Source organism: Ruegeria sp. CDSA079, assembly GCF_059612245.1.
The window spans coordinates 167,316-257,662 of sequence record NZ_JBXWQF010000006.1 but is presented as its reverse complement, the minus strand read 5'-3'; the positions used below and the strand labels follow the sequence as shown (position 1 = coordinate 257,662).

The window sequence follows — 90,347 nt, the reverse complement described above, 5'->3', positions numbered from 1 at the left end:
GATCCCTCCCTTTAGGAAGAATTGAATCAGCAACTTACCAACCGATCAAGCCCGAGTTTTTCAACAAAATAAGCCCATGGCAGACATTGTTCAATGTGTTCGACAACCTCACGTTTTACGAAAGTGACAAGTCGCCGCGTTAGTACTAAGTTGAGACATAAATATTCAAATATTTGACTGCCCAGTTTCTCAGCTTCACCCAGCGCGAGTTTCATATGTCCAAGTTCAAATTTCCTACCGCCTTTACCATTCTGTTCATACTGATTGCCGTCGTGGCCGCCCTTACATGGGTTATTCCGGCCGGTGAGTACGACCGTCAGATGAACGAAGCTCTGGGCAGCGAAGCGCCTGTCCCGGGCACCTACCACGAAGTCGAGCCGAACCCTCAAGGACTTACGGCAGTTATCCTTGCCCCGATTGCAGGTATGTACGACCCTGGTCTTCTGGGAAGTTCATCCAGCGCCGCAATTGATGTCGCTTTGTTTGTTCTGGTCATTGGTGGTTTCCTGATGGTTGTCACCAAGACAGGGGCTATCGACGCCGGTATCGGTTGGTTGCTGCACAGGTTGGCTGGGCGGGAAATCCTGATGATCCCAATCCTGATGATCGCCTTTGCCTTTGGCGGGACAAGCTATGGCATGGCGGAAGAATCCCTCGCGTTCTACGCTCTGATTATTCCGGTCTTTATTCGGGCAGGGTACGACTCCTTGACCGGGGTCGCGGTGATCATGCTTGGCGCAGGCATTGGGACCTTGGGCTCAACCTTCAACGCATTTGCGACAGTTGTTGCCTCGCAAGGTGCGGGTATTCCGTTCACGAACGGGATCGTTCTTAGGTTCATTATCCTTGTCCTTTGTCTTGCTGCAGGCATCGCATTCGTCATGCGATACGCATCACGCGTGAAAGCCGACCCGTCATTGTCCGTGGTGGCCGATCAGGCCGAGGAAAACCGGGCGCATTTCCTAAAGGGTTCGGAAGGCAATGATACGTTCCCCGAGATGACCAAGACGCGTTCGATCATTCTGATTCTTTTCGGGATTACCTTCGCCATTATGATCTATGGTGTTGTCGCGCTGGGGTGGTGGATGGCGGAAATGTCCGGTCTCTTCATGGTGATGTCCATCATCGTTTGGTGGGTCGGGAAAACGGATGAAGGGTCCAGAATGGACGAAGGGACTTTTGTGGAAACTTTCGTCGATGGAGCGCGCGATTTGCTGGGCGTGGCCCTGATCATTGGCGTCGCGCGCGGCGTGGTCGTGATTATGGACGCGGGCAAAATCACCGACACAATCCTCGCCGGAGCCGAGGGATATGTCTCGGGGCTGAGCGAGTTCGCCTTTATCAACGCGATGTTTGGCATTCAGATCTTGATGTCATTCCTAGTGCCGTCCTCGTCTGGGCTGGCCACGCTTTCGATGCCGATCATGGCGCCACTGGCAGACTTTGCAGGCGTCGGTCGTGACCTTGTGGTTACAGCGTACCAGTCAGCAAACGGATGGGTGAACCTGTTCAACCCGACATTTGCCGTCGTCATGGGTGGGCTAGCAATTGGCCGTGTCTCCTATGACCGGTGGCTACGTTTTGTTTTCCCGCTGCTCGTAACTCTTGCCGTGATCATCTGCGCCGCACTTACCGTTGGGGCCATAACTGATCCGGGGATCGACGGGCCCGCAACTGAGACTTCAGACACAACATCGAACTGAGCCGTCGCAATGACCGATCGCTCCGCTCCAGAGACGACTTCGACATCGGGTGCCCTAGGGCTGACGGCCTGTATCGCTTTGGTCGTCGGAAACATGATCGGGTCGGGAGTGTTCCTTCTACCAGCGTCACTTGCACCGTTTGGGCCAATTGCAATTGGTGGGTGGATTCTGACTTCGGCAGGGGCGCTTGTTCTTGCGATCATATTCGGAAGGCTGTCACGCGTCGTTTCGAAACCCGGTGGCCCCTATGCCTATTCGCAAGAAGCATTCGGCGACTTTGCAGGCTTCATTATTGCATGGGGGTATTGGATCGCACTTTGGACCGGGAACGCCGCAGTCGCAGTCGCGTTGGTGGGATATCTGGGATTCCTGTTCCCGATTATCATCGAAGTGCCGATGTACGGCCTCTCGACCGCGTTGGTTGCAATCTGGACGCTCACCTTGGTTAACATCCGAGGGGTCGAAGGCGCTGGTTTGGTTCAGATCGTGACCACCGTGCTCAAACTCGCGCCGCTGATATTGATTGGCACATTGGGTGTATTCTGGATCAACACCGAGAACTATGTTCCGGTAAACCAAAGTGGCACCACGGCGTTTACGGCGATTTCTGCCGCGGCAGCTCTGACGCTTTGGGCCTACCTGGGCCTTGAATCTGCGACCGTTCCCTCTGGCGATGTTATAGAGCCGGAAAAGACTATTCCACGCGCCACCGTGATCGGCGTGATTATCGCGGCAAGCGTCTATATCTCAGTAACCGCCGTTTCGATGGGCGTCATTCCTGCCGAGTTGCTCGCTGTTTCCGCCGCGCCTCTGGCAGCCGTCGGTGAGGTGATGTTTGGTTCCATTGGCGGCGTCCTTGTTGCGGTGGGCGCGGTGATTTCGACCTTTGGCACTTTGAATGGCTTTACACTGCTCAGTGGCCAGGTCCCTTACGGTGCCGCATTGGATCGCGTCTTCCCTGCAGCCTTGGGCCAAAAATCCAAATTTGGAACGCCTGCTAATGCGTTAATCCTGTCCAACGCGCTAGCCTCGGTTCTGATCATCATGAACTATGCGCAAGGGCTGGTCGCCGCATTCAACTTTGTCATTTTGCTCGCCGTTGTCGCCAGCTTGTTGCCCTATGCCATCTGCTCTGTGGCCGAGATTTTGATCCGTCTGAAAGGCGGGCAGGTCTTGCATGGCCCGGAACTGGCGAAGGTCGCCGTGCTGGGCGCGCTTGGGTTCATTTATTCGGTCTGGGCCTTCATCGGCTCAGGCGCTGAAACTGTTTTGGTTGGCTCCGTCCTGTTGCTTATGGGCGTGCCCATCCACGTCTGGGTCCGCTGGAGCCAGGCCAATGAAATTGAAGACATTCAGAAAACGGATAGTTCGAAAGGAGAGTTGCAATGAAGCTCGGGGTTCATTCCGAGATCGGAAAGCTCAACAAGGTGATCGTCTCGCGTCCTTCACTGGCGCATGATCGTCTGACACCACGAAACTGCGAAGAGCTTTTGTTCGATGATGTGATTTGGGTCGAACAGGCCCGCAAGGACCACGCAGAATTCTGTTCCCTGATGCGTGAACGCGGGGTCGAGGTCTATGACATTCAGGATCTGCTGGCCCAAGCTATCGCGGACGACCCCGCAGCGCGCGCCTTCCTGCTGGACCGTCTGATCACGCCCAACATGGTCGGCCTGGGCTTTTCCGCGGAAATGCGTGCCTGGTTGGACGAGATGGATGCCAAGCTGCTTGCTCGCCATATGCTCGGCGGCATCATCTTTGCAGACCTGCCCAAGGGTATGATCGACGAACAGTTCGGTGATCTGGTTTCTCTGGGCGACTTCATTCTTCCCGCCATCCCCAATGCGCAGTTCCAGCGCGACCCCTCCTGCTGGATTTTCGATGGCGTGACGACGAACCCGATGTTCTGGCCTGCTCGTAAGCCGGAAACCCTGATCATGCGTACGGTGTATCGCCACCATAATATGTTCAAGGACGCTGAGTTCGAGTTCTGGTGGGGCGATAGCGACGACGATTTCGGCCTCGCCTCGGTCGAGGGTGGCGACGTTCAACCGGTGGGAAACGGCACTGTCTTCATTGGAATGGGCGAACGCACAACCCGGCAGGCCGTCGCACAGGTAGCTGAAGCATTGTTCAGGAAAGGCGGTGCCGAGCGTGTCGTCGCCTGTGCGATGCCAAAAAGCCGCGCGGCCATGCATCTGGATACGGTGTTCACTTGTCTTGACCACGACAAGGTCACTGCATTCTCGGAAGTCGCGGACCAGATCACCTGTATCTCGATCCGCCCGGGTGACCACGGGGACTTGGATATCCACGTGGAAAAAGGGCACCTTTTCGACGTCTACAAAGAAGCCCTGGGGCTGAACTCGCTGGAGGTCATCTCGACCGGTGGCAACGAGTTCCAGGCCGAGCGCGAACAGTGGGATGACGGCAATAACGTCGTGGCCCTCTCGCCCGGTGTGGTCGTCGGCTATGCGCGCAACACGTTTACGAATGGCAAGATGCGCGCAGCCGGCGTCGAGGTGATCGAAATCTCGGGTCAGGAACTGGGGCGTGGTCGCGGCGGTGGCCACTGCATGACCTGCCCGATCGACCGCGACCCCGCCTATTGAATTTACCATGGGTGCAGCCCCCTGCGCCCGCTGATTTTTTGTTAGGGAGAGAAAAAATGGCATTCAATCTCAAAGGCCGTAGCTATCTGAAAATTGCCGATTTCAGCCAGCGTGAAATGCTGCACCTGCTGGATCTGGCGCGCGACCTAAAGCGCGCGAAATACGCCCGGGCCGAGCAGCAATCCTTGAAGGGCAAGAACATTTGCCTGATTTTCGAAAAAACCTCGACACGTACCCGCTGTGCATTTGAAGTGGCAGCATACGATCAGGGCGCGAATATCACTTATCTCGATCCATCGGGCTCGCAGATCGGGCACAAGGAGTCGATGAAAGACACGGCGCGCGTTTTGGGCCGCATGTTCGACGGGATTGAATTCCGCGGTGCTGGTCAGGACATGGTTGAAACGCTGTCAGAATATGCCGGTGTTCCGGTCTATAACGGCCTGACCGACGACTGGCATCCGACCCAGATGCTTGCTGATATGCAGACCATGATCGAGCACGCTGACAAGCCCCGCAAGGACATTGTCTATGCCTATTCGGGCGACTGTCGGTCGAACATGGGCAACTCGCTGCTGATGTTGGGCGCGATCATGGGCTGCGACGTCCGGATGATTTCTCCGAAAGAAACCCAGCCCCATGACGATGTGCGCGAATTGGCGATGGAGCGGGCTGAAAAGACCGGCGCACGTGTGACCATCACCGACGATACCTCGGCCGTAGAGGGCGCGGACTTCATTCATACCGATGTCTGGGTGTCGATGGGTGAGCCTAAAGAAGTCTGGGCCGAGCGGATCAAGCTGCTGAGCCCTTATCAGGTCAACATGGATCTGATGAAGAAAACCGGCAATCCAGCCGTCAAATTCATGCATTGCCTGCCCGCCTTCCACAATCTGGAAACCAAGGTCGGTCAGGACATTCACGAACAGTTCGGCATCACCGAGATGGAAGTGACCGAGGAGGTTTTCGAAAGTGATATGAATATCGCGTTCGAGCAAGCCGAAAACCGGATGCACACGATCAAAGCGATCCTCGTCGCGACATTGGGAGCCTAAACCATGGGACGCGTTGTTGTAGCACTTGGCGGCAACGCGCTTCTCAAACGGGGTGAGGCGATGACAGCGGACAATCAGCGCAAGAACGCGAAGATTGCCGCCGAAGCCCTCGCCCCGCTCTGCGAAGCGCACGAAACCGTCATCACTCATGGCAATGGTCCGCAGGTCGGGATGCTGGCTCTGCAAGAGATCATGTATACGGATGTCGAGGAGTACCCGCTGGACGTTTTGGTCGGCGAAACGATGGGCATGATCGGCTACATGATCGAGCAGGAGCTTGGGAACATCCTGCCCTTCGAGCATCACATCGCCACCCTGTTGACCATGATCGAGGTCGATCCGAGCGACCCGGCCTTGGACAACCCCACCAAGTTCATCGGGCAGGTTTATTCCGAAGCGGACGCCAAGAAAGAAGCGGCTGAAAAGGGCTGGACGGTGAAACCGGATGGCGAGTACTGGCGGCGCGTGGTGCCCTCGCCCCGCCCGAAACGTATCTTTCAAGTCGAACCGATCCGTTGGATCCTAGAAAAGGGCGCGACCGTGATCGCCGCTGGCGGAGGTGGCATCCCGACAATGTACGAGGCAGGCGCAGAACGGAAACTGGTCGGGGTCGAAGCCGTCATCGACAAGGATTTCGCCTCGTGCCTTCTGGCGCAGAACCTTGGCGCAGATTTCTTTGTCATCGCTACAGATGCAGAAGCCGTGTTCCTGAACTGGGGAACGCCTGACCAAAAAGGCATTCGGTCGATCACCCCCGACGCGTTGGATGAATACGACTTCCCCGCTGGATCAATGGGTCCCAAGGTGCAGGCCGCCCAGGACTTTGTGCGATCCTCGGGTGGTCGGGCCATTATTTGCGCGCTCGCAGATGTTCCCGCCGCCGTTCTTGGCGAAAAAGGTACGACCGTATCGCTGGAGGCGGGGGAAACACAGTTTCATTAGGCCCGAAGAATAGGCCTTGTTCATTATGATGCTCTCTAAGGGACGCGCGGGACGACGCTGCACGCTGCGCGTCACTAGATCGTGCGTATGGGTTATCAGGCCCTAAAATTTAACTTCCTCTAATTTCTTGTGGGCGGAATGCTGGCCAGGCACGATGCAGACCCTCTGCCAAGAAGTTGACACCGAATGGGTGCTTCAGGATGTCCATTCTAGCACCTTCAGTGCCGTTCTAAGCAAAGGTAGCGTCAGAGCCATTTCAGTCCGAACATTTCCTTCAGCGCAGACAACAGAAGCGTGGGCAGTGCGGCGATAAAGAACACTCCGAGCAAATGCGACAGAGGCAGGGAAACTGTTCCAAGCACGAAATGTCCGGCGCCAGTATAAATGGCGAGAAGGGACAGCAATATGGAAATGCTCACCGCTCCAAGCAAGATGCGGTTGCCGAGCGGCGACTTTCGGTAGAGCGTGGAGGTCGTTCGGGCGTCGAAAATATGCCAGATCTGGGCAAAGATCAGTGTCATGAACGCTGCTGTTTGGGCGTGTTCCAAGGAGGCGCCTCGTTCGTGAAACTCCTGGAAGACATAAAAGGTCAGCAGGCCGAGCAGCGTTCCCCGGATCAGGATCCGCTCCTTCATTCCGCCACCGAACAGATTATCGTCGCGCGGGCGCGGTGGGCGCTGCATCAGGTCGGGTTCCGCTTTCTCGAAGCCGAGTGTCAGAGCCGGTAGCCCATCCGATACAAGATTCACCCAGAGGATCATCAACGGTGTGATCGGCAGGAGCGGGTCTGCCCCCATCAGAAGGAAGGCGAACAGGATCGTTGAGACCTCGGCCACGTTGGCGGTGAGCGCCTGCCGAATGAATTTCAGCAGATTGTCGAAGATGCGCCGGCCTTCGCGGACTGCCGTCACGATGGTGGAGAAATTGTCATCGAGCAGCACGAGGGCAGCGCTGTCCTTGGCGACCTGCGTGCCGGTGATGCCCATGGCGACACCAATATCCGCCGCTCGCAGAGCGGGCGCGTCGTTGACGCCATCCCCAGTCATTGCCGCCACCTCGCCATTCTCCTGCATGGCATTGACGATGCGCAGCTTGTGCTCCGGCGTCACCCGGGCAAAGACGGCCGCGTGCTGCACCATCTCTTTCAGATCCTGATCGCTCATCTGGTCGAGCTCGACCCCGGTATGAACCGTCTGCGCGTCGCTGGAGCGAATGCCGATCTGTTCCGCAATCGCTTGGGCGGTCACGGCGTGGTCGCCGGTGATCATCACCGTTCGGATGCCGGCCCCGGTTGCCTCCGAAACGGCGATGGGTACTTCGCTGCGCGGCGGGTCCATGATGCCGTGAATGCCAAGCAGTACGATCCGCTGCTCGGGATCGGCATGGTCCAGATCCTCTTCTGCCACCTCCCGATAAGCCACGGCGAGGGTCCGGAGCGCCTTCTCGCCGAAACTGTCGATCACCGCCTCGATCTCTTCCCGCAAGGCCGGGGAGATCTCAAGCGTTTCCCCGGCCATGCGGACATGGCTCGCCCTTGACAGGATCACATCCGGCGCCCCCTTGGCGCCGAGCACAGTGCGCCCATCCGGCAATCGAGCGAAGACAGACATCATCTTGCGCGTTGAATCGAAGGGGAATTGCTGAAGCGCCTCGACCCGCGCTTCTGTCAACTTCTCGCGGGAAATCCCGACCTTGGCCGCGGCCACGACCAGAGCGCCCTCAGTCGGGTTGCCCTGGATCGCCGGGCGCCCGTCAGCCTCGACCATACGCGCATCGTTGCAATAGGCGGAGACGGACAGCATCTGCCGAAGATCCGTTTCGGTCTCGATCTCGGCCACGCTGCCGTCTTCGGAACGGAACTCGCCATGCGGATCGAACCCCTCGCCGGTCACTTCCCAGTCCTTACCACCGGCCCAGCATTGCATCACCTGCATTTGGTTCTGCGTGAGCGTGCCGGTCTTGTCCGAACAGATCACAGAGGTCGCGCCGAGCGTTTCTACAGAGGAAAGCCGTCGCGCCAAGGCGTTGCTAGCAGCCATGTTTTGCGATCCGAGCGTCAGAACGATGGTGACCACTGTCGGCAGGCCCTCCGGGATCGCCGCGACCGACAGCGAGATTGCCGTGTTCAGCATCTCGGCCGCATCCATTCCATTGACCACGCCAATGCCGATCACGATGGCGACCACGATCAGGGCCGCCATGATCAGCACCTTGGAAAGGCCCTCGATCTTGAGTTGCAGCGGGGTCTTTGGCTCTGTCGCCGAGGACATGAGGGCAGCGATGTGACCGACCTCGGTCTTCATTCCGGTGCCCACGACAATGCCTTCACCAGCGCCGCCAGTGACCTGCGTGCTCATGAAGCCCATATTCAGACGATCGGCCAGAACGACGTCTTCGTCCTCGATCGGATCGACATGTTTGTCGACCGGTTCGGATTCTCCCGTTAACGCGGCCTCGTCGACCTGCATCCGGCTGGCGGTGATAAAGCGAATATCGGCGGCCAGAATGTCACCGGCTTTTACTCGCAGAATATCGCCCGGCACGAGATCCGCCGCGGGTACCTCGACGATCTCGCCGCCGCGGCGCACGAAGGCCTGCGGTGCAGACATCTCCCGCAGGGCTGCCAAAGACTGCTCGGCCTTGTATTCCTGCCAGAAGGAGATGAAGGCGTTGAAGATGGCGATCGCGAATATCGCAATCGCATCAACCCAATGCCCCGAATAGGCCGAGACAAGAGCACCTGCTATCAGGATGATCAGCAGCGGGCTTGCGAATTGCCACAGGAGCATCTTCCAGGGCGGCACTGTTGCAGTCTCTTCTAAGCGGTTTGGACCGTGTGTTGAAAGCCGCTTGGCCACCTCGTCCGGATTCAATCCCGTCTCAGGGTTCACGCCGAGGTTTTCGGCGACCGCTCTACCGTCCAACACCCAAGGTGTGTTCCCGTTACCAAGTACCGATGGGGTTGTCTGCGCGAAACCTGACATTCTCAACTCCGAATGAGCAATTGCGTGACCGGATAAGTCTTGGGGTGCCAGTGCCCATTCTCAGCCAATGAGCCAGGCTGCGCAGTTCATTGACGGTTCTCCAATTTGTGATGCGCACGCCTTTTTCCCAGATACCAGCAGCGACGGAGCTTTGTCATCTGCAAAATCGAGAAAGGTTAGAAAAGCAGATATCGGCCATTGAATGGAATACGCCCAGCCTAAAGAGACCTCAGTTAGCTGACATTCGGGCGCTTCCTGTCAAGGGCAGCAATGTCCCGTCAGCCGTCCAGCCCTTTTTTTGGTGTTGGCTTTACCCACCACCGCTAAACTACGATCATGCTAAGGTCAGCCGCCTTCAAAACCATCATGCTTGCGCTTGTCATCGCGCTCGTCCTCATTGGAGTTTGGATCACGGTTCAAAGACAAAGCCTTCCCTGGAACTGGGCAGAGCTTCAAAACTTCCGTGAGAAGGATATACCCATGCCGTTGGCGGCCGCTTTCCGGGATGATGTCGGGTTTGTGTGCATAAACACACCCTACTCTGACCCAACACAGTTACCGAAAGATAGCCCTACGTCGCTGGTTGATCAGCTCGACATCTCTTGGGTGGGGGAGAACGCCATTCGGTTCTTACTTTTCAATCCCGAAATGAGGCTTCTTCATGAATACGACCAGCCTTTTGTTGCCGACAAATTTGTTTTTCCAATACAGGATTACGCGGCTATTGTGGGCCAGCTGGTACCCTCAGGCTAAGAGTTCATGGCACGCCTGAGCGGCTATTAATCGAACTGTTGTACCCTGACCAACGGGCATCCGCTTCCGCGATTGGAAAAGCAGACCTTGGCGAAAGCCCAGCGAACAGCAGAAAAGTCCCGCAGAGCGGACATTCATGCAAGCTGTAGCGAATGGCTGTTTCGAGCCCAATTTGACCGATGCTGCAAAATGAACGAAGGGCAGCTATGCAGAGCTGTCGCTTCGGGTGCCGCGACAGGTCCAAAACAACCCAATCTATCCGATGGTCTGTTGTCCGGAATTGACCGCGTGGCGCTCACTAAGGTAGACGTGAACAAAATCGTGGCAGCCGCCTAAAGGCTGCAGGCATCTGGCAGACAGTTGCAATGAAACAAGCTTACGAGTACATTTTGAGAGTTGGCGTAGCCCTCCTCTGTCTGTCTCTGGTTGTTTGGTCAGTAACGTCATCATTCTCGCACGCACCAGCGGTTTTTGAGACGATTCAAGATCATCTTGAAATGGTCGAGGATCATGGCCATTCGCATGGGTTCGAAGAAGACCTCTTTTGGGCGATGCACGGCCATAGTCACGATGTAGCTGATCACGATCACAATCAGGCGTTTCTCGCCAGTGGCTCTGGCACCGCTCCTGAATTGCTCACCGGCGAGGCGTGGCGAAAGCTGACCTCTGCCGACGGCCCCACCCGCCAGTTCCGCATAGACCGACCTCCGCGCGCTTGATCGGCGCTGCGCAGCTCGCGCGCACCACTGATCAATCCAACTACTAAGCGGAGTTATGCAAGAGGCATTTTTGCTCAAGCTCAAGTATCATTGGGCGAACCGCTCCCCACAAACCCGAACGGAATTTTCATAAGATTTGTCGAAAACTGTCCAACAATGTGAGGTCGCTTTTGTCGATTGACGTTGACCAAACGAGAACAAGAGTAGAACACTTGGTCATGAACAAATGGCCCCGAACGATCCCCTACGGCCTACGCTGTCGCCTTGAGACGCTGCTCGAATACCGCGACGCGCCGTCGATCCAAACGCAATGGGGCACTATCCTTGAGTGGCTGGAGCATCATGGAGTCATTCCGCCGGATCACGCGTTACCGGTAGAACCGGAGCTAAAAGGCCCAGTCGGACATTCCTAATACGCAGGTACTCGCAGGACGATTACCATACGCCCTTAAACCATGGCAGGCTTCCGCCGGTATGCTTCTGCGGGAACGCGTCGCGGTATTCTTCCAGTTTTTTACAGATATGGTCGGGGACCAAAAAGGGAAAACCAGCCATGTCATAGGACATCCCTACGATTGCCTGAGACTTTATGAAACCGCGTTTAAGCAGCGCTGCCCCGGTACAGCAATTCATCTCGGCTGTGAACGTCTTTTGTTGATGTTCCAGTAGGTAACCGAAGATCGCGCGCTCGTCGTCGTTCATAAATGGGATGTAGTCGACGAATTCTTGCGTGTGGTTCGCAATCGCCTCCGCCCGCCTTCTTTTCTTCAACCATTCTTCGACGCCGGATTTCACGAGTCCCGCCAGCCATTCAATGAAAGGGGCAAGCCAAGCCCACCAGTGATCAAAACAGCCAAAGGCAATCCATAGACAACCCACGGAGAATCGCTAGGTGGCAAAAGCTCAATCTGGAAAAGGTACCAAAAGACTCCGAGGGCGAAACTTAGCGACAGCAACTGCCCCCAACTGGCCTTTAATATCTGCAGCCAACCTGATTCCAAAGCCTTGTACCTCACCGGGACACGCGCGGGACACAACGACCAGCACGCCCAATAGTTGTTTCACGAAACAAAAATTAATATTTTTGCTTCAGTGGCTTAATGGCGATCCCTGAAGGACTCGAACCCTCAACCTGCTGATTAGAAGTCAGCTGCTCTATCCAGTTGAGCTAAGGGACCGCTGAGCCCTACTTGCGGTTTTTACGGGCCGGGTTCAAGAGCCAAGCGCATGAATGCGCTGTTCGGATCATCACTATACCCATGGATCGGTCCGCAATAGGAATAACCCAACGCCTCGTAGAGCTTGCGGGCCGCATCGTATTCCGCAAGATGCTCTGCTCCGGTTTCAAGAACCAATGCGTCAAGACCTTCGGCGCGCGCTAATTCAGCAAGGTGTTTCATCATTACACGCGCCAGACCGCGCCCCCGCGCTTGTTCGAGGATATGTACCGATTTCACCTCGGCCGTGCCATCGGGCAGAGCTTTCAAGGCTCCACACCCCAATGGCTGCGCCTCATCGTAGATCGCCCAGAATCGAATCCCCGATCCGGCCAACGCCTCGGCGTTCATGGTGTGGTTGCTATCCACAGGCCCCGCCGATTCGCTATGGGCAAAATGCGCCTCGACAAGCGGGAGCAAAGCATCCGAGGTCGGATCAGCCTCGCGGATTTCGATCATTCAGTGAGTCCAGGGGCCGCGCCGGTCCGTGGCGAAATTCTCGCCATAGCCTCGCGTGCGCAAGTTGGGTTTGCGCTTGTGCGGCTCACTGACCTGAGCGTCGATACCATTGTCCTTGGCGTAATCTATCGCCTCTTTCTTGGTGTCGAATTTCAGGCGAATCTGAGTTTGCGTGTCATTGGAAGAGGTCCAGCCCATCAGCGGGTCAACCTCACGCGCCGAGGACGGGGCATATTCCAGAACCCATTTGCGGGTTTTGGCCATCCCCGAGGTCATCGCGTTTCGCGAAGGCTGGTAAATCCGTGCGCGCATGTCGCCTCTCCGTACTCACTTGGCTGAGCTGTTTATGCGTCAGAGCGCGCCCGGGGGCAAGATTGCAATTGTCGCGGCAGGTTCCAGCGAGCTGATGTCAGAAACTGACATTAGGTCCACCTATGATCGCTCAAAGATCAGCCGAAGGAATAGACAGATGATCCACCATGAGCGCAGCCTCGAAATCGACGCGAACCCTGAGAGAATCTGGGCGATACTCAGCCGGTTTATACAGATTGACGAGATTGCGCCGCAGATCGCGCAAGTGGAGGTCCTGACCTATGGTGCCACTGGCATTGGATCAAGGCGGCGCTGTTATTTTGAGAACGGAACTTCTTTGGTTGAAGAAGTGACCAAATGGGACCCCAACCGAGGTTACAATGTGCGCTTGTCCGAGATGTCGGCGATGCCCTTGATCGAAGCGCACGCCGCTATTGCCATCGAACCACTGGCACAGACTCGAACCCGAGTGATCTGGAGCATGGATTATACTGTGAAATATGGCCCTCTCGGCTGGCTTATGGGGCAAAGCCTAATGAAAATGATGATGTCCAGGGTTCTCGACGGCAACCTGAAGGCGCTAGCCGACAAGGTGAGTTCGGATATCATTCCGGAAGCACAGCCCGCCTATTATTGAATCTGAGGATTTCGTACCGGATCAGCCCTTGCAGTTGGACAAAATAAGAACAAATGTAGGGGTCTGACCCGGAGCCTGCCCATGCCATACGCCCATTCCGACAAGACCCAAATGACAACCGAAGATGTGCGCGCACGCCTGAAACTGGAAGGCGGCAAGCAGTTTGTCATGCATACAGAGTTTGCCCCCGCTGGTGACCAGCCGACAGCGATCAAAGAATTGACCAGCGGCGTGTTGGACGGCGAACGTGAGCAGGTTTTGTTGGGTGCGACCGGAACGGGCAAGACCTTTACGATGGCCAAGGTGATCGAGGAAACCCAGCGCCCGGCGATCATCCTTGCGCCCAACAAGACCCTTGCGGCGCAGCTATACGGCGAATTCAAAGGTTTCTTCCCCGAGAATTCTGTCGAGTATTTCGTCTCTTACTACGACTACTACCAGCCCGAGGCCTATGTCGCGCGGTCCGACACGTACATAGAAAAAGAATCGCAGATCAACGAACAGATCGACCGCATGCGCCACTCGGCCACGCGGTCTCTGCTGGAACGGGACGATGTGATCATCGTGGCATCAGTGTCGTGCATTTACGGTATCGGCTCGGTCGAAACCTATGGGGCGATGACGCAGGACCTGAAGGTCGGGAATGAGTACGACCAGCGGCAGGTGATGGCTGATCTGGTCGCCCAGCAATACCGCCGAAACGATCAGGCGTTTCAGCGCGGATCGTTCCGGGTGCGCGGCGATTCACTGGAAATCTGGCCCGCCCACCTTGAGGACCGCGCCTGGAAGCTGTCGTTCTTTGGCGAGGAACTGGAGGCCATCACCGAATTCGACCCCCTGACCGGTGAACGCGCGGCCACGATGGAACAGGTGCGCGTTTATGCAAACTCGCACTACGTGACACCAAAGCCCACGATGCAGCAGGCGATTATCGGCATCAAAAAGGAACTGCGGATGCGCCTCGACCAGTTGGTGGGCGAAGGCAAATTGCTGGAGGCCCAGCGTCTGGAACAGCGCACCAATTTCGATCTGGAAATGCTCGAGGCCACCGGCGTCTGCAACGGGATCGAGAACTATTCGCGCTATCTGACCGGTCGTGCACCCGGTGAACCGCCCCCCACCTTGTTCGAATTCATCCCTGACAACGCCATTGTCTTTGCCGACGAATCCCACGTCAGCGTGCCACAGATCGGTGGCATGTACCGGGGTGACTATCGGCGCAAGTTCACGCTGGCCGAACACGGGTTCCGCCTGCCCTCCTGCATGGACAACCGCCCCCTCAAATTCGAGGAATGGGACGCCATGCGCCCGCAATCCGTCTTCGTCTCGGCAACCCCGGCGAAGTGGGAAATCGAGCAAACCGGCGGCGTTTTCACCGAACAGGTGATCCGCCCCACCGGCCTGCTGGACCCCGAGGTTGAAATCCGCCCTGTCAGCATGCAGGTCGACGACCTGCTGGACGAGGTGCGCAAAGTCGCTGCCGATGGATACCGCACGCTGGTCACCACGCTGACCAAACGCATGGCCGAGGACCTGACCGAATACCTGCACGAACAGGGCATCAAAGTCCGCTATATGCACTCGGACATCGACACACTGGAACGCATCGAGATTCTGCGCGACCTGCGATTGGGGGCCTTCGACGTGCTGATCGGCATCAACCTGCTGCGCGAAGGCCTCGACATTCCCGAATGCGGGCTGGTCGCCATTCTGGACGCCGACAAGGAAGGCTTCCTGCGATCGGAAACCTCTCTGGTGCAAACCATCGGCCGCGCCGCGCGGAACGCCGATGGCCGGGTGATCATGTATGCCGACAAGATCACCGGCAGCATGGAGCGCGCACTGAATGAAACCAACCGCCGTCGCGCCAAGCAGGTCGCCTATAACGAGGAACACGGCATCACGCCTGCGACGGTGAAAAAGAATGTCGAGGACGTTCTGGCCGGTCTCTATCAGGGCGACGTCGACATGAACCGCGTTACCGCCACCATCGACAAACCGATGCACGGTGCCAACCTCGAAGCCCATCTGGACGGGCTGCGCGACAAGATGCGCAAAGCCGCCGAGAACCTGGAATTCGAAGAGGCTGCAAATATTAGGGACGAGATAAAACGTCTGGAAGCGGTCGATCTGGCCGTCGCCGACGACCCTATGGCGCGCCAATGGGCGGTCGAGAAAGCCTCAGAAGACGCGGTGAAGTCACGCGGACGCTCAACGGCTGGACGACCGGGGCAGCGGGGTGGGAATGTGAAGAGAAGGAAGCGGTAAGGTTATTAGTGGCGCGGTTAATTTCGGGCGTATCAAGGGCAGTGGTCCACATTCGTGCATACCGCAAATATGAGGATGGCTCCATTCATCCAAATACTTCAGTAATGACTGGTTTCTTTTGGAAGTTTGAGGATGCGATTTACCTTGTTACCAATTGGCATAACGTCACTGGCCTGAATCCTCAGACTTTGGAGCCCAATGGTTCGTTTTGCCCCACAACAATACGTGTGCGTTTCTTTGTTTGCGTAGAGCAGCATGAAGGAAAGGACAAAATCGTAGCGAGAGAAAGGGATTACAACCTTTTCGTTGAAGAGGGTAAGGCAACCTGGCGGGAACATGTGTCTCGGAATCTTGTGGATGTTGTGATCCTTCCCTTTAGTCAGGAAAATTTGGGAGATGGTAAGCCTTACTGTTTGAATGAAATTAGCTTTGAGGCTGAGTGGCAACCTGCAATTGGAACTGATTGTTTCGTAGTAGGTTTTCCAGAAGGATTATCGGGGCCGCTTATGACGCCAATCTGGAAACGGGGCTCAGTTGCGAGTGAACCCGGTCATGCCGCAGACGAACACCCCAATTTTTGGATAGACACCCTCGGCAACCCAGGTCTGTCGGGGTCTCCTGTTCTTGGGCAAGGTCATGGAGTGTTGGGTCATGGTGGTGACCAAAACACGTCAGCTGATCTAAAGATCGGCTCTTGGCAAAACTTTGTCGGAATTTACTCTGGGAGAACCTCGGAAGAAGGTGTTGGTTTCCAGCTTGGAATCGTCTGGAAGGCTGAAATTTTGGAAGAGATTCTTCAGGACGGAGTTCAAGGTAATCATCCAATAATTAATGGCCCACTTGTTATTGAATAGGCAGGCTTAGGATTGATAGATTCATCCATCTCACATTGCCAAGCTATGCGATACTCAACACCCCCCACACTTCAAACTTGCAGCCCAGCGCTCTCTCCTCCACGTTTGAAATCACGGATTGTGATTCCAAACGGCTGCCATGTCGAACCCAAACACCCTGCCAAGCTCGCAGGAGGTCCAAAGCGCCCATCACTGAGTGCGCGGCACCCGTATGGTGCTAACCAAAGATCTGGCGCAGTTTCTTTTGTAAGGAGATGGGCGGGAATATCCCGCCCGAACCTTTACCCCTTATCCCAATGCGCAACCACGTCGTACCCAACCGGTGTCGGCGGACCTTCCATGAATTCGGCGAAATGACCCCACAGCTCGGCCACTTTGGGCGCGTTTGCGTTTGAGGTCGCTTCGCTTTCGACCACCGAAATCACATAGCCCGACCCGTCCTCGTTCATCACGTTGGTAAAGCTGTGTATGCCGGGCATGCCCATGATTTCGGATTTCAATGCGTTCATTTTCGCCGTCGCCGCCTCGCGCGTGCCGGGCTTCATCTTGAATTGGGTAATACGTGCAAACATTACTTTCCTCCCTCGTCTGGCGAAATTGCCATGGGACGCGACCGGAACGACCGCGCCGTGCGCACCCTAGCACAGCGACTTGAAATCTCGCATTGATACGTGGGATTTGCAGCCATTTTCAACCACGCGCCTCACTGCGCCCAAGCAACTGACACTTCAGGGTTGCGCCGTGGGAGCCCCGTACCTTGTCTTGCCCTGTTCGGCGGCTACATCCCCACCCATGCGCGCAATTCTGACCTCTTTGATCCTTGCCACCCCGGCCTCCGCGTGGGAGGCGACGGTGGGCGATATCTGCACGCTGTCGCACGACACAGGAGCGGCAACGATTTTCCTGACCTATGACCCGTCCGCACCGCTCTATTCGCTGACGGTCACTCGAAAGGATCAGATGTGGGCCCAATCCCCGTGGTTTGCGATGCGGTTCGAAGGACCAAACCCCATCGAAATCGCCACCCCACGCCATGTCTTGTCCGACGAAGGATCCGCATTGACGGTGACAGATACCGGCTTTGGCAATGTGCTGGATGGGTTGGAATACAACCGGGTCGCCTATGCGTTCACGCAAGACGGGATCGCAGAGTTTCCCCTGAACGACGCAGCGCCGCAGGTGCGTATTTTTCGCACGTGTGCAGGCGCGCAGTTATCCTGAATACGTTTGCGTTATACGCTATGGGCGCACGAATTTGGCGTTGCCGACAGAACGTTGTTGCGGCTCTGGGCGGTTCTCTGGTTGCGCATTCTGGGAGGCTGGCGCTTCGGCAAAGCCGCAGGCCACCCCGTCCCCATCCGGGTCGTTGCGTGTGTGATACCCTGGCTGCCCTTCCCGAAAAGGTCCGATCCCCATGGCCTGCGTCGCATCGCACCCTACCAGGGCGATCAGATGGATCACTGCCTCGTCCCGATTGTACTCGGACAGTCGAATGAAAACACTCACCGCGATTAGTACGGTGGTCAGTGGCAGCAACAGAACCATGGTCAGGATACGTATCGGAGATAACGCCTGCCGGCGCGTGGCCTCGGCCCGCTGATGGCGTCTGGACGATCTTGGGTTCAGGTCAGGCGTATCCTGCGTAGACTTCTTGAACAGCATGTCCGGGCTTTTACGATGGATATGTGGCAAAGCCGAGGCAATCGATCTGAAAGGTTGGCGGGACCTTGTTTTGCCCACTAGTGTGATTGCCAAACCCTGATTCCGAGGTCTTGCCGATACAGTGACCAATCCATATCAAACCCCGGACGGCGACGCTCGTGCGCAGGCCAGAGAGCTTCTTGAGCAGGCCCGGTTCGCTGCGCTGGCCGTTCTGCAGCCCGAAACGACTCTGCCGACGCTGTCCCGCATCGCGCTGGCCACGGATACAGATGGCTGCCCCGTCACGCTGATCTCTTCTCTGGCTGAACACACCCGCTCGCTGAACGCCAATCCCAATTGCGCCCTTCTGGTCGGGGAGCCCGAAGAGAAAGGCGACCCGCTGACGCATCCTCGTCTTACACTTCATGCCGTGGCACGGCCGGTACACCGGGACATGTCCGACTATGCCCCGCTGCGCGAGCGGTATCTGAGCCTGCGGCCCAAAGCAAAGCTATACGTCGATTTCGCAGATTTCAGCTTTGTCAGGTTCGCCATAAAGGATGGGTTACTGAATGGCGGTTTTGGCAAAGCCTATCGTCTGACAGCGGAGGATTTCTGACGGTCAGCGAACCACATGCACCGCGCACCCCGCATGCCGCACGACATGAGATGCAGTCGAGCCCAGCAACAGATCCTGCATCCCCGGCCGGTGCGATGCCATAATGATCAAGTCGGGATTGTTGGCTTCGGTCCAGTCCAGAATTGTTCGTCCGGAATGCCCTTCGACCACCAATCCACGTGCATTCGGCAACTGAGATGCCAGCTCATCCAGTTCCGCTTGAATCGCCTTGCGCGCTTCGGTGAGGTACTCGGGCGGCATATACGAAATCGCATAATTCGGAATATGCTCGACCACATGCAGCAATGTCACCTGTGCGTCTGGCGTGGCCAAAAGCTGGGCCAGCTTCAAAGGCCCGGACGTGTCTCTTTCAGCATCAAAAGAGATAGGGACAAGAATGTTGTGATACATAGCGTGAGCCTCCGTTTTTCAGACTAACTGTGAAACAGACAAATGCCGCAGGCTTTGATTCAGGTCAGGAACTTCCGAATGTCTCGGCCACGTCATACATGACCGGCTCAAAGCTTTTGCACAATTCGTTGATCTTGCGGTTGCGGTCGCGCATTTCTGGCGTCCGCAACATGGCGAGAAAATCTTCGCGGCGTTCCCACTGCGAATAGTTGGCAATGCGCGTTTGGGCATCGTTCACATGCAGCCCTGCAGACACAAATCCCGGCTGCTTTGAGATGAACTCGGCATAAGCATCTGTCAGGGCCTCCAACAGGTCCTGACACGTACCCGGGGTCATTTCAAAGGTTGTGATAACTGTTTGAACACTGGCGTTTTTAGCGATTTTCGGCATCGGGACTCTCCATTTGCTTTCCTCAGCTTAGCACACCGAAAACAAACGTCGCCTATTTACTGCCGACATGACGCATCATGATCAATTGCTTCTGGCAAAGAAAGGCGAACTGGCCACCCTTAATGGGGTGGCCAGCCCTGGTGCTACTTCTCCATTCGCATCAAAACCGACACTTCACCCCTGACGTGTTCTGACCAGCGCAAAAGCAAGTTTTCACCTGCAGATCCATGCTCGGTCACAACATGAGGAACGCCGAAAACGAAATTATTGAAAACACCGTAGATCCCGTCAACAATCGTGACTCCATCACAGCTACGTGCTTTTCCGTTAAACGGCAGCTCTCCATTTGCAGGAATAATCCAAAAATTCGACGCAGAGTTCTGCTGGTGACGAATCCTCAACGGATGCGCAGATTTTTTGGTGACACCGTGATAGGTGTTGTTCTGGAACGTCACATTCGTGTGCCTGTTGTTGTTCAGATCCGCAAATGACGTGTCCACCCTTTCCGCCCGATCTATCCAACCGCTTGTGGCGCGAAACTTGTTTCCGGTCACAGCCAAACCGTTCAAGAAATGCCCGGCCCCATAAGGGCGCACAATGAGAAAGCTGAACCAGGACGGCGCCTGGCTTGAGTAGAAGATGTTGTCCGTGATGCTCATGGCACTGAACGAGAACCCACTGGTATAGGTGGGTGACGCGTCCCGTTCATTGGTCCATTCGATAAAACAGTTGTCGATATAGTTCTCAGCGATGGTGGAACTGTTATAGGTGCCGATCATGATCAGCCCAGCGGTGCGAACACCCTGCGGAATGCCATCACCCTGGAAAAAGTGATTGCCAAGAACCATGTTGTTGTCGCCGCCCAACACGGCAAAATGCTTGAACCGTACCGCCTGATTGTGCCGCAACTTAACGTCATTCGAGTTGGTGTTCAGCGCGATCGAAGACCGATCCGTCACGGGGAAAGACTCTTCCGCCGACAGGAATTGACAATTGTCGATCAACATCCCTTTGCACCCTGTCGCGATCGAGGTGATACCCCGATCCTTCGGGCGGCTGACGAAACAGTCTTTCAGTTGGAATGTGCTGCCCGATGCCGCCAGACGGATGCCGCTGCACCGGCTGTTGCACTGGAATTCGATCTGCTCCATGCCGAATTTGCGCAGCGTGTTAAAGCCGCTGAAGTCCAGAAGGTATTTGAACGCGTGAAACGTGAAAGTCTGGGTGCCCGAGGCATCATAGATAGGCGCGTTCAGGATAATCTCGCCCGCCCCAATGTTTTTTGACCGCACATAGATTTCGCGCCCGACACCGCTTCCCTGTACCAAAGATCCCACGGGAATGTTCGCGACATTGGCGACGTTGGTCAGCCGGGTGTTGTCCGAAGGATCATAGGTTGCTACCGATGTGAAGGTCTCGGTATCCCAATCCGTGCTGCTTTTGACATCGAATTGACCGTTTCGGATCACCCGGCGGGTCGAGAACCCGCCTTGTTTGTTCGGAACCGCTGCGGCCATATCGATCGGGGTCGTTACTGAAATCTTGCGGCCACCCAAATCCAGCGATTCATGATCCGAGTTATTCAACAGCGCCTGAAACGCCTTTTTGAACGCCAACTCTTCATCTCCAAAGGCCGCGATATAGCTGGGCAGATGGAAGTCTTTGGTCAGCAACAGCATCTTGTCATCCGGCATCGTAACGGTGCCTTCGAACTCCATCTCGGAAGCCATACTGGTGTTTTCTGCAAGGTGATAGATGCCCTGCGGAACATAGACACGGCGACCGCCAGCTGCCTGATCCGCCGCTTCAAACGCGGCGGAATCGTCCGTAACACCGTCACCCAAGGCGCCATAATCCCGAACGTCCACCAGACTGATCATTTCACGAAGAAAAACATTGGTGACGTCAGTAATCTCAAGATCGTCAACACGCACCAAGGCACCATTGGCCCCTTCGATGTCCACGCCGAAATGCCCGTACAGCGCAGCGAGCCCCCAAGGCATATCCACGCCCGGGCGCTGTCCGGTGCCCACAATCGCGGTGATCTCATGCACAGAACCATAACCCGATAGCTGAGTCGCTGGCCCTTGCTCTACAACACCTGCCACATGTGCGTCTCCCGCCCCGCCTGCCCAGGCGGCGATGCGCACTGATGGCAGCGGGCCGCTAATCGCTTTGACACGGGCTTTGATCTGCAAATAACAACCCGGCAGGATCGGCGTCTGCCCCATATAGCGCAGTTGCTGCGTGGTGTTCACCTTCAGAATCTCAAGACAGCCGCCAAAATCCGCGTCCGACGGTGCAAAAACCCCGGTGCCGGACCCGCCATAGGTGGGCGAGCCGGGTGTCCCGTCTCCAGCAGACCAGACCGTCAAGCCATTCGCAAATTGCGGTGGCATGAACACGATGCCGTCGGTGATTGCCTTGTTCATTGAAAACCCTTTCTCAATCGCGCCGCACATATCTGGCAACGCGTCCAAACCTCGTGTTCAGGTCCGTCCCGAACGCGGTAGTCTGGATACCGAAAGGGAATTAACCACGGCTCATCTCACCGTGACGATGGTGTTGCGTCAGGCTGCAGGATCCGAGTTACCCAAAAGCTGGACCCCGTTGATCTTCCAACCGCTTTCCAGCGGGATCATCTGATAATCCAGAATATGAACCCGCCCGTTTCCGTCGGTGATCATCACCTTCTGCCACAAAGCTCCGGCGATCTCACGCAGCTCCAGAAAGCGCACACCCGCCGGACGCCAAACCATGGGATACCCATTGCGCACCATGGCTCCGAAATTGTCGGGGTTTTGGAACAGGCGCTGAATGTTGGGACTGGCAAAGGTAAAGGCCGTCGCAAAATCATCCGCCTTGAAGGCTTGTATCTGCGCCGCGATATTCGCCTCAATCTCGGCGCTTTGTGCAAACGCTCCTGACGCCAATCCGGCACTCAAGGATATAGCAAGCAACAGTCGACGCATGGGGCCACCTCCTTTTGAAAAGAGTAGCCCCACACCTGTTCAGGTCAAATCAGACCAGCTCTCCGGCCAGCGCCTTGTCGATCAGCGCAATTGTCTCAGGCACACCGTACAAAGCGATGAACCCACCAAAACGCGGGCCTTGTGATGCGCCCAGCAGCACCTCGTACAGGGCCGTGAACCAGCCACGCATGGGATCGAACCGCTCGCGTCCGATGGAATAGACCACAGATTGAAGCGCCTCGTCCTCGGTCGGCCCATCGTAAGCTTCAAGCGCAGCTTTCAACGCTTCCAACGCCTCGCGTTCCTGATCCGTAGGTGCGCGATGCTTGCGCGTCGGTTTGACGAAGTCGTTGAAGTAGCGCACTGCAAAGCCTGCCGCCTGATCCAGATCGGGATGGCTCTCGGCCGTGGCCTCCGGCGCATAACGGCGGATAAAGCCCCACAGCGCCTCTTTGTCTTCCGCACCAGACACCGATGCCAGATTCAACAACATCGCGAAGGGCACGATCAAGGTCGATTCAGGAACATCACCCCCATGGATATGCCAAACCGGGTTGTTCAACTGCGCCTTCAGATCCTGCCCCGGATAGGCACGCAACTGTTGATGATATTCGTCATAAGCCTTCGGGATTACATCGAAATGCATCCGTTTGGCCGTCTTGGGCTTTTGATACATGAAATACGCCAAGCTCTCAGTCGGCGCATAGGTCAGCCATTCGTCAATAGCCACGCCATTGCCGGACGATTTCGAAATTTTCTGACCATTTTCATCCAGGAACAGCTCATACGAGAAATGTTCGGGCGCACGACCGCCCAGAGCCCGGCAGATCGCGTCATAAATCTTTTCGTTGGTCGCGTGTTCTTTGCCATACATCTCGAAATCGACACCCAACGCCGCCCAGCGCGCGCCGAAGTCCGGCTTCCACTGCAGCTTTACATGGCCACCGGTGACGGGAACGGTCCATTCTCTGCCCGTCTCGTCGTCAAAGGTCACTGTGTATGTCTCGGCACAGACCTTTTTCATCGGAACATACATCACCCGACCGCTTTCGGGGTGCAGCGGCAGGAAGATCGAATAGGTCTGCTGGCGCTCCTCTCGCAGACTTTTGAGCATGATCGCCATGATCTCGTCATAGCGCTCAACCGCGCGCTTGAGGACCTCGTCAAACTGTCCGGACTCATAGAACTCCTTGGCCGAGTAGAACTCATACTCAAACCCAAAAGTGTCGAGGAACCGTCGCAGCATGGCGTTATTGTACTCGCCAAAGCTGTCATACTCGCCGAATGGATCCGGCACCGATGTCAACGGGCGCTGCAAATGCTGTTCCAGTATCTCCGGGTTCGGAACGTTGCTGGGCACTTTGCGCATCCCGTCCAGATCGTCCGAGAAACAGATCAGCTTGGTCGGAATATCCGACAACGCCTCGAACGCACGTTTGACCATCGTGGTTCGCGCCACCTCACCGAACGTACCGATGTGAGGCAAGCCCGATGGGCCGTAACCGGTTTCGAACAGGACATACCCCTTTTCCGGAGCACCTTGTCTGTAGCGTTTGAGCAACCGGCGCGCCTCTTCAAAAGGCCAGGCCTTGGACGACATCGCGGTTTCACGCAGTTCAGACATTTCAATATGCTCCATCGGGAAAGGTGCTTTGGTCGCCGCATGCAACCGGACCGGCCCCTCCTATTGTGCCAGTGCAGCATAAGTCAATAAAGCAGTGGCGCATTTCGCGCCATACCCCGGTCGAAAACAGGTCTGCGGTCGGACTGAAAGAAACTGGAACCGCCCAGGTTGTTTGACCCACAAACACTCCACCAGCCATTTCTACGTCTTCCATTTCACGAACCAGCGTTCTTGAAACTAAATTGGCAAGTTGAGTGTGGCCCCGAAACAAAAATGACACGTGCGACACACTCTGGCTTGGCTTGTGTATTTCGTGTGTTTCCCGAGCCATGTATGACTAGGGCGAAAAACAGGACCTTCCCGGACCACAGGACACAAGATGCGACGCGAAACTACCAACCTGATCCGCTTTGTTCTCGAAGATATCGTGCCGCCAATTCTGCGTGACAGCGCCGTTTTCCACTGGCTGGCTCGCCGGGTCTGGGGCGAACATATTACGCGGCTTGCCGCATTCCGCGAACGCGCGCCCTTTCTGACGGATGAAGAATACGAAACCCTGTATCGCGACCACCCACGCGTTCACGACGGAACCGACAATTCCGAAGCCTGCATAGATCGGGTCGCCAAAGACTCAGTGGGCGACAGCATCTGCGATGTCGGTTGCGGCACCGGCGTTCTATTGCAACGTATCCGCGCCCTGCGCCCGGAAATTCCCGACATGACCGGCGTAGATTTTGTGGTCGACGACGCAGAGGCTCTGGATAACATCACCTATGTTGCCGCACGGATCGAGGATCTGCCCTTTGAAGACAACAGCTTCGACACCGTTATCTGCACCCATGTGATCGAACACCTATTGGACTATCGCCGAGCGATTGCTGAGCTGCGCCGGGTCGCGCGAAAGCGCGTCATAATTGTGGTCCCGCGCGAGAGGGAGTACCTCTACAGCTTCAATCCTCATTTCAACTTCTTCCCCTACACTCACAGCTTTCTGCGCGCTGTGCATCCCAGTCCCAGCACGCATGTCTGCGAAGATATCGGGCGCGACATCTACTACTGCGAAGATCGCCCGGCGAAGCAAACCAACGAAAAGCCCGCAAAGGATCAGGCGGCATGAGCGCTGCCACACCGACGGTTATGATCTGGACGGGCCTGCTGTTGACGCCCGTTATGATTTCCCTCGGGCAGGTGCTGTTCAAACTCGCTGGCGGGCGGATCGACGAACGCGACGCCACAGGCGTGATGGGCGTTCTGCATACCCTGCTTGACCCCTTTTTACTTGTCGCACTTGCGATCTACGGATCAGCTACGATCTTGTGGATTTATGTCCTCAGACATGTGCCCTTGTCGCAAGCCTATCCGTTCATGGCACTGAGCTTTGTGCTGGTTCCACTTGCCTCATGGCTGTTCTTTGGCGAAACGCTGGGGCTGCGCTATTGGGTTGGGGCTGGTCTTTTGCTCGGCGGGATGGTGGTGATGAACACCTGATCGGTCCAACCTGCTGCACAGACCCGGCAAAACAAGATGTTGAACCTGCCCTGCCCCCCTTCTATCCTGCGCCTTTGAAGAACCCCAAGCAGGATGCACCGAATGACCGAGCAAGTTCCCCACCCGATGTCCCCACAGGATTGCCTTGTGGCGATCATGGTTGCGATTTCGGCATCTGATGAAACGATCCGAACCGCTGAACTGGTCAAGATAGAAGTTGCGGTGAACATGCTTCCGGTCTTCGCCGGGTATGATATCGACCGGATGCGCCACGTATCACAGATCGTGTTTGATCTGTTCGAACAGGAAGACGGGCTGGATGCTCTGTTTGGCCTGATCCGCGACAATCTTCCCGAACGCCTGAACGAAACCGCTTATGCGCTGGCTTGCGATGTTGCTGCCGCAGACGGATCACTGGCCGAAACCGAGCTGCGTTTGCTGGAAGAAATACGTTATGAATTGAACATCGACCGTCTACACGCTGCCGCAATTGAGCGCGGAGCCCGCGCGCGCCACGCCGTCTGACAGGGGCCCGTCGGGTTTCAGACTTTAACTGCCGTACAATGCGCCCCAGCGTTCGAGCAGCGCGCGTTGCAGTTTCCGCGACCGTCGGTTCCAGCTGCGCGCGCCATCCGGACGTTCACGTTGTGCGCGTGGTATGTTTGCGCGATGCGCCACGTCCGCGGTGAATATCGCAAAGGCCAGATCGACCCCATCTGCCGTTGTCAGGAATCCACCCAGCCCCGAGACAAAGTTCAATGTTCCAGTCTTTGCATCAACCTTTACAGGGTGGTTTTTGACAATCCGACCATTCCGATCAGTCAACGCAAACGGCTTCATCAGGGGGCGCAATATTCCTGCCTTCTGCGCCACCACCAAGGCAGAAACCAGATCTGCGGGCACAATGCGAGAGGCGTCGCCCAAACCAGAATGATCGACCATGGCGATACCGCTGACGCCAAAGCTCTCTGACGCCCAACGGTTCATCTCGGCCGCCGACTCAGCCAGGTCTCCGGGATAGACACCCCGTGCTTTGGTTGCAGCCAGCCCGACCATTTCAGCCGTCAGATTGGTCGAATATTTCAGCATCCCGCGCAGAATACTCTCCAATGGGTCACTGCGATGCACCACAAGGTCCACGCCCTGCGGGCTTTGCCGTGTCACTTGCACCCGCCCCAGCACAACCCCGTTTGACCGCGCCAAGGTTCGAAACACATCGCCTGCATAAAGCGCGGGTTTACGTACCGGTAACCAGCGCGCACCCCCATTGCCCAGCGCACCCTTGGCCACGGTCCACCGATCCTGACGCGCGCTTGGCTGATAGGTGTATATGGGCAGGCTTCGGCTCTCGACTCGCATAGCGGCCACATCCACTGCAGGCACATAGCGCGCACTGCGCGCGTCCATACTTACGTCATAGCCCTTTCCAGCGCGCTTCCATTCAAAGTGAACACGGTTGAAATTCAACGAAATCCCGCTGACGGCTGGGCTGTAACCCACATGATCCGGCTGCCCGGGATCGATGCTGAACACAAAAGGCAGCGCTCCGTCATAGACCTTGAACGCACCGCGTACCTCGGTAACTCCAGCCTCGCGCAGGTTGGCCGCCATCGTGGCCAGCGCATCCGTATCCAGCAGGGGGTCTCCGCCGCCCACCAGGATTAGATCACCATGCAGAATGCCGTTCTCGATCGGTCCATCCGCCACCAAACGGGTTTCAAACCGGTGATCCGCGCCCAGAACGTCCAGCGCATAAAGCGCGGTTAGCGCCTTGCCGACACTGGCCGGGGGCAAGGCGGCCCCATCTCCGAACACCTCCAGTTGCGCCCCGGTCTCCACTTCCGCAACCGCAAACACAACCTCGCCCTTTAATCCAGCCGCAGCCACCAGACGTTCGGCCCCGCTCAGAGGCACCCCGCGGATCTGCGGCCTGAGAGAGACCAGCGGCGCCTGCGCAAGTCCCGCTGCCGGGATCAGAGATGCCCCCAATCCCCCCAGAAATACACGACGTGAAAAACGACCAGCCATAGCCGAATTAAAATCCCACTGAGCAAACGCACACAACCACTTGCCGAGATTATGCGCCCATGGGGGCTATTCCGGCAACACTTTCGCGCTCCATTCCCCGCGCGTCCGGATCTCTGTCGAGCTGACATCAACCATCGGAACGTTCACGAAACACCACGCCGGAGCCTGCGCTTGGCCCAATAGATGCCGCGCCTGCCCGTCGATGCGGTACTTTGCATAGACCCGAGCCGCAGGCGACATCCGCGCCGAAATCCGATCCCCCGGCCGCGCGACGACGCCAACAGGAACGCTGTCCATAATCAGTCGCCAGTCTTTCCAACGATGAAACTGCGCCAGATTATCCGCCCCCATTAGCCAGACAAACCGAACCTGCGGGTAAAGCAGCCGCAGGACTGCCAGAGTATCCGCCGTCGCCCGCGTGCCGGTCAGCGCCTCGATATCCGTCACGTCGACTTTCGGGTGTTGCATCACGGCTTTCGCGGCTTGCAGCCGCCGCGCCATTGGGGCTGGCCCATGTTCTTTCAACGGATTGCCCGGAGACACCAGCCACCACACCCGATCCAGCCCAAACGCCTTTATCGCCTCGCGCGTGACATGCACATGCCCCTGATGCGGCGGATCAAAGGACCCGCCGAACAGACCAACGACCTGTCCGGGCCGCGCATATGGAATGGCGCTTCGCAACATCCTTTGCTGATGTTCAGAACTCGGCGGCGTTGTCAATCAACAGGTTGCACCGCATCACCCAGCCTGACCTGCCCGGGGCGGAGGACCTCAGCGCACCATCCGCCATGCCCGCGCACGGCAGAGTAGCCGCCCTGACCAAGGGCCTCCTCCATCCGACTGCACGGCGCGCAGATCACGGTAAAGCGCAGAACGGCTTCGCCCACCTTAACCTCGCGCCCTTTGAGCGCCGCCAGATTGATCCCTGACACCACCAGATTGCGCCGCAGAATGTCAGGCGCAACCGGCCCCTGCCCGAGATAAGACCCAATCGCCGCCAGATGCTCTTGCTGAATCAGCGTCACCGCCCGCTTGCCCGCACGGCTACGGTCGCCTTCGAGGCCGTCGTTGGAGATCATCCCAGCATCAACTGTAACCATCTCCGCCCGTCGTTCTGGCCGCAGACCAATCCATTCAATCCGTCCGGGCTGCGCCCAGCCGGCAATCAAGGATTTTAGATCACTCACTGCGTTCACCCGGGACGTCAAATAGAGGGAGCCTGAAAGAATCAAAGTCTTTCACTTTGCAATTCGCCATCGAGACACTACGCTTTCGCGGTATGGCAAACTGCTGCTTAGGATGAACGTAGGCTTTGACCATCTTTTGGTGCAGCCTAAAAACTTCGCGTGTCACTGAAACATTCCAAGTATGCCATTCTTTTAGAATAGCTCCTCTCTGCTCAACAGTTGCTCCTGGGTGACCACTTCGATGTAATCGCCCATTGAAAACAACTTCTTCTCCTATTGGGAACATGCTGTTGGCAGCTTGGGAATTAATAAAAAAATTCAAGTCCACACCAGAAGTTAAGTGCCTCAAGTTCTTCTTCACAGCTTTCAAATTGTAGTGAAATGCAGTTTCGTTTCTGATTGCTCTCGCAATAGCCCAACGTTGGCCACTTTTGACTTCTTTCAGTCTTTGCGCAGTCTTATCTATCAAGTCTAATAACGGCTTCGGCAGCTTGGACTCTTGCCGGTTGTTTTTCTCGACGAAATCTATGAACTCGTAAAGCTTGGCGGACCAAATGCGTAAGACCACAGCGCTCTGAGAGATCGAAGCTAGGTTTACCAAGAACTCGTCGTCGAAATCATGAGCCGAAGCGAGATAGAGACGCATCATAGTACGAACTTCACTTGCAATATATGAAGTTAAAGCTAGTGCGGCAGCTTCCCATTCCTCCATTTCGGAGAGATCGGCTTCGCTAAACTCCAGTACGCTAAATTCCACCGACCTGCGTTGTTCGCCCTGCATAAAAATGTCCTCTCTCAGTTGCTCAAACAGATAGTGCCTCATTGCCCCCACCAAACGCATCCGCTATCACACCGCCCAACTCAATTTCCCCGACCCAGAGGACGCGACATGGCCGCCTATCAATATGTCTACCACATGCAGGGTGTCTCCAAGACCTATCCTGGTGGCAAGAAGTGCTTTGAAAACATCCACCTGAGCTTTCTGCCCGGCGTGAAAATCGGTGTCGTCGGCGTCAACGGTGCGGGTAAATCGACGCTGATGAAGATCATGGCCGGTCTGGACAAGGATTTCACCGGCGAAGCCTGGGCGGCCGAGGGCGCCAAGGTCGGCTACCTCCCGCAGGAGCCGAAGCTGGACGAAACCCTCAGCGTGCGTGAAAACGTCATGCTGGGCGTGGCCGGGAAGAAGGCGATTCTCGACCGCTATAACGAGCTGGCGATGAACTACTCGGACGAAACCGCCGACGAGATGGCCAAGCTGCAGGACGAGATCGACAGCCAGAACCTCTGGGATCTCGACAGCCAGATCGACGTCTCGATGGAAGCGCTGCGCTGCCCGCCAGACGATGCCAACATCGCCAACCTTTCGGGCGGTGAGAAACGCCGCGTGGCGCTCTGCAAGCTGCTGCTCGAAGCGCCCGACATGCTGCTGCTCGACGAACCGACCAACCACCTGGACGCCGAAACCATCGCCTGGCTGCAACAGCATCTGATCGATTACAAAGGCACCATCCTGATCGTCACCCACGACCGCTATTTCCTCGACAGCATCACCGGCTGGATCCTCGAACTGGACCGGGGCCGCGGCCTGCCTTACGAGGGCAACTATTCCGCGTGGCTGGAACAAAAGGCCAAACGGCTGGAGCAGGAAGCCCGCGAGGACAAGTCCAAGCAGAAAACCCTGCAGCGTGAACTGGACTGGATGCGTCAGGGCCAGAAGGCCCGTCAGGCCAAATCCAAGGCCCGGATCAACGCCTATAACGAGCTGGCAGACCAATCTGAGCGCGAAAAGCTGACCCGCGCCCAGATCGTTATCCCCAACGGCCAACGCCTTGGCGGCAAAGTGATCGAGGTCGAAGGCCTGTCGAAACATATGGGCGACAAGCAACTGATCGAAGGGCTGGACTTCGCCCTGCCCCCCGGCGGCATCGTCGGCGTCATCGGCCCCAACGGCGCCGGTAAATCAACGCTCTTCAAGATGCTCACCGGTCAGGAACAGCCCGACAGCGGCACCATCTCGCTGGGCGACACGGTCGAATTGTCCTATGTCGACCAGTCCCGCGACGACTTGAAAGACAACGACACTGTGTGGGAGGCGATCACCGGCGGTGCCGAGATCATCCAATTGGGCGATGCGCAGGTCAATTCCCGCGCCTATTGCTCGTCCTTCAACTTCAAGGGCGGCGACCAGCAGAAAAAGGTCTCGCTTCTGTCAGGTGGTGAGCGCAACCGCGTCCACATGGCCCGTCTTCTGAAAGAGGGCGGCAACGTCCTGCTGCTCGATGAACCGACCAACGATCTGGACGTCGAAACCCTGCGCGCGCTGGAAGACGCCCTGGTCGATTTCGCCGGCTGCGCCGTGGTCATCTCGCACGACCGCTTTTTCCTCGACCGTATCTGCACGCATATTCTGGCGTTTGAGGGTGATGCCCATGTGGAATGGTTCGAGGGCAACTTCGAGGATTACGAAGAGGACAAGAAACGCCGTCTTGGACCGGACGCGTTGGAGCCCAAGCGGTTGAAGCATAAGAAGTTTGCGCGGTGAGAACGGGCAGAACCACTGCAACCTTGAACGGTGAGGGTGCACTCCGCCCTCACCCAGCGGTTCGAAGGGCTGCTCTCGCCTTCGCTGCAACGACGGAGTATTTCTGAACAAGGACATACTATGCAGAATGGTTTTGGTACATTTTGGTCCGGGTCGGCACTTGGTCCACTGGAACAGGCCTGTCTGTTTTCTTTTGTTCGCGCTGGCCAACCAATCACGTTATTCAGCTACGAACCAAACATGAGCGGTGTTCCCGAAGGCGTCATTCTGCGCGACGCGTCAACCGTGCTCGAACTGACGGAAGCGTCGGAACGCATTCTTCAACAGCACTCGGCCCGCTTTTCGGACCTTTTCCGCCTGAAGATGATGCAGGCCGAGAACCTTATTTGGGTTGATTGCGATGTCTATCTACTCAAGCCGGTGACTTTCGACACCAATCTGATCACGATTGGCCGCGCATTCCGGGATGGCACCCGCTATCTGTGGAACGGTGTAATGTATCTGGATCCGGATTCGGATTTATTCTCGGACTATCTGTTCCTGACACAGGGCGACAAAATCCAGTTTCGTGACACATGGGATACCAATGTGGAAACCGGGGTCGAAAACAAATCCGCAAAGGACATGTTTGAAAGACTGGGCGATGTGGATTTCTATTCCGACAACCTGCCCCGAAACTTTTTTGGTCCGATCCTTTTGACACTGCTGGCCCGCGAACACGGCAACATCGAACTAACGCCACCCCACGTGCACTACCCATTCGGAGCGCCCAAACTCCGCAAAAACATTCATGACCCGCAACAGTTTCCCCTGGAATACCCGGATCAGAGCCAGACAATACATTTCTTCGGCTCGATGGTAAGAAGGGCAGGTGAACTTTATCGGAATTCGAGCACGGGCGCCTATGACCAGCTACCTGCCGGAAGCTTGCTACAACGTGCATTAAGCGGCACGCTGACCGCGACCGATTGATCATGTGACCGCAGATGAGTTAACACCTAGATCCGTGCGTGTTTAGCTGCCAAATCGTTGACAGAAGGTTTGGCCGCATATGAGGTTTGCCCAGAATAGCACCAAGACTAAACTTACCTTCGAAAGATCTTTTCAGACCGTCTGAACGATTTAAAAAAGCGCAATCCATTGGAGAAAAGACCTCGTGCAGAGGTAAAGCCACCAGCTAGCGGACCATTTTCGAGTTTGGCCATTCTGCATAACGGTATGAAGTGACTAGAAAAAGTAGGATGGGTGCTCGCACCCATTGCTCCTCACTCCTCCAAATCCAACTATCTCAAATGATGGGGTGAAACCCCATCCTACGGCTCTCTATGCATGCCCTTGGTGACACCACCACTCCATTCCGGATCAACCCGACTCGTGCGGATATCACGATGGATGGACGAGTACGGTTACGTGACTGAATGCCACTAGCCGCGCTCGATCACCTCAAGGCTACTCAAAGCAACCAAACTCCGACGTCCCAGTCAAAACTGTTTTGGATGATTGCAGTTGCGGCCCTTAAGCTGACCGGTTTCCGTGAAGCTTCCCGAGACCAAACAGCCCCGCCAACGCGCCAACCAGCAGCAACCAACTGGCTGGAATAGGGACGGCCGAGAGGTTTGCCTCTGTCACATTGCCTTCCGTCACGCCCTGATCCTGAGTGGTCTGTTCCTGCAACAACTCCAGCTCTTCGAGATGCCGGTCATGGTCTGAGGTTTCGGGGACTTGGGTCAAACGCAGGTTTTCCCATTCCATCTCTTCACGATGTCTTTCACTGTCAAAGACTGATTGAAGCTCGGGTATAATTTGATCATTACCCGCAGTCGCACTTTCCGACCCATCCGAGATGGTCAAAGCATCTGAAGCTCCGGCCCAGAACAGAACCGCTAATGTGCATACAAGTTTCATACCCGCCCCCACGTTCATGCAGTTAAGTATAGCATTCCGGTGTCTTTTTTCAAACATCACAATAATTGAATAAAAATGAGAACTTGTGAGATCTACGAAGACTTGCCCGAACATGATACCTCTGGTCCTGAGCCTCAAACCGCCGAAATGCAGAGGTGTGATTCTGAATAGTCACATTATGCGTTTGTTCGAAAACGCGGGCGACCGCTGGTCGAGTGAGCCAGGTATGGCTGGTCCGGCCCTTTGAAAAAATTCCCTTGAATCGCCTCAATATGCTCTGGTGCCATTGTTTAATCCAGGCGATCGTCCCTTGCCACATGGCCACCTCAATGCCATATGAAAAGGGCTAACGTTTTTCTATTCGACCCACTGTCTCCGATTCCGGCGCTCAGTCTATCGATACAGACAACGACGCCGGGCTGCCGCAACACCGTGGGCAGCACTAAACAGGAGACAACGGATATGCCCGCAGGCACCGTAAAATGGTTCAACACAACCAAAGGCTACGGCTTTATCGCACCCGAAGATGGCGGCAAAGACATCTTCGTTCACATCTCGTCCGTCGAGCGTTCGGGCCTGACCGGTCTGGCCGACAACCAGAAAGTCACATACGAGCTGCGCGCTGGTCGTGACGGTCGCGAAAGCGCCGACAATATCCAGCTTGCATAAGCTTGAGATTGGGTGAGGGGTCCCCCTCGCCCTTTTCCACCGCCACCTCTGGTGGCAGGCGGGACACATCACGACTGTGTGATGCTTGCCCTAGAATTGACCAAATATCATATCATGATGAAACTGGTTCTTAGGTTTCATTGGTCATTCGATGAGGGTTTCGATGTTCACACGCCGTGTTTTTCTGGCAGGTTCTGCAGTCAGTTTGTTGCCGGGTATCGCCAGCGCCAAGAAAGCGGTCGAGTACGATCCGACACCGCAATTCGTACGCATCAAAAAGCAATTCTTGCCCGGGCAGCTTCTGGTGGCCCCTCGCTCGTTCTATCTTTATTACGTCACTGAACCGCGCAAAGCGATCCGCTATGGTTGTGGTGTTGGCAAAGCGGGGCTGGAGTTCACCGGCGCTGCCACCATCGACGTAAAAAAGGAATGGCCCACCTGGCGTCCGACCGATGAAATGATCGAGCGCGACCCGGTGGCCTACGCAAAATTCAAGGACAATGACTATGTCCAACCCGGTGGCGGAGATAACCCCTTGGGCGCACGGGCGCTGTATCTGTTTCAGAACGGGGTCGATACCTATTTCCGCATCCACGGCACGACTCAGCCGCAAACAATTGGTCGGGCAGTATCAAACGGGTGCATTCGAATGCTGAATGAACATGTCGTTGATTTGTACAACCGGGTCCCAATCGGAACCGTTGTCACGGTCGTCTGATCGAAATCAGGGGGCCGTTGCCTGCTCAATAAGCCCCAGAACGGATGGGCCCAACGCGTCGACGATCCTAGCGACCCCGGCGGCGTTGGGGTGAATGCCGTCAGCCTGCATGAATTGCGACACTGCACCGGGATCACCGTCTGCTGCCAGCCCTTCAAAGAAACTACTGGCAAACAAGACCCCATAGTCCTGCGCCAGTTCAGGATACATAGCGTCAAACGCCTGCTTGTATTCGGCGCCATAATTGCCCGGCGCTTGCATTCCGATCAGCAGAACGGCGACATCGCTATCCCGCGCAACCTCCAGAATTTCGCGCAGGTTGGTGCGTGAGACTGCAGGATCGATCCCGCGCAACAGGTCATTTCCACCCAAGACAACGATCATTCCATCAACATCCGGCGTCAGGGTCCATTCCACCCGCGCAGCCCCGCCTGCCGTTGTGTCACCCGAAACTCCGGCATTTATCACCCGTACATCTGCACCCCGCGCCTGAATCCAACGGTCAAGCTGTGGGACGAACCCATCCTCTTCCACCAGCCCATAGCCCTGTGTCAGCGAATCCCCCAAGGCGGCAATCACCACTTGCTCGGCTGTGGCCGTGAAACCGCAGCAGACAAACAGACCTGTCATCAAAGTCTTGCGCAATGTGCTGATCGCTCCATATCCCAAAAGACCGCTCCTCAAACGGGTAGACCCATGACATCTGCTGTTCTCACCCTCCTAAATGCTGCTTTATCTCTGGATGGCAATGCCGGACGGGTCGATATTCTGCATGACATTACGTTGACTGTGGCCAAGGGTGAGACACTAGGCCTGATCGGGCCGTCCGGTTCGGGCAAATCTTCGCTGCTGATGTTGATGGGCGGGTTGGAACAGGCGACCAGTGGCCAAATCACCGCTCTGGATCAGGATCTGACCAGCATGGACGAAGACGCACTGGCCCGGTTTCGCCGCAACACCATGGGTGTGGTGTTTCAGAACTTCCACCTGATCCCGACCATGACAGCGCTGGAGAACGTGGCAACCCCGCTGGAGCTGTCTGGTCACAAGGATGCGTTCGACCGTGCCGAGGCTGAACTGGACGCTGTCGGGCTTTCCCATCGGCGCGATCACTATCCGGCGCAATTGTCAGGCGGTGAACAGCAACGGGTGGCTCTGGCCCGTGCCACTGCGCCGCGTCCCAAAATTCTTTTGGCAGATGAACCGACCGGGAATCTGGATGAAGCAAACGGTGCCGCGATTGTTGATCTGCTGTTTGGACTGCGTCGCAAATATGAGGCAACTCTTGTTCTTGTCACTCACAGCCATTCCCTGGCAGAGCGCTGTGACCGGGTCGTTCGGCTGCGTGACGGGCGAATCGCAGAAGAGACACGGCAGGAGGCTGCCGAATGAGCCTGCGACTGGCGGGACGCCTCGCCCGTCGCGAGCTGCGCGGCGGCTTGCGCGGATTTCGGATCTTTCTGGCCTGTCTGGCCCTCGGCGTCGCAGCCATTGCTGCCGTCGGGTCGGTGCGGCAGGCCATCCAGACCGGATTGGCGCAAGAAGGTGCTTCGCTTTTGGGCGGCGATGCCCAGCTTGAGTTCACCTATCGCTTTGCCGATGAGGCCGAACGCGCCTGGATGCGGCAAGCGTCCGAGCAGGTGTCCGAGATCGTCGATTTCCGTTCGATGGCTGTTGTGCCCCGCGCCGCCGGATCGGAACGTGCACTGACCCAGGTTAAGTCCGTCGACACTGCGTATCCCTTGATTGGTTCGGTTAAACTTGAGCCTGACATAACGCTGGAAGACGCCCTGAGCGGGGCATCCGGTTTGCCCGGAGCGATTATGGAGCCCGTGCTGATCGATCGGCTTGGGCTGTCTGTTGGTGATCGTCTCAAGCTTGGTACACAGGAATTCATCCTGACGGCCGCGCTGCTGAACGAACCGGACAGTGCGGCGGACGGGTTTAGTCTGGGGCCGCGAACAGTGGTGCGGACTGAGGCACTACAGACCTCCGGGCTGCTGGAACCCGGCACTCTGTTTACGACTAAGTATAGATTAAACCTGCCTGACACAGCCGCCCTTGCCGAGGTCGCTGCCGATGCCAGCAACGCCTTTGACGGCACGGGAATGCGATGGAGCGATGCACGCAACGGTGCCCCCGGAATATCCGAATTTGTCAGCCGCCTCAGCGCCTTTCTGGTCCTTGTTGGCCTCTCCGGTCTTGCGGTGGGTGGCATAGGTGTATCTGCGGCCGTGCGCGCGTATCTGTCCCAAAAAACGGAAACCGTGGCGACCCTACGCACCTTGGGGGCGGATCGCGCGACGATTTTTCAAACCTACATGATTCAGATCGGCGTGCTTTCTTTGATAGGGATTGTGATCGGTCTGGTGCTGGGTGGACTGGCGCCACTTCTTCTGGCTCCTCTGCTGGAAAGTCAGTTACCGGTCCCGGCGGTATTCTCGCTCTATTCGCAACCGTTGATCGAGGCCGCTATCTATGGGTTGCTCACAGCGTTTCTGTTCACACTCTGGCCGTTGGCAAGAACAGAAGATGTACGGGCCGCAACCCTGTTTCGCGATGCGCTGAGCACAGCCCGTGCTTTTCCTCGCCCGATCTATGTCGTCGCCACAGGCATCGGGCTTACGTTGCTTATCACCATCGCCGCGTGGTTCAGCGGATCCACCCGATTGACCCTTTGGACAAGCGGGGGGCTTGTGGGTGCGCTGGTTTTGCTGACTCTCGCTGCCTATGCCATTCGCAAACTGGCTCGGGCCGGTGCTCCATTGGCACGTGGACGCCCCGCCTTGCGATGGGCCTTGTCCGCCATTTCAGACCCGCGTGAAGGCGCAGGCTCGGTGGTTCTGTCGCTCGGTCTGGGCTTGTCCGTTCTGGCCGCGGTTGGACAGATCGACGGCACGCTGCGCAACGCGATTTCAGGCAACCTGCCAGACGTTGCGCCCTCGTATTTCTTCGTCGACATCCAGAAGGATCAGATGCCTGGCTTTACAGATCGTCTGAACTCGGACCCCGCCGTCAGCCGCATCGAAAGCGCGCCGATGCTGCGTGGGATCATCACACAGATCAATGGCCGTCCTGCCCGCGACGTGGCTGGTGATCATTGGGTGCTCGAAGGCGACCGGGGTGTTACCTACTCTGCTCAGCCCCCTGCAAACGCAAATGTGACGGAAGGGGAGTGGTGGCCCAAGGATTATTCGGGTGCGCCGCAGGTCAGCTTTGCCGCTGAAGAAGCCGCCGAAATGGGTCTGCAACTTGGTGACCAACTGACCGTCAATATCCTCGGTCGCGACATAACGGCAGAACTGACCTCACTGCGCGAAGTGGATTTCTCTACCGCAGGCATGGGGTTCATCATGTCAATGAACCCCTCCGCCCTGTCCGGCGCGCCACACAGTTTCATCGCCACTGTTTATGCCGAAGAGCAGGCCGAAGCTGCCATCCTCAGGGACCTCGCTGGCCAGTTCCCCAACATAACTGCCATTCGGGTACGCGACGCCATCGACCGCGTTTCGGGCCTGTTGGCCGGTATCGCCGCCGCCACATCTTACGGTGCGGGTGTGTCTTTGCTGACCGGGTTTCTGGTTTTGATCGGAGCCGCAGCAGCGGGCGAACCTGCCCGCAGATACGAGGCGGCGATCCTCAAAACCCTGGGGGCCAACCGGGGCCGCATCCTGCGCAGCTTTGGCCTGCGTTCTGTTTTGCTAGGGGCCGCTGCAAGCTGTGTCGCATTGCTGGTCGGCATTCTGGGCGGCTGGGCTGTGGCCACCTACATATTCGAGACGGATTTTGCGGTCATCTGGTCTTCAGCCCTCGGCATTGTTTTGGCCGGGATTGGCGTCACACTCTGCGCAGGTCTCGCCTTTGCGTTGCGTCCACTTTCTGCGCGACCAGCCCGTATCCTGCGCGCCAGCGACTGAGCTCAGCGCACACAAGCCACGGGCTGCAGAAGTTTCAGCAACGGATCATTGTCACAGACCAGCGCATCCAGCGAAACATCATCGAGAGAGGCGTAAAACACCTCGGCCGCGTCCTGTAGCGCCAGCCGCAAGCGGCAGGCATCCGTCAAGGGACAGGTGTTGTCCGCATCCGCAAAACACTCGGCAATGGGCAATGCCCCCTCAACGTGCCGGAACACTGCGCCAATCCGAATTTCATCAGCCGGGCGTGCCAGCGACATGCCGCCATTTCGTCCCCGTTGCGTGCTCAGATAATCCAACTGGCTCAGTTGGTTGATCACCTGCGCCAGATGGTTTTCCGAAATATTGCACACTTCGGCAATTTCCGACTTGGTGACCAGCCTGTCCGGGTGCGCTGCGCAATACATCAACAGGCGCACAGCGATATTCGTCCGTTTGGTAATCCGCATGAGGGCCTCCCTGAATTCAAGATGCAACCTTATTGCATGTCCGGGAAAAAAGCGGTTTGACATACATCAATCGATCAAAAGGACGCCTTATCCATGCCCGATCCCTATTTCTTTGGCTATGGCAGCCTTGTGAACCTCGCCACCCATGATTTTCCCGACCCGCGCCCGGCAAAACTGAAAGGCTGGAAACGGGCATGGCGGCACACCGACCTGCGCCCTGTGGCCTTTCTGACCGCAGTGCCGGATGCGGGGTCCGAGATCGAAGGAATGATCGCCCATGTACCGAAAAACGACTGGATCGCTTTGGATCAGCGGGAATGGGCCTATGACCGGATTCCCGCGACTGACGCCATTTCACATCCGCTGACGCATGAAGTCGAAATCGCGGTTTACGCAGTGCCCCATGACCGGCACAACGCGCCCAACAACCACCATCCGCTACTACTCAGTTACATCGACGTTGTCGTGCAGGGTTATTTGCGAGCGTTTGGAGAGGACGGCGCGGACCGGTTCTTCGCAACAACCAGTGGTTGGGACGCCCCGATTCTGAATGATCGCGCCGAACCGCGTTATCCACGTCACCAACAACTCCAACCTGCTGAGCGGGATTTTGTCGATGATCGACTGTCCGGCTTGTCTGTCCGGATAGAACAACCCTCATAACAAAAGGGGCCGCGCCACTGGCACGGCCCCGTTCTGCATCTCTCAACCAGGTTAGCCGCGCGCGCGGATCACCTGCAACAGCGGCATCAAAGCAGCCATTTCCGGCCCGCGCTCCATACCGGTCAGCGCTTTGCGCAGCGGCATGAACAGGCCTTTGCCTTTGCGGCCTGTCGCCTCCTTAACGGCCTTGGTCCAGGTGCCCCAGCTCTCGCCATCGAACGGGCCTTCGGGCAGCAAAGCCATCGCCTCGGCGATGAACTCTTGGTCTTCATCGGCGATCAGCGGCTCGGCCCCGTCGCGGCACAGCGCCCACCAGCCCTTAAGATCTGCCAGAGTGGTAATGCTCTCGCGCGCCATGGCCCAGAACGGCTCGGCCAGTTCTGCCGGAACACCTGCACCCGATACGGCATCGGACACATCGGCCAGCGGCAGTGATTGCAGATGCTTGGCTGTCAGCGGGAACAGGTCCTGCTCGTCGAACTTGGTCGGTGCAGCACCAAAGCGCGTGATGTCGAACCCGTCGATCAGCTCGGCCATGTCCGAACGCAGCTCGACCGGATCAGACGAGCCCAGCCGCGCCATCAGGCTCAGCAGTGCCATTGGCTGTACGCCTTGCTCGCGCAGGTCGCGCAGTGCCAGCGTCCCCAAACGTTTCGAGAGCGACTCGCCCTGCGGACCGGTCAACAGCGAATGGTGCGCAAATCGGGGGCAGGTGCCGCCCAACGCCTCGATGATCTGAATCTGGGTCGCAGTATTGGTCACATGGTCCGAGCCACGCACCACATCGGTCACGCCCATTTCGGTGTCGTCCACTACGGAGGCCAGCGTATAAAGCACCTGACCATCACCCCGGATCAGAACCGGATCAGATACCGAAGCCGCATCAATCGAAATGTCACCCAGAACTCCATCAGTCCAGTCGATCCGCTCGTGATCCAGCTTGAAGCGCCAGACGCCACTGCCACGCTCGGCCCGCAACGCCTCTTTCTCGGCTTCTGACAGGTTCAGCGCGGCGCGGTCATAGACTGGCGGTTTGCCCATGTTCAGTTGCTTCTTGCGCTTCAGGTCCAGCTCGGTCGGCGTCTCAAACGCCTCATAAAACCGGCCCATCTCACGCAGCTTGTCCGCAGCTTCAGCATAGCGGTCCAGTCGGTCCGACTGACGCTCGACCTTATCCCAATGCAGCCCCAGCCACTCCAGGTCCTGCTTGATGGCATCGACATATTCTTCTTTCGAGCGTTCGGGGTCGGTGTCGTCAATACGCAGAATGAACGTACCGCCCGACTTACGGGCGATCAGATAGTTCATCAGAGCGGTGCGCAGGTTGCCCACGTGGATGTATCCGGTGGGTGACGGGGCAAAACGGGTGGTTGTCATGGGTGTCTCCTGTTGGCGCGGCTCTTGTCACATAGGGGCGATTTTGTCCAGCCGCCGCTTGATTCATCAGGTGATTCAGACAGGTTCAACTGGCCACAACCTGTTCAGATCGTCCAACCCGGCGCGGATTAACTCAGACAAAACACCCGTGTCGATATCCGCCAGCTTGTTCACATAGAGACAGGATTTACCCAGCTTGTGCTTTCCCAATCTGGTCATGATTTCCTCGAAATCTGCGTAACCCGGCATGATGTAGATCACCAGCGCTGATTTGCGGGGGGAAAACCCGGTTGCCAGAAAGTCTCCCTCGCGACCCGATTTGTAGCGATAGTGGTAGCGGCCATACCCGATGATCGACGGGCCCCACATGACCGGTGCAAAACCGGTGGTGGCGCGAAACAGTTTGTCCAGCGAACGTGCCTCTTCGGCGCGGCGCGTCGGTTGGACCGTCGCGAGGAAATCCGCAACGCTTTGATCTGTTGGAAGGGTCTTGTTGCCTGATCGCGCCATGAACAAAAATTAACACGTAATGTTCATCCACGCACCCCATCTGGATGGCGTATAAGCTGGCAAGAGACTCACGACGCCCTAATTGAACCAATGATGTCCTGACAGGGAGAACAAAGATGACGATTAAACTCACACGCCGCGCCGCCTTGGGAACTGCTGCTGCCTTGCCGTTTGCAACTGCAGCCGCACCGGTTCTGGCCGCAAGCCCGGAAACCAAAGCAAACTCCACCATCGCCAAGTCACTTCATGTTGGCGACTTCACAGTCACGACCCTGCTGGATGGCAGCTTTCCACGCGACGGAGCCAAAGAGATTTTCGGCGGCGGAGCGACTGATGAAGAATTCGCCAAAGTTTCGGCGGAAAACTTCATTCCGGCAGACGCCGCTCAGTTCTTCTTTACCCCATCACTGGTCAACACAGGCTCGGAACTGGTGCTGTTTGACACCGGTCTGGGGCAAGGTGGCATTCAGGCCGCGTTGGCCGATGCAGGCGTGACCCCGGATCAGGTCGACGTGGTTGTGATCACACATATGCACCCCGACCATATCGGCGGCATGACGACCGATGGTGCGCCCACTTTCGCCAATGCACGCTATGTGACGGCCGCTTCGGAGTATGATTTCTGGGCAGCTCAGGATGCAGGCAATCGTGTCGGTGATCTGGTCGCTGAAAAAGTCACGCCGCTGGCCGAGAATATGACCTTTGTCGAGGATGGGGGCGAGGTCGCGTCGGGCATCACCGCAGTTGCCGCTTTCGGCCACACGCCAGGTCACACTGTTTACCATCTGGAAAGCAACGGACAGCGTCTGGTTCTGACCGCAGATCTGGCCAACCACTATGTCTGGTCTTTCGCTCATCCGGAATGGGAAGTCCGGTTCGATATGGACAAGGCCGCCGCAACCGCCGCGCGCCGCAATGTGCTTGGTATGCTGGCTGCCGACAAGGTGCCGATGGTCGGCTATCACATGCCCTTCCCCGGGGCCGGCTATGTTGAGGCGCGCGGAGAAGGCTTCCGCTTTGTCCCGGTCGGCTACCAGATGATGGATTAAGCTGTCAGTACCCCGGATCCGGTCGCACTTTTGACCCGTCGCTGAATCGCGACAGGCGAAAGGCAACCGGGTCCACACAAGGCGTTGTTTCGGCAACCAGATCAGCCATCAAACGCCCTGCGCCGGGTCCGATTCCAAAACCGTGGCCGGAAAACCCTGTGGCAATGTACATTCCCGGCAATTCGTCCACGCCCGAAATTACGGGAATCGCATCAGGGGTCACATCGATCATACCCGCCCAGCTTTGAATAACCTCAGCGTTTAGCAGTGCAGGAAACCCTTTGCAGGCGCTGGCCCAAGCCTGGCGCAAGTCCCTTTTTGATGGCTCAGGGTCCAGTATCCGGCACTTTTCGAAGGGCGTCACATCGGTTGGCAACCAGCTTCGATCTTGCCTCGCTTCGATGGCCCAGCGCTTGGACAGGCGGAAACGCAGAGATTTCCACTCCAGCGCAAAGGCAGGCAGAAATTGCCGCGCCAAGCGAAAACTGTCAGGTACGATGTCCACGGTGTTTTCGTGGCCGGACGCGATTGAGTAACCGCCATCGGCCCGCTTGCGGATCGCAAAGTCGTCGGACCAAAGGGCAGGCCCAGGCCCCTCTTGCAGGGGGGACGTGCGCAGAACCGTGTTCAGAATCTTAAGTTGCGGCAACTCGATCCCCGCATTCCCGGCAAACAACCGCGACCACGCGCCTCCCGCCAGAACAACATGCTTACAGGTCACTTTTCCACGCTCTGTAAAGACACCGGATATGCGCCCATCCTTGGTTTCCACACTGCGGACAGCACACTGCGTCATGATCACGGCGCTCCGGGCTCGTGCAGCTTCGGCAATTGCGGGAGCAACCCATTGCGGCTCGGCCCGACCGTCCTGCGGCATGAAAAGCGCTGTTTCCAGACCCGTTTGATGCCCATGCAGCAAATCTGCAAGCTCGCCCCCGGACACCATCCGGGCACCTGTCTGCAAGCCCTCCACATGCTGCATCCACCGCTTCAGATTGCCGATGTCCCGTTTGCCAGACGCCCCAAACAGGATGCCGGATTGGGTATAGCCCGTTTTGCGCCCAAGACGGTCGTCCAGCGATTGCCAGATGCGCAAAGCCTCTTGCATCAGAGGGATTTCCCTGGGGTCGCGCATTCCCAGACGCACCCAACCCCAGTTGCGCGAGCTTTGTTCGGCCGCGATCTGGCCTTTTTCACATAAAAGGACAGACGCGCCACGCTCTGCCAGTTCCAACGCAGTGGACGTCCCAATGATGCCGCCGCCAATGACAACAACATCTACTGCTTTGGGAAGGGCCAATTCGGATTCTACAGGGGTCGGCTTGGGCGCGGTCATCAGCAGATCATACTCGGTCACTCGGACCGGCATGGAGACCCGCTAATGGCCTTTAGGCAATATGAATCTAAGACATCGCTACAGTATTTTGGCGCCTGTGGCCCAGACACCAACACCTGCGTCGCTAAAGCTGTGCTATGCCGCGCCCGACAGCTCAGCCCATTTCTGGCGCAATATCGCGGACAACCCGCTTTGTTTGCTAGAGGTTTGTGCCGTCACTTCCTTCTGAGGCAGCAGTCTCGGGAACTCAGTTCGGAAATGGAGCGCAGCTTGCTCATCCAATTCCCGCTGTTCGTCCAGAAGGCCGGCAATTGCCGCATCCAGTTTTTCTTCATCCACATCTTGCGGTGGAGATTCTATGGTCCGAAATCGCATCGGACCATGAAGCGAGTTATCATATTCCTTGTACATTGTAACACCACACCATTCACTCAGACATCCAACCCGGGATGCGCCGCACGTACCTAGAACCAAAACTACGTGTACCACTTAGAAATGCGCCGCATCCGCCCCACATCGGGCAACTTCCAAGCAAAAATGTGGCAGAAAAATGTCACAAAAACAAGACTGAGACAGCTGTAACCGCCTCAAATCAAACCTCATTTCCCACGTAATGGGCACAATCACCCTGAGGGTTAGGTACTGTTTCCGCAGGCTTCAACTCAAACCCGAAACTCAGGTCCGATCGCGCCAGCGATTCACAATTGGATAGCGCCGATCCAGCCAGAACGCCCGCTTGCTAAGGCGCGTCCCTGGAGCGGACTGGAACCGCTTGTATTCACTGATATAGATCAGGTGCTCGACCCGCTGCGCCTCTGCTTCGTCATACCCGGCCGCAACGCAATCGGCGATGGATCCATCCTGATCGACAAGGATCTCAAGGATACCGTCCAACACCGGATAATCTGGCAGGCTGTCGCTGTCTTTCTGATCTTCCCGCAACTCTGCGCTTGGCGGTTTGTCGATGACCGAGGGGCGGATCACCTCGCCCTCGGGGCCCATCATCCAGTCGCGATGATTGGCATTGCGCCAGCGGCACGTTTCAAACACGCGCGTTTTGTACAGGTCTTTGATCGGGTTATAGCCGCCGTTCATGTCCCCATAGATCGTGGCATACCCCACTGCGACCTCGGATTTGTTGCCGGTGGTCAACAGCATTTCACCGAACTTGTTCGAGATCGCCATCAGCAGCAGCCCGCGCAGGCGGGACTGAATGTTTTCCTCGGTCAGCCCGTCGTCCAAACCTTCGAACAAAGGGGCCAAAGTATTTGTTACCGCTGCCCGGCCTTCGGAAATCGACACAAAATCGTAGTGCACGCCCAATGCCTTGGCGACGGCTTCTGCATCGTCAAGCGAGGCCTGGCTGGTGTACTCCGACGGCAACATCACGCAACGCACGTTGTCGGCCCCGATGGCATCGACCGCGATTGCCGCCACCAACGCGGAATCGACGCCCCCAGACAGGCCCAGAAGCGCCTTTTTGAAACCCGTCTTGCCCATGTAGTCGCGCAGCGATTGCACCATCGCGCGATAATCCTGTTCCCACACACTTGGCTGAGGAACAATTTCGGCCGTCACGATCCGCCAACCATCGTCACCACGCTCAACGTCAACCTGAGAGACAGTTTCGTCAAATACAGGCATCCGAAAGGCCAGCTCTCCGCCCGGATTCAGGCCAAAGCTGGCCCCGTCAAAGACCTGATCGTCCTGCCCGCCAACCATGTTGAGATAGATCAGTGGCAAACCTGTTTCGACCACCCGTGCCACCATATGGTTGAGGCGCACGTCGTATTTGTCGCGGAAATAGGGCGATCCGTTGGGGATCAGCAAAAACTCGGCCCCGGTTTCTTCGAGTGTTTCCGCCACGTCCGGGTGCCAGCCATCCTCGCAGATTGGGCTGCCAATTCGGAAGTTTCCAACTGAATAGGGCCCGCCTAGAGGACCGGCATCATACAGGCGCACTTCGTCAAACACGGTTTCGTTCGGCAGATGATGTTTCAAAACCTTACTGGTGATCCGCCCGTTCTTGAGGATCAGGTAGGCATTGAACAGTTTACCCTCTTCGGCCCAGGGCGCGCCTATGGAAATCGCGGGGCCGTCTGAACACGTCTTGGCCAACGCCTCGACCGCCTCCATGGCTGCACTGTGAAACACCGGCTTCTGGACCAAATCCTGCGTGTTGTACCCGGTGATGAACATCTCGGGAAAGGCCACCAGATCAGCACCGGCTGCCTTGCCTTTCTTCCACGCGGAAACGGCCTTGGCTGCGTTGCCTTCGATGTCGCCCACAGTCGGGTTCAGTTGCGCCAAAGTGATGCGGAAACGGTCGGCCATGCTGCCCTCTTGCCTCGTCAGTCCTATTGCCATTTAGCAGATCACCGCGCGAGTAAAAGGCCAATGCGGCAAAAGCCGTTGCCCTGCCCTCGACGGTATCCTAGTTTTGCGCGCAAAGATGCAACCAGCAATGACCCGGCAGGCAGGATAAAAATGAACGTAATCCGATACACGATTCTGGCAGCGGGGATGAGTCTGGCTGCGACGGCGTTTGCTCAGGACGGAACTGTCATCGTAAAGGATGACGAGGTTGGCGGTGTCTATGAAGGCACCTATGAAAACGGGTTGCGCCACGGGACGGGAACATACCGGCTGCCCAACGGGTTTGAATATACTGGCCAATGGGTCGAGGGCGAGATTCAAGGCCAGGGCGTCACCCGCTATCCCGACGGATCGATCTATGAAGGCAGTTTTGCCAAGGGCCAGCCCGAAGGGCGCGGCAAGATCGTCTACGCCAATGGCAGCAGCTTTGACGGCGAATGGTCCAACGGGTCGATCAACGGCACAGGTGTTGCACAATTTGCAAACGGCACACGCTATGAAGGTGAGTTCAAAAACGCCCAGCGGCACGGCAAAGGCGTTCTGACCTATCCCGACGGATACATCTATGATGGCGACTGGGTTGACGGTCAGCGGCAAGGTGAGGCCAAAATCACTTATGCAGATGGCAGTGTGTATGAAGGTGATGTCAGTGCTGGCTTGCGCGATGGCACAGGCATGCAAACCATGCCCGACGGCATGATCTATTCCGGTGAATGGGCTCAGGATCAGATCACTGGCACCGGTCGTCTGACCTATGCCAATGGCGATGTATACGAAGGTGATCTGGTGGAAGGGCGCCGTCAGGGCAAAGGCAAAGTGACCCACGCGCAAGGCGACGTATATGAAGGCGATTTTGTCGATGATCGCCGTCAGGGCAAGGGCACGTTCACCGGTACGGATGGATTTGTGTATACCGGCGACTGGAACCAAGGACAGATCGAAGGCCTGGGAGAGCTGACCTATCCCGATGGCTCGGTCTACGTTGGCGATTTTGTTGCTGATCTGGCCGAGGGGACCGGCCGCATCACGTATCCCGATGGGTCAACCTATGAAGGCGATTGGATTGCGGGCGTGATCGAGGGTCAGGGCACGGCCACCTATGCCAACGGTATGATCTACAAGGGCCAGTTCAAGAACGCGCAAAGCCACGGCAAGGGTGTGGTGACACGTGCAGACGGGTCGGTCTATGACGGTGAATGGATCGATGGTGTTCGGCAGGGCAAGGGCAAAGCGACCTATTCCGACGGGACAGTCTATACCGGTGATTTCCTGAAGGGAAAACGGCATGGCAAAGGGGAAATTGTGACCCCTGCCGGGTTCAAATTCGTAGGCGACTGGTCCGAGGGCAAGATCGAAGGCGAGGGCGTCGCCACCTATTCAAACGGCGATGTGTATGAAGGCAATTTTGTCGACAACAAGCGGCAGGGCAGCGGAACGATGCGCTATGCCAACGGGCAGGAAGAAACCGGAATCTGGGAAAACGGAGTGTTGCCGGGCGGGGCTTCTGAACAGCAAAGCGAATCAGACGCTCAAGATCCACAGCCTGCGCCTGATGATCCAGCCGAAGCGCCCGAGGCATCCGACGGGTAAGCCCTCACCAAGGAACGGGATGCCCGGCCCAATCGAAAAACCCGCCGGTATCAGTCGGTGTGAGCCCATTGATCACTGACAACAGATTCTGAGCGGCGTCTTCAGGCTCTACAGCGGGATGCCGGTTCAGGTACTTCTGTGTGAACGCAGTTCTCACGGTTCCCGGGTGTAGGGCGACGCAAATCGCCTGTTTACGCGTGCGCGATAGCTCGATGGCCGCGGTATGAACAACCTGATTAACCGCGGCCTTGGCGGCCCGGTAGCTGATCCAGCCCCCCATCCGATTGTCCCCTATGGACCCCACCCGCGCCGACAGGACCGCGAAAACCGATCGTCCCTTGCGGGGCAACAGCTTATGCGACCGGCTCAGGACTAAAGCCGGACCAACCGTGTTAAGGGCAAACTGATCCATCATCGCCTTGGCCGAAACCGCACGAATTGTCTTTTCCGGTGCAGCCCCTTCGATCTCCAACGCCCCGGACGCGACCAGAATCAAGTCAAACGGGCCTGCCTGCCCATCAAGTATCTGCAAAGCATGATCCGGATCGGTTAGATCGAACCCGTCCAATGACCGCGACAGGCCCGTCACCGAAATGCCCTGCGTTTCCAAGATGGTGCGGACCGCTGCGCCAATTCCGCCCGAGGCTCCGATGATCAATGCTGTTTTCATCTGCATCCAGCTAGCTGCGCGGACGATACAATCAAGTTGGGCTGGAATGAGAATACCAGTGGATGACCTCTTGGGCGCAAATTGGTCTTTTCATTCCCGGCGGGCTCTGTATAACCTCAATCCCATGATCAACCATGCAAATATCCTTTGTGCCGACACCGCCCTGCGCGGTGCGTCTCAGCGTGGCCTACTGATCCTAATCCGCCTCTGAGCGTGCCATCCGGCGCGCCCGCTCAGAGGAGGACGCCAGCGCGCCAATAAGGCTTTAGGACAGACAAGAAAGAGATTCCCATGACCAACGTGACCGACCAAGACCGCGTCTTGATCTTTGACACCACTTTGCGCGACGGCGAGCAGAGCCCCGGCGCCACCATGACCCATGACGAAAAGCTGGAAATCGCCGAGCTTCTGGACGAGATGGGCGTCGACATCATCGAAGCCGGCTTTCCAATTGCGTCCGAAGGTGATTTCAAAGCGGTATCCGAGATTGCCCAACGCGCGAAGAACAGCCGCATCTGCGGTCTGGCCCGTGCCAATATTGCCGACATTGATCGTTGTTGGGAAGCGGTGAAACACGCCGAAAAGAACCGGATTCACACTTTCATCGGCACCTCTCCGCTGCACCGCGCCATTCCAAACCTGACAATGGATGAGATGGCCGAAAAAATCCACGAAACGGTCAGCCACGCGCGCAACCTGTGCGAAAACGTTCAGTGGTCACCGATGGATGCGACCCGGACGGAATGGGACTATCTGTGCCGCGTGATCGAGATTGCGATCAAAGCCGGGGCAACCACGATCAACATCCCCGACACGGTGGGATACACCGCGCCCATAGAGTCTGCTGACCTGATCAAACGTCTGATCGAAACGGTTCCGGGCGCGGGTGAGGTAATCTTCGCCACCCACTGCCACAATGACCTTGGCATGGCGACTGCGAACTCGCTGGCCGCCGTCGCAGGAGGCGCGCGCCAGATCGAATGCACCATCAACGGGCTGGGCGAACGTGCTGGCAACACAGCGTTGGAAGAGGTCGTCATGGCCCTGCGCACCCGCAATGACATCATGCCGTGGCACACCGGTATCGACACCACCAAGATCATGCACATCTCGCGCAGGGTGGCGACCGTGTCGGGCTTCAGCGTGCAGTTCAACAAGGCCATCGTCGGCAAGAATGCCTTTGCCCATGAAAGCGGCATCCATCAGGACGGGATGCTCAAGAACCGCGAAAACTTTGAAATCATGCGCCCCGAGGACATTGGCCTCTCCGGTACATCTCTGCCGTTGGGCAAACACTCGGGCCGCGCAGCGCTGCGCGATAAGCTCGAGACCTTGGGTTTTGAGGTCGGTGACAACCAACTCAAAGACATCTTTGTGCGGTTCAAGGATCTGGCTGATCGCAAGAAAGAGGTGTTTGACGACGACCTGATCGCGTTGATGACAATGGATGAACACGATGACTTCCTGCAGCTTGTCTCGATGAAAGTGACCTGCGGCACTGGTGGTCAGGCGGAAGCGACCGTTGAATTGGAAATGGACGGCAAAGACATTGTCGCCACTGAACATGGTGACGGGCCGGTGGACGCGACCTTCAAAGCGATCCGGGCAATCTATCCTAATACAGCACGGCTGCAGCTGTATCAGGTGCACGCGGTCACCGAAGGCACCGATGCGCAGGCTACCGTTTCTGTTCGCCTGAGCGAGGACGGCATGATCGCTACAGGTCAGTCGGCCAATACAGACACGGTCGTTGCCTCGGCCAAAGCATATATCCATGCATTGAACCGCCTGATCATGCGTCGAGAAAAGGCCGGTCCGGGCGCAGACGCGCGTGAGATCAGCTACAAAGATCTGACCTGAACGGAACAAAGGCTCCCGCACCCGCGGCGAACCGGCTTCGCCGTCTCATCTTGGGTTTTGGGCCTGGCCGTGCGCTTATATCGCACTGCCAGGCCCAATTTGTTTGACGGCATCTTTGATGCAGACCAACGAGGCAGAAGCCGCCGGTACGGTTCACCAAACCGTTGTTCAAAGCTGGGCAAACAAAGCGGACAGACGGTCCATTTCATCTTCGATACTAAACGGGGCGTTGATGATGAACATCCCAGATCCGATCATCCGGTGCCCTTCCCGAACCGGAGGGAACGTCACCTCGTGACAGGCTGCTTTGGGGTAGCTTTGCGACTTCAGCGCGCGGATCATGGGCAGGTGGCGCTTATCCGACAGGATTGGATACCACAGCGCGATGACCCCGACATTCCACTTGCGGTGCAGCTTGGCGATGATCCCGGGCAAGCGGTCATAATCGGTTTTGACCTCATAACTCGGGTCGATCAGCATCATTCCCCTGCGCGGTGTAGGTGGAAGCAATGACTGCGCCAGCGCAAAACCGTCTTGCTGGTAAACCCTGGCCCCATAGGGCGACATGGCCAAAGCCAGAGCCGCATGTTCCTGCGGATGCAACTCTGCAAAATGCAGGCTGTCCTGATCCCGCAGCAGATTGGCCGCAACCAGAGGTGAGCCCGGATAAGCGGAAACGCCGTGACGGGCCTGCACGTTTTCCAAAACCTGCGCCATCGGATGGTCCGGTCCGAACCACCCTTCTTGCCGTACCCGCTGAATCCCTGCAGCCGCCTCTCCGGTGCGCACGGACTCGGCCGCATCCAGCTTGTACAAGCCCCGCCCGGAATGCGTTTCGACATAGCTGAGCGGCTTGTCCTTGCGCGTCAAATAATTCAGCACCCACGCCAGTAAAGCGTGCTTTTGGACATCAGCCAGATTGCCGGCGTGGTAAATGTGTTGATAAGAGAGCATTTTGCCTTCTAAAGTCCCATTCAATAAGGCGGAAAGGTGCTGATTGTCGCGGAATCAGCCCTTTTACCGGGCGTGATGGCACCCTATAAGTCATCCGTCCCGGAACCGTCGAGTCGCGGGCAGTAGAAAAACCGACATACAGGATCAGGGGAAACATGGGGATCTTTGGCAATCTGGGCGGCCTGTTCACAGCGGACATGGCTATCGACCTTGGAACAGCAAACACGCTGGTTTACGTCAAGGGGCGCGGTGTCATCCTGTCTGAACCCTCGGTGGTTGCCTACCACGTCAAGGACGGTGTGAAAAAAGTTCTCGCTGTCGGCGAAGACGCCAAGCTGATGCTGGGCCGGACCCCCGGTTCGATCGAAGCCATCCGCCCGATGCGCGAAGGTGTGATTGCCGACTTCGACACGGCGGAAGAGATGATCAAGCACTTCATCCGCAAGGTGCACAAACGTTCGACCTTCTCAAAACCCAAAATCATCGTCTGCGTGCCTCATGGTGCGACCCCGGTTGAAAAACGCGCAATCCGTCAGTCGGTTCTGTCCGCAGGCGCGCGTCGCGCGGGCCTCATTGCAGAACCGATTGCAGCGGCGATCGGCGCGGGTATGCCGATCACCGACCCGACCGGCAACATGGTCGTCGATATCGGTGGTGGTACGACCGAAGTTGCGGTTTTGTCGCTGGGTGACATCGTTTACGCCCGCTCGGTCCGCGTTGGTGGAGACCGTATGGACGAAGCAATCATCTCGTACCTGCGCCGTCAGCAGAACCTGTTGGTCGGTGAATCCACGGCAGAACGGATCAAGACCACCATCGGCACCGCCCGTATGCCAGATGATGGCCGTGGTCAGTCGATGCACATCCGTGGGCGCGACTTGTTGAACGGTGTGCCCAAAGAAATCGAGATCAGCCAGGCGCAGGTTGCCGAAGCGCTCTCGGAACCTGTTCAGCAGATTTGCGAGGCGGTGATGACCGCTCTGGAAACCACTCCGCCCGATTTGGCTGCGGACATTGTGGACCGGGGCGTGATGCTGACAGGCGGTGGTGCGCTGCTGGGTGATCTGGATCTGGCCCTGCGTGAACAGACCGGTCTGGCCGTGTCGATTGCCGACGAAAGCCTGAATTGTGTGGCTTTGGGCACCGGTAAGGCGCTAGAATATGAAAAACAGCTGCGCCATGCGATTGACTACGAAAGCTAAGGCGCGCACCCTTTGCACATAGGGTAAATTCGGCACGAGCAGCACGGGAAGGTAACCTGTGGCAAAAGACCGATCACAGCGCGATGACTACACAACCCCCTTGCGGCGCTTGCTGCTGGGCATCGTTATCCTGTGCCTTTTGGGAATCTTTCTGGTCTGGCGTATCGACAGTCCGCGCGTAGAACGGTTCCGCGCGCAGGTGGTGGATGCTGTGGTTCCTTCGATGGAATGGGCCATGGTTCCCGTGACCGCCGCCGTGAACCTTGTACGCGATTTCCAAAGCTATCAGCGCCTGAGCGAACAAAACCGTGAGCTGCGTAGCGAATTGCGCCTGATGCGCGCCTGGAAAGAAGCGGCGCTGCAACTGGAACAGGAAAACGCGCGGCTGCTCGATCTGAACAATGTGCGGCTTGACCCCCGTCTGACCTATATCACCGGTGTTGTGATGGCTGACAGCGGCTCGCCCTTCCGGCAATCTGTTTTGCTGAATGTGGGTCAACGCGACGGCATCGTCGATGGATGGGCCACAATGGATGGCATCGGCCTGGTTGGGCGTATATCGGGCGTTGGCCCGGACACCGCCCGCGTTATTCTGGTGACAGATGCCACCAGCGCCATCCCCGCAACCATCCAGCCCTCGGGCCAGACCGCGTTGATCAAAGGGGACAACACGTCGGCACCCGTGGTCGAGTTCCTTGAAAATCGTGAACTGGTTCGTCCCGGAGATCGCGTCATTACATCCGGCGACGGCGGCGTGTTTCCGGCCGGATTGCTGGTCGGCCAGATCGCATCGGACCCGGGTGGTCGATTGCGCGTGCGTTTGTCGGCCGATTTCGAACGGCTGGAGTTTCTGCGGGTTCTGCGGTTCAACTCGGCCCCGACCATTCAAGACCCCGGCGGTATCGTCGGCCCCACCCGCCCCGAAGTCGCCCTGTCGCCCGAAGAGCTGAGCGATGGATAAGCCCACCTCACATAACTGGGCCATGCGTGGCCTTTATGCGGCGCTGGCCTTTATGGTGCTGTTCCTGCACTTGTTGCCTTTGGATGCACAACCCGGCCGTTGGCCCTTTCCTGACGTTCTGATTGCCCTGACCTTTGCCTGGGTGCTGCGTCGCCCCGACTATGTCCCAACCCTGCTGGTTGCTTTCGTCATGCTGATGGCGGATCTTCTACTGCAACGCCCACCTGGCCTTTTGGCAGCGTTGGTTGTCTTTGGATCAGCCTATCTGCGCTCGGCGGCGCCGGGTATGAAAGATACCGGTTTTATCGGTGAATGGATGTCCGTTGGCGTGGTCATCACAGGTGTCTTTCTGGTGAACAGAGTCATTCTTTCAATCTTGTCCGTGCAACAGGCCGCGCTGTGGCCCGTATTGATCCAACTCGTGCTGACAATTGCCTGCTATCCGATCCTTGTGGCACTGAGCCAAGGCGTGTTTGGAGTTCGTCGCCTGTCTGCATCGGATGCCGGTGCGGTAGGAGGTCGGGCATGAAACCGCGCAAGCCCAAGTCTCAGGGTCTGGCCTATAAACGCCTGCCAAGGCGGGCACTGCTATTGGGTGGTCTGCAAGCGGCCTTTGTTGGCGGGCTGGCAGCACGTATGCGGTTCATGCAAGTGGACCAGGCCGATGAATATCGCCTGCTGGCCGAGGAAAACCGCATCAACATCCGCCTGATCCCCCCGAACCGCGGGCGAATCTACGACCGCAACGGGCAGATCATTGGGCAGAACTCGCCCTCGTACCGCATCGTCATAGTGCGCGAAGATGCAGGTGATGTGGACCAGGTGATCAGCAAATTGTCCGAACTGATCCCGCTGAATGATGACGAGATCGAACGGGCCCGGACCGAAATGCGCCGCTCGGCCCCGTTCCTGCCGGTCACGCTGGCCGATCAGGTCACCTGGGAAGACATTTCGAAAGTTGCCGTCAACGCCCCGGCGCTACCGGGTGTCACACCCGAGGTAGGTCTGACGCGACAATATCCACGCTATGAGGATTTCGCCCATATCGTTGGTTATGTCGGGCCGGTCAGTGATTACGACCTCAGCCAGATCGAAGACCCTGAACCCGTTCTGCGAATCCCGCGATTTCAGATTGGCAAGGTGGGTCTTGAGGCGAAGCAAGAAATTTCTTTGCGCGGCAAGGCCGGCGCCAAGCGTGTCGAGGTCAACGCGACCGGTCGTGTCATGCGCGAGCTGGACCGGCAAGAAGGCCAACCCGGAGCCGATTTGCAGCTGTCTGTCGACGCAGACCTGCAGCAATACGCACAGGCCCGTCTGGCCGGGGAAAGCGCCGCCGCTGTTGTGATCGATTGTGAAACCGGTGACTTGCGCGCGATGGCCTCTGCGCCCAGTTTCGATCCAAACCTGTTCGTGCGTGGTATCTCGGTCGCGGACTACCGGATGCTGACGCAGGACAAGTACCGCCCGCTGGCGAATAAGACGGTCCAGGGCACTTATCCGCCGGGTTCGACCTTTAAGATGGTTACCGCGCTGGCCGCACTTGAGGCCGGTGTCATCGGCCCCGGCAACACCGTTTACTGCCCCGGCCATCTGAAAGTCGGCAGCCGCCGCTTCCACTGCTGGAAGCGCGGCGGACATGGCATGGTGGACCTCAATACATCACTGAAGCGCAGTTGCGACGTTTACTATTACGACGTGGCCTTGAAGGTTGGGATCGATAGAATTTCCGACATGTCGCGCACCTTGGGGCTAGGCATCAAGCACAACATCCCCATGTCTGCTGTGCGCGCCGGGTTGGCACCCAATCAGGAATGGAAACAACGGGTCCATGGCCAAGAGTGGCTTAGCGGCGATACCGCCAATGCGTCGATTGGGCAGGGATTCATGCTGGCCTCGCCCATGCAATTGGCGTTGATGACCGCTCGGATTGCCACAGGACGCGCGGTCTCGCCCCGTCTGGTGCGATCTGTCAACGGGATTGAGCAGCCCAGCGGTGCGGGTGAACCTCTTGAGATCAGCCCCACCAATCTCAAATATATCCGCGACGCGATGTGGTCTGTTTCGAACGACCGTCGCGGTACGGCTTATCGCAGCCGCATTATCGCGGAAGATTTCCGCATGGCGGGTAAAACCGGCACCAGCCAGGTGCGAAATATCACAAAAGCCGAACGTGCCGCCGGTGTGATCCGTAACGAGGATCTGCCCTGGGAACGCCGCGACCACGCGCTGTTCGTCAGTTTTGCCCCGTACGACAAACCCAAATACGCCATTGCGGTCGTGGTTGAACATGGCGGCGGCGGGTCCAAGGCCGCGGCCCCCGTGGCGCGGGATATCATGCTTCAAGCGCTCTATAACGGCACGCCTCCTCTCGATGCGTACCCCGTTGCGGATCGCGAGCGTATCAAGGAACAGCAAAAACGGCTTGAAGGCGACCGTCGGCCCAAAGCGCGTCCGGACGGAAAGGACCGCGCATGAGCTATCTTGAATATGCCGTCAAATCCACGCCGTCTGGGTTCCGAAAATTCCTGTACATGAACTGGCCGCTGACCCTGCTGCTGATCAGCACGGCCAGTGCGGGGTTCCTGATGCTGTATTCGGTCGCGGGCGGGTCGTGGACACCCTGGGCCGAGCCGCAAATGGAACGTTTCGGACTTGGCCTGACTGCGATGTTCATCATTGCGCTGGTGCCGATCTGGTTCTGGCGCAACATGTCCGTTCTGGCCTATCTGGGCTCAGTCGCGTTGCTGGTCTTTGTTGAACTGTTCGGGACCATCGGTATGGGCGCGCAGCGCTGGATCGACCTTGGTTTCATGCGCCTGCAACCCTCAGAAGTCATGAAGGTCGCGCTGGTCATGGTTCTGGCGGCCTATTACGACTGGTTGCCTTCGCACAAGACCTCTCGCCCGCTTTGGGTTTTTATCCCGGTGGCGCTGATCATCCTGCCCACGTTGTTGGTTCTGAAGCAACCGGACCTTGGTACGTCGATCCTGTTGTTGGCCGCAGGTGGCGGCTTGATGTTTCTCGCAGGTGTCCACTGGGCCTATTTTGCAGCCGTTATCGCCGCGGTTGTGGGGTTGATCGCCACTGTGTTCAATAGCCGAGGAACCGAATGGCAATTGCTCAAGGACTATCAGTTCCGCCGAATTGACACGTTTCTGGACCCATCAACCGATCCACTAGGTGCCGGGTATCATATCACCCAATCCAAGATCGCCCTGGGGTCCGGGGGCTGGAACGGGCGCGGGTTCATGCAAGGGACACAGTCCCGGTTGAACTTTCTGCCTGAAAAGCACACCGACTTCATTTTCACGACGCTGGCGGAAGAGTTCGGATTTGTCGGCGGTATCACGCTGTTGACCCTCTACACGCTGATCCTTTTGTTCTGTATGGTTACAGCTTTGGCAACCAAGGATCGGTTTTCTTCACTGGTCACTCTGGGCATTGCATTGAACTTCTTCCTGTTCTTTGCTGTCAACATGTCGATGGTGATGGGCATGGCCCCAGTCGTCGGCGTGCCGCTGCCAATGGTCAGCTATGGCGGCTCGGCCATGTTGGTTCTGATGGCCGCATTTGGCATCGTCCAAAGCGCACATATCCACCGTCCCCGCTGACTTGAAAGGCCCCTGATGCCCGTAAACGTCCTGTTTTCTGCGCGCCCTGCCCTTTGGCCTGTGTATGAACCGCTGCTGACGCAATATCTTGATGAGGCCGGTGTGGACGTCCGGCTTGGAACGGATTTTGAACCGGATCAGGTCGATTACGTAATCTACGCCCCAAATGGCGGGTTGCAGGATTTTGCACCCTTCACGCGTCTGAAAGCGGTACTGAGTCTCTGGGCCGGGGTCGAAAAGATCGCGGATAATGAAACGCTGACCGTTCCGCTGGCTCGGATGGTGGATCACGGGCTGACCCAGGGCATGACCGAATGGGTGGTGGGCCACGTGCTGCGCTATCATCTGGGGATGGACCGGCACATCACCGTACAGGATGGCGCATGGGGCCCGGACGCAATTCCATTGGCCCAGGACCGCAAGATCAGCGTTCTAGGTCTTGGCGCATTGGGCGAAGCTGCCGTCCGTGCGCTGGCGGCGCTTAACTTTCAAGTCACCGGTTGGAGTCGCACCGCCAAGGACATCCCCGGTGTGACCTGCCTGCATAGCCACGAAGGCCTCCGCCAAGCGCTTTCTCAGGCAGAGATCGTGGTGCTGTTGCTGCCCGATACCCCCGCCACAGAAAACGCGCTGAACGCCGAAACGCTGGCCTTGCTGCCCAAGGGTGCGCGGATCATTAACCCGGGTCGCGGCCCGCTGATCGACGACGAGGCGCTATTGGATGCCCTGAACACGGGTCAGATCGGCCACGCGACGCTGGACGTGTTCCGTGTCGAGCCCCTGCCCGCCGATCACCCCTATTGGGCGCATCCGAACGTCACTGTGACCCCTCACATCGCATCTGAAACCCGCCCGGTCACAGCCGCGCAGGTCATTTGCGAAAACATCCGACGTGGCGAGGCCGGTGAACCCTTTGTGCATCTGGTGGATCGCACTCTGGGCTACTGAACTCAGGCCGCGATCAAGCCGCGGCCCTTCAACAGGGCGTCCACTCCCGGCAATCGACCCCGGAACGCCAGATACAGGTCTTCCGCCTCGCGCGACCCGCCGGTGGACAGGATATTGTCCTCTAGCGCCTTGGCACGTTCCGGATCAAAGGCACCACCCGCCTCTTCAAAGGCGGCAAAGGCATCTGCATCCATCACCTCGGACCACATGTAGCTGTAATAACCCGAGCTATAGCCATCACCCGCAAAGACATGCGCAAAATGCGGGGTCGCGTGGCGCATTCCGATGGCACGCGGCATCCCCAATTCCGCCAAAACTTCGGCCTGTCTTGCCATCGGGTCTGCCGGTGCCTCACCGTCGTGGAATGCCAGATCAACAAGGGCCGAGGCGACATATTCAACTGTCTGGAATCCTTGATCGAAATTGGCGGCGTTTAGTACCTTTTGCAGCATCTCTTGCGGCATCGGTTCGCCCGTTTCGGCATGCGTCGCAAACTCGGCCAGAACCTCGGGCACTTCCAACCAGTGTTCGTAAAGCTGGCTGGGCAATTCGACGAAATCGCGCGCCACGGACGTGCCCGAGATGCTTTCATAGGTCACATCGGACAGCATCTGATGCAGGGCATGGCCGAATTCATGGAACAGCGTCCGCGCGTCATCATAAGACAGCAAGGCGGGTTCACCTTTGGCGAAGTTGCAGACATTGATGACAACCGGTGCCTGAGCTTTCGGAAACTTGGCCTGCGCTCGCATCGCGCTGCACCAGGCACCAGACCGCTTGGAACCCCTGGCAAAGTAGTCACCGATAAAAACGGCAATGTGCTTCCCGTCACGTGTGACGTCCCAAGCTCGGCAGTCAGGGTGATAGAGCGGTACATCCAACGGTTTGAACTCCAACCCGAACAGCCGGTTGGCACATGCAAACGAAGCTTCGATCATACGATCCAGTTGCAAGTAAGGTTTCAACGCCGCCTCATCCAGATCGTGTTCCGCCTTGCGCCGTTTTTCGGCGTAGTAACGCCAATCCCAGGCTTCCAGCGGGCCATTGATGCCGTCTTCCTGCATCATCTGCGTCAGGATTTCAGCGTCGGCATCGGCGCGGGACTTGGCCGGTTCCCACACTTGCATCAACAACTCACGCACGCGGTCCGGCGTGCGGGCCATTTCGGTTTCCAGCTTATAATCGGCGAAAGTGTCATAGCCCAGCAGGTTGGCGCGTTCGTTGCGCAGCACCAAAATCTCAGCCGCAATGTCGCGGTTGTCAGTCTCTCCACCATTGGCCCCGCGCGCAGCCCAGGCGCGATAGGCCTTTTCACGCAGGTCCCGGCGGGGCGAGAACTGCAGGAACGGAACAATCAATGACCGCGACAGGGTAACAACTGGCCCCTCGGCATCCTTCTCTTGCCCAGCAGCGCGGGCCGCGTCCACGACAAATTCCGGCAGGCCCTGCAAATCCTCTTCGGTCAGATCCATGAACCAGTCTCGCTCATCCGCTAACAGGTTCTGCGTAAAGGATGTACCCAATGAGGCGAGACGCGATTTGATCTCTTGCATACGGGCGTCAGCGTCCCCTTCCAAGGCTGCACCAGCGCGCACGAAACCCCGATGAGTCAGCATCAGCACGCGGGCCTGTTCTTCGGAAAGGTTCAGATCATTACGCCGCGTCCAAAGGTCGGCAACGCGTTTGAACAGCGCCTTATTCGAGGAAATCCCTGAAAAATGTGCCGAAAGTTTGGGGGAAAACTCCCGTTGCAGCTCTTCCCGCTTGGGATTGCTATCTGCACCTGCGACAGTGAAAAAGACCGACAGAACCTTGTCCAGTTGCTCGCCTGCGGCCTCAAGCGCCTCAACCGTGTTGGCAAATGTAGGCACCTCTGGATTCGCTGCAATTGCGTCAATCTGGGCATTATGCGCTTTCATCGCCTTATCCAGCGCAGGCGAGAAATCATCATCCGAGATATCAGTGAAAGGCGCGATTTCGAATGGGGTGGTCCAATTGGACAGGATCGGATTGGTCATGCAGATCTCCTTTGACCCTATAGCTAAGTCGCCATGGCCGGGTGTTCCAGAACCCCAGGCCTGCGTAAAGAAATGTTAATCGTTTGCGGTACCACAGACGGGGCAATCGGCGCGGCGGGTCAGAGTGATTTTGCGGCTTTCCCCATAAAGCGCGTCATAGATCAGCATCTCGCCGCGCAGCGCCATTCCCGCGCCCGTGATTACCTTAATCGCCTCAACTGCCATCATTGATCCAACAACACCCGGCAGCGGGCCGATCACACCAGCCTCGGAACAGGACGGGGCCAATCCGGGGGCCGGAGCTTCGGGGAAAATGCACTGATAGCAAGGACTGCCATTGGCCGGGTCAAACACACTCAGTTGCCCTTCCCACTGCGACAAAGCCCCCGAGATCAATGGCTTGCCCAGCGCGACAGCCGTTCGGTTCGCCAGATAGCGGGTCTCAAAATTATCGGTGCCGTCAAGAATCAGATCGAAGTCGGCAAACAGGTCGGTCGCGATCTCATCGCTCAACCGGCGATGATAAGGAAGAACCACCACGTTCGGGTTTTGCGCCTCCATCGCTTGCTGGGCCGAAAAAACCTTGGGCATCCCGATATCTGTATCCCGATGAATGACCTGTCGCTGCAGGTTGGCGTTCTCGACGACGTCATCATCGATGACACCGATTGTGCCTACTCCAGCGGCCGCCAGATATTGCAAAGCAGGGGCACCCAAACCACCCGCGCCAATCACCAGAACCCGCGCCTTTTTCAGCTTTTTCTGACCCGGCCCGCCCAGTTCGCGCAAAACGATATGGCGGGCATAGCGGTCCAGCTCGGTCTCGGTAAATCGGTCGGTGGGCATGGCGGGTTCCTGGTCTGAAACTGACCCCGCGCGATTTCGCAGGGCTTTCAGAACTCTGCCATATAGCAAAATGATGGCCGCGAAACCCGCAAGGATCAGCCACATTGCAGCCGAGCCGCCCGTCGCCTGACGCAGCGGATGTCCGTCGGGCAGAGTAAGATGAGACAGGATCACCCCCCCCAACAGCACACTGACCGAAACCACACGCGCTGTTTTTGACGTACCGGCCATATAGCCAACACCCCAAAGTCCCGCGGCCAGACCAAGAACAAGCAGCATCAGCCGCGCCCGGTTGAGCCGAAACCGCCAACCCCGCGATCCGTATCGCCCAGCGCCCTGGTCAGTTCAAACTTGGCCTGCACGACCGGCGCGACCACAAGCTGCGCAATGCGGTCGCCATGGGCGATCTCGAACCGGTCCTGGCCTGCATTCATAACGATCACACCCAAGGGGCCGCGATAATCGCTGTCAATGGTGCCTGGCGTATTGGGCAGTGTAATCCCGTGTTTCAATGCTAAACCCGAGCGGGGCCGAACCTGAACCTCATACCCTTGCGGGATTTCGATGCGCAGGCCGGTTGGCACCAGTGCGCGTTGACCGGGATCCAGAGCTATCGGCACGCCGTCGGGTAGATTAGCACGCACATCCGCGCCAGCCGCCCCTGACGTTTCATAAGATGGAAGCGCCACGGCGGGGTCTGCTCCGTCTTCACGGATTACTCGAATTGCAACCATGCCCTTGCCTTTCCTTCAGCCTGCCAATGCGTTTGCGATCTTTGCCGCCAGCCGCCGGGCAACTTCGTCCTTCCCCAGACGCGGCCATTCCTCTGCTCCACTATCCGAGATCAGGATGACCGCATTCTCGGACCCACCCATAATGCCGGTTGCCGGGCTGACATCGTTGGCGACGATCCAATCGCAGCCTTTGCGCAACCGTTTGGCCGTTGCGTGTTCGACCACATCGTCCGTTTCAGCCGCAAAGCCAACCACCAGCGGTGGGCGGCCCACATCCATTCGGGATACTCGTTTCAGGATGTCCGGGTTTTCGGCAAATTCCAGTACAGGCAGGCCGTCGCGGCTTTTCTTCAGCTTCTTGTCCGACGCGCTGGCAACACGCCAATCCGCCACTGCTGCTGCGAACACGCCCGCGGCCACGGGCAGAGCCGCATCGACGGCATCCGACATCTGTTGCGCGGTCTCGACCGATACGACCTGCACACCTGCCGGAGGAGGCACATCTGCAGGACCGGTGACAAAGATCACCTCGGCCCCCAAATCCGCCAGAGCACGCGCCACAGCGGCACCTTGCGCCCCGGACGACCGGTTCGCGATATAGCGCACCGGGTCAATCGGTTCGTGCGTAGGGCCAGAGGTCACCAGCACGCGTTTGCCCAGCAAAGGGCCCGCAGTTAGCTGCGCCTCGATCGCTGCCACGATTTCCAATGGTTCTGACATGCGCCCCGGACCGTACTCGCCACAGGCCATATCGCCCTCGTTCGGGCCGACAAAGCGCACGCCATCTTCCTGAAGCTGCTTCAGGTTGCGTTGCGTGGCCGGATGGTCCCACATACGCACATTCATTGCGGGCGCGCACAGAACAGGTGTGTCGGTGGCCATCAGAAGGGTCGACGCCAAATCATTGGCGAGCCCAGCAGCCATCTTGCCCATCAGGTCCGCCGTTGCCGGGGCTACGACGATCAGATCAGCCGAGCGTGACAATTGAATATGCCCCATCTCGGCCTCATCAGTCAGATCGAACAAATCGCGATAGACTTTTTCGCCTGCCAACGCGGACACAGACAAGGGCGTTACAAATTCTTCCGCTGCGCGGGTCAGAACGGGTTTCACAGCTGCGCCGCGTTCACGTAGCCTGCGGATCAGGTCCAGCGACTTATAGGCCGCGATCCCGCCACCGATGATCAGCAGAATACGTTTGGATGACAGCATGTTCAGCCCTTCCTGTGCCGGTCGGCCCTGACATTAGGCAAGGCCCGCAGGTAGTTCCAGCGATTAATTCTGCACCTGAAACGCTGCACAAGGGTCTTCGCGCACTATCGTTGGACTGTCGATTACGATGTCGAAGTCACCATCAATGACGCCGTCTTCGGATTGTCCTACGGAAACCACCTTCCACCCCGGTTGAAGGCGTGCGAGATAGGTTGGGATACCCCGATCTGTCCGCGCATGGCCATTGCCTGTGATCACGGCAACCGGCCCTCCGGTTTCCTCCATCGCTCGCACGACTGCACGGGCCAGAACCGCATCGCGCAAGCGTTGGATCGCAACCATCTGAGGCAACATTTCAGCCGACAGAGCATCGCAATGGGCGGCCAGTTGATCCGTCTCGCGCGCGGACTGTTCCTCGGGCGCCAGTGGCACGGTCAAGCCATACCGCGCTGCATCCGCGCCCAAAGCTGTCGCCGCCCCGCGTTCCATCGCGGCGCGCGCAGCCGTTCGGGGCACCATTGCCCCGTAAACTGGCGCACTTGAGGCTTGGAAAACGGGGTAATACATGCTGAGCGGCGGCCACCCGCTCTCGGCCCATTTCAGGATACGGCCCAGCTCATCAGGGTCAGAAACTGCCTTTTGCGACAGCCGTTGAGCGCCCTCTTCGGTCACCATCTCCCATACAACAGCCGAAGGCGACACAGCTTCAAGCGCTTCGGCCTGTACGTGGTGATGCCTGGGGTTGTCATGCACTTCGCCCAGGATCACGACATCAGCACCCCGCATCGCGGTCAGCGCGTTATCGGGTAACAAACCTTCTGACACCCCCGGTCGCGCTGAGGAAACCGTAAAGCTAAGAACACACACAAGAATCGCAAGATGTTTCATGCGATGAAGTGTTGCACCTCGCGCGACTGGGCTTCAAGGTTCTTACGCATTTTTGAAAAGGCCGCAGCCTCAAGCTGGCGCACGCGTTCCTTGGACAATCCCAGCTCATCGCCCAGGCTCTCCAACGTTCTGGCGGGCTCGCGCAGCTTACGCTCGCGCACGATGAAGCGTTCGCGATCGTTCAGCGCATACATCGCCGTCAGCAACCATTCGCGCAATTGCTCGGTATCGTGGCTGTGTTCAACCGCTTCAGCCGCTTGTTCGCGATCATCTTCTAATGCGTCGATCCATTCGCGGCCATCCTCGTCCGCCGACTGCACGGCGTTCAAAGAATAATCCGAACCGGACAGACGCCCTTCCATCATCTCAACATCGCGCAGGGGAACGCCGATTTCTGTGGCGATCATCTGATGCAATTGGTGGCGATCCAACTCGAACCCTTCCGTTGCAGCCTCACGCTCCAACCGGGCCTGAACGCGCCGCATGTTGAAAAACAGCGATTTTTGAGCCGAGGTCGAACCCGTCCGCACCATGGACCAATTGCGCATAACATAATCCTGAATGCTCGCCTTGATCCACCAGACGGCATAGGTCGAAAAGCGCACGCCACGGTCCGGGTCGAATTTGTCCGCAGCTTTCATCAGCCCCAAGCCCGCCTCTTGGATGAGGTCGTTCATCGGCGCGCCATAGCGTTTGAACTTGGCCGCCATCGAAATCGCCAGCCGCATATACGCCGTAATCAGCCGGTGCAGAGCCTTTTCATCGCGCTCATCGCGCCATGCGTAAGCCAGCTTGAGTTCCGTCTCCGCATCCAGCAGCTCGGCCTTCATCGCTTGCCGGGACATCGAAAAGTCTGTCGCATTATCCAGTGCCATAAACCTCTCCCGTGTTTGCAGGCGTTGGCCGGGCTTGCTTTGCCGACCTATGACCGATACGCAAAACAGCGCTATGTGGATCATCAATAGGTAAGAACTGTGTCGCCGGATTTAACCTTGGTTCTGGGTGGAGCCGCCTCAGGAAAGTCGGCTTTTGCCGAAGAACGGGTTGTTTCCGCAGGGAAAAGCCGCGTTTACCTTGCAACATCACAAGTGTTTGATGACGAGATGCGCCAGAAGGTTGATCGCCATCTCGTGCAACGGGGCGACGGCTGGACCACGGTTGAAGAACCTCTTGATCTGGGTCCGGTTCTGGCCCGCTTGTCCCAAAATCAGATTTGCCTGATCGACTGTGCCACCATGTGGCTGAGCAATCATCTGCTGACGGACTCCGATCTGGATACGGCACAGACCGACCTGCTGGACGCCCTGAGCGCTTGCCCGGCCCAGGTTGTGATCGTCTCGAACGAAGTGGGTCATGGGATCGTCCCGGACAACGCGCTCGCCCGCCGATTCCGCGAGGCGCAAGGGCGGCTGAACATCGCGTTGGCGGCGCAGGCGGATCTGGTGGTACAGGTGACAGCCGGGTTGCCTTTGGTTCTGAAAGGGCAATTGCCATGACGCGTCTTCACCTCGTCCGGCACGGCCCAACCCATGCAAAAACCATGGTTGGCTGGTCCGATCTGCCCGCTGACCTGAGCGACAAAGAGGCCCTGAAGCGTCTGCACGACCATCTGCCGCCCGACGCACTTGTGATCTCTTCTGACCTGTCCCGCGCCATCGACACAGCATCAGCCATTCAGGGCCAGCGCCAACGCCTGCCTCATGATCCAGACCTTCGTGAGATTCATTTCGGCAACTGGGAACTGCGGGGTTTTGCAGAAATCGAAGCAGAAGACCCGGAACTGGCCTTTGCCTATTGGGACAATCCCGGCGACGTCCGTCCGCCACAAGGCGAAAGCTGGAACGACGTTCGTGCCCGGGTCGACGCGGCCATCGACGCGCTTGTTTCAACTCATACAGCTCGAGATCTGGTGATCGTCGCACATTTCGGTGTGATCCTTACCCAGGTACAACGCGCCCTCGATCTGGATGGGCAACAGACCTTTTCACACCGGATCGATAATCTGTCAGTTACAGATGTAACTTTGGGCAGCAATTGGTCGGTCGGAAAGATCAATCACCTTCCGTGAACAGGCCCCGCACAAATCACTGTTTTACCGAGCCGCAAACCCGCGGCATTGTTTCGGCATGACTTATGACTTGTATATCGGCGACCGCCTCTTTTCCAGTTGGTCCATGCGCGGCTGGTTGATGCTTGAGAAATTCAACCAGCCCTATCGCAGCCACATGATCGGCCTTTACTCCGGCAGCATGAAACAAGACATGGAACCGCTTGCCCCGGCCCGTCTGGTTCCCGCCTTACGCCTGCCCGAGGGGACGGTCGTAGGCGAAAGCCTGGCCATGGCCGAAACGCTGGCAGAGCGTCACCCGGAAGCAGGGCTGTGGCCTGCAGATCCTGCTGCACGAGCAACCGCGCGCTGGCTCTGCACTGAAATGGTCGCCGGTTTCAGCGCCCTGCGTGGCCAATGCCCGATGCAGTTACAGCATGTGTGGCAAGGATTTGCCCCGTCATCCCAGACTTTAGCCGATCTTGATCGGATTGAGACGCTCTGGGCGCACGCGAGACGCATCTCTGGCGCGAAAGAAGGTCCGTTGTTTGGCGCATACACTCTGGCAGACGCGTTCTACACTCCAATTGCCGCACGGATCATCGGCTATGGGCTGCCAGTGTCCGAAGCAAACCGAGCCTATTGTTTGGACTTGCTGTCAGACCCGACCGTCAGACAATGGCGTGCAATGGGTCTGACCATTCGATATGAGCCGTTTCCCTATCCGCAGGACCTGCCATCCATGCCCTGGCCGGTCGGAGGAGTTTCAAATGCCATAGCGGTGTCAGGCGGCCCCTCTCTCAACAAGATTTGCCCGTACTCCGGCAAACCGGTCGCCGACTTTCTGGAATTGGACGGCCTGTGCTGGGGGTTTTGCAATCCGTTCTGTCGCGACAAAACAGTAGCTGACCCCGGCGCGTGGCCCAAATTCACTGCCTTGCGCGCATCCGTTAACGACTCTTAAACCACAACCATGACATCAACGTCCTGTTAACCAAGAACAGGACTGCCATGGTCGCCCGCGCCCACACTGTCGCTTTCCAAGGGGTCGATGCCCGCCCGGTTGAAGTGCAATGCGCCGTGTCTCCCGGACTGCCGGCATTTTCCATCGTGGGCCTGCCGGACAAGGCCGTATCCGAAGCCCGCGACCGGGTGCGCAGCGCGTTGACCGCGATGGCAATCGCCTTGCCCTCAAAGCGGATAACCATCAACCTGTCCCCCGCTGACCTGCCCAAAGAAGGCAGCCATTTCGACCTGCCCATCGCGGTCGCGCTGTTATCAGCGCTCGAGATCATTCCTGCCGATGCCGCGGAAAGCACCGTAGCGCTGGGAGAGCTTTCACTCGACGGCTCGCTGGTCCCGGTGGTCGGCGCTCTGCCCGCGGCGATGACGGCGGCGGCCGATGATCGCATATTGCTATGCCCCAAAGCTTCCAGCGCCGAAGCGGCCTGGGTTGACGCGACCCAGGTGATCGGCGCGGGATCTCTGGGCGATGTTGTCCGCCATTTCTCGGGCCAATCACCCCTGCCTGCCGCGCAGCCCGGCGAGGTGAATCTGACGCGCAGCGCAAAAGATCTGCGCGATGTAAAAGGGCAGGAACGTGCCAAACGCGCCCTGGAAATTGCCGCAGCAGGACGTCACCACCTGATCATGATCGGCACGCCGGGATCAGGCAAATCCATGCTGGCGGCGCGACTGCCAGGTATCCTGCCGCCCTTAACCGCAGTCGAAGCATTAGAAACCTCGATGATTCAGTCGTTGTGCGGTTTGCTGGACGAAGGCGGCATCAATCGCACGCGCCCGTTTCGCGAGCCTCACCATACGGCCTCGATGGCCGCAATTGTCGGAGGCGGCAAAGGGGCGAAACCTGGGGAGATTTCACTGGCTCATAACGGGGTGCTGTTCATGGATGAGTTTCCTGAGTTTCCACGCACTGTTCTGGAAACCCTGCGCCAGCCCATCGAAACCGGTGAAGTCATGGTGGCGCGTGCAAATGCCCATGTGAAATATCCCTGCCGCTTTATGCTGGTGGCTGCGGCCAACCCCTGCAAATGCGGCTATCTGACGGACCCCTCTCGGGCCTGCTCGCGCGCACCGGGCTGTGGCGAGGACTATCTGAACCGCATCTCAGGGCCATTGATGGACAGGTTCGACCTGAGGATCGAAGTGCCGCCGGTGGCGTTCACCGATCTTGACTTACCGCCATCCGGCGACAGCTCTGCCACGGTCGCCGAACGGGTCGATAATGCCCGCGCCATTCAGGCAAACCGATTTCGAGAAACCCCACATCTGCGCCAAAACGCGGATGCAGAAGGTAAGGTTCTGGAGGAGATCGCAACACCCGATGCGGAAGGCAAAGAGCTGTTGCTAAAAGCGGCGGATCGGTTTGGCCTGTCCGCCCGCGCGTTCCACCGGATCCTGAGGGTGGCGCGCACCATCGCTGATCTGGACGGTTCCGCAAACATCCACAGACCGCATGTGGCCGAGGCGCTGAGCTTTCGCATCAGCGCCCGTGTCATGGCTTAGATCTTGGCTTCGATGGCCTGCCAGATTTTTTCGGCAATGTTGACACCATCGAAGCGTTCAAGTTCCTGAATGCCAGTGGGCGAGGTCACGTTGATCTCGGTCAGATAGTCGCCAATGACGTCGATCCCGACAAAGATCTGACCTTTTTCTTTCAGCAGGGGTCCGATAGCGGCGCAAATCTCAAGATCACGCTCGGACAAGCCGATCTTTTCCGGACGCCCGCCCACATGCATGTTGGACCGCGTTTCCCCCGCCGCAGGAACCCGGTTGATCGCACCAACCGGCTCACCATCGACAAGGATCACCCGCTTGTCGCCATTACTGACATCCGGCAGGAACTTCTGCACAATCAGGGGTTCACGCGAGAACCCCGTAAACAGTTCGTGCAGGGACGTCAGATTGCGATCCTTGGCATCCAGCCGGAACACCCCTGCGCCGCCATTGCCATAGAGCGGCTTGAGGATGATATCCCCATGTTCTTCCTTAAACGCTTTGATCGTCTGCAGGTCGCGCGCAATCGTTGTCGGCGGAGTTAGGTCAGGGAAATCCAGGACCAGCAGCTTTTCCGGATAGTTGCGCACCCAAAAAGGGTCGTTGACCACCAGCGTCTGACCGTTGATGCGATCCAGCAAATGCGTCGACGTGATGTAGTGCATGTCAAACGGAGGGTCCTGACGCAGCCAAACCACATCAAAATCGGCCAAATCAACCTCGCGTTCCGGCCCCAGCACAGCCGGATCACCCGCGATCCGCTGCACGGTCATGTCATGGCCACGCGCCGTGATGCGACCTTCTTGATAGGCCAACTGATCCGGCCCGTAGAAAAACAAAGAATGCCCGCGCGCCTGCGCCTCTTCCGCCAGACGGAATGAGCTGTCGGCGTTGACGTCCACGGCCCCGATCGGGTCCATTTGAAAGGCGATTTTCATGACGTGTCCCTCAGTTTCACGCCAGATACATGGCCCAGCAGGTCCCTGGGTTCAATGGGGCTTAGGCGTGACCGAAGGCGTTTTCGATGATTTGAACAGCGCCTGAACCATCTACAAGCGCTGCATCAAAGCGCACATCGGTCAGTTGCCCGTTTGGTTCGTTCTCGAGAAACTGCGCGGCTGAGGTACAGATTCGGTCAATCTGTTTGCGGCTGATCCGGGCAGCCGCCTTGTCGAAACTGCTGCTTTTCTTGACCTCGATGAACACAAGCCCATCGCCGTTGCGCGCGATCAGATCGATTTCACCGCCCGCACCGCGCCAGCGGCGATGCAGAATGGTCAAGCCACGGCGCTCATAGTCCTCGGCGACCCGCAGCTCTGCCGCTTGCCCGGCATGATAGGAAACAGAGCCCTGATTTGTCCGCCGACCCATGTCATCATTTTCCCAGTTTCAGAGCTTTCTGGTAAATCGGTCGGCGCGGCAGGTCATACATTTTTGAAACAAGATCTGCCGCATCCCGAACCGAGTGGTTTTCCAGCGCTCGCTTCAAAGCGTCTTCTACGTCAGATTCGTTAACGCTTTGCGAATGGCCGCGATCCACCAGCAGAACGATTTCACCCTTGACCGTCTTGTCTTGATACTCCTCGGCCAATTCGGCCAGGGTTCCACGGCGGATCTCTTCGAATTTCTTGGTCAGTTCGCGACACAGCGCCGCCTGGCGGTCTGCCCCCAGAACCAAGGCCAGATCCGACAAGCTGGATGACACACGTTTCGGAGATTCGTAGAACACCAACGTGCCCGGAATTTCCTTCAGCGCTTCAATCCGGGAGCGGCGTGCACCCGATGCATTTGGCAGAAACCCCGCAAAAAAGAACGCATCCGTCGGAAGACCCGCCAGAGTCAACGCTGTCACAGCGGCCGACGCGCCTGGGGCGCACGTTACGATATGCCCGGCTTCAGCCGCCTGCTTGCCCAGATCATAGCCCGGATCAGCAATAAGCGGCATTCCCGCCTCGGAGGCATAGGCAACTGATTGCCCCTGCGCCAGCGCCTCCATGATTTTGCCGCGCGCGCCTGCGCCGCTGTGGTCATGATAGGCTTGAATTCGACGCCCCTCTAGCGGGACGCCGTGGATCTCCATCAACCGGCGCAGGCTTCGGGTGTCCTCTGCCGCGATCACATCGGCTGAGGCCAGAACGTCCAATGCCCTGAGCGTAATGTCGCGCGCAGTTCCAATCGGAGTGGCAACAAAATAGAGGCCCGCAGCCAATCTGATCTTTTGGAAATTCAAAGCTGGACCCTCACAGCGTGACGTTTATTATCGCGGCTCGACAGAACAGAAGCATTCATCGCCGCCGGACCAGGGAGTTTTCATTTAGATGTTTACCGTTTGCAAGCCCGTTAGCAAGCTGGCGAAAGTCGCCGCTGCCCTGACAACCGCCGCATTTCTGGCCGCTTGTGAGCCGGGCGGCTTTGGGGGTGGACCTTCGATCAATACCTCTGCTCCGGTTCCGGTGGCGTTGCTGGTTCCCAGCGGGTCTGGCCAATCAGGTGATGCTGCATTGGCGCAAAGCCTGGAAAATGCAGCGCGTCTGGCGATGTCTGATCTGCCCAATGTGACCATTGACCTGCGTGTTTACGACACAGCCGGAAACCCGAATACGGCGACAGCTGTCGCCCAGCAAGCTGTCGCGGATGGTGCCAAGATAATTATCGGCCCGGTATACGCTCAGGCCGCAAATGCTGCCGGATTGGCGGTGTTGAGTAACAACGTCAATGTTCTTTCGTTTTCGAACAACACCAGCATCGCTGGAGGCAACGTCTTTGTCCTGGGTCCGACCTTTGACAATACGGCCAACAGGCTGGTGAGCTTTGCGGGCAGGCAGGGCAAAGCCAACACCGTGATCGTTCACAGCAACGACGCCGCCGGTCAGCAGGGCCAAGCTGCCATCGCCAACGCGCTCGCAAGCAGCCCGGTCAACAATGCCGGAACTGTGGGATACGACCGCTCGCAGCAGGGCGTTATCAACTCGGTGCCCGCAATCAAAGCCACAATTGATTCGACCGGAGCCGATTCGGTTTTCCTGACGGCCACAACGGCGGGCGCACTGCCATTGTTCTCGCAATTGTTGCCCGAGGCCGGAGTGTCTCAGGCAACGACGCAATTCATCGGCCTGACGCGCTGGGATATTCCCCCTCAGACGTTGGAACTGCCGGGTGTCCAGGGCGGATGGTTTGCCCTGCCCGATCCGTCGAAGGCACAAGCTTACCGCCAACGCTATAACGCGACATATGGCGAAGCGCCCCATCCGATCAGCGGGCTGGCCTATGACGGTATAGCGGCCATCGGCGCTCTGGTCAGCCAGGGCAAATCCGACGCTCTGACAGCTGCGGCCTTGACACAGAACGCCGGTTTCCAAGGCGTTGGCGGCATCTTCCGCCTGCGTCCGAACGGCACCAATGAACGCGGTCTGGCGGTCGCCACGATCCAGAACAAACAGGTAGTTGTGATTGACCCTGCCCCACAAAGCTTCTCTGGCGCCGGCTTCTGATCAGCCGGGTGCCAGCCCCGCATCCGAAAGCCTGTTCATCTGCCCCGCCAAGGACATCTTCGACAGTGCCAGCGTCAATGACGCCCTGGCACTGGCGTTTGAGTCATGTCCGGACAACAGCAAAATGCGTGCCGAAACAGTGCGGGTCCTGCGCGATGCACAAAAGGCCGGGCGCGCAGCTATTGCCGAAGCCTTTGGCAAACAGCCTTTCGAGGCCCGCGCGCTGACGCGGTCTTACACCTATTTGGCGGATCAACTTGTTGGAACGGCAATGCAAGTATCCAGCACACGCCTGCACCCGTTGGCGACGCCTACCCAAGGCGAAAAGATCGCGGTTCTAGCGGTTGGCGGATACGGGCGCGGAGAAATGGCGCCATCGTCGGATGTCGATCTGCTATTCCTGACCCCCTACAAAATCACCGCCTGGGCTGAAAGCGTCATCGAATCGATGCTCTACATTTTGTGGGACCTGAGGCTGAAAGTCGGGCATTCTTCGCGCACGATCAAAGACTGCCTGCGGCTGGGCGCAGAGGATTTCACGATCCGCACAGCCATGTTGGAACAACGCTACCTTGCAGGCGACAAGGCGCTGGCGGATGAGTTGGATCAACGTCTGAAAAATGAGTTGTTCAAAGGAACCGAACGCGAATTTATTGAAGCGAAGCTGAAGGAACGGGACGAGCGGCACCTTAAGCAAGGTGAACGTTACATGGTCGAGCCCAATGTGAAAGAGGGCAAGGGCGGCCTGCGCGACCTTCAATCCCTCTATTGGATCGCAAAATACATATACGGCGTTCAGGATGTGGCCGAATTGGTTCCTTTAGGTTTGTTCACACCCGAAGAGTTCGAGACTTTTGTTCAGGCCGAAGAGTTCCTCTGGGCCGTCCGGTCTCATCTGCATCTGGTGACGGGCCGCGCCACCGAGCAGTTGACTTTTGACATGCAGGTCGAGGTTGCAGCGCGCATGGGCTATGAAGACCGCGCCGGGCGACGTGCGGTCGAGGTGTTCATGCAGCGCTATTTCCGCGAGGCCACCCGTGTGGGCGAACTGACGCGGATTTTCCTGACCAAGCTCGAAGCGTTGCACATGAAAGGCGCTCCTTTGCTCGAGCGGATTTTCCGAAGAGGCCCAAGGGTCAAGGCAGGATATAAGGTGGTGCATGGTCGGCTGGATGTGGCCGACCCTCAGACGTTCCTGTTGGACAAGGTAAACCTTCTGCGACTGTTCGAAGAAGGGCTGCGCACCGGAATGTTAATCCATCCCGACGCGATGCGGCTTGTCAGCGCCAACCTGCATCTGATCGACGATGAAATGCGCAACGACAAGGAAGCCAAGCGCATTTTTCTGGATCTGATGCTGAAACACGGCAACCCGGAACGTGCGTTACGTAGAATGAACGAACTGGGTGTCCTCTCGGCCTTCCTGCCCGAGTTCGAGCACATCGTAGCAATGATGCAGTTCAACATGTATCACAGCTATACAGTGGACGAGCATACCATCCAGTGTATCGTCAATCTGGCCCAGATCGAACGCGGAGAACTGGTGGAATCCCTGCCGCTTGCCTCTTCGATCCTTGAACGCGGTGTCAACCGAAAGGTGCTTTACGTCGCGCTGCTGCTGCACGACATAGCCAAAGGCCGCCCCGAGGATCACTCGATTCTGGGCGCGCAGGTTGCGCGCAAGGTGGCCCCGCGATTGGGGCTGAGCAAATCAGAATCAGAAACGGTTGAATGGCTCGTGCGGTATCACCTGCTGATGTCGGACATGGCGCAAAAGCGCGACATCTCGGATCCGCGCACCGTTCGCGATTTTGCCAAGGCTGTTCAAACGGTCAAACGGCTGGACCTGTTGACCGTTCTCACGGTCTGCGACATTCGCGGTGTAGGCCCCAACACCTGGAACAATTGGAAAGCCACGTTGCTGCGCGCCTTGCACGCAGAAACCAAGCGGGCGCTGGAAACCGGGATGGAAGACCTCAACCGCGCCAATCGCGGGGCTGAGGCAAAGAAAGCCTTGCGTACGGAGTTGGCGGGATGGTCCAAAACCGATCTCAAAGCTGAAACAGTGCGTCACTATGATCCTTATTGGCAAGGTCTCAATCTGGCGACGCATGTCGAGTTTGCCGAGATGCTGCGCGCACTGGAACAAAGCGGCGATCCGGGCGCAATGGAGATCAGGCTTGAACCTGACGAGGATCGTGACGCGACGCGCGCTTGCTTTGCAATGGGCGACCATCCCGGGATTTTTGCCCGCATCGCCGGGGCCCTGGCCCTTGTCGGCGCGAACGTTGTGGATGCCCGCAGCTACACCACTAAAGACGGCTATGTCACGGATGCGTTCTGGATTCAGGATGCCGACGGGCGCCCCTTCGAAGCTGCGCGCCTGCCCCGCCTGACGCAGATGATCCACAAGACGTTGCGTGGGGAAGTGGTTGCCAAGGAAGCCTTGAAATCACGCGACAAGATCAAGAAGCGCGAACGCGCCTTCAACGTGCCAACCCACATCATCTTTGATAATGAAGGGTCCGAAATCTACACGATCATCGAGGTCGACACGCGCGACCGACCCGGTCTGCTATATGACCTGACCCGAACACTGGCGGCTGCGAATGTCTACATCGCCAATGCCGTGATCGCGACCTATGGCGAACAGGTGGTGGACGCCTTTTACGTCAAGGATATGTTCGGATTGAAATACCACTCGGAAAGCAAGCAGCGCGGGCTTGAGGCGAAACTGCGCACGGCGATCACCGAAGGCGCCGAGCGTGCGGCCTCATGAAGCAAATCCGGTTGATTTCGGGCTTTTTCACGGTTGGCTTCTGGACACTGGCCAGCCGCATTCTGGGATTCCTGCGTGAAATTCTGCTGACCGCGCTTATCGGCCCCGGGCCGATTATGGATGCGTTTGTTGCAGCATTCCGCCTGCCGAACATGTTCCGCCGCTTTTTTGCCGAAGGTGCCTTTAACGCGGCCTTTGTGCCCATGTTCTCAAAGCGGTTGGAAGCGGACGAAAATCCGCAGGGCTTTGCGCAGGATGCGTTCAACCTGTTGGCGCTTGCTGTTCTAGCACTGGTCGGGCTGGCGCTGGTTTTCATGCCCGGATTAGTATGGCTGACGGCAGAAGGGTTCTACGGAGATGAGCGGTTCGATCTGGCGGTGGATTATGGGTATGTTGTCTTCCCTTACATCCTGTTCATGTCTCTGGCCGCCCTCTTTTCCGGTGTTCTGAACGCAACCGGTCGGTTCGCGGCAGCGGCAGCCGCGCCGGTTTTGCTGAACATTTTTGCCTGCACCGCCCTAATTGCGGGAGCCCTGTCCGGCGGCGAAGTAATCCGATGGCTGATCTCGGTCATCCCGGTTGCCGGTATCGCACAGTTGGCGCTGGTCTGGGTGGCGACCGAGCGCGCCGGCATTCGCATCCGACCCGGCCTGCCCCATCTGACGCCCGAGATGCGCCGGATGGTCCGCATCGCAGTCCCCGCCGCTCTGGCCATGGGGGTCACACAGGTCAATCTGGTGGTCGGACAGTTGGTTGCGTCGAAAACCGAAAAAGCCGTGAGCTGGCTGTTTGCCGCAGATCGGCTGTATCAACTGCCGCTGGGTGTGGTCGGGATCGCCATTGGCATTGTTTTATTGCCCGATCTCTCGCGCCGCCTGCGTGCTGAGGACAAGGATGGTGCCCGCAACGCATTTTCCCGCGCTGGGGAATTCATGCTGCTGTTAACCCTGCCTTCGACCGTGGCGTTTCTGGTCATCCCCAACCCGCTGGTCTCGGTCCTGTTCCAACGGGGGCAGTTCAGCGCCGAAGATACCACGGCCACAGCGTTAGCCGTTGCGATTTATGGCGTTGGGCTACCTGCCTTCACGCTGCAAAAACTGCTGCAACCCCTGTATTTCGCGCGCGAGAATACGCGCGCTCCGTTTCACTACGCCATCGTAGCAATGATCGTGAATGCGGCTTTGGCTTTTGGCCTCTTCCCTGTAGTGGGCTGGATCGCACCAGCTATTGCCGCATCTACAGCGGGTTGGGCCATGGTCGTGCTGTTGGCCTTGGGGGCGCGAAGCATGGGGGAAGAAGCGCGGTTCGATGATCGGTTCAAACAGCGCGCAGGCCGGATCGTGCTGGCCTCGATCGGCATGGGCGTGGTCTTGTACGCGGCGCTTCAGGCATTTGGGTGGACGCTGGGTGTTCCCGGTTGGCGATATCTGGCGCTTCTTGTCCTGATTTGCGTCGCGGCAGCTTCTTACTTCTGTCTTGGCCATCTCTTGGGCGCATTCAAACTGTCCGAGTTCAAACGCGCGCTGCGCCGATCCTGATCAGTCGCGACGAATGCGCCCGACGATGCGGTCCCAGGCACCGGGTGCGACAAGGAAAGATACGCCGAAACCGGTGGCAAACCCGCCCAGGTCGGCAACCCATTCCCAATTGCCTCCAAATATCAGACCAAACAGGAATTGAATGCCCATCAGTACGGCAATGAGCTGAAAAGCCCGTGCCTGATTTGCGCCAACCAACGACAGTTTGCGCCACAACAACCACGTGAACGCCCCGATCAGCCCGTAAACCGGAGGAAATCCTCCGATCAACGGATAGCGCGGGTCCAGAAGAACGGCATAGGCCAATGCGCCCCCGATACCCGAGACGACAAAGATCAGCAGCATGGGGAAACCACCAAACACCTCTCCGACCATCTTGCCCATAGCCAAAACGAAAACGCAGACAAAAACAGCCTGCGTGAAATTGGCCGACACAAAAGGATAGGTCACAAATCGGATCACATGCTCAAACGGCCAGCGCCCGTTCAACACCATCCAGTCGAAAATATCTGCTGAGAACGCATAATGCTGTATCGCATCCAACCGCCAGCCCACCGCGTCAGGCCCTCCGACCAAACCGCGCGATCCCAAGGTGAAAGCAAGTTCAATTCCGATGATGAACAGAACCAGCGCCACAACTGCAGGCGGCAAAGGGTTCACGGCGGGTGTATAATGCTCACTGCTCATTGGGCGGGGCCTTTCGCGGCTGTTGACGTCCCTGTGCCTCATGGGTAAGCGACGGGGGCTGATTTTTCCAGACGGGAGTTCCCTTCGATGACCGAGACCCAGTTCACGCCGCGCGTGTTTTCCGGCATCCAGCCTTCTGGTGGGCTGACCCTGGGCAACTATCTGGGCGCGATGAAGCGCTTTGTGGATATGCAGGGTGCAGAGTTCGAAACCATCTATTGCATGGTCGATCTGCATGCGATCACTACATGGCAGGATCCCGCAGCGCTGTCCCACAATACACGTGAGTTGTGCGCAGGTTTCATCGCGGCGGGCATCGACCCCGAACAATCGATCCTGTTCAACCAAAGCCAAGTACCCGAACATGCGCAATTGGCGTGGATCTTCAATTGCGTCGCCCGGATGGGGTGGATGCAACGGATGACCCAGTGGAAGGACAAGGCGGGCAAGAACCAGCAGAACGCGTCTCTGGGACTTTTTGCCTATCCGTCCCTGATGGCAGCTGACATTCTGATCTATCACGCGACACACGTGCCGGTCGGTGAGGATCAGAAACAGCACCTTGAGTTGACGCGCGACATTGCGATCAAATTCAACAACGATTTTGGCGTCGATTTCTTCCCCGTGACCGAGCCGGTGATCGAAGGTGCGGCAACCCGCGTCATGAGCTTGCGGGACGGGTCAAAGAAGATGTCGAAATCCGACCCGTCAGACATGAGTCGCATCAACCTGACCGACGACGCAGACACGATTGCCAAGAAAATCCGCAAAGCCAAAACCGACCCCGATGCGTTGCCGTCGGATACCGAAGAGTTGCAGGACCGACCCGAGGCGCGCAATCTGGTCAATATCTACGCAGCCCTGAACGATCAGAGCGTCGAACAGGTTCTGTCAGAGGTAGGCGGCAAGCAGTTTGGTGACTTCAAACCGATGCTGGCCGATCTGGCAGTGGCGAAACTGGCTCCGATTTCGACCGAGATGTCTCGTTTGATGGCAGATCAGGCCGAGATTGACCGGATTCTGGCCCGTGGGGCCGAACGCGCGCGCGAGATCGCAGCCCCGGTCCTGCAAAAGACCTACGAAATCGTGGGTATGGTTGGATCAGCAACGCGCTGATTGGGCTGGACCTTCGCCTGACGCCCTCCTAGGGTTTGCCTGAATAAGAGGAGGGCGTCATGGCAACCGGCAAGAACATCCGGACCTATTTTGAGGGGCAATGGCATGAGGGCAACGCGCCCATCATGCGCGCAGCTGATCATGGTGCCTGGCTGGGGTCGTCCGTCTTTGACGGCGCACGTTATTTCGACGGCCTTGCGCCAGACTTGCACGCGCATTGCGCACGGGTGAACCGGTCCGCCGAAGCCTTGATGCTGACCCCGACCTTGACGACGGAACAGATGGTTGAACTGGTGCACGAAGGATTGCAGGCCTACAGCCCGGACACAGCCGTCTACATCCGCCCGATGTATTGGGGGATCGACGGGGACCAAACCGCGATCGTTCCGCAGGAAAACAGCACGGGTTTTGCCATTTGTCTGGAAGAGATACCGATGGCGCCGGAAACCGCCTCGGTCACACTGACAACGACACGATTCCGCCGTCCTGTGCTGGAAAGTTCGGTCGTAAATGCCAAGGCCGGTTGCCTGTACCCCAACAACGCACGCATGCTGCAAGAGGCGCGATCAAAAGGGTTCTCGAACGCTCTGGTCGCTGATGCGATGGGAAATGTAGCCGAGACCGCAACAGCCAACATCTTCATGGTCAGGGACGGCGAAGTGTTTACGCCTGCTCCGAACGGCACTTTCCTGGCGGGGATCACGCGGGCGCGGCATATCAAGAATCTGCGCGAGGATGGTGTGACGATTCACGAGACGGTTCTGAGCTTTGAGGATTTTCACGAGGCCGACGAAGTGTTCATGTCCGGCAACATGAACAAGGTCACGCCTGTCACCGCTCTGGACGATACGCAATTTCAGGTTGGCCCTATTGCCCGCCGTGCCCGCACACTTTATTGGGACTGGGCTGCAAGCGAACGCTAGCCTGTCGCTTTGGACGTATCCGAGTTGCCAGCGCGCAACCTCTGGGGCATGATCCCTGAAACTTGAAGAGGACACCCATGCGTAAGTTTCTAGTTATTCTGGATGACAGCCGCGAATGTCTGAATGCGATGCGATTTGCCGCGATGCGCGCCGCACACACAGGTGGCGGAGTGACGATCCTGTCGGTGATCCCGCCAGATGAGTTCAACCACTGGATTGGTGTGGCTGAAACCATGCGTGAAGAAGCACGCGAGCGTATCCATGCCCATTTCGAGGTTTTTGCAAAATGGATGCGCGACAAACAAAACATCGAACCTGAGCTGGCCATTCGCGAAGGTGATCCGGTGTCGCAAATCATAGAACATGTGCAGTCAGACCCCGAGATCGGCGTGCTTGTGCTTGGGGCGGGTACCGACAAGAAGGGCCCCGGCCCACTGGTGACTCAGTTAACGAAGAACTCGGGCAGCCTGCCAATCCCGATCACGATCGTGCCCGGCGATCTGAGCAAAGAGAAGCTGGAAGAAATTACCTGAGGACCGAGGATGGCGAAGACGATACAGTTCTGGTTCGAATTCGCCTCGACCTATTCCTATCTCAGTGCGATGCGGATCGAAGATGCCGCGCAGGAAAAGGGTGTTTCCGTCGAATGGCATCCTTTCTTGCTTGGGCCGGTTTTTGCGGATCAGGGATGGCGCAACTCACCGTTCAACATCTATCCAGCCAAAGGCCGTTACATGTGGCGTGACATGGAACGCCTTTGCGCGGCGCGGGGGCTGCCCTTTGTGCGACCCGACCCATTTCCACAAAACTCCCTGACAGCGGCGCGCCTGACACTGGCCATCGAACAGCACTCCGAAAGGGCCGCATTTGTGCGGGCTGTCTATCGGGCAGAGTTTGGGCAAGGCCAGGATATCTCGGAACAGGATGTGTCGAAGAGGTGCCTGGAAACGGCTGGTCTGCCGCTTAACATACTGAACCGCACACAAGACGCGGACATCAAGGCAGCCCTGTTTGCGCAATCGGCGCGCGCCAAAGAGCTTGATCTGTTCGGAGCACCCAGTTTTTTAGCCGGAGATGAATTGTATTGGGGTGATGATCGGCTGGACGCAGCCCTGGATCACGCGGCTACAATTTAGAATAGTTCCAAATCTTGACTTCCCGCGCCCCTGCGCGCATATCAAAGGCACATCAGACGGAGCTGCCTCATGTTCATCCAGACCGAATCCACCCCAAACCCGGCCACGTTGAAATTCCTGCCCGGCCAAACGGTGCTTGAGGCTGGAACCGCCGACTTTCCTACGGCAGAAGCGGGCGAGAAGTCCCCGTTGGCCAATCGTATCTTTTCCGTCAATGGCGTCACCGGTGTGTTCTTTGGCAATGATTTTGTCACTGTAACCAAATCCGATGACGTTCAATGGGATCACATCAAACCGGCCATTCTGGGCGCGGTGATGGAGCATTATCAATCCGGTCAACCAGTCATGGGCGCAGATGCCGTCGCGGCCTCGGGTCATGCCGAGCACACCGGAGAAGATGCTGATATCGTCAACCAGATCAAAGACTTGCTGGACAGTCGAGTACGCCCTGCAGTGGCACAAGATGGCGGTGACATCACGTTCCATGGGTTTGATCGGGGCGTGGTGTACCTGCACATGCAGGGGGCCTGCGCAGGTTGCCCGTCTTCGACGCTGACCCTGAAGATGGGTATCGAAAACCTGCTGCGCCACTACATCCCAGAAGTGACCGAGGTTCGCCCTGTTGCCGTCTGACCCGACGATTCTGGCATTTGATACATCGGCCGCGCATTGCGCGGCCGCTTTGCTGCGTGGCCGCGAAATCGTTGCATCTCGGGCCGAAGCAATGTCACGCGGGCAAGCCGAGCGCCTTGTACCGCTGCTCGAAGACGTGCTTGCCCAGGCCGATTGCGTATGGGCGGACTTGGATGCAATCGGTGTGGGCATCGGCCCAGGAAATTTCACAGGCATTCGAATCTCGGTCTCTGCCGCACGCGGGCTTGCATTGGGTCTCGGCGTTCCGGCCGTGGGCGTTTCAGGGTTCGATGCTTTGACGGAACTGATCGATGCGGACCAGCTTCCCTGTATTCCTGCCCCGCGTGATCAGGTTTATGTACAGGTCCCCGGCTCCGATCCACGTCTGATGCAAAGGGTTGAAGCCGAGTCGCTTGGGCCTTTGTTTTCCTGCACCGATCCAGAAAAACAGGTCCGCGCCATTGCCCGGCTGACCGCCGAACGGTGGCGCGATGTCAGCGCACCACCAGCACCCCTGTATGTCAGACCCGCAGACGCTGCCCCGTCGCGCGATGTGCCACCGGTCCTGTTGGACGAATGACCCCGCACGAGATGGCATCGACTCATGCCGCAGCCTTCACGCAATCGCGCCCGTGGTCTGCCAGCGAATTCGCCAGCCTGCTTGAGAACCCGTTCACCCATTGTTTTGGGGATTCAAACTGCTTCGCCCTGGTCCAGGTGATCGCGGGTGAGGCCGAACTGCTGACGATTGCGACTCACCCCTCAATGCAACGGCAAGGTCTGGCGCTTAACATCATGCGCCATTGGCATGAACAAGCCGTCGCTATGAAGGCGAGTCGGGCATTTCTGGACGTCGCGGCAGACAATATGGCGGCCATCACGCTGTACCAACGCTGTGAATATCATCAATGCGGCTTGCGAAAAGACTACTATGCGCGGGAATTCGGCCCGAAAATCGACGCACTCGTAATGGAACGCAGCTTGCCGTAACGGAAATCAGTGATTTTTTAGACCATTTGGTCAGAAATCAATTGACCCCGACGGTTGCAAACCCTCTTAATACCCGCCATCACAACAGTTATGCTCGCTAAAAGTGGGTAAACGGGACTAATCTAAACCCGTGCCAACATAAAACTGGGAGACTGAAATGACCCTGATGAAATCCTTGATGGGTGCTGCCGCTGCGGTCGCGCTGACCGCAGGTGCCGCACTGGCCGAACCGGCGCTGATCTTTGATCTGGGCGGCAAGTTCGACAAATCGTTCAACGAAGCCGCGCATAACGGTGCACAACGTTGGGCGAACGAAACGGGCGGGAAGTACCGCGAGATTGAACTGCAATCGGAAGCCCAGCGCGAGCAGGCCCTCCGCCGTTTTGCCGAAGCAGGCGCGAACCCGATCATCACCATGGGATTTGCCATGGCAGACCCTCTCAGCACGGTTGCACCGGACTATCCCGACACCAAATTTGTTGTTGTTGATGTGACTTGGCTGGACGCGCCGAACCTGCGTCAGGTCGGCTTTGCTGAACATGAGGGCTCGTATCTTGTTGGAATGATGGCGGCCATGGCGTCTGAATCCGGCACGGTTGGTTTCATCGGAGGCATGGACGTACCGCTTATCCGTCACTTTGGGTGCGGTTATGCACAGGGTGCCAAGGCCGTTAACCCGGATGTTAACGTGATTGCCAACATGACCGGAACGACCCCAGCTGCATGGAACGATCCTGTAAAAGGTTCCGAGCTTACCAAAGCACAGATCAGCCAAGGCGCTGACGTGATTTATGCCGCGGCAGGCGGAACTGGCGTTGGCGTTCTGCAGACCGCAGCTGACGAAGGCATCCTGTCGATCGGCGTAGACAGCAACCAGAATCACCTGCATCCCGGCAAAGTGCTGACTTCAATGCTGAAACGTGTGGACGTAGCCGTGTATGAAGCGATGAAAGCGGGTGACGGCGTCGAAACCGGTGTCTTCGTAATGGGTCTGGCCGACGACGGTGTTGGCGTCGCCATGGACGAAAACAACAAAGAGCTTGTTTCGGTTCGCATGAGCGATGCTGTGGACGAAGCCCGCAAGGGTATCATCAACGGTGATATCAACGTTGTAAGCTACTACGAGAACGACAGCTGCCCGGCACTGCAGTTCTAAGACACACGCGGGGCGGGGGTTTCCTCCGCCTCGCCTCCACTCTGCCGCGCCGTCTGCGCGGCCCCTTCGGCAATTGAGGACAAGACATGACCGTCCCCGCCATTGAGCTCAAAGGGATTTCCAAAGCCTTTGGGCCGGTTCAGGCCAACAAAGACATTTCCATCAGCGTCGCCCCCGGGACGATCCATGGGATCATCGGTGAAAACGGTGCAGGTAAATCTACGTTGATGAGCATCCTCTTCGGCTTCTACAAAGCCGACAAAGGTGAAATCTGGATTAACGGCACCAAGACCGATATCCCCGATAGCCAGGCAGCGATCGCCTCGGGCATCGGGATGGTGTTCCAGCACTTCAAGCTGGTGGAGAATTTTACCGTTCTGGAAAACATCGTTCTGGGTGCCGAAGATGGAGGGCTGCTGGCGCCGTCTTTGTCCAAAGCCCGTAAAGAGCTCAAAGAGCTTGAGGAAGAATACGAGCTGTTCGTTGATCCTGACAAGCGTATCGATGAGATTGGCGTGGGGATGCAGCAGCGGGTCGAGATCCTGAAAGCGCTGTATCGCAAGGCAGAGATTCTGATTCTGGACGAACCCACTGGCGTGCTGACACCGGCTGAAGCCGATCAGTTGTTCCGGATTCTCGATCGTCTGCGGGCCGAGGGGAAAACGATCATCGTGATCACGCACAAGCTGCGCGAGATCATGGAAAACACTGACACCGTTTCGGTCATGCGGCGGGGGCAGATGACAGCGACTGTCAAAACGTCCGAGACCAGCCCCGAAGAGCTGGCCGAGCTGATGGTAGGCCGCAAGGTTCTGTTGCAGGTCGACAAGGTGCCCGCAAAACCCGGCAAACCCATCCTTGAAATTGAAAAACTGAGCGTTTTCGATGCGGCGGGTGTGGAACGGGTCAAAGGTATCGACCTGACAGTGCGTGCCGGTGAAATCGTTGGCATTGCTGGTGTCGCCGGGAACGGTCAGTCAGAGTTGCTTGAGGTTCTGGGCGGTATGCGCCCGGGTCAGGGCACGATCAAACTGAACGGCCAGACTCTGGCGCTGAGTGGCGCAGGATCGGACGGGCAGGCCCGCCGTGCCCAGCATATCGCGCATGTGCCGGAAGATCGGCAGCGCGAGGGCCTGATTATGGATTTCCACGCTTGGGAGAATGTGGCCTTCGGCTATCACCGCGACCCGGCCTACCAACGTGGCATCTTCATGGACAATGCTGCCCTGCGCGCCGATACCGAAGCCAAAATCGAGAAATTCGACGTCCGTCCGCCCGACGCATGGCTGGCCGCCAAGAGCTTTTCGGGCGGCAACCAACAGAAGATCGTCGTTGCGCGCGAGATTGAGCGGAACCCGGACCTTCTGCTGGTCGGACAACCGACCCGCGGCGTGGACATCGGTGCGATTGAGTTCATTCACAAGCAAATCGTCGCGCTGCGCGATCAGGGCAAAGCGATCCTGCTTGTCTCGGTCGAACTGGAAGAGATCTTCTCGTTATCCGACCGGATTGCGGTGATGTTCGACGGTCACATCATGGGCGAACGCCTGCCTCACGAAACAGATGAAAAAGAACTGGGCCTGTTGATGGCCGGTGTTGCGGGGGAGGCCGCGTAACATGGAAAAAATGCCTAAATGGGCCGATGTAATCCTGATCCCTCTGATCAGTTTGCTTCTGGCGGCCATTTTATCGGCGCTTGTGATTCTGGCCATCGGCGAGAACCCGATCGACGCTGTGAAGCTGATGGTGACCGGCGCGCTGGGGTCGACCTATGGTTGGGGCTATACGCTCTACTACGCGACCAATTTCATGTTCACGGGCCTTGCGGTCGCCGTCGCCTTTCACGCCCGGCTGTTCAACATCGGTGGCGAAGGTCAGGCCATGCTGGGCGGGCTGGGTGTCGCGATCATCTGTCTTTCGGTCCCATGGCCGCACTGGAGCATTGCTTTGCTCGCCGCCTGCGCCGCCTCGGCCTTATTTGGTGCGGCCTGGGCTGCAATCCCAGCCTATCTGCAAGCCAAGCGTGGCAGCCATATCGTGATCACCACGATCATGTTCAACTTCATCGCCGCCGCCTTCCTGAACTACATGCTGGTGAATATAATGAAACCGGCCGGCTCGCAGGACCCTGCAACGGCGCGCTTCCCCGAAGCCACGCACTTGCCGAGTTTTCAGTCGATGTTCTCGACCGCAGACAATGTTGTATTCCGGGGCGCTCCTGCAAACATCTCTTTCTTTGTGGCAGTTCTGGCTTGCTTTGTGGTTTGGGCCCTGATCTGGCGGACGCGACTGGGCTATGAAATTCGGGCCTACGGACATTCTGAAACTGGCGCCGTTTATGCCGGCATTTCGCCTGTACGGATCACGATCATTGCGATGCTGATTTCGGGTGGATTGGCAGGCATGATGGCCATCAACAACGTCATGGGCGAGGCTGAACGTCTGGTGCTGAACCCAACCGAAGGCGCTGGTTTTATCGGTATCGCCGTCGCGCTGATGGGCCGGTCGCACCCGTTTGGGGTTTTCCTTGCGGCTCTGTTGTTTGGGTTTCTCTATCAGGGCGGCGCGGAACTGGCGCTTTGGACCCAAATCCCGCGTGAGCTGATCGTGGTCATTCAGGCTTTAGTCATTCTGTTCACCGGTGCACTGGACAACATGGTGCGGATGCCGCTTGAAAAACTGTTCCTTGGTATGCGGAAGAGGGCTGAGTGATGGAATTTTTCGTTACCCTCATCCAGGTTCTGGATTCGACGATCCGCCTGTCCACGCCCCTGCTTCTGGCGTGTCTGGCTGGTCTCTTTTCGGAACGCGCAGGTATCTTTGACATCGGCCTCGAAGGTAAAATGCTGATGGCGGCTTTCTTTTCGGCAGCCATCGCAGCCGTCACGGGATCTGTTTGGCTGGGATTGCTGGCCGGTATCGCGTCCTCGATGTTGCTGTCGGGCCTGCACGGGCTGGCGTCGATCACATTCCGAGGCAATCAGCTGATCTCGGGTGTGGCCATCAACTTTCTCGCCTCGGGGCTGACCGTTTTGATCGCCCAAAGCTGGTTCCAGCAAGGCGGTCGCACACCATCCCTTTTCGGCGGCGGGCGGTTTGAACCCATTAATTTCCCGTTTGCTGAATCGCTCAGTGGTGTACCCATTTTCGGCCCGATTTATTCCGAGTTGCTCTCGGGTCATTCGATCCTGGTCTATGTGGCGTTTCTGATGGTTCCAGCAACGTGGTGGGTTTTGTATCGCACCCGGTTCGGCCTGCGCCTGCGGGCCGTGGGGGAAAACCCCGCGGCAGTGGATACAGCAGGTGTATCCGTGGTTGGTCTGCGTTTTGCCGCAGTCGCCATCTGTGGCGTTTTGTGCGGCATCGCAGGCGCTTATCTGGCCACTGCCTTGCAAGCTGGGTTCGTCAAGGAAATGACCGCCGGTCGCGGGTTCATCGCGCTGGCCGCGCTGATCTTTGCCAAATGGCGCCCCTGGCACGCCATGTGGGCTTGCCTGCTGTTCGGCCTGTTGCAGGCCGTCGCACTGCGGTTCCAGAATATCGATCTGGGCGGGATCGTGATCCCGGTGCAGATGATGGACGCCTTGCCCTATATCCTGACGGTGGTGATTCTGGCTGGCTTCGTCGGTAAGGCCGTACCGCCACGTGCGGGTGGCGAGCCCTATGTAAAGGAACGCTGATAAGTCCAGTTCAGGGACAAATCTAAATCCTGTTCGCTGCAGAGCGGCATGCAGAGTTGATTTTGTATGCCGCACCCGGTCTAAGGGGGTATGCACGTCTACCTGCCCATAGCCGAAGTGTCTGTCAGCCCATTCCTGCTGTTGGGGATCGGTGGGCTTGTGGGTGTTTTGTCGGGCATGTTCGGCGTAGGTGGCGGGTTTCTGATAACACCGCTTCTGTTTTTCATCGGCATTCCCCCTGCGGTTGCGGTGGCGACCTCGGCCAATCAGGTCGTCGCATCCTCGTTCTCGGGATTGATGGCGCATCTGAAACGCAAAACCGTAGATCTGAAGATGGGAACGGTGCTGCTGATCGGCGGAGTGTTTGGTGCAGCATTGGGTATGGTGGCCTTCAATTTCCTGAAACATCTGGGTCAGGTCGATTTGGCCGTACAGTTGTGTTACGTCTTCTTTCTGGGCGTCATCGGCACTTTGATGTTCATCGAAAGCTTGTCCGCCATCCGTCGCGCCAAACAGGCGGGCAGAAACCCCGCTCCCAAACGGCGCCAGCGCAATTGGATACATACGTTGCCGTTCAAAACACGGTTTCGGGCCTCCAGCCTTTACATCTCGGTCATCCCGCCAGTGTTGGTCGGGTTCGGCGTCGGTATTCTGTCGGCGATCATGGGTGTGGGTGGCGGGTTCATCATGGTTCCCGCGATGATCTACGTGCTTGGCATCCCGACAAAAGTGGTCATCGGAACATCCTTGTTTCAGATCATTTTTGTGGCCGGGTTCACCACGATGATCCACGCCTCGACCAACTTCAGCGTCGATATCATCCTGGCCGTTCTATTGTTGCTGGGTGGTGTTCTGGGCGCACAGTTCGGAACGATGATTGGTGCCCGTTTGCGGGCCGAGCAGTTGCGCATTCTGCTGGCGCTTCTTGTCATGAGCGTTGCTATCAAGATCGGCTTTGACCTGCTTGTGCATCCGGATGAGGTCTTCTCGCTCACCGAGCCCGGAGGGGTTTGACCGTGACAAAACGCATCGCGCGGCAACTACCTCTTTTTTATTCAACTTCAATAGGCGACAACGCGAAGAAAAACGCAGAGTGACGGTACCATGTATATATACCTGCCCATAGCCGAAGTATCGGTGAATGCATTCCTCCTGCTTGGTCTGGGTGGGATGGTTGGCGTTCTGTCCGGGATGTTTGGGGTCGGCGGCGGTTTTCTCATGACGCCGCTTCTGTTCTTCATCGGCATCCCTCCGGCTGTGGCCGTTGCGACCGAGGCCAACCAGATTGTGGCATCGTCCTTTTCCGGTGTTCTGGCGCATTTCCGACGAAAAACCGTGGACCTCAAGATGGGAACGGTGTTGCTGGTCGGGGGTCTTATAGGCGCTGCTTTGGGTGTGGTTGTTTTCAACTACCTCAAAAGTCTGGGTCAGGTCGATCTGCTGGTTATGCTGTGTTACGTGGTTTTCCTGGGCGTCATCGGCAGCCTGATGTTCGTCGAAAGCCTCAGGGCACTGCGCAAAGCCAAAAGGGGTGGAGCCGCCCCCGCCAAACGCCGTCAGCGCGGCTGGATTCACGCCCTGCCCTTCAAGATGCGGTTTCGCACATCAGGTCTTTACATCTCGGTCATTCCGCCTGTTTTGGTTGGGCTTTGCGTCGGCGTCTTGTCGGCAATCATGGGTGTTGGCGGCGGCTTTATCATGGTTCCCGCCATGATCTATCTGCTGGGCATGCCTACAAAGGTTGTTGTTGGCACATCGCTGTTTCAAATCATCTTCGTGACAGCCTTCACCACGATGCTTCATGCCACAACCAACTACACGGTCGACGTTGTTCTGGCCGTATTGTTGTTGGTCGGCGGCGTAATTGGTGCGCAGATCGGTACCGTGATTGGCGCGCGGATGCCGGCGGAACAGCTGCGCGTTCTGCTGGCTGCTCTGGTTCTGGTGGTTTGTGGCAAGCTGGCTCTTGATCTGCTTCTACAGCCTGCCGAGCTTTACTCACTTGGAAACGGGGGAGGACACTGAGGATGCTGCGTTCACTCATTGCCGCTTTTTGTCTGTTGTGCCTGCCCGTATCTGCAGCGGAAGAACAGGTTGTTCTGGGTCTTAGTCAGGATCGGGTTGCGATCACGGCGACCTTTGACGGCTCCGAGCTTCTCATTTTCGGGGCCATCAAACGGGAAACCCCTATTCCGCCCGGCCCACCCGTCGAGGTCATCGTCGCGGTCGCCGGTCCTTCTGAGCCGGTCACCGTACGCCGCAAGGAACGAAAGCTGGGGATCTGGGTCAACACCGACAGTGTCCTTGTCGACCTTGCGCCCAGTTTCTATGCCGTCGCCACCAGCGGACCTTTGGATGACATTCTGACTGACACTGAAGATCTGCGCTATCGCGTGTCGATCGAACGTGCGATCCGCTCTGTTGGTGCTGCGATGCATATCCGCGGAGCGCAGGATTTCGCAGACGCTGTGGTTCGCATCCGCGAAGATGAAAACCTCTATTCCATTCGCGAAGCCACGGTGGCTGTGGACGAACAAACCCTGTTCCGCACCTCAATCGACATGCCCGCCGACCTGACTGAGGGGGACTATACTGCCCGTATTTTCCTGACCCGCAGTGGAGAGGTGGTTTCGCAATACGAGACGACCATTGATGTCCGCAAAGTCGGCCTGGAACGGTTCCTGTACAACATGTCGCGCCAGCAACCCGTCTGGTACGGTTTGATGTCGCTTGTTATCGCGATTGCGGCAGGTTGGGGCGCTTCGACGGCTTTCCGTCTGTTGCGCGACAAGTAACGGTCAACCCCTGCCGATATAAGGCATGGTCGTGGCCATGACGGTCATGAACTGAACATTCGCCTCGGGCGGCAGGGTTGCCATATGCAAGACGGAGCGCGCCGCGTCTTCGACGGCCATGGTCGGGTCTGGCGTGTCCCCCGCCGCCTGCGCGGCGTCCACAAGACCCTGAACCATCTGCGTGCGGGCGTTCCCGATGTCGATCTGCCCGCAGGCTATTCCAAAAGGCCGCCCGTCCAAAGACAAGCTGCGGGTCAGTCCGGTAATCGCGTGTTTTGTAGCCGAATAATGCACAGAGTTCGGACGCGGAACATGTGCGGCAATCGAGCCATTGTTGATGATCCGCCCACCTTGCGGGTTCTGATGACGCATGATCCGAAAGGCTTCGCGTGCGCACAGGAACATGCCGTTCAGGTTGACATTGACGCTTTGATACCAATCCTCAAGTGCGATTTCGTCAATAGTGCCCCCCGGAGCAAAGATACCGGCGTTGTTGAATAAGACATCCAGACGCCCGACCTCGTCCGTAAACTTGCGGAACGCTGACGTCACAGCCTCAGGGTCAGTTACATCAGCAGGTAAGGATACCGCATTGCCGTGTTTTTGCGCCAGGGCATTCAGCTTATCCGCACTGCGTGCCAACACCCCGACTGTCCATCCTTGGGCCAGGAACAGTTCAGCCGTGGCCAGACCTATACCAGAGCTTGCGCCGGTAACGATGATGGATGTCATGTCTCTTCTGCCTCCAGTGTCAGTGATGCCGCTGGAACCGCCCGCAAGTCATCCACCTGCAACGGGTACGTTGGTTTCGACAACCGGTTGCGCACAACCCAGATCAGCCGCTCTTGCGCGCGGGTGATCGCCACGTAAGCCAAACGTTTCCATAAGGGCTGGCCGGCCTCAGTCCGGCCCATTCGGGCTGCGGCATAGATATCCGGCGCAAAGACCTGAACCGTATCCCATTGCGATCCT

The 90,347-nt window shown here is 57.6% G+C and carries 90 protein-coding genes and 1 tRNA gene (1 of these 91 only partly in view); 53 read left to right on the top strand and 38 right to left on the bottom strand.

The features are described 5' to 3' along the window. Window positions 1–215: 215 nt before the first annotated feature. From AC2FJZ_RS09060 to arcC, 5 genes are read left to right on the top strand one after another with little or no spacing between them, the layout of a single operon-like run. Window positions 216–1,703 carry a YfcC family protein gene (locus tag AC2FJZ_RS09060; RefSeq protein WP_496668724.1) on the top strand — a complete coding sequence of 496 codons (1,488 nt, stop codon included), beginning with the start codon at window positions 216–218 and terminating at the stop codon, window positions 1,701–1,703. A 9-nt stretch (window positions 1,704–1,712) separates the two neighbouring features. After that, window positions 1,713–3,092: an amino acid permease gene (locus AC2FJZ_RS09055; protein WP_496668722.1), complete on the top strand. Its 1,380-nt coding sequence runs from the start codon at window positions 1,713–1,715 to the stop codon at window positions 3,090–3,092. Continuing rightward, window positions 3,089–4,315 carry an arginine deiminase gene (locus AC2FJZ_RS09050; RefSeq protein ID WP_496668720.1) on the top strand — a complete coding sequence of 409 codons (1,227 nt, stop codon included), beginning with the start codon at window positions 3,089–3,091 and terminating at the stop codon, window positions 4,313–4,315. Before AC2FJZ_RS09055 ends, AC2FJZ_RS09050 begins: the two co-directional genes overlap by 4 nt. A 56-nt stretch (window positions 4,316–4,371) precedes the next feature. Continuing rightward, window positions 4,372–5,370: an ornithine carbamoyltransferase gene (argF, locus tag AC2FJZ_RS09045; RefSeq protein ID WP_496668718.1), complete on the top strand. Its 999-nt coding sequence runs from the start codon at window positions 4,372–4,374 to the stop codon at window positions 5,368–5,370. A 3-nt stretch (window positions 5,371–5,373) separates the two neighbouring features. Next, complete coding sequence (arcC, locus tag AC2FJZ_RS09040) at window positions 5,374–6,312, top strand: carbamate kinase (RefSeq protein WP_496668716.1); 939 nt, start codon at window positions 5,374–5,376, stop codon at window positions 6,310–6,312. A gap of 245 nt (window positions 6,313–6,557) precedes the next feature. On the opposite strand, the gene AC2FJZ_RS09035 is transcribed toward arcC, so the two are convergent. Continuing rightward, on the bottom strand, window positions 6,558–9,296 hold the full coding sequence (locus tag AC2FJZ_RS09035; protein ID WP_496777121.1) for a cation-translocating P-type ATPase: 2,739 nt from the start codon (window positions 9,294–9,296) through the stop codon (window positions 6,558–6,560). 366 nt (window positions 9,297–9,662) lie between these two features. Between AC2FJZ_RS09035 and AC2FJZ_RS09030 the strand changes: the two genes are divergently transcribed. The 3 genes from AC2FJZ_RS09030 (at window position 9,663) to AC2FJZ_RS09020 (ending at window position 11,181) form a co-directional block, all read left to right on the top strand. Then, window positions 9,663–10,049, top strand: a complete 387-nt coding sequence (locus AC2FJZ_RS09030) for a hypothetical protein (protein ID WP_496777120.1) — start codon at window positions 9,663–9,665, stop codon at window positions 10,047–10,049. A 497-nt stretch (window positions 10,050–10,546) separates the two neighbouring features. After that, window positions 10,547–10,768 carry a hypothetical protein gene (locus AC2FJZ_RS09025; RefSeq protein ID WP_496777118.1) on the top strand — a complete coding sequence of 74 codons (222 nt, stop codon included), beginning with the start codon at window positions 10,547–10,549 and terminating at the stop codon, window positions 10,766–10,768. A 218-nt stretch (window positions 10,769–10,986) separates the two neighbouring features. Next, entirely contained in the window at window positions 10,987–11,181 is a 195-nt protein-coding gene (locus AC2FJZ_RS09020) for a hypothetical protein (RefSeq protein ID WP_496777116.1), read from the top strand. Between the two features lie 22 nt (window positions 11,182–11,203). Here the strand turns inward: AC2FJZ_RS09020 and AC2FJZ_RS09015 are convergent, their stop codons facing one another. From AC2FJZ_RS09015 to AC2FJZ_RS09000, 4 genes are all read right to left on the bottom strand, one after another. Beyond that, window positions 11,204–11,563 carry a hypothetical protein gene (locus AC2FJZ_RS09015; RefSeq protein WP_496777114.1) on the bottom strand — a complete coding sequence of 120 codons (360 nt, stop codon included), beginning with the start codon at window positions 11,561–11,563 and terminating at the stop codon, window positions 11,204–11,206. Window positions 11,564–11,869: 306 nt separating this feature from the next. Continuing rightward, window positions 11,870–11,946, bottom strand: a tRNA-Arg gene (locus AC2FJZ_RS09010). A gap of 21 nt (window positions 11,947–11,967) precedes the next feature. Beyond that, a complete protein-coding gene (locus AC2FJZ_RS09005; protein ID WP_496777113.1) occupies window positions 11,968–12,444 on the bottom strand; it encodes a GNAT family N-acetyltransferase in 477 nt (158 codons plus the stop codon). Next, window positions 12,445–12,756, bottom strand: coding sequence for an ETC complex I subunit (locus AC2FJZ_RS09000; protein WP_496777111.1), 312 nt, complete (start codon window positions 12,754–12,756; stop codon window positions 12,445–12,447). A 157-nt stretch (window positions 12,757–12,913) separates the two neighbouring features. On the opposite strand from AC2FJZ_RS09000, the gene AC2FJZ_RS08995 reads away from it, so the two are divergent. The 3 genes from AC2FJZ_RS08995 (at window position 12,914) to AC2FJZ_RS08985 (ending at window position 16,515) form a co-directional block, all read left to right on the top strand. Continuing rightward, window positions 12,914–13,393, top strand: a complete 480-nt coding sequence (locus AC2FJZ_RS08995) for an SRPBCC family protein (RefSeq protein WP_496777109.1) — start codon at window positions 12,914–12,916, stop codon at window positions 13,391–13,393. Between the two features lie 81 nt (window positions 13,394–13,474). Next, window positions 13,475–15,661 carry an excinuclease ABC subunit UvrB gene (uvrB, locus tag AC2FJZ_RS08990; protein ID WP_496777108.1) on the top strand — a complete coding sequence of 729 codons (2,187 nt, stop codon included), beginning with the start codon at window positions 13,475–13,477 and terminating at the stop codon, window positions 15,659–15,661. Beyond that, window positions 15,556–16,515 (top strand): trypsin-like peptidase domain-containing protein, encoded by a 960-nt coding sequence (locus AC2FJZ_RS08985; protein ID WP_496777106.1) that lies wholly within the window; start codon window positions 15,556–15,558, stop codon window positions 16,513–16,515. The genes uvrB and AC2FJZ_RS08985 overlap by 106 nt, the downstream gene beginning before the upstream one ends. 281 nt (window positions 16,516–16,796) lie before the next feature. On the opposite strand, the gene AC2FJZ_RS08980 is transcribed toward AC2FJZ_RS08985, so the two are convergent. Beyond that, window positions 16,797–17,087, bottom strand: a complete 291-nt coding sequence (locus AC2FJZ_RS08980) for an antibiotic biosynthesis monooxygenase family protein (RefSeq protein WP_050604147.1) — start codon at window positions 17,085–17,087, stop codon at window positions 16,797–16,799. A gap of 169 nt (window positions 17,088–17,256) precedes the next feature. Between AC2FJZ_RS08980 and AC2FJZ_RS08975 the strand changes: the two genes are divergently transcribed. Beyond that, on the top strand, window positions 17,257–17,736 hold the full coding sequence (locus AC2FJZ_RS08975; protein WP_496777105.1) for an excinuclease ABC subunit B: 480 nt from the start codon (window positions 17,257–17,259) through the stop codon (window positions 17,734–17,736). Window positions 17,737–17,754: 18 nt separating this feature from the next. Here the strand turns inward: AC2FJZ_RS08975 and AC2FJZ_RS08970 are convergent, their stop codons facing one another. Further along, window positions 17,755–18,270: an excalibur calcium-binding domain-containing protein gene (locus AC2FJZ_RS08970; protein ID WP_496668700.1), complete on the bottom strand. Its 516-nt coding sequence runs from the start codon at window positions 18,268–18,270 to the stop codon at window positions 17,755–17,757. Window positions 18,271–18,298: 28 nt separating this feature from the next. On the opposite strand from AC2FJZ_RS08970, the gene AC2FJZ_RS08965 reads away from it, so the two are divergent. Further along, window positions 18,299–18,775: a HugZ family pyridoxamine 5'-phosphate oxidase gene (locus AC2FJZ_RS08965; protein ID WP_496777104.1), complete on the top strand. Its 477-nt coding sequence runs from the start codon at window positions 18,299–18,301 to the stop codon at window positions 18,773–18,775. A 3-nt stretch (window positions 18,776–18,778) separates the two neighbouring features. Here AC2FJZ_RS08965 and AC2FJZ_RS08960 read toward each other — a convergent pair whose 3' ends face one another. From AC2FJZ_RS08960 to AC2FJZ_RS08940, 5 genes are all read right to left on the bottom strand, one after another. Further along, window positions 18,779–19,186: a universal stress protein gene (locus tag AC2FJZ_RS08960; RefSeq protein ID WP_050604144.1), complete on the bottom strand. Its 408-nt coding sequence runs from the start codon at window positions 19,184–19,186 to the stop codon at window positions 18,779–18,781. Between the two features lie 64 nt (window positions 19,187–19,250). After that, window positions 19,251–19,577 (bottom strand): antibiotic biosynthesis monooxygenase family protein, encoded by a 327-nt coding sequence (locus tag AC2FJZ_RS08955; protein WP_050604143.1) that lies wholly within the window; start codon window positions 19,575–19,577, stop codon window positions 19,251–19,253. A 143-nt stretch (window positions 19,578–19,720) separates the two neighbouring features. After that, complete coding sequence (locus tag AC2FJZ_RS08950) at window positions 19,721–22,009, bottom strand: glycosyl hydrolase family 28-related protein (RefSeq protein ID WP_496777102.1); 2,289 nt, start codon at window positions 22,007–22,009, stop codon at window positions 19,721–19,723. Window positions 22,010–22,147: 138 nt separating this feature from the next. Next, the gene (locus AC2FJZ_RS08945; protein ID WP_496777101.1) at window positions 22,148–22,549 is read right to left on the bottom strand and encodes a DUF4864 domain-containing protein; all 402 of its coding nucleotides are present in this window, start codon (window positions 22,547–22,549) and stop codon (window positions 22,148–22,150) included. Window positions 22,550–22,598: 49 nt separating this feature from the next. Continuing rightward, on the bottom strand, window positions 22,599–24,173 hold the full coding sequence (locus AC2FJZ_RS08940; protein WP_496668690.1) for a lysine--tRNA ligase: 1,575 nt from the start codon (window positions 24,171–24,173) through the stop codon (window positions 22,599–22,601). Between the two features lie 379 nt (window positions 24,174–24,552). On the opposite strand from AC2FJZ_RS08940, the gene AC2FJZ_RS08935 reads away from it, so the two are divergent. From AC2FJZ_RS08935 to AC2FJZ_RS08925, 3 genes are all read left to right on the top strand, one after another. After that, window positions 24,553–25,290 (top strand): class I SAM-dependent methyltransferase, encoded by a 738-nt coding sequence (locus AC2FJZ_RS08935; protein WP_496668688.1) that lies wholly within the window; start codon window positions 24,553–24,555, stop codon window positions 25,288–25,290. Then, window positions 25,287–25,661, top strand: coding sequence for an EamA family transporter (locus AC2FJZ_RS08930; RefSeq protein WP_496777099.1), 375 nt, complete (start codon window positions 25,287–25,289; stop codon window positions 25,659–25,661). The genes AC2FJZ_RS08935 and AC2FJZ_RS08930 overlap by 4 nt, the downstream gene beginning before the upstream one ends. 102 nt (window positions 25,662–25,763) lie before the next feature. After that, window positions 25,764–26,186: a tellurite resistance TerB family protein gene (locus tag AC2FJZ_RS08925; protein ID WP_496668684.1), complete on the top strand. Its 423-nt coding sequence runs from the start codon at window positions 25,764–25,766 to the stop codon at window positions 26,184–26,186. A 24-nt stretch (window positions 26,187–26,210) separates the two neighbouring features. On the opposite strand, the gene dacB is transcribed toward AC2FJZ_RS08925, so the two are convergent. The 4 genes from dacB to AC2FJZ_RS08905 form a co-directional block, all read right to left on the bottom strand. Further along, the gene (gene dacB / locus AC2FJZ_RS08920; protein WP_496777097.1) at window positions 26,211–27,689 is read right to left on the bottom strand and encodes a D-alanyl-D-alanine carboxypeptidase/D-alanyl-D-alanine endopeptidase; all 1,479 of its coding nucleotides are present in this window, start codon (window positions 27,687–27,689) and stop codon (window positions 26,211–26,213) included. Between the two features lie 66 nt (window positions 27,690–27,755). Next, window positions 27,756–28,376, bottom strand: a complete 621-nt coding sequence (locus AC2FJZ_RS08915) for a nicotinate-nucleotide adenylyltransferase (protein ID WP_496777095.1) — start codon at window positions 28,374–28,376, stop codon at window positions 27,756–27,758. 32 nt (window positions 28,377–28,408) lie between these two features. Next, complete coding sequence (locus tag AC2FJZ_RS08910; RefSeq protein ID WP_496777094.1) at window positions 28,409–28,879, bottom strand: MOSC domain-containing protein; 471 nt, start codon at window positions 28,877–28,879, stop codon at window positions 28,409–28,411. Further along, on the bottom strand, window positions 28,872–29,702 hold the full coding sequence (locus AC2FJZ_RS08905; protein WP_496777093.1) for a hypothetical protein: 831 nt from the start codon (window positions 29,700–29,702) through the stop codon (window positions 28,872–28,874). The genes AC2FJZ_RS08910 and AC2FJZ_RS08905 overlap by 8 nt, the downstream gene beginning before the upstream one ends. A gap of 66 nt (window positions 29,703–29,768) precedes the next feature. Here AC2FJZ_RS08905 and ettA point away from each other — a divergent pair, with 66 nt between their 5' ends. Continuing rightward, window positions 29,769–31,424 carry an energy-dependent translational throttle protein EttA gene (ettA, locus tag AC2FJZ_RS08900; protein ID WP_050604135.1) on the top strand — a complete coding sequence of 552 codons (1,656 nt, stop codon included), beginning with the start codon at window positions 29,769–29,771 and terminating at the stop codon, window positions 31,422–31,424. 120 nt (window positions 31,425–31,544) lie between these two features. Then, window positions 31,545–32,396: a hypothetical protein gene (locus AC2FJZ_RS08895; RefSeq protein WP_496777091.1), complete on the top strand. Its 852-nt coding sequence runs from the start codon at window positions 31,545–31,547 to the stop codon at window positions 32,394–32,396. A gap of 543 nt (window positions 32,397–32,939) precedes the next feature. On the opposite strand, the gene AC2FJZ_RS08890 is transcribed toward AC2FJZ_RS08895, so the two are convergent. Next, on the bottom strand, window positions 32,940–33,329 hold the full coding sequence (locus AC2FJZ_RS08890) for a hypothetical protein (protein WP_496777090.1): 390 nt from the start codon (window positions 33,327–33,329) through the stop codon (window positions 32,940–32,942). 462 nt (window positions 33,330–33,791) lie between these two features. Here AC2FJZ_RS08890 and AC2FJZ_RS08885 point away from each other — a divergent pair, with 462 nt between their 5' ends. Both AC2FJZ_RS08885 and AC2FJZ_RS08880 read left to right on the top strand, forming a co-directional pair. Further along, window positions 33,792–33,998: a cold-shock protein gene (locus AC2FJZ_RS08885; RefSeq protein WP_050604132.1), complete on the top strand. Its 207-nt coding sequence runs from the start codon at window positions 33,792–33,794 to the stop codon at window positions 33,996–33,998. A 163-nt stretch (window positions 33,999–34,161) separates the two neighbouring features. Beyond that, entirely contained in the window at window positions 34,162–34,716 is a 555-nt protein-coding gene (locus AC2FJZ_RS08880) for a L,D-transpeptidase (RefSeq protein ID WP_496777088.1), read from the top strand. Between the two features lie 6 nt (window positions 34,717–34,722). On the opposite strand, the gene AC2FJZ_RS08875 is transcribed toward AC2FJZ_RS08880, so the two are convergent. Further along, on the bottom strand, window positions 34,723–35,346 hold the full coding sequence (locus AC2FJZ_RS08875; RefSeq protein WP_496777087.1) for an arylesterase: 624 nt from the start codon (window positions 35,344–35,346) through the stop codon (window positions 34,723–34,725). Window positions 35,347–35,412: 66 nt separating this feature from the next. Here AC2FJZ_RS08875 and AC2FJZ_RS08870 point away from each other — a divergent pair, with 66 nt between their 5' ends. Together AC2FJZ_RS08870 and AC2FJZ_RS08865 are read left to right on the top strand one after the other, a co-directional pair. Beyond that, on the top strand, window positions 35,413–36,108 hold the full coding sequence (locus tag AC2FJZ_RS08870; protein ID WP_496777085.1) for an ABC transporter ATP-binding protein: 696 nt from the start codon (window positions 35,413–35,415) through the stop codon (window positions 36,106–36,108). Next, window positions 36,105–38,633 carry an ABC transporter permease gene (locus AC2FJZ_RS08865; protein ID WP_496777083.1) on the top strand — a complete coding sequence of 843 codons (2,529 nt, stop codon included), beginning with the start codon at window positions 36,105–36,107 and terminating at the stop codon, window positions 38,631–38,633. Before AC2FJZ_RS08870 ends, AC2FJZ_RS08865 begins: the two co-directional genes overlap by 4 nt. 2 nt (window positions 38,634–38,635) lie before the next feature. On the opposite strand, the gene AC2FJZ_RS08860 is transcribed toward AC2FJZ_RS08865, so the two are convergent. Beyond that, the gene (locus AC2FJZ_RS08860; RefSeq protein WP_050604128.1) at window positions 38,636–39,082 is read right to left on the bottom strand and encodes an RrF2 family transcriptional regulator; all 447 of its coding nucleotides are present in this window, start codon (window positions 39,080–39,082) and stop codon (window positions 38,636–38,638) included. 93 nt (window positions 39,083–39,175) lie between these two features. Here AC2FJZ_RS08860 and AC2FJZ_RS08855 point away from each other — a divergent pair, with 93 nt between their 5' ends. Beyond that, window positions 39,176–39,745: a gamma-glutamylcyclotransferase family protein gene (locus AC2FJZ_RS08855; RefSeq protein ID WP_496777081.1), complete on the top strand. Its 570-nt coding sequence runs from the start codon at window positions 39,176–39,178 to the stop codon at window positions 39,743–39,745. Between the two features lie 51 nt (window positions 39,746–39,796). Here AC2FJZ_RS08855 and gltX read toward each other — a convergent pair whose 3' ends face one another. Together gltX and AC2FJZ_RS08845 are read right to left on the bottom strand one after the other, a co-directional pair. Continuing rightward, window positions 39,797–41,122 (bottom strand): glutamate--tRNA ligase, encoded by a 1,326-nt coding sequence (gene gltX, locus AC2FJZ_RS08850; protein WP_496777079.1) that lies wholly within the window; start codon window positions 41,120–41,122, stop codon window positions 39,797–39,799. A gap of 75 nt (window positions 41,123–41,197) precedes the next feature. After that, entirely contained in the window at window positions 41,198–41,632 is a 435-nt protein-coding gene (locus AC2FJZ_RS08845) for a DUF1801 domain-containing protein (RefSeq protein ID WP_496777078.1), read from the bottom strand. Window positions 41,633–41,748: 116 nt separating this feature from the next. On the opposite strand from AC2FJZ_RS08845, the gene AC2FJZ_RS08840 reads away from it, so the two are divergent. Beyond that, window positions 41,749–42,681, top strand: a complete 933-nt coding sequence (locus AC2FJZ_RS08840) for an MBL fold metallo-hydrolase (RefSeq protein WP_496777076.1) — start codon at window positions 41,749–41,751, stop codon at window positions 42,679–42,681. A 4-nt stretch (window positions 42,682–42,685) separates the two neighbouring features. Here AC2FJZ_RS08840 and AC2FJZ_RS08835 read toward each other — a convergent pair whose 3' ends face one another. From AC2FJZ_RS08835 to AC2FJZ_RS08825, 3 genes are all read right to left on the bottom strand, one after another. Then, a complete protein-coding gene (locus AC2FJZ_RS08835; RefSeq protein WP_496777126.1) occupies window positions 42,686–44,017 on the bottom strand; it encodes an NAD(P)/FAD-dependent oxidoreductase in 1,332 nt (443 codons plus the stop codon). A 135-nt stretch (window positions 44,018–44,152) separates the two neighbouring features. Further along, complete coding sequence (locus AC2FJZ_RS08830) at window positions 44,153–44,428, bottom strand: hypothetical protein (protein WP_496777075.1); 276 nt, start codon at window positions 44,426–44,428, stop codon at window positions 44,153–44,155. Window positions 44,429–44,692: 264 nt separating this feature from the next. After that, on the bottom strand, window positions 44,693–46,351 hold the full coding sequence (locus tag AC2FJZ_RS08825) for an NAD+ synthase (protein WP_496777074.1): 1,659 nt from the start codon (window positions 46,349–46,351) through the stop codon (window positions 44,693–44,695). A 153-nt stretch (window positions 46,352–46,504) separates the two neighbouring features. Between AC2FJZ_RS08825 and AC2FJZ_RS08820 the strand changes: the two genes are divergently transcribed. Further along, complete coding sequence (locus tag AC2FJZ_RS08820; RefSeq protein ID WP_496777073.1) at window positions 46,505–47,983, top strand: MORN repeat-containing protein; 1,479 nt, start codon at window positions 46,505–46,507, stop codon at window positions 47,981–47,983. 4 nt (window positions 47,984–47,987) lie between these two features. Here the strand turns inward: AC2FJZ_RS08820 and AC2FJZ_RS08815 are convergent, their stop codons facing one another. Then, window positions 47,988–48,653, bottom strand: a complete 666-nt coding sequence (locus tag AC2FJZ_RS08815) for an SDR family NAD(P)-dependent oxidoreductase (protein ID WP_496777071.1) — start codon at window positions 48,651–48,653, stop codon at window positions 47,988–47,990. A 291-nt stretch (window positions 48,654–48,944) separates the two neighbouring features. Here AC2FJZ_RS08815 and AC2FJZ_RS08810 point away from each other — a divergent pair, with 291 nt between their 5' ends. Further along, window positions 48,945–50,513, top strand: a complete 1,569-nt coding sequence (locus AC2FJZ_RS08810) for a 2-isopropylmalate synthase (protein ID WP_496668647.1) — start codon at window positions 48,945–48,947, stop codon at window positions 50,511–50,513. Between the two features lie 168 nt (window positions 50,514–50,681). Here AC2FJZ_RS08810 and AC2FJZ_RS08805 read toward each other — a convergent pair whose 3' ends face one another. Then, entirely contained in the window at window positions 50,682–51,467 is a 786-nt protein-coding gene (locus tag AC2FJZ_RS08805; protein WP_496777069.1) for a 23S rRNA (adenine(2030)-N(6))-methyltransferase RlmJ, read from the bottom strand. 155 nt (window positions 51,468–51,622) lie between these two features. Between AC2FJZ_RS08805 and AC2FJZ_RS08800 the strand changes: the two genes are divergently transcribed. Genes AC2FJZ_RS08800 through AC2FJZ_RS08775 form a run of 6 tightly spaced genes read left to right on the top strand, consistent with a single transcriptional unit; the run spans window position 51,623 to window position 58,189 of the window. Continuing rightward, entirely contained in the window at window positions 51,623–52,669 is a 1,047-nt protein-coding gene (locus tag AC2FJZ_RS08800; protein ID WP_039523195.1) for a rod shape-determining protein, read from the top strand. Between the two features lie 58 nt (window positions 52,670–52,727). After that, complete coding sequence (mreC, locus tag AC2FJZ_RS08795; RefSeq protein WP_050604118.1) at window positions 52,728–53,630, top strand: rod shape-determining protein MreC; 903 nt, start codon at window positions 52,728–52,730, stop codon at window positions 53,628–53,630. Then, window positions 53,623–54,159: a rod shape-determining protein MreD gene (locus tag AC2FJZ_RS08790; RefSeq protein WP_496777067.1), complete on the top strand. Its 537-nt coding sequence runs from the start codon at window positions 53,623–53,625 to the stop codon at window positions 54,157–54,159. The genes mreC and AC2FJZ_RS08790 overlap by 8 nt, the downstream gene beginning before the upstream one ends. Further along, window positions 54,156–56,105, top strand: a complete 1,950-nt coding sequence (gene mrdA / locus AC2FJZ_RS08785; protein ID WP_496777065.1) for a penicillin-binding protein 2 — start codon at window positions 54,156–54,158, stop codon at window positions 56,103–56,105. The genes AC2FJZ_RS08790 and mrdA overlap by 4 nt, the downstream gene beginning before the upstream one ends. Continuing rightward, window positions 56,102–57,241 carry a rod shape-determining protein RodA gene (rodA, locus tag AC2FJZ_RS08780; RefSeq protein ID WP_496777064.1) on the top strand — a complete coding sequence of 380 codons (1,140 nt, stop codon included), beginning with the start codon at window positions 56,102–56,104 and terminating at the stop codon, window positions 57,239–57,241. The genes mrdA and rodA overlap by 4 nt, the downstream gene beginning before the upstream one ends. A gap of 15 nt (window positions 57,242–57,256) precedes the next feature. Beyond that, complete coding sequence (locus AC2FJZ_RS08775) at window positions 57,257–58,189, top strand: 2-hydroxyacid dehydrogenase (protein WP_496777062.1); 933 nt, start codon at window positions 57,257–57,259, stop codon at window positions 58,187–58,189. Between the two features lie 2 nt (window positions 58,190–58,191). Here AC2FJZ_RS08775 and AC2FJZ_RS08770 read toward each other — a convergent pair whose 3' ends face one another. The 6 genes from AC2FJZ_RS08770 to AC2FJZ_RS08745 form a co-directional block, all read right to left on the bottom strand. Beyond that, window positions 58,192–60,207 carry a M3 family metallopeptidase gene (locus AC2FJZ_RS08770; RefSeq protein ID WP_496777060.1) on the bottom strand — a complete coding sequence of 672 codons (2,016 nt, stop codon included), beginning with the start codon at window positions 60,205–60,207 and terminating at the stop codon, window positions 58,192–58,194. A gap of 75 nt (window positions 60,208–60,282) precedes the next feature. Continuing rightward, window positions 60,283–61,332: a HesA/MoeB/ThiF family protein gene (locus AC2FJZ_RS08765; protein ID WP_496777058.1), complete on the bottom strand. Its 1,050-nt coding sequence runs from the start codon at window positions 61,330–61,332 to the stop codon at window positions 60,283–60,285. Beyond that, window positions 61,332–61,787: a dUTP diphosphatase gene (dut, locus tag AC2FJZ_RS08760; RefSeq protein ID WP_496777056.1), complete on the bottom strand. Its 456-nt coding sequence runs from the start codon at window positions 61,785–61,787 to the stop codon at window positions 61,332–61,334. Before dut ends, AC2FJZ_RS08765 begins: the two co-directional genes overlap by 1 nt. 15 nt (window positions 61,788–61,802) lie before the next feature. Further along, window positions 61,803–62,999 (bottom strand): bifunctional phosphopantothenoylcysteine decarboxylase/phosphopantothenate--cysteine ligase CoaBC, encoded by a 1,197-nt coding sequence (gene coaBC, locus AC2FJZ_RS08755; protein WP_496777054.1) that lies wholly within the window; start codon window positions 62,997–62,999, stop codon window positions 61,803–61,805. Between the two features lie 63 nt (window positions 63,000–63,062). Beyond that, the gene (locus tag AC2FJZ_RS08750; RefSeq protein WP_496777052.1) at window positions 63,063–63,887 is read right to left on the bottom strand and encodes a ChaN family lipoprotein; all 825 of its coding nucleotides are present in this window, start codon (window positions 63,885–63,887) and stop codon (window positions 63,063–63,065) included. After that, window positions 63,884–64,762 (bottom strand): RNA polymerase factor sigma-32, encoded by an 879-nt coding sequence (locus tag AC2FJZ_RS08745; RefSeq protein WP_496777051.1) that lies wholly within the window; start codon window positions 64,760–64,762, stop codon window positions 63,884–63,886. Before AC2FJZ_RS08745 ends, AC2FJZ_RS08750 begins: the two co-directional genes overlap by 4 nt. A 99-nt stretch (window positions 64,763–64,861) precedes the next feature. Between AC2FJZ_RS08745 and cobU the strand changes: the two genes are divergently transcribed. Genes cobU through AC2FJZ_RS08725 form a run of 4 tightly spaced genes read left to right on the top strand, consistent with a single transcriptional unit; the run spans window position 64,862 to window position 68,460 of the window. Then, window positions 64,862–65,383, top strand: a complete 522-nt coding sequence (cobU, locus tag AC2FJZ_RS08740; protein WP_496777049.1) for a bifunctional adenosylcobinamide kinase/adenosylcobinamide-phosphate guanylyltransferase — start codon at window positions 64,862–64,864, stop codon at window positions 65,381–65,383. Next, the gene (locus AC2FJZ_RS08735; protein WP_496777048.1) at window positions 65,380–65,955 is read left to right on the top strand and encodes a histidine phosphatase family protein; all 576 of its coding nucleotides are present in this window, start codon (window positions 65,380–65,382) and stop codon (window positions 65,953–65,955) included. The genes cobU and AC2FJZ_RS08735 overlap by 4 nt, the downstream gene beginning before the upstream one ends. Window positions 65,956–66,013: 58 nt before the next feature. After that, window positions 66,014–66,898, top strand: a complete 885-nt coding sequence (locus tag AC2FJZ_RS08730; protein ID WP_496777047.1) for a glutathione S-transferase — start codon at window positions 66,014–66,016, stop codon at window positions 66,896–66,898. Window positions 66,899–66,945: 47 nt separating this feature from the next. Continuing rightward, complete coding sequence (locus AC2FJZ_RS08725; protein ID WP_496668630.1) at window positions 66,946–68,460, top strand: YifB family Mg chelatase-like AAA ATPase; 1,515 nt, start codon at window positions 66,946–66,948, stop codon at window positions 68,458–68,460. On the opposite strand, the gene gshB is transcribed toward AC2FJZ_RS08725, so the two are convergent. The 3 genes from gshB to rsmI form a co-directional block, all read right to left on the bottom strand. Continuing rightward, on the bottom strand, window positions 68,457–69,389 hold the full coding sequence (gene gshB, locus AC2FJZ_RS08720) for a glutathione synthase (RefSeq protein ID WP_496668629.1): 933 nt from the start codon (window positions 69,387–69,389) through the stop codon (window positions 68,457–68,459). The genes AC2FJZ_RS08725 and gshB overlap by 4 nt on opposite strands. Before the next feature lie 61 nt (window positions 69,390–69,450). Beyond that, a complete protein-coding gene (locus AC2FJZ_RS08715) occupies window positions 69,451–69,822 on the bottom strand; it encodes a YraN family protein (RefSeq protein ID WP_496668628.1) in 372 nt (123 codons plus the stop codon). A gap of 4 nt (window positions 69,823–69,826) precedes the next feature. Then, complete coding sequence (gene rsmI, locus AC2FJZ_RS08710; protein WP_496777045.1) at window positions 69,827–70,681, bottom strand: 16S rRNA (cytidine(1402)-2'-O)-methyltransferase; 855 nt, start codon at window positions 70,679–70,681, stop codon at window positions 69,827–69,829. A gap of 88 nt (window positions 70,682–70,769) precedes the next feature. Between rsmI and AC2FJZ_RS08705 the strand changes: the two genes are divergently transcribed. From AC2FJZ_RS08705 to murJ, 3 genes are read left to right on the top strand one after another with little or no spacing between them, the layout of a single operon-like run. Next, complete coding sequence (locus AC2FJZ_RS08705; protein WP_050604100.1) at window positions 70,770–71,942, top strand: penicillin-binding protein activator; 1,173 nt, start codon at window positions 70,770–70,772, stop codon at window positions 71,940–71,942. Then, window positions 71,902–74,721 carry a [protein-PII] uridylyltransferase gene (locus tag AC2FJZ_RS08700; RefSeq protein WP_496777043.1) on the top strand — a complete coding sequence of 940 codons (2,820 nt, stop codon included), beginning with the start codon at window positions 71,902–71,904 and terminating at the stop codon, window positions 74,719–74,721. The genes AC2FJZ_RS08705 and AC2FJZ_RS08700 overlap by 41 nt, the downstream gene beginning before the upstream one ends. Further along, a complete protein-coding gene (gene murJ, locus AC2FJZ_RS08695) occupies window positions 74,718–76,259 on the top strand; it encodes a murein biosynthesis integral membrane protein MurJ (protein WP_496668624.1) in 1,542 nt (513 codons plus the stop codon). Before AC2FJZ_RS08700 ends, murJ begins: the two co-directional genes overlap by 4 nt. Here murJ and AC2FJZ_RS08690 read toward each other — a convergent pair whose 3' ends face one another. Beyond that, complete coding sequence (locus AC2FJZ_RS08690; RefSeq protein ID WP_050604097.1) at window positions 76,260–76,946, bottom strand: rhomboid family intramembrane serine protease; 687 nt, start codon at window positions 76,944–76,946, stop codon at window positions 76,260–76,262. It lies immediately after the preceding gene. 87 nt (window positions 76,947–77,033) lie between these two features. On the opposite strand from AC2FJZ_RS08690, the gene trpS reads away from it, so the two are divergent. From trpS to AC2FJZ_RS08620, 14 genes are all read left to right on the top strand, one after another. Then, window positions 77,034–78,062 carry a tryptophan--tRNA ligase gene (gene trpS / locus AC2FJZ_RS08685; protein WP_496777042.1) on the top strand — a complete coding sequence of 343 codons (1,029 nt, stop codon included), beginning with the start codon at window positions 77,034–77,036 and terminating at the stop codon, window positions 78,060–78,062. A 59-nt stretch (window positions 78,063–78,121) separates the two neighbouring features. Further along, the gene (locus tag AC2FJZ_RS08680) at window positions 78,122–78,985 is read left to right on the top strand and encodes a branched-chain amino acid aminotransferase (protein ID WP_496777041.1); all 864 of its coding nucleotides are present in this window, start codon (window positions 78,122–78,124) and stop codon (window positions 78,983–78,985) included. A 77-nt stretch (window positions 78,986–79,062) separates the two neighbouring features. Continuing rightward, entirely contained in the window at window positions 79,063–79,518 is a 456-nt protein-coding gene (locus AC2FJZ_RS08675) for a universal stress protein (protein ID WP_050604094.1), read from the top strand. A gap of 9 nt (window positions 79,519–79,527) precedes the next feature. Further along, window positions 79,528–80,121 (top strand): 2-hydroxychromene-2-carboxylate isomerase, encoded by a 594-nt coding sequence (locus tag AC2FJZ_RS08670; protein WP_496777039.1) that lies wholly within the window; start codon window positions 79,528–79,530, stop codon window positions 80,119–80,121. Window positions 80,122–80,190: 69 nt separating this feature from the next. Beyond that, window positions 80,191–80,754, top strand: coding sequence for a NifU family protein (locus AC2FJZ_RS08665; RefSeq protein ID WP_496777038.1), 564 nt, complete (start codon window positions 80,191–80,193; stop codon window positions 80,752–80,754). Next, complete coding sequence (gene tsaB / locus AC2FJZ_RS08660; protein ID WP_496777036.1) at window positions 80,744–81,334, top strand: tRNA (adenosine(37)-N6)-threonylcarbamoyltransferase complex dimerization subunit type 1 TsaB; 591 nt, start codon at window positions 80,744–80,746, stop codon at window positions 81,332–81,334. Before AC2FJZ_RS08665 ends, tsaB begins: the two co-directional genes overlap by 11 nt. Then, entirely contained in the window at window positions 81,331–81,744 is a 414-nt protein-coding gene (locus AC2FJZ_RS08655) for a GNAT family N-acetyltransferase (protein WP_496777034.1), read from the top strand. The genes tsaB and AC2FJZ_RS08655 overlap by 4 nt, the downstream gene beginning before the upstream one ends. 157 nt (window positions 81,745–81,901) lie before the next feature. Beyond that, on the top strand, window positions 81,902–82,900 hold the full coding sequence (locus AC2FJZ_RS08650; protein ID WP_050604090.1) for a BMP family lipoprotein: 999 nt from the start codon (window positions 81,902–81,904) through the stop codon (window positions 82,898–82,900). Window positions 82,901–82,986: 86 nt separating this feature from the next. Continuing rightward, a complete protein-coding gene (locus tag AC2FJZ_RS08645; RefSeq protein ID WP_050604089.1) occupies window positions 82,987–84,516 on the top strand; it encodes an ABC transporter ATP-binding protein in 1,530 nt (509 codons plus the stop codon). Between the two features lies 1 nt (window position 84,517). Next, complete coding sequence (locus AC2FJZ_RS08640) at window positions 84,518–85,612, top strand: ABC transporter permease (RefSeq protein WP_050604088.1); 1,095 nt, start codon at window positions 84,518–84,520, stop codon at window positions 85,610–85,612. Next, complete coding sequence (locus AC2FJZ_RS08635) at window positions 85,612–86,580, top strand: ABC transporter permease (protein WP_050604087.1); 969 nt, start codon at window positions 85,612–85,614, stop codon at window positions 86,578–86,580. Before AC2FJZ_RS08640 ends, AC2FJZ_RS08635 begins: the two co-directional genes overlap by 1 nt. Window positions 86,581–86,670: 90 nt before the next feature. Next, window positions 86,671–87,594, top strand: a complete 924-nt coding sequence (locus tag AC2FJZ_RS08630; RefSeq protein WP_496777032.1) for a sulfite exporter TauE/SafE family protein — start codon at window positions 86,671–86,673, stop codon at window positions 87,592–87,594. Between the two features lie 90 nt (window positions 87,595–87,684). Beyond that, window positions 87,685–88,605, top strand: a complete 921-nt coding sequence (locus tag AC2FJZ_RS08625) for a sulfite exporter TauE/SafE family protein (RefSeq protein WP_050604085.1) — start codon at window positions 87,685–87,687, stop codon at window positions 88,603–88,605. 2 nt (window positions 88,606–88,607) lie between these two features. After that, window positions 88,608–89,375, top strand: coding sequence for a TIGR02186 family protein (locus AC2FJZ_RS08620; protein WP_050604084.1), 768 nt, complete (start codon window positions 88,608–88,610; stop codon window positions 89,373–89,375). 3 nt (window positions 89,376–89,378) lie between these two features. Here AC2FJZ_RS08620 and AC2FJZ_RS08615 read toward each other — a convergent pair whose 3' ends face one another. After that, the gene (locus AC2FJZ_RS08615; RefSeq protein ID WP_496777031.1) at window positions 89,379–90,107 is read right to left on the bottom strand and encodes an SDR family oxidoreductase; all 729 of its coding nucleotides are present in this window, start codon (window positions 90,105–90,107) and stop codon (window positions 89,379–89,381) included. After that, window positions 90,104–90,347, bottom strand: the 3' end of a protein-coding gene (locus AC2FJZ_RS08610; protein WP_050604082.1) for an ATP-dependent DNA helicase. It continues 1,289 nt past the right edge of the window; only the last 244 of its 1,533 coding nucleotides appear in the window; its start codon lies off the right edge, out of view — the gene reads right to left on this strand; the stop codon is at window positions 90,104–90,106. The genes AC2FJZ_RS08615 and AC2FJZ_RS08610 overlap by 4 nt, the downstream gene beginning before the upstream one ends.

Coding starts and splice junctions, on each gene's coding strand:
- AC2FJZ_RS09060 (WP_496668724.1), top strand. CDS start 216: ATGTCCAAGTTCAAATTTCCTACCGCCTTTACCATTCTGTTCATACTG.
- AC2FJZ_RS09055 (WP_496668722.1), top strand. CDS start 1,713: ATGACCGATCGCTCCGCTCCAGAGACGACTTCGACATCGGGTGCCCTA.
- AC2FJZ_RS09050 (WP_496668720.1), top strand. CDS start 3,089: ATGAAGCTCGGGGTTCATTCCGAGATCGGAAAGCTCAACAAGGTGATC.
- argF (WP_496668718.1), top strand. CDS start 4,372: ATGGCATTCAATCTCAAAGGCCGTAGCTATCTGAAAATTGCCGATTTC.
- arcC (WP_496668716.1), top strand. CDS start 5,374: ATGGGACGCGTTGTTGTAGCACTTGGCGGCAACGCGCTTCTCAAACGG.
- AC2FJZ_RS09035 (WP_496777121.1), bottom strand. CDS start 9,296: ATGTCAGGTTTCGCGCAGACAACCCCATCGGTACTTGGTAACGGGAAC.
- AC2FJZ_RS09030 (WP_496777120.1), top strand. CDS start 9,663: ATGCTTGCGCTTGTCATCGCGCTCGTCCTCATTGGAGTTTGGATCACG.
- AC2FJZ_RS09025 (WP_496777118.1), top strand. CDS start 10,547: ATGGTCGAGGATCATGGCCATTCGCATGGGTTCGAAGAAGACCTCTTT.
- AC2FJZ_RS09020 (WP_496777116.1), top strand. CDS start 10,987: ATGAACAAATGGCCCCGAACGATCCCCTACGGCCTACGCTGTCGCCTT.
- AC2FJZ_RS09005 (WP_496777113.1), bottom strand. CDS start 12,444: ATGATCGAAATCCGCGAGGCTGATCCGACCTCGGATGCTTTGCTCCCG.
- AC2FJZ_RS09000 (WP_496777111.1), bottom strand. CDS start 12,756: ATGCGCGCACGGATTTACCAGCCTTCGCGAAACGCGATGACCTCGGGG.
- AC2FJZ_RS08995 (WP_496777109.1), top strand. CDS start 12,914: ATGATCCACCATGAGCGCAGCCTCGAAATCGACGCGAACCCTGAGAGA.
- uvrB (WP_496777108.1), top strand. CDS start 13,475: ATGCCATACGCCCATTCCGACAAGACCCAAATGACAACCGAAGATGTG.
- AC2FJZ_RS08985 (WP_496777106.1), top strand. CDS start 15,556: ATGGGCGGTCGAGAAAGCCTCAGAAGACGCGGTGAAGTCACGCGGACG.
- AC2FJZ_RS08980 (WP_050604147.1), bottom strand. CDS start 17,087: ATGTTTGCACGTATTACCCAATTCAAGATGAAGCCCGGCACGCGCGAG.
- AC2FJZ_RS08960 (WP_050604144.1), bottom strand. CDS start 19,186: ATGTATCACAACATTCTTGTCCCTATCTCTTTTGATGCTGAAAGAGAC.
- AC2FJZ_RS08955 (WP_050604143.1), bottom strand. CDS start 19,577: ATGCCGAAAATCGCTAAAAACGCCAGTGTTCAAACAGTTATCACAACC.
- AC2FJZ_RS08950 (WP_496777102.1), bottom strand. CDS start 22,009: ATGAACAAGGCAATCACCGACGGCATCGTGTTCATGCCACCGCAATTT.
- AC2FJZ_RS08945 (WP_496777101.1), bottom strand. CDS start 22,549: ATGCGTCGACTGTTGCTTGCTATATCCTTGAGTGCCGGATTGGCGTCA.
- AC2FJZ_RS08940 (WP_496668690.1), bottom strand. CDS start 24,173: ATGTCTGAACTGCGTGAAACCGCGATGTCGTCCAAGGCCTGGCCTTTT.
- AC2FJZ_RS08935 (WP_496668688.1), top strand. CDS start 24,553: ATGCGACGCGAAACTACCAACCTGATCCGCTTTGTTCTCGAAGATATC.
- AC2FJZ_RS08930 (WP_496777099.1), top strand. CDS start 25,287: ATGAGCGCTGCCACACCGACGGTTATGATCTGGACGGGCCTGCTGTTG.
- AC2FJZ_RS08925 (WP_496668684.1), top strand. CDS start 25,764: ATGACCGAGCAAGTTCCCCACCCGATGTCCCCACAGGATTGCCTTGTG.
- dacB (WP_496777097.1), bottom strand. CDS start 27,689: ATGGCTGGTCGTTTTTCACGTCGTGTATTTCTGGGGGGATTGGGGGCA.
- AC2FJZ_RS08915 (WP_496777095.1), bottom strand. CDS start 28,376: ATGTTGCGAAGCGCCATTCCATATGCGCGGCCCGGACAGGTCGTTGGT.
- AC2FJZ_RS08905 (WP_496777093.1), bottom strand. CDS start 29,702: ATGAGGCACTATCTGTTTGAGCAACTGAGAGAGGACATTTTTATGCAG.
- ettA (WP_050604135.1), top strand. CDS start 29,769: ATGGCCGCCTATCAATATGTCTACCACATGCAGGGTGTCTCCAAGACC.
- AC2FJZ_RS08895 (WP_496777091.1), top strand. CDS start 31,545: ATGCAGAATGGTTTTGGTACATTTTGGTCCGGGTCGGCACTTGGTCCA.
- AC2FJZ_RS08890 (WP_496777090.1), bottom strand. CDS start 33,329: ATGAAACTTGTATGCACATTAGCGGTTCTGTTCTGGGCCGGAGCTTCA.
- AC2FJZ_RS08885 (WP_050604132.1), top strand. CDS start 33,792: ATGCCCGCAGGCACCGTAAAATGGTTCAACACAACCAAAGGCTACGGC.
- AC2FJZ_RS08880 (WP_496777088.1), top strand. CDS start 34,162: ATGTTCACACGCCGTGTTTTTCTGGCAGGTTCTGCAGTCAGTTTGTTG.
- AC2FJZ_RS08875 (WP_496777087.1), bottom strand. CDS start 35,346: ATGACAGGTCTGTTTGTCTGCTGCGGTTTCACGGCCACAGCCGAGCAA.
- AC2FJZ_RS08870 (WP_496777085.1), top strand. CDS start 35,413: ATGACATCTGCTGTTCTCACCCTCCTAAATGCTGCTTTATCTCTGGAT.
- AC2FJZ_RS08865 (WP_496777083.1), top strand. CDS start 36,105: ATGAGCCTGCGACTGGCGGGACGCCTCGCCCGTCGCGAGCTGCGCGGC.
- AC2FJZ_RS08860 (WP_050604128.1), bottom strand. CDS start 39,082: ATGCGGATTACCAAACGGACGAATATCGCTGTGCGCCTGTTGATGTAT.
- AC2FJZ_RS08855 (WP_496777081.1), top strand. CDS start 39,176: ATGCCCGATCCCTATTTCTTTGGCTATGGCAGCCTTGTGAACCTCGCC.
- gltX (WP_496777079.1), bottom strand. CDS start 41,122: ATGACAACCACCCGTTTTGCCCCGTCACCCACCGGATACATCCACGTG.
- AC2FJZ_RS08845 (WP_496777078.1), bottom strand. CDS start 41,632: ATGGCGCGATCAGGCAACAAGACCCTTCCAACAGATCAAAGCGTTGCG.
- AC2FJZ_RS08840 (WP_496777076.1), top strand. CDS start 41,749: ATGACGATTAAACTCACACGCCGCGCCGCCTTGGGAACTGCTGCTGCC.
- AC2FJZ_RS08835 (WP_496777126.1), bottom strand. CDS start 44,017: ATGACCGCGCCCAAGCCGACCCCTGTAGAATCCGAATTGGCCCTTCCC.
- AC2FJZ_RS08830 (WP_496777075.1), bottom strand. CDS start 44,428: ATGTACAAGGAATATGATAACTCGCTTCATGGTCCGATGCGATTTCGG.
- AC2FJZ_RS08825 (WP_496777074.1), bottom strand. CDS start 46,351: ATGGCCGACCGTTTCCGCATCACTTTGGCGCAACTGAACCCGACTGTG.
- AC2FJZ_RS08820 (WP_496777073.1), top strand. CDS start 46,505: ATGAACGTAATCCGATACACGATTCTGGCAGCGGGGATGAGTCTGGCT.
- AC2FJZ_RS08815 (WP_496777071.1), bottom strand. CDS start 48,653: ATGAAAACAGCATTGATCATCGGAGCCTCGGGCGGAATTGGCGCAGCG.
- AC2FJZ_RS08810 (WP_496668647.1), top strand. CDS start 48,945: ATGACCAACGTGACCGACCAAGACCGCGTCTTGATCTTTGACACCACT.
- AC2FJZ_RS08805 (WP_496777069.1), bottom strand. CDS start 51,467: ATGCTCTCTTATCAACACATTTACCACGCCGGCAATCTGGCTGATGTC.
- AC2FJZ_RS08800 (WP_039523195.1), top strand. CDS start 51,623: ATGGGGATCTTTGGCAATCTGGGCGGCCTGTTCACAGCGGACATGGCT.
- AC2FJZ_RS08790 (WP_496777067.1), top strand. CDS start 53,623: ATGGATAAGCCCACCTCACATAACTGGGCCATGCGTGGCCTTTATGCG.
- mrdA (WP_496777065.1), top strand. CDS start 54,156: ATGAAACCGCGCAAGCCCAAGTCTCAGGGTCTGGCCTATAAACGCCTG.
- rodA (WP_496777064.1), top strand. CDS start 56,102: ATGAGCTATCTTGAATATGCCGTCAAATCCACGCCGTCTGGGTTCCGA.
- AC2FJZ_RS08775 (WP_496777062.1), top strand. CDS start 57,257: ATGCCCGTAAACGTCCTGTTTTCTGCGCGCCCTGCCCTTTGGCCTGTG.
- AC2FJZ_RS08770 (WP_496777060.1), bottom strand. CDS start 60,207: ATGACCAATCCGATCCTGTCCAATTGGACCACCCCATTCGAAATCGCG.
- AC2FJZ_RS08765 (WP_496777058.1), bottom strand. CDS start 61,332: ATGCTGCTTGTTCTTGGTCTGGCCGCGGGACTTTGGGGTGTTGGCTAT.
- dut (WP_496777056.1), bottom strand. CDS start 61,787: ATGGTTGCAATTCGAGTAATCCGTGAAGACGGAGCAGACCCCGCCGTG.
- coaBC (WP_496777054.1), bottom strand. CDS start 62,999: ATGCTGTCATCCAAACGTATTCTGCTGATCATCGGTGGCGGGATCGCG.
- AC2FJZ_RS08750 (WP_496777052.1), bottom strand. CDS start 63,887: ATGAAACATCTTGCGATTCTTGTGTGTGTTCTTAGCTTTACGGTTTCC.
- AC2FJZ_RS08745 (WP_496777051.1), bottom strand. CDS start 64,762: ATGGCACTGGATAATGCGACAGACTTTTCGATGTCCCGGCAAGCGATG.
- AC2FJZ_RS08735 (WP_496777048.1), top strand. CDS start 65,380: ATGACGCGTCTTCACCTCGTCCGGCACGGCCCAACCCATGCAAAAACC.
- AC2FJZ_RS08730 (WP_496777047.1), top strand. CDS start 66,014: ATGACTTATGACTTGTATATCGGCGACCGCCTCTTTTCCAGTTGGTCC.
- AC2FJZ_RS08725 (WP_496668630.1), top strand. CDS start 66,946: ATGGTCGCCCGCGCCCACACTGTCGCTTTCCAAGGGGTCGATGCCCGC.
- gshB (WP_496668629.1), bottom strand. CDS start 69,389: ATGAAAATCGCCTTTCAAATGGACCCGATCGGGGCCGTGGACGTCAAC.
- AC2FJZ_RS08715 (WP_496668628.1), bottom strand. CDS start 69,822: ATGGGTCGGCGGACAAATCAGGGCTCTGTTTCCTATCATGCCGGGCAA.
- AC2FJZ_RS08705 (WP_050604100.1), top strand. CDS start 70,770: ATGTTTACCGTTTGCAAGCCCGTTAGCAAGCTGGCGAAAGTCGCCGCT.
- murJ (WP_496668624.1), top strand. CDS start 74,718: ATGAAGCAAATCCGGTTGATTTCGGGCTTTTTCACGGTTGGCTTCTGG.
- AC2FJZ_RS08690 (WP_050604097.1), bottom strand. CDS start 76,946: ATGAGCAGTGAGCATTATACACCCGCCGTGAACCCTTTGCCGCCTGCA.
- trpS (WP_496777042.1), top strand. CDS start 77,034: ATGACCGAGACCCAGTTCACGCCGCGCGTGTTTTCCGGCATCCAGCCT.
- AC2FJZ_RS08680 (WP_496777041.1), top strand. CDS start 78,122: ATGGCAACCGGCAAGAACATCCGGACCTATTTTGAGGGGCAATGGCAT.
- AC2FJZ_RS08675 (WP_050604094.1), top strand. CDS start 79,063: ATGCGTAAGTTTCTAGTTATTCTGGATGACAGCCGCGAATGTCTGAAT.
- AC2FJZ_RS08670 (WP_496777039.1), top strand. CDS start 79,528: ATGGCGAAGACGATACAGTTCTGGTTCGAATTCGCCTCGACCTATTCC.
- AC2FJZ_RS08665 (WP_496777038.1), top strand. CDS start 80,191: ATGTTCATCCAGACCGAATCCACCCCAAACCCGGCCACGTTGAAATTC.
- AC2FJZ_RS08655 (WP_496777034.1), top strand. CDS start 81,331: ATGACCCCGCACGAGATGGCATCGACTCATGCCGCAGCCTTCACGCAA.
- AC2FJZ_RS08650 (WP_050604090.1), top strand. CDS start 81,902: ATGACCCTGATGAAATCCTTGATGGGTGCTGCCGCTGCGGTCGCGCTG.
- AC2FJZ_RS08645 (WP_050604089.1), top strand. CDS start 82,987: ATGACCGTCCCCGCCATTGAGCTCAAAGGGATTTCCAAAGCCTTTGGG.
- AC2FJZ_RS08640 (WP_050604088.1), top strand. CDS start 84,518: ATGGAAAAAATGCCTAAATGGGCCGATGTAATCCTGATCCCTCTGATC.
- AC2FJZ_RS08635 (WP_050604087.1), top strand. CDS start 85,612: ATGGAATTTTTCGTTACCCTCATCCAGGTTCTGGATTCGACGATCCGC.
- AC2FJZ_RS08630 (WP_496777032.1), top strand. CDS start 86,671: ATGCACGTCTACCTGCCCATAGCCGAAGTGTCTGTCAGCCCATTCCTG.
- AC2FJZ_RS08625 (WP_050604085.1), top strand. CDS start 87,685: ATGTATATATACCTGCCCATAGCCGAAGTATCGGTGAATGCATTCCTC.
- AC2FJZ_RS08620 (WP_050604084.1), top strand. CDS start 88,608: ATGCTGCGTTCACTCATTGCCGCTTTTTGTCTGTTGTGCCTGCCCGTA.
- AC2FJZ_RS08615 (WP_496777031.1), bottom strand. CDS start 90,107: ATGACATCCATCATCGTTACCGGCGCAAGCTCTGGTATAGGTCTGGCC.